The sequence below is a fragment of the Xanthomonas sp. F14 genome (genome assembly GCF_014199865.1).
This window is the reverse complement of record NZ_JACHOM010000003.1, coordinates 398,531-513,873: the sequence shown is the minus strand read 5'-3', so window position 1 is coordinate 513,873 and position 115,343 is coordinate 398,531. Positions and strand designations below refer to the sequence as shown.

The 115,343-nt window shown below is 65.0% G+C and carries 96 protein-coding genes and 1 pseudogene (2 of these 97 running past the window's edge); 55 read left to right on the top strand and 42 right to left on the bottom strand.

Annotated features, from left to right (window positions below; genetic code table 11):
- A protein-coding gene (gene purD, locus GGR73_RS13555; RefSeq protein WP_104609247.1) for a phosphoribosylamine--glycine ligase crosses the window boundary here: on the bottom strand, window positions 1–1,276 show its 5' portion. 20 nt of this gene lie to the left of the window's left edge; 1,276 of the gene's 1,296 nt are visible here — the first part of the coding sequence; the start codon lies at window positions 1,274–1,276; its stop codon lies beyond the left edge, outside the window.
- A gap of 120 nt (window positions 1,277–1,396) precedes the next feature.
- Window positions 1,397–2,980: a bifunctional phosphoribosylaminoimidazolecarboxamide formyltransferase/IMP cyclohydrolase gene (gene purH, locus GGR73_RS13550; RefSeq protein ID WP_016904525.1), complete on the bottom strand. Its 1,584-nt coding sequence runs from the start codon at window positions 2,978–2,980 to the stop codon at window positions 1,397–1,399.
- A 74-nt stretch (window positions 2,981–3,054) separates the two neighbouring features.
- On the opposite strand from purH, the pseudogene GGR73_RS20325 reads away from it, so the two are divergent.
- The 3 genes and pseudogenes from GGR73_RS20325 to GGR73_RS13535 form a co-directional block, all read left to right on the top strand.
- Window positions 3,055–3,183 (top strand): annotated as a pseudogene (locus GGR73_RS20325) (CDP-alcohol phosphatidyltransferase family protein); the annotation flags it as partial.
- A 119-nt stretch (window positions 3,184–3,302) separates the two neighbouring features.
- Window positions 3,303–3,617, top strand: coding sequence for a hypothetical protein (locus GGR73_RS13540; RefSeq protein WP_184457356.1), 315 nt, complete (start codon window positions 3,303–3,305; stop codon window positions 3,615–3,617).
- A gap of 144 nt (window positions 3,618–3,761) precedes the next feature.
- Window positions 3,762–7,916 (top strand): Ice nucleation protein, encoded by a 4,155-nt coding sequence (locus GGR73_RS13535; protein ID WP_184457354.1) that lies wholly within the window; start codon window positions 3,762–3,764, stop codon window positions 7,914–7,916.
- A 324-nt stretch (window positions 7,917–8,240) separates the two neighbouring features.
- Here the strand turns inward: GGR73_RS13535 and fis are convergent, their stop codons facing one another.
- The 3 genes from fis to GGR73_RS13520 form a co-directional block, all read right to left on the bottom strand.
- A complete protein-coding gene (fis, locus tag GGR73_RS13530) occupies window positions 8,241–8,513 on the bottom strand; it encodes a DNA-binding transcriptional regulator Fis (RefSeq protein ID WP_002804983.1) in 273 nt (90 codons plus the stop codon).
- 116 nt (window positions 8,514–8,629) lie between these two features.
- Entirely contained in the window at window positions 8,630–9,775 is a 1,146-nt protein-coding gene (locus GGR73_RS13525; RefSeq protein WP_184457352.1) for a DUF3426 domain-containing protein, read from the bottom strand.
- A 388-nt stretch (window positions 9,776–10,163) separates the two neighbouring features.
- Window positions 10,164–10,541: a helix-turn-helix transcriptional regulator gene (locus tag GGR73_RS13520; RefSeq protein WP_054591306.1), complete on the bottom strand. Its 378-nt coding sequence runs from the start codon at window positions 10,539–10,541 to the stop codon at window positions 10,164–10,166.
- Window positions 10,542–10,688: 147 nt separating this feature from the next.
- On the opposite strand from GGR73_RS13520, the gene GGR73_RS13515 reads away from it, so the two are divergent.
- The gene (locus tag GGR73_RS13515) at window positions 10,689–11,192 is read left to right on the top strand and encodes a hypothetical protein (protein ID WP_184457350.1); all 504 of its coding nucleotides are present in this window, start codon (window positions 10,689–10,691) and stop codon (window positions 11,190–11,192) included.
- 12 nt (window positions 11,193–11,204) lie between these two features.
- Here the strand turns inward: GGR73_RS13515 and prmA are convergent, their stop codons facing one another.
- Complete coding sequence (gene prmA / locus GGR73_RS13510) at window positions 11,205–12,125, bottom strand: 50S ribosomal protein L11 methyltransferase (RefSeq protein WP_065048446.1); 921 nt, start codon at window positions 12,123–12,125, stop codon at window positions 11,205–11,207.
- Window positions 12,126–12,492: 367 nt separating this feature from the next.
- On the opposite strand from prmA, the gene GGR73_RS13505 reads away from it, so the two are divergent.
- A complete protein-coding gene (locus GGR73_RS13505) occupies window positions 12,493–13,419 on the top strand; it encodes a hypothetical protein (protein ID WP_184457348.1) in 927 nt (308 codons plus the stop codon).
- Entirely contained in the window at window positions 13,416–13,778 is a 363-nt protein-coding gene (locus tag GGR73_RS13500; RefSeq protein WP_039531218.1) for a hypothetical protein, read from the top strand. The genes GGR73_RS13505 and GGR73_RS13500 overlap by 4 nt, the downstream gene beginning before the upstream one ends.
- Before the next feature lie 254 nt (window positions 13,779–14,032).
- Here the strand turns inward: GGR73_RS13500 and accC are convergent, their stop codons facing one another.
- The 7 genes from accC to GGR73_RS13465 form a co-directional block, all read right to left on the bottom strand.
- Window positions 14,033–15,400 carry an acetyl-CoA carboxylase biotin carboxylase subunit gene (accC, locus tag GGR73_RS13495; protein WP_016903366.1) on the bottom strand — a complete coding sequence of 456 codons (1,368 nt, stop codon included), beginning with the start codon at window positions 15,398–15,400 and terminating at the stop codon, window positions 14,033–14,035.
- Window positions 15,390–15,845, bottom strand: coding sequence for a four helix bundle protein (locus GGR73_RS13490; RefSeq protein WP_184457347.1), 456 nt, complete (start codon window positions 15,843–15,845; stop codon window positions 15,390–15,392). The genes accC and GGR73_RS13490 overlap by 11 nt, the downstream gene beginning before the upstream one ends.
- A gap of 23 nt (window positions 15,846–15,868) precedes the next feature.
- The gene (accB, locus tag GGR73_RS13485) at window positions 15,869–16,354 is read right to left on the bottom strand and encodes an acetyl-CoA carboxylase biotin carboxyl carrier protein (protein WP_016903367.1); all 486 of its coding nucleotides are present in this window, start codon (window positions 16,352–16,354) and stop codon (window positions 15,869–15,871) included.
- Window positions 16,355–16,451: 97 nt separating this feature from the next.
- On the bottom strand, window positions 16,452–16,898 hold the full coding sequence (gene aroQ, locus GGR73_RS13480; protein ID WP_039811529.1) for a type II 3-dehydroquinate dehydratase: 447 nt from the start codon (window positions 16,896–16,898) through the stop codon (window positions 16,452–16,454).
- A gap of 453 nt (window positions 16,899–17,351) precedes the next feature.
- A complete protein-coding gene (locus GGR73_RS13475; RefSeq protein WP_184457346.1) occupies window positions 17,352–19,676 on the bottom strand; it encodes a protein-disulfide reductase DsbD family protein in 2,325 nt (774 codons plus the stop codon).
- A gap of 5 nt (window positions 19,677–19,681) precedes the next feature.
- The gene (gene cutA / locus GGR73_RS13470) at window positions 19,682–20,014 is read right to left on the bottom strand and encodes a divalent-cation tolerance protein CutA (protein WP_184457344.1); all 333 of its coding nucleotides are present in this window, start codon (window positions 20,012–20,014) and stop codon (window positions 19,682–19,684) included.
- 231 nt (window positions 20,015–20,245) lie between these two features.
- Window positions 20,246–22,057, bottom strand: coding sequence for an endonuclease (locus GGR73_RS13465; RefSeq protein WP_184457343.1), 1,812 nt, complete (start codon window positions 22,055–22,057; stop codon window positions 20,246–20,248).
- A gap of 431 nt (window positions 22,058–22,488) precedes the next feature.
- On the opposite strand from GGR73_RS13465, the gene GGR73_RS13460 reads away from it, so the two are divergent.
- The 5 genes from GGR73_RS13460 (at window position 22,489) to GGR73_RS13440 (ending at window position 29,753) form a co-directional block, all read left to right on the top strand.
- Window positions 22,489–22,776 carry a co-chaperone GroES gene (locus GGR73_RS13460; RefSeq protein WP_003483210.1) on the top strand — a complete coding sequence of 96 codons (288 nt, stop codon included), beginning with the start codon at window positions 22,489–22,491 and terminating at the stop codon, window positions 22,774–22,776.
- Between the two features lie 136 nt (window positions 22,777–22,912).
- Window positions 22,913–24,553, top strand: a complete 1,641-nt coding sequence (gene groL / locus GGR73_RS13455; RefSeq protein WP_011035771.1) for a chaperonin GroEL — start codon at window positions 22,913–22,915, stop codon at window positions 24,551–24,553.
- A 773-nt stretch (window positions 24,554–25,326) separates the two neighbouring features.
- Window positions 25,327–28,218: a TonB-dependent receptor plug domain-containing protein gene (locus tag GGR73_RS13450; protein WP_456362968.1), complete on the top strand. Its 2,892-nt coding sequence runs from the start codon at window positions 25,327–25,329 to the stop codon at window positions 28,216–28,218.
- Window positions 28,219–28,442: 224 nt separating this feature from the next.
- Window positions 28,443–28,652 carry a hypothetical protein gene (locus tag GGR73_RS13445; protein ID WP_126750501.1) on the top strand — a complete coding sequence of 70 codons (210 nt, stop codon included), beginning with the start codon at window positions 28,443–28,445 and terminating at the stop codon, window positions 28,650–28,652.
- Between the two features lie 27 nt (window positions 28,653–28,679).
- Entirely contained in the window at window positions 28,680–29,753 is a 1,074-nt protein-coding gene (locus GGR73_RS13440) for a 3-deoxy-7-phosphoheptulonate synthase (protein WP_046345560.1), read from the top strand.
- A 452-nt stretch (window positions 29,754–30,205) separates the two neighbouring features.
- Here GGR73_RS13440 and GGR73_RS13435 read toward each other — a convergent pair whose 3' ends face one another.
- Window positions 30,206–31,720 carry an acetyl-CoA hydrolase/transferase family protein gene (locus GGR73_RS13435; protein WP_104543436.1) on the bottom strand — a complete coding sequence of 505 codons (1,515 nt, stop codon included), beginning with the start codon at window positions 31,718–31,720 and terminating at the stop codon, window positions 30,206–30,208.
- 385 nt (window positions 31,721–32,105) lie between these two features.
- Between GGR73_RS13435 and GGR73_RS13430 the strand changes: the two genes are divergently transcribed.
- From GGR73_RS13430 to glnE, 9 genes are all read left to right on the top strand, one after another.
- A complete protein-coding gene (locus GGR73_RS13430; protein ID WP_184381126.1) occupies window positions 32,106–34,283 on the top strand; it encodes a translocation/assembly module TamB domain-containing protein in 2,178 nt (725 codons plus the stop codon).
- 204 nt (window positions 34,284–34,487) lie between these two features.
- Window positions 34,488–36,902 (top strand): hypothetical protein, encoded by a 2,415-nt coding sequence (locus GGR73_RS13425; RefSeq protein WP_184457341.1) that lies wholly within the window; start codon window positions 34,488–34,490, stop codon window positions 36,900–36,902.
- A gap of 420 nt (window positions 36,903–37,322) precedes the next feature.
- Complete coding sequence (locus GGR73_RS13420) at window positions 37,323–37,832, top strand: sigma-70 family RNA polymerase sigma factor (RefSeq protein ID WP_016902856.1); 510 nt, start codon at window positions 37,323–37,325, stop codon at window positions 37,830–37,832.
- 9 nt (window positions 37,833–37,841) lie between these two features.
- Entirely contained in the window at window positions 37,842–38,891 is a 1,050-nt protein-coding gene (locus GGR73_RS13415; protein WP_184457339.1) for a FecR domain-containing protein, read from the top strand.
- 119 nt (window positions 38,892–39,010) lie between these two features.
- Window positions 39,011–41,542, top strand: a complete 2,532-nt coding sequence (locus tag GGR73_RS13410) for a TonB-dependent siderophore receptor (protein ID WP_184457337.1) — start codon at window positions 39,011–39,013, stop codon at window positions 41,540–41,542.
- A 64-nt stretch (window positions 41,543–41,606) separates the two neighbouring features.
- Window positions 41,607–43,205, top strand: coding sequence for a PepSY-associated TM helix domain-containing protein (locus GGR73_RS13405; RefSeq protein WP_456362967.1), 1,599 nt, complete (start codon window positions 41,607–41,609; stop codon window positions 43,203–43,205).
- On the top strand, window positions 43,202–43,525 hold the full coding sequence (locus tag GGR73_RS13400; protein ID WP_104646867.1) for a hypothetical protein: 324 nt from the start codon (window positions 43,202–43,204) through the stop codon (window positions 43,523–43,525). The genes GGR73_RS13405 and GGR73_RS13400 overlap by 4 nt, the downstream gene beginning before the upstream one ends.
- Window positions 43,513–43,863, top strand: a complete 351-nt coding sequence (locus GGR73_RS13395; RefSeq protein ID WP_184457333.1) for a DUF3325 domain-containing protein — start codon at window positions 43,513–43,515, stop codon at window positions 43,861–43,863. Before GGR73_RS13400 ends, GGR73_RS13395 begins: the two co-directional genes overlap by 13 nt.
- Before the next feature lie 994 nt (window positions 43,864–44,857).
- The gene (glnE, locus tag GGR73_RS13390) at window positions 44,858–47,689 is read left to right on the top strand and encodes a bifunctional [glutamate--ammonia ligase]-adenylyl-L-tyrosine phosphorylase/[glutamate--ammonia-ligase] adenylyltransferase (RefSeq protein WP_184457331.1); all 2,832 of its coding nucleotides are present in this window, start codon (window positions 44,858–44,860) and stop codon (window positions 47,687–47,689) included.
- Window positions 47,690–47,824: 135 nt separating this feature from the next.
- On the opposite strand, the gene GGR73_RS13385 is transcribed toward glnE, so the two are convergent.
- From GGR73_RS13385 to GGR73_RS13370, 4 genes are all read right to left on the bottom strand, one after another.
- The gene (locus tag GGR73_RS13385; RefSeq protein ID WP_184457329.1) at window positions 47,825–48,382 is read right to left on the bottom strand and encodes a VUT family protein; all 558 of its coding nucleotides are present in this window, start codon (window positions 48,380–48,382) and stop codon (window positions 47,825–47,827) included.
- A gap of 504 nt (window positions 48,383–48,886) precedes the next feature.
- Entirely contained in the window at window positions 48,887–49,390 is a 504-nt protein-coding gene (locus tag GGR73_RS13380) for a hypothetical protein (RefSeq protein ID WP_016902864.1), read from the bottom strand.
- The gene (locus GGR73_RS13375; RefSeq protein WP_184457327.1) at window positions 49,387–50,250 is read right to left on the bottom strand and encodes a DUF2145 domain-containing protein; all 864 of its coding nucleotides are present in this window, start codon (window positions 50,248–50,250) and stop codon (window positions 49,387–49,389) included. Before GGR73_RS13375 ends, GGR73_RS13380 begins: the two co-directional genes overlap by 4 nt.
- Window positions 50,251–50,300: 50 nt before the next feature.
- Complete coding sequence (locus GGR73_RS13370) at window positions 50,301–51,248, bottom strand: ELM1/GtrOC1 family putative glycosyltransferase (RefSeq protein WP_184457325.1); 948 nt, start codon at window positions 51,246–51,248, stop codon at window positions 50,301–50,303.
- A 136-nt stretch (window positions 51,249–51,384) separates the two neighbouring features.
- Between GGR73_RS13370 and GGR73_RS13365 the strand changes: the two genes are divergently transcribed.
- Together GGR73_RS13365 and GGR73_RS13360 are read left to right on the top strand one after the other, a co-directional pair.
- Window positions 51,385–51,975, top strand: coding sequence for a malonic semialdehyde reductase (locus tag GGR73_RS13365; protein WP_104569158.1), 591 nt, complete (start codon window positions 51,385–51,387; stop codon window positions 51,973–51,975).
- A 229-nt stretch (window positions 51,976–52,204) separates the two neighbouring features.
- Window positions 52,205–52,936, top strand: coding sequence for a YceI family protein (locus GGR73_RS13360; RefSeq protein WP_016902868.1), 732 nt, complete (start codon window positions 52,205–52,207; stop codon window positions 52,934–52,936).
- Window positions 52,937–53,104: 168 nt separating this feature from the next.
- Here the strand turns inward: GGR73_RS13360 and GGR73_RS13355 are convergent, their stop codons facing one another.
- Window positions 53,105–53,893 carry a siderophore-interacting protein gene (locus GGR73_RS13355; protein WP_184457323.1) on the bottom strand — a complete coding sequence of 263 codons (789 nt, stop codon included), beginning with the start codon at window positions 53,891–53,893 and terminating at the stop codon, window positions 53,105–53,107.
- 358 nt (window positions 53,894–54,251) lie between these two features.
- A complete protein-coding gene (locus GGR73_RS13350; RefSeq protein ID WP_039515620.1) occupies window positions 54,252–54,794 on the bottom strand; it encodes a PadR family transcriptional regulator in 543 nt (180 codons plus the stop codon).
- 193 nt (window positions 54,795–54,987) lie between these two features.
- Between GGR73_RS13350 and mdcA the strand changes: the two genes are divergently transcribed.
- The 9 genes from mdcA (at window position 54,988) to GGR73_RS13305 (ending at window position 64,179) form a co-directional block, all read left to right on the top strand.
- On the top strand, window positions 54,988–56,634 hold the full coding sequence (gene mdcA / locus GGR73_RS13345) for a malonate decarboxylase subunit alpha (RefSeq protein WP_024937871.1): 1,647 nt from the start codon (window positions 54,988–54,990) through the stop codon (window positions 56,632–56,634).
- Window positions 56,635–56,643: 9 nt separating this feature from the next.
- Entirely contained in the window at window positions 56,644–56,961 is a 318-nt protein-coding gene (mdcC, locus tag GGR73_RS13340; RefSeq protein ID WP_016902872.1) for a malonate decarboxylase acyl carrier protein, read from the top strand.
- Window positions 56,962–57,436: 475 nt separating this feature from the next.
- On the top strand, window positions 57,437–58,339 hold the full coding sequence (locus tag GGR73_RS13335) for a biotin-independent malonate decarboxylase subunit beta (RefSeq protein WP_184457485.1): 903 nt from the start codon (window positions 57,437–57,439) through the stop codon (window positions 58,337–58,339).
- Complete coding sequence (gene mdcE, locus GGR73_RS13330; protein WP_104574857.1) at window positions 58,330–59,034, top strand: biotin-independent malonate decarboxylase subunit gamma; 705 nt, start codon at window positions 58,330–58,332, stop codon at window positions 59,032–59,034. The genes GGR73_RS13335 and mdcE overlap by 10 nt, the downstream gene beginning before the upstream one ends.
- Window positions 59,035–59,036: 2 nt before the next feature.
- The gene (gene mdcG, locus GGR73_RS13325) at window positions 59,037–59,678 is read left to right on the top strand and encodes a malonate decarboxylase holo-[acyl-carrier-protein] synthase (RefSeq protein WP_184457321.1); all 642 of its coding nucleotides are present in this window, start codon (window positions 59,037–59,039) and stop codon (window positions 59,676–59,678) included.
- Between the two features lie 350 nt (window positions 59,679–60,028).
- A complete protein-coding gene (gene mdcB / locus GGR73_RS13320) occupies window positions 60,029–60,841 on the top strand; it encodes a triphosphoribosyl-dephospho-CoA synthase MdcB (RefSeq protein ID WP_184457487.1) in 813 nt (270 codons plus the stop codon).
- A gap of 178 nt (window positions 60,842–61,019) precedes the next feature.
- A complete protein-coding gene (gene mdcH, locus GGR73_RS13315; RefSeq protein ID WP_184457318.1) occupies window positions 61,020–61,940 on the top strand; it encodes a malonate decarboxylase subunit epsilon in 921 nt (306 codons plus the stop codon).
- Window positions 61,941–62,024: 84 nt separating this feature from the next.
- Complete coding sequence (locus GGR73_RS13310; RefSeq protein WP_024937865.1) at window positions 62,025–63,380, top strand: SLC13 family permease; 1,356 nt, start codon at window positions 62,025–62,027, stop codon at window positions 63,378–63,380.
- Between the two features lie 79 nt (window positions 63,381–63,459).
- Window positions 63,460–64,179, top strand: a complete 720-nt coding sequence (locus GGR73_RS13305) for a GntR family transcriptional regulator (protein WP_024937864.1) — start codon at window positions 63,460–63,462, stop codon at window positions 64,177–64,179.
- 149 nt (window positions 64,180–64,328) lie between these two features.
- Here the strand turns inward: GGR73_RS13305 and GGR73_RS13300 are convergent, their stop codons facing one another.
- The 4 genes from GGR73_RS13300 to GGR73_RS13285 all read right to left on the bottom strand — a co-directional run bounded on the left by GGR73_RS13300 (window position 64,329) and on the right by GGR73_RS13285 (window position 67,989).
- The gene (locus tag GGR73_RS13300) at window positions 64,329–64,952 is read right to left on the bottom strand and encodes an HAD hydrolase-like protein (RefSeq protein WP_184457316.1); all 624 of its coding nucleotides are present in this window, start codon (window positions 64,950–64,952) and stop codon (window positions 64,329–64,331) included.
- 240 nt (window positions 64,953–65,192) lie between these two features.
- Window positions 65,193–65,612, bottom strand: a complete 420-nt coding sequence (locus GGR73_RS13295) for an STAS domain-containing protein (RefSeq protein WP_005923815.1) — start codon at window positions 65,610–65,612, stop codon at window positions 65,193–65,195.
- A complete protein-coding gene (locus GGR73_RS13290) occupies window positions 65,609–66,040 on the bottom strand; it encodes an ATP-binding protein (RefSeq protein ID WP_184457314.1) in 432 nt (143 codons plus the stop codon). Before GGR73_RS13290 ends, GGR73_RS13295 begins: the two co-directional genes overlap by 4 nt.
- On the bottom strand, window positions 66,040–67,989 hold the full coding sequence (locus GGR73_RS13285; protein ID WP_221234151.1) for a SpoIIE family protein phosphatase: 1,950 nt from the start codon (window positions 67,987–67,989) through the stop codon (window positions 66,040–66,042). The genes GGR73_RS13290 and GGR73_RS13285 overlap by 1 nt, the downstream gene beginning before the upstream one ends.
- Before the next feature lie 237 nt (window positions 67,990–68,226).
- Here GGR73_RS13285 and GGR73_RS13280 point away from each other — a divergent pair, with 237 nt between their 5' ends.
- The 9 genes from GGR73_RS13280 (at window position 68,227) to GGR73_RS13240 (ending at window position 80,483) form a co-directional block, all read left to right on the top strand.
- Window positions 68,227–68,886, top strand: a complete 660-nt coding sequence (locus tag GGR73_RS13280) for a hypothetical protein (RefSeq protein WP_184457481.1) — start codon at window positions 68,227–68,229, stop codon at window positions 68,884–68,886.
- Window positions 68,883–70,208: an XVIPCD domain-containing protein gene (locus tag GGR73_RS13275; protein WP_184457311.1), complete on the top strand. Its 1,326-nt coding sequence runs from the start codon at window positions 68,883–68,885 to the stop codon at window positions 70,206–70,208. Before GGR73_RS13280 ends, GGR73_RS13275 begins: the two co-directional genes overlap by 4 nt.
- Window positions 70,209–71,198: 990 nt before the next feature.
- A complete protein-coding gene (locus GGR73_RS13270) occupies window positions 71,199–72,200 on the top strand; it encodes an arabinogalactan endo-1,4-beta-galactosidase (protein WP_024937856.1) in 1,002 nt (333 codons plus the stop codon).
- Window positions 72,201–72,596: 396 nt separating this feature from the next.
- Window positions 72,597–75,284, top strand: coding sequence for a pyruvate dehydrogenase (acetyl-transferring), homodimeric type (gene aceE / locus GGR73_RS13265; protein WP_184457309.1), 2,688 nt, complete (start codon window positions 72,597–72,599; stop codon window positions 75,282–75,284).
- A 296-nt stretch (window positions 75,285–75,580) separates the two neighbouring features.
- Window positions 75,581–77,299, top strand: coding sequence for a reverse transcriptase family protein (locus GGR73_RS13260; RefSeq protein WP_184457307.1), 1,719 nt, complete (start codon window positions 75,581–75,583; stop codon window positions 77,297–77,299).
- A 271-nt stretch (window positions 77,300–77,570) separates the two neighbouring features.
- Window positions 77,571–78,521 carry a hypothetical protein gene (locus GGR73_RS13255; protein WP_184457305.1) on the top strand — a complete coding sequence of 317 codons (951 nt, stop codon included), beginning with the start codon at window positions 77,571–77,573 and terminating at the stop codon, window positions 78,519–78,521.
- A gap of 188 nt (window positions 78,522–78,709) precedes the next feature.
- Window positions 78,710–79,006 (top strand): transposase, encoded by a 297-nt coding sequence (locus GGR73_RS13250; RefSeq protein ID WP_456362966.1) that lies wholly within the window; start codon window positions 78,710–78,712, stop codon window positions 79,004–79,006.
- A 152-nt stretch (window positions 79,007–79,158) separates the two neighbouring features.
- A complete protein-coding gene (locus tag GGR73_RS13245; protein ID WP_184457303.1) occupies window positions 79,159–79,317 on the top strand; it encodes a hypothetical protein in 159 nt (52 codons plus the stop codon).
- 263 nt (window positions 79,318–79,580) lie between these two features.
- Window positions 79,581–80,483: a hypothetical protein gene (locus GGR73_RS13240; protein WP_184457301.1), complete on the top strand. Its 903-nt coding sequence runs from the start codon at window positions 79,581–79,583 to the stop codon at window positions 80,481–80,483.
- Between the two features lie 623 nt (window positions 80,484–81,106).
- Here the strand turns inward: GGR73_RS13240 and GGR73_RS20320 are convergent.
- The 7 genes from GGR73_RS20320 to GGR73_RS13205 form a co-directional block, all read right to left on the bottom strand.
- On the bottom strand, window positions 81,107–81,202 hold the full coding sequence (locus tag GGR73_RS20320) for a hypothetical protein (protein WP_456362972.1): 96 nt from the start codon (window positions 81,200–81,202) through the stop codon (window positions 81,107–81,109).
- 532 nt (window positions 81,203–81,734) lie between these two features.
- Window positions 81,735–82,598: a hypothetical protein gene (locus GGR73_RS13230; protein ID WP_184457299.1), complete on the bottom strand. Its 864-nt coding sequence runs from the start codon at window positions 82,596–82,598 to the stop codon at window positions 81,735–81,737.
- A gap of 179 nt (window positions 82,599–82,777) precedes the next feature.
- Complete coding sequence (locus tag GGR73_RS13225; RefSeq protein WP_184457297.1) at window positions 82,778–83,458, bottom strand: transposase; 681 nt, start codon at window positions 83,456–83,458, stop codon at window positions 82,778–82,780.
- Between the two features lie 709 nt (window positions 83,459–84,167).
- A complete protein-coding gene (locus GGR73_RS13220; protein ID WP_456362965.1) occupies window positions 84,168–84,548 on the bottom strand; it encodes a hypothetical protein in 381 nt (126 codons plus the stop codon).
- 167 nt (window positions 84,549–84,715) lie between these two features.
- The gene (locus GGR73_RS13215; RefSeq protein WP_184457294.1) at window positions 84,716–85,903 is read right to left on the bottom strand and encodes an XVIPCD domain-containing protein; all 1,188 of its coding nucleotides are present in this window, start codon (window positions 85,901–85,903) and stop codon (window positions 84,716–84,718) included.
- Between the two features lie 3 nt (window positions 85,904–85,906).
- Window positions 85,907–86,323, bottom strand: coding sequence for a hypothetical protein (locus tag GGR73_RS13210; RefSeq protein ID WP_184457292.1), 417 nt, complete (start codon window positions 86,321–86,323; stop codon window positions 85,907–85,909).
- Window positions 86,324–86,460: 137 nt separating this feature from the next.
- A complete protein-coding gene (locus tag GGR73_RS13205; RefSeq protein WP_184457290.1) occupies window positions 86,461–87,171 on the bottom strand; it encodes a hypothetical protein in 711 nt (236 codons plus the stop codon).
- 451 nt (window positions 87,172–87,622) lie between these two features.
- Between GGR73_RS13205 and GGR73_RS20315 the strand changes: the two genes are divergently transcribed.
- The 5 genes from GGR73_RS20315 (at window position 87,623) to GGR73_RS13180 (ending at window position 90,993) form a co-directional block, all read left to right on the top strand.
- Window positions 87,623–87,892, top strand: coding sequence for a hypothetical protein (locus GGR73_RS20315; protein ID WP_456362964.1), 270 nt, complete (start codon window positions 87,623–87,625; stop codon window positions 87,890–87,892).
- A complete protein-coding gene (locus tag GGR73_RS13195; RefSeq protein WP_184457285.1) occupies window positions 87,889–88,287 on the top strand; it encodes a SymE family type I addiction module toxin in 399 nt (132 codons plus the stop codon). The genes GGR73_RS20315 and GGR73_RS13195 overlap by 4 nt, the downstream gene beginning before the upstream one ends.
- Before the next feature lie 164 nt (window positions 88,288–88,451).
- Window positions 88,452–89,051, top strand: coding sequence for a hypothetical protein (locus GGR73_RS13190; protein ID WP_221234107.1), 600 nt, complete (start codon window positions 88,452–88,454; stop codon window positions 89,049–89,051).
- Window positions 89,052–89,085: 34 nt separating this feature from the next.
- Window positions 89,086–90,240: an XVIPCD domain-containing protein gene (locus GGR73_RS13185; protein ID WP_456362963.1), complete on the top strand. Its 1,155-nt coding sequence runs from the start codon at window positions 89,086–89,088 to the stop codon at window positions 90,238–90,240.
- Between the two features lie 333 nt (window positions 90,241–90,573).
- Window positions 90,574–90,993 carry a hypothetical protein gene (locus GGR73_RS13180; RefSeq protein WP_456362962.1) on the top strand — a complete coding sequence of 140 codons (420 nt, stop codon included), beginning with the start codon at window positions 90,574–90,576 and terminating at the stop codon, window positions 90,991–90,993.
- Window positions 90,994–91,036: 43 nt separating this feature from the next.
- Here the strand turns inward: GGR73_RS13180 and GGR73_RS13175 are convergent, their stop codons facing one another.
- The gene (locus GGR73_RS13175; RefSeq protein WP_456362961.1) at window positions 91,037–91,837 is read right to left on the bottom strand and encodes a hypothetical protein; all 801 of its coding nucleotides are present in this window, start codon (window positions 91,835–91,837) and stop codon (window positions 91,037–91,039) included.
- A gap of 63 nt (window positions 91,838–91,900) precedes the next feature.
- Window positions 91,901–94,009 (bottom strand): ankyrin repeat domain-containing protein, encoded by a 2,109-nt coding sequence (locus tag GGR73_RS13170; protein ID WP_184457283.1) that lies wholly within the window; start codon window positions 94,007–94,009, stop codon window positions 91,901–91,903.
- A 329-nt stretch (window positions 94,010–94,338) separates the two neighbouring features.
- Between GGR73_RS13170 and GGR73_RS13165 the strand changes: the two genes are divergently transcribed.
- The gene (locus GGR73_RS13165; RefSeq protein ID WP_456362960.1) at window positions 94,339–95,259 is read left to right on the top strand and encodes a hypothetical protein; all 921 of its coding nucleotides are present in this window, start codon (window positions 94,339–94,341) and stop codon (window positions 95,257–95,259) included.
- Window positions 95,260–95,434: 175 nt separating this feature from the next.
- Here the strand turns inward: GGR73_RS13165 and GGR73_RS13160 are convergent, their stop codons facing one another.
- From GGR73_RS13160 to GGR73_RS13150, 3 genes are all read right to left on the bottom strand, one after another.
- The gene (locus GGR73_RS13160; RefSeq protein WP_184457281.1) at window positions 95,435–96,931 is read right to left on the bottom strand and encodes a hypothetical protein; all 1,497 of its coding nucleotides are present in this window, start codon (window positions 96,929–96,931) and stop codon (window positions 95,435–95,437) included.
- A gap of 178 nt (window positions 96,932–97,109) precedes the next feature.
- The gene (locus GGR73_RS13155; RefSeq protein ID WP_456362959.1) at window positions 97,110–97,514 is read right to left on the bottom strand and encodes a transposase; all 405 of its coding nucleotides are present in this window, start codon (window positions 97,512–97,514) and stop codon (window positions 97,110–97,112) included.
- Window positions 97,515–97,882: 368 nt separating this feature from the next.
- Window positions 97,883–98,815 carry an AraC family transcriptional regulator gene (locus tag GGR73_RS13150; RefSeq protein ID WP_184457280.1) on the bottom strand — a complete coding sequence of 311 codons (933 nt, stop codon included), beginning with the start codon at window positions 98,813–98,815 and terminating at the stop codon, window positions 97,883–97,885.
- A 90-nt stretch (window positions 98,816–98,905) separates the two neighbouring features.
- Here GGR73_RS13150 and GGR73_RS13145 point away from each other — a divergent pair, with 90 nt between their 5' ends.
- From GGR73_RS13145 to GGR73_RS13120, 6 genes are all read left to right on the top strand, one after another.
- Window positions 98,906–99,739, top strand: coding sequence for an oxidoreductase (locus GGR73_RS13145; protein ID WP_184457278.1), 834 nt, complete (start codon window positions 98,906–98,908; stop codon window positions 99,737–99,739).
- Between the two features lie 137 nt (window positions 99,740–99,876).
- Complete coding sequence (locus GGR73_RS13140; protein ID WP_184457276.1) at window positions 99,877–100,107, top strand: hypothetical protein; 231 nt, start codon at window positions 99,877–99,879, stop codon at window positions 100,105–100,107.
- Between the two features lie 322 nt (window positions 100,108–100,429).
- On the top strand, window positions 100,430–101,002 hold the full coding sequence (locus GGR73_RS13135) for an RNA polymerase sigma factor (RefSeq protein WP_245230654.1): 573 nt from the start codon (window positions 100,430–100,432) through the stop codon (window positions 101,000–101,002).
- Window positions 101,003–101,095: 93 nt separating this feature from the next.
- A complete protein-coding gene (locus GGR73_RS13130) occupies window positions 101,096–101,419 on the top strand; it encodes a DUF4880 domain-containing protein (protein WP_160955266.1) in 324 nt (107 codons plus the stop codon).
- A complete protein-coding gene (locus GGR73_RS13125) occupies window positions 101,376–104,003 on the top strand; it encodes a TonB-dependent receptor plug domain-containing protein (RefSeq protein WP_456362958.1) in 2,628 nt (875 codons plus the stop codon). Before GGR73_RS13130 ends, GGR73_RS13125 begins: the two co-directional genes overlap by 44 nt.
- Window positions 104,004–104,059: 56 nt before the next feature.
- Window positions 104,060–106,159 (top strand): Atxe2 family lasso peptide isopeptidase, encoded by a 2,100-nt coding sequence (locus GGR73_RS13120; protein ID WP_456362957.1) that lies wholly within the window; start codon window positions 104,060–104,062, stop codon window positions 106,157–106,159.
- Here the strand turns inward: GGR73_RS13120 and GGR73_RS13115 are convergent.
- The 6 genes from GGR73_RS13115 to GGR73_RS13090 form a co-directional block, all read right to left on the bottom strand.
- The gene (locus GGR73_RS13115) at window positions 106,156–107,886 is read right to left on the bottom strand and encodes an asparagine synthase C-terminal domain-containing protein (protein ID WP_184457274.1); all 1,731 of its coding nucleotides are present in this window, start codon (window positions 107,884–107,886) and stop codon (window positions 106,156–106,158) included. The genes GGR73_RS13120 and GGR73_RS13115 overlap by 4 nt on opposite strands.
- Entirely contained in the window at window positions 107,886–108,572 is a 687-nt protein-coding gene (locus tag GGR73_RS13110) for a lasso peptide biosynthesis B2 protein (RefSeq protein WP_184457272.1), read from the bottom strand. Before GGR73_RS13110 ends, GGR73_RS13115 begins: the two co-directional genes overlap by 1 nt.
- 50 nt (window positions 108,573–108,622) lie before the next feature.
- On the bottom strand, window positions 108,623–108,763 hold the full coding sequence (locus GGR73_RS13105; protein WP_104541915.1) for a benenodin family lasso peptide: 141 nt from the start codon (window positions 108,761–108,763) through the stop codon (window positions 108,623–108,625).
- Window positions 108,764–109,006: 243 nt separating this feature from the next.
- Window positions 109,007–109,822: a GntR family transcriptional regulator gene (locus GGR73_RS13100; RefSeq protein WP_456362956.1), complete on the bottom strand. Its 816-nt coding sequence runs from the start codon at window positions 109,820–109,822 to the stop codon at window positions 109,007–109,009.
- 112 nt (window positions 109,823–109,934) lie between these two features.
- Window positions 109,935–110,960: an alpha/beta hydrolase gene (locus GGR73_RS13095; RefSeq protein WP_184457270.1), complete on the bottom strand. Its 1,026-nt coding sequence runs from the start codon at window positions 110,958–110,960 to the stop codon at window positions 109,935–109,937.
- 135 nt (window positions 110,961–111,095) lie between these two features.
- Complete coding sequence (locus GGR73_RS13090) at window positions 111,096–112,682, bottom strand: SDR family NAD(P)-dependent oxidoreductase (RefSeq protein ID WP_184457268.1); 1,587 nt, start codon at window positions 112,680–112,682, stop codon at window positions 111,096–111,098.
- 420 nt (window positions 112,683–113,102) lie between these two features.
- Here GGR73_RS13090 and GGR73_RS13085 point away from each other — a divergent pair, with 420 nt between their 5' ends.
- From GGR73_RS13085 to GGR73_RS13075, 3 genes are all read left to right on the top strand, one after another.
- Entirely contained in the window at window positions 113,103–113,882 is a 780-nt protein-coding gene (locus GGR73_RS13085) for an SPFH domain-containing protein (protein ID WP_046345603.1), read from the top strand.
- Window positions 113,883–114,055: 173 nt separating this feature from the next.
- On the top strand, window positions 114,056–115,030 hold the full coding sequence (locus GGR73_RS13080; protein ID WP_184457266.1) for a glutathione S-transferase family protein: 975 nt from the start codon (window positions 114,056–114,058) through the stop codon (window positions 115,028–115,030).
- A gap of 79 nt (window positions 115,031–115,109) precedes the next feature.
- On the top strand, window positions 115,110–115,343 hold the 5' portion of the coding sequence (locus GGR73_RS13075) for a VOC family protein (protein ID WP_154831386.1). It continues 162 nt past the right edge of the window; only the first 234 of its 396 coding nucleotides appear in the window; the start codon lies at window positions 115,110–115,112; the stop codon falls past the right edge of the window.

Genomic DNA, 115,343 nt, shown 5'->3' with positions numbered 1-115,343 from the left:
CGCGGGCGATCGCACGCCAGCCGATGTCGCTGCGCTGGAAGGCGCTGGCCCAGTGGATCGGCTGCAGGCCGGCATAGGCATTGCGCTGCGCCTCCAGCACGCTGTCGCCCAATGCGGCAACGCAGAGCACGCGGCCACCGGCACTGACCACCTCACCGTTTGCATTCAACGCGGTGCCGGCATGGAAGACCTTGGCGGTGGCCGGCACCGCGTCCAGCCCGCTGATGACCTCGCCGGTGATCGGGGCTTCGGGATACGGCCTGGCGGCGATGACCACGCCCAGCGATGGGCGCGGGTCCCACTGCGCCTGCGCGGTGTCGAGCTTGCCGTCGATGGCGGCGTCCAGCAGATCCACCAGGTCCGACTGCAGGCGCAGCATCACCGGCTGGGTTTCCGGGTCGCCGAAGCGCACGTTGAACTCGATCACCTTGGGCGCGCCATGCGCATCGATCATCAGCCCGGCGTACAGGAAGCCGGTGAACGGCACGCCGTCGGCGATCATGCCTTGCACGGTCGGCTCGACCACCTCGCGCATGACGCGTGCATGCACCTCGGGCGTGACCACCGGGGCCGGCGAGTACGCGCCCATGCCGCCGGTATTGGGGCCGATGTCGCCATCGCCGACACGCTTGTGGTCCTGGCTGGTGGCCATCGGCAAGGCGTGGGTGCCGTCGACCATCGAGATGAAGCTGGCTTCTTCGCCATCGAGGAATTCCTCGATCACCACGCGCGCGCCGGCATCGCCGAACGCATTGCCCGAGAGCATGTCGCGCACCGCGTCTTCGGCCTCGCTCAGCGTCATCGCCACGATCACGCCCTTGCCGGCGGCCAGGCCGTCGGCCTTGACCACGATCGGCGCGCCTTTCTCACGCACGTAGGCCAGCGCGGCGTCCACCTCGGTGTGCACCGCGTAGTACGCGGTGGGGATGCCATGGCGCGCGAGAAAATCTTTCGCGAAGGCCTTGCTGCCCTCCAGCTGCGCGGCCTTGGCGGTGGGCCCGAAGATGCGCAGGCCCAGCGCGTGGAAACGGTCGACCACGCCCAGCACCAGCGGCACTTCCGGGCCGACCACCGTGAGCGCCACAGCTTCGCGCTGCGCCAGCGCGAGCAGGCCGTCCAGGTCGTCGACCTTGATCGCGACATTGCGGCACTTGGCTTCGGTCGCAGTGCCGGCATTGCCGGGTGCCACCAGCACCTCGCTCACGCGCGCGGACTGCGCGATCTTCCAGGCCAGGGCGTGTTCACGGCCGCCGGAGCCGATGACGAGGATTTTCATGTAAGTGCCGAGATTGGGGAGTCGTGATTGGGGATTGGTTGAAGCAAGGCAGAGACCGGAAGCAGGAGAGACCAGAGCGACGTTGCCACTCCCGAATCCCCACTCCCGAATCCCGGCACGTCAGTGCCTGAAATGCCGCACGCCGGTGAACACCATCGCGATGCCGTGTTCGTCGGCGGCGGCGATCACTTCGCCATCGCGCATCGAGCCGCCGGGCTGGATCACCGCCTTGATGCCGGCCGCAGCGGCGGCATCGATGCCGTCGCGGAACGGGAAGAACGCATCCGAAGCCATCACCGAGCCGGCTACCGTGAGCTTGGCTTCCTCGGCCTTGAGCGCGGCGATCTTGGCGCTGACCACGCGGCTCATCTGCCCGGCGCCGACACCGATGGTGCGGTGGTCCTTGGCGTAGACAATCGCGTTGGACTTGACGTACTTGGCCACGCGCCAAGCGAACAGCAGGTCGCCCAGTTCGGCCTCGCTGGGCGCGCGCTGGGTGACCACACTCAACTCGCCCAGCGACATGCCGCGGTTGTCGGACGACTGCATCAGCAGGCCCGAGCCGATCCGCTTGGTGTCGTAGTTGTTGAGGCCGTTGCCGTGCGGGATCTTGAGCACGCGCACGTTGGCTTTCTTGGTCGCGTAGTCGAGTGCGCCCGGCTCATAGTCCGGCGCGATCAGCACCTCGACGAACTGGCGATCCAGGATGGCCTTGGCGGTCGCCGCGTCGAGGGTCTTGTTGAAGGCCAGGATGCCGCCGAAGGCGCTGGTCGGGTCGGTCGCATAGGCCAGCTCGTAGGCATCGCCGCAGGCCGCGCCCACCGCCACACCGCAGGGGTTGGCGTGCTTGACGATCACGCAGGCCGGCGCATCGAACTGGCGCACGCATTCCCACGCCGCGTCGGCATCGGCCAGGTTGTTGTAGCTCAGTTCCTTGCCCTGCAATTGCTGGAAGGTGGCCAGCGTGCCCGGCACCGGGTACAGGTCGCGGTAGAACGCGCCGGCCTGGTGCGGGTTCTCGCCGTAGCGCAGGTCCATCACCTTGACGAAGTTGGAATTGATCTGCGCCGGGAACGGGCTGCGCGTGGGCACGTTTTCGGTGCTGTCGGCCACCGCCGACAGATAGTTGCTGATCGCCGCGTCGTACTGCGCCACGCGGTTGAACGCGGCCACCGACAGCGCAAAGCGCCTGGCCGCCGACAGCTGGCCGTCGTTGGCATCGAGTTCGGCCAGCAGCTCGGCGTACTGCGCCGGGTCGGTGGCCACCGCCACGCGGGCGAAGTTCTTCGCCGCCGAGCGCAGCATCGCCGGGCCGCCGATATCGATGTTTTCCACCGCATCGGCCAGGGTGCAGTCGGCCTTGGCGGTCACCGACTCGAACGGATACAGGTTCAGTACCAGCAGGTCGATCGGCACGATGCCGTGTTCGGCCATCACCGCTTCGTCGATGCCGGCGCGGCCGAGCAGGCCGCCGTGCACCAGCGGGTGCAGGGTCTTGACGCGGCCGTCCATCATCTCCGGGAAACCGGTCAGCTCGGCGACGTCGGTGACCGGCAGGCCCGCCTCGCGGATCGCCTTGGCGGTGCCGCCGGTGGACAGCAGCGCGACGTTGCGCGCTGCCAGCGCGCGGGCCAGATCGATCAGGCCGGTCTTGTCGGAAACGGAGAGCAGGGCCCGGCGCACGGGCAGGAGATCAGAGGCCATCGGTGGGGGATATCAAAGCGGAGCAGCCCATATTGTAGGCCGCGCCGGCGCTTGAATGGACCCGAGCGCCCGCAATGGCGTCGATCCATGCGCCGAAAAGGCGCTGCCAGGCGCTGCTGCGGCCGATGGCGGGCGCGCTGTCGCGCGGCGGCATCAGCGCCGACCGGGCGTTCGCAGCAGCGGTGGCGTTGCTGGTGGCCGCCGCGGCATGCGCTGTGGCCGGGCATGCACGTGTGCCACCGCGACGGGATTCGATGATTGCGCAAAACTCTTCTTGGTTCCGGTCGTGCACTGACGAACACAATCCGGAGCCGGTCGCAGATTGATCAAAAAGACCTGTCTTCGGGCGTGGAATGCATGCCTGTTCTTCGGTAATGCGCACCTGTCTTCTGCTACGGCGACAGTTGCCAGCGACGGGCTGATCGACGATCTGTGCTCGCTGATCGATTCACTCAACCGGTTCACCAGCAACGACGCTTTCGGCGAGGCGTCCCGTCGCTACTTGCTGCAACGGCTGTCGCGCAGGAGCCAGCCTTGCCATCACTCCCCGCTGCGTCTTGCCGTCACGGCCGTCCATGACCCTGCGATTCAAGCAAGACACCGCAGCGCGCGTGCGCCTTGTGGCGTTCGTCGATGACCAACCGTCGCAGTGCCGGTACTGCCCTTGCCAATGGGCCGATCCGTCTCGCCCTCACGGCGGGACGCTCCGCACCCGTTCGTCGGCCAGGGCATGCATGCCGGTTTGCGCAGCTGCTCGGAACATTCCTATGAGATCACCCTTATGAATCGCGAAAAAGTCCTGGCATTACGCACCTGCACCAACAACATGTCCGATCACTGCGGGCTGATCTGGCCGCAGTCGGGCAGTGTCGAATGCCGGCATTGGCAGCCCACCATCAAGCAGGAGAACGGCCTGACCGGCCTGTTGTGGGGACAGGGAACCAATGCGCATCTGAACATGCATGCCGATGCGCACTGGGTGGTCTGCATGGTCGATACCGCCGACATCATCTGGCTGGGCGAGGAGGGCATGATCAAGTTTCCCCGGGCCGAGGTGGTCTACGCCGGCAGCCGTGCCGGTGCCATGCAGTGCATTGCCGCGGGCATTGCGCAGCACGCGCCGCCCCAGCCGGAGCCGCCGGCAACGCCGGTCGTTGCCGCGGATTTCATTCCCAAGGCAGCGCAGGCGCAATTCACCGCACCGCTCGTCGAAAGCGCTGCACATTCCACCGCGCCAATGCCGGTTGCGACCCACGGCATCGATCCGCAGGCCGCACACGCTTCAGCTGCGATCCTGCGCACACGCGAAATCGCCACCTACGGCAGCACGCTCACCGGCGCCGATCAGAGCCAGCTGATCGCAGGCTATGGAAGTACCGAAACCGCGGGTAACGGCAGCGAGTTGATCGCCGGCTATGGCAGCACCGGCGTGGCCGGATCCGACAGCACCATCGTCGCCGGCTACGGCAGTTCCCAGACCGCAGGCGGCGGCAGCACACTGACGGCCGGCTATGGCAGCACCCAGACCGCGCGCCATGGCAGCGATCTGACTGCAGGTTACGGCAGCACGGAAACCGCGGGTGCAGACAGCTCGCTGATCGCCGGCTATGGCAGCACGCAAACCTCCGGCGGCGACAGCTCGTTGACTGCCGGTTACGGCAGCACCCAGACCGCGCAGAACGGCAGCGACCTCACCGCAGGCTACGGCAGCACCAGCACCGCGGGCACCGACAGCTCGTTGATTGCCGGCTATGGCAGCACCCAGACTTCGGGCGGAGAAAGCTCGCTGACCGCCGGCTATGGCAGCACGCAGACCGCGCAGGACGGCAGTGACCTCACCGCCGGCTACGGCAGCACCGGTACCGCAGGTGCCGACAGCTCCCTGGTTGCCGGTTATGGCAGCACGCAGACTTCGGGCAACGACAGCTCGCTGACGGCAGGCTACGGCAGCACGCAAACCGCCCGCACCGGCAGCGACCTCACCGCGGGTTACGGCAGTACCTCCACCGCCGGTGCGGACAGCACGCTGATCGCCGGTTATGGCAGCACCCAGACGTCCGGTGGTGATAGTTCGCTCACTGCCGGTTACGGCAGCACGCAGACCGCGCGCAAAGGCAGTGATCTGACCGCCGGCTACGGCAGCACTGCCACCGCCGGCGCCGACAGCACGCTGATCGCCGGTTATGGCAGCACCCAGACGTCCGGTGGCGAAAGCTCACTCACTGCCGGCTACGGCAGTACACAGACTGCACGCAAAGGCAGCGACCTGACCGCCGGCTACGGCAGCACCGCAACCGCCGGTGCGGACAGCACGCTGATCGCCGGTTATGGCAGCACCCAGACCTCCGGTGGCGAGAGCTCGCTTACCGCCGGCTACGGCAGTACGCAGACTGCACGCAAAGGCAGCGACCTGACCGCCGGCTATGGCAGCACCTCGACGGCCGGTGGCGACAGCACCTTGATTGCAGGGTACGGCAGCACGCAAACCTCTGGCGGTGACAGCTCACTCACCGCTGGCTATGGCAGTACGCAGACCGCGCGCAGCGGCAGCGACCTGACCACCGGTTACGGCAGTACCTCCACCGCCGGCGCCGACAGCACGCTGGTCGCCGGCTATGGCAGCACGCAGACGTCCGGTGGTGATAGCTCGCTCACCGCCGGTTACGGCAGCACGCAAACGGCGCGCAGCGGCAGCGACCTGACCACCGGCTACGGTAGTACCTCCACCGCTGGCGCCGATAGCACGCTGATCGCCGGTTACGGCAGCACCCAGACATCGGGCGGTGACAGTTCGCTCACTGCGGGCTACGGCAGCACGCAAACGGCGCGTAAGGGCAGCGACCTGACCACCGGCTACGGCAGTACCTCCACGGCTGGCGCCGACAGCACCTTGATTGCAGGGTATGGCAGCACGCAAACCTCTGGCGGTGACAGTTCGCTCACCGCCGGCTATGGCAGCACGCAGACCGCGCGCAAGGGCAGCGACCTCACCACCGGTTACGGCAGCACGTCGACAGCTGGTGCCGACAGCACGCTGATTGCCGGTTATGGCAGTACGCAAACCTCCGGTGGCGACAGTTCCCTGACGGCGGGATACGGCAGCACGCAGACCGCGCGCAAAGGCAGCGATCTGACCGCCGGCTACGGCAGCACCTCCACCGCTGGTTCGGACAGTTCATTGATCGCCGGCTACGGCAGCACGCAGACGGCCGGCTTCAAGAGCATCCTGACCACCGGCTATGGCAGCACCCAGACCGCGCAAGAGGGCAGCATGCTCACTGCCGGCTATGGCAGTTCTTCCACCGCGGGCGCGGACAGCTCGCTGATCGCCGGCTATGGCAGCACGCAGACGGCCGGCTTCAAGAGCATCCTCACCGCCGGCTACGGCAGCACGCAAACCGCGCAGGAACGCAGCACGCTCACCACCGGTTACGGCAGCACATCGACAGCAGGGCATGACAGTACGCTGATTGCCGGCTACGGCAGTACGCAGACGGCCGGCTACAAGAGCATTCTCACCACCGGCTATGGCAGTACCCAGACCGCGCAGGAAAGCAGTTCGCTGATCGCCGGCTACGGCAGTTCCTCCATGGCCGGCCCGGACAGCTCGCTGATCGCAGGGTATGGCAGTACCCAGACCGCCGGTTACGACAGCACCCTGACTGCCGGTTACGGCAGCACCCAGACCGCGCAGAGCAGCAGCTGGCTGATCACCGGTTATGGCAGTACCTCCACCGCCAGCTTCCAGAGCTCGTTGATTGCCGGCTATGGCAGCACGCAGACCGCCGGTTACGAAAGCACCCTGACCGCCGGCTACGGCAGCACCCAGACGGCGCAGGAAATCAGCTGGCTCACCACCGGTTACGGCAGTACGCAAACCGCCGGCCATGGCAGCATCCTGACTGCCGGTTACGGCAGCAATTCCACCGCCGGCTACGAGAGTACCCTGATTTCCGGCTATGGCAGCACGCAGACCGCCGGTTACGAAAGCACCCTGACGGCCGGTTACGGCAGCACGCTGACCGCGCTGGAAAACAGCTCGCTCACCGCCGGCTACGGCAGTACCGAAATCGCCGGGTTTTCCAGCACCCTGATCGCCGGTTACGGCAGCAGCCAGACCGCCGGTGGCGACAGCACGCTGACTGCCGGCTATGGCAGCACCCTGACCGCGCAGGACAACAGCTCGTTGACCGCAGGCTACGGCAGCACCGAAATCGCCGGGCAGGACAGCTCGCTGATTGCCGGTTATGGCAGCAGCTTGACCAGTGGCGTGCGCAGCTATCTGACCGCCGGCTACGGCAGCAACCAGATCGCCAGCTATGGCAGCTCGCTGATCGCAGGACACGAAAGTACCCAGATTGCCGGTCACCGCAGCATGCTGATTGCCGGCAAGCTGAGTTCGCAGACGGCCGGCTCGCGCAGCACGTTGATCGCCGGCATGGGCAGCGTGCAGACCGCGGGTGACCGCAGCAAATTGATCGCTGGCGCCGACAGCACCCAGATCGCTGGCGATCGCAGCAAGTTGCTGGCTGGCAGCAACAGCTTCCTCACCGCCGGGGACCGCAGCAGGCTCACCGCCGGCGATGACTGCACGCTGATGGCGGGCGACCGCAGCAAGTTGACCGCCGGAAAGAACAGCATCCTGACGGCGGGCGCCAACAGCAGATTGATCGGCAGCCTGGGCTCCACCCTGACCGGTGGCGAAGACTCGGTGCTGATCTTCCGCTGCTGGGATGGCAAGCGCTACACCAACATCATCGCCAAGACCGGGGAAGAGGGTGTCGAGGCCGACACCGCCTATCAGATCGATGACGACAAGAACGTGGTGGAGAAGTTCGACGATCCGTTCGACACGCTCGCCACCATCGTGCCGGACCATGGCAGCGGCCCGGCCCCGGCAGCGGATCAAGCAGCGGTGACGCAATTGCCGAACTGAGCAGGCAACTCGCCCAGGCGATCGGCATCGCCGATCCAGCACTGCAGCCAACCGCCGGATCCCCGGCGGTTGGCCAGATCATATGAAGAGGGCGCGCGAGGCAGGGCACGTAGGGCGCGACAGAAGTATTGCGCCGACGCGTGGGATCAAGAGCGAACACTTTGGGCAGCCCGACCCGACATCAACATGCTGCGCATTCCACAACACGCAACGAAATCGTCCATCGGCCGCGTCATCACCAAGCGTGCCAGCGCAGCGCATTACCAGCCCGCAGCACACCCGAACGCTCTAACGAATCCCCAATCCCGATTCCCGATTCCCGTCCTACGTCAGCCCGTACTCTTTCAGCTTCTTGCGCAGCGTGGCGCGGTGAATGCCCAGCATCGCCGCCGCGCGGCTCTGGTTGCCTTCGCAGTGGTTGAGCACTTCCACGAACAACGGGATCTCCATCTCGCGCAGCACGATTTCGTACACGTCGTCGGCGTCGCTGCCGTCCAGGTCGCGCAGGTAACGGCGGACGGACTGGGCCACGTGTTCGCGCAGCGGCGACTTCGGGGCGCCACGACTGGTGTCAGGACGAGAGGGGGCTGCGTTCAAAGGAGGTTTCCCAGTGTCACGAAGCCGGGACGCGTGGCCGGCGAGGGGGAGTGAGTCTAGCGCGTGACCTCCCCGCTCGCCACGCCCGTGTGGCGGTGGGCGCAGGTCGGGTCCGCTCAGCGGAAGTCGAAACTGAAGGCGGCCGTGCTCGCGGCCGGTTCGCGCACGCGAAACGCCACCTGCACCGCCTGGCCCGGCGCGAGCGTGTCCTGCGCGGCCGGCGGCTGGCCCAGATACTCCTGCGGCGCCAGCACGCGCGTGCCGATCACCCGCCCGTCGGCGTCGGACAGCGACAGCTGCAGCCACGGCCAGGCCTGCGCCCAGCGCGCCTCGTTGCGGAAGCTGGCCTGGATCTGCAGCACGCCCGGCACCCCGGGCAGCGGGCGCACCTCGCGATTGAGCAAGGTCAGCGCGCCCGGCTCGCGCCAGGCCGGCAGGGTGCAGCGCGCCACTGCACAGGCGGCGCTGACCAGCGGGCGCCAGCGCGCATCGGCGGCCAGCTGCGCACGGTCGGCGATGACGATCTGCAAGGCCAGCAGGCCGACCAGCCCGACCAGCAACGCCCACTGGCGGCCGCTGGCGCGCAGCCGTGGCCGGCTCAGCCCGCGGCGTGCGAATGCAGGCGCGGCCTGGGCTGGCAGTGGATGGAACTGGGCGGGCGCCGCTGCGCCGGCAGCGTCCGCGTCGCTGCCGCCTGGCTCGGCGTCCACCTCCGGAGCGCTGCCGGGTGCTGGCAGGGCGGCCAGGTCGGAAGCGGGGGCGGACGCGGTGCCGTGCTCACGCTGCCGGTCTGTGCCTGCCACGCCGACGGCCGCCACGCTGCGCGGATGCGTGGTGGTCGGCTGTGCAGCGGCAGTGCCGGCGAGCGCGCTGGGGATGTCGCCGGGACCGGCCGCTGTGTCTTCGGCAGGATCGCCGGGCAGCTGGGGCGTGGTCGCCGTGGTCCACGCCAGCCGGTCCGGCTCGGCGGCATCTGCCGCGGTCTGGCCGGCATCGCCGGGTGGCAGCACGACGTCCACTGGCATCGAGTCGCTATGCGGCGTCGTCGCCGGTGGCGCAGACGGCGGCGGAACGAGCGGCGCCGCCGGGGCGGCCACCGGCTCGGCCAATGGTGCCGGCACCAGTGCGTCGGCCGGCACCGGCGGCGCGTGCAGCGACGCGTCGGCGGCAGGCACCACCGGGGTCGGGATCAGCGACGGGGCAGCCGGCGTCGCACGCAGGAACGTGGCCAGGGGGCGGCGCGGTGGCGGAGTCTCGGACATCGGCAGGCGTGCAGCGGGAAGAACCCTATTCAACCACGCGCACGCCAATGGGCGAACCCGGGCGCGTCATGCGTGCGCGGCACGCAGCCGCAAGCGCAGATGCCGCTTCCATCGACTGCGGGGTACGCATCCCGTTGACTGGCCAACCGTCGCGCCGCTGTGACCACCCCGCCGCAGACCAAGGCCGCATTCCAGCGCAGACCGCACTTCAGCCAACGAGCAAACGCAACGACCGGTGCACGTCATGCACTCCGACTGAGCCAGCTACCAACACCGAGCTTGCCTCACAAACGAAGCCCCCAGCAGTCTGCCCCCGAATCCCAATTCCCAATTCCCAATTCCCAATTCCCAATTCCCGATTCCCGATTCCCGATTCCCGATTCCCGACTCAACGCCGACGCCGCGTCTTGCCCTCGGCCAGCAACAGATCGAGCAGGCCGCTGCGCTGGCGCGGCGCCAACGTGTCGAAGCGGTTCAGCAGCACGCGTTGCTGCTCGTCCAGATGGCGGTACTGCGCGGGTTCTTCGGCGATCGTCGGCACCGGTGGGCCGAAGGTGCGCTCACCGCGGCCGGTGGCCAGGTATTCGAACGCCATGCCGCTGCGCTTGGCCAGGCCGATCAGGTTGTCTACCGAAGGCGCGGTGCCTTCGGCCATCTCCCACTGCGCCACCGCGCTACGGGTCACGCCCAGCTCGCCGGCCAAACCTTCCTGGGTCAGCTTGGTCAGGGCGCGGGCTTCGCGGACGCGTTCGTACAACTTGCTCACACGGCACCGTGAGTGGGGAACGGGCCGGGAGATATAGCCCTAGCAGCAATCAGGGATAGTTCGTATACCTTTCATATGCCGATATGTTTGCGATACTGTCCGGGCGTCAATGATGACGGGATCACAGCGAACTCAAGGAGGACATCCATGGTCGAGCCAGCCGCTCCCAAATCCGCCCGTTCCACCACGCCTTCAACGCCGCCCGCCGCGCCACCACCCGCGGCATGGCCGGCACATTCGCCGCTGGATCCGGCGATCACCCGCTTTCGGGGCGCGCCGTGTTACCAGGTCTGGCAGCGCCAGGACGCGTGGACCGCGGTGGCCGACGGCACGCAGTGGTCGGCCGGGCTGGCGCCGCGGTGGTGGGCGCTGCGCCAGCGGCACTGGCGGCTGCTGGCGCTCAGTGTGGGTTTGCTGGCGCTGGCCGGCGGCCTGGTCAGCCTGGGCCCGCGCACGTGGTCGCTGCCGGCCTGGGCGGCGTTGCTGCTGGCCGAGCTGGGCCTGCGCGTGCAGCTGGCCCGGCAGGCCGGGCCGTGGCGCAACGCGGCGCTGCGGCGTGCCGGCTGGCAGGCGGTGACCCGCCTGCGCGCCATCAGCGTGGCCGATGCGGTGACCACCGCGCAGATCCGCGCCGGCCGGCCACACCGCTGAGCCGACGCGGTGTCAGTGGCGGCGTACGCCGTCGATGCGCATCCAGTCTTCGTCGCGTTCGCAACGCAGTTGCTCGAACCAGGGCGCGTAGCGCTGCAGCAACTCGTCTTCCTGACCATGCAGGATGCCCGACAGCGCAATCCGTCCGCCCGGTGCCACGCGCGCGGACAAGGTGTCGGCCAGCGCATCCAGCGCCGAGGCCAGGATGTTGGCGACCACCACCGGATAGGTCTGCACCGGCTCGTCCTGCGGCAGGTACACCGCCAGCTGCGCCTGCAAGGCGTTGCGCTCGGCATTGTCGGCAGTGGCCAGCAGCGCCTGCGGATCGTTGTCCACGCCCACCGCGCTGGCCGCGCCCAGCTTCAGCGCGGCGACGGCGAGAATGCCCGAGCCGCAGCCGAAATCCAGCACGCTGCGGCCCTGCAGCTCGCCACTGCCGGCCAGGCTGTCCAGCCAGCGCAGGCACAGCGCGGTGGTCTGGTGCGTGCCCGAGCCGAACGCCAGGCCCGGATCCAGACGGATCACTGCGGCGTCGGGCGCTTGCGCGGCCTCGGGCAGCGCGTGATTCCACGGCACGATGAAGGTGCGCGCGCCGAACTGCATCGGCTTGAACTGATCCATCCAGGCGCGTTCCCAGTCGCTGTCGTCGACCGTGCGGAACGCCACCTGGCTCCAGTCCAGCCCGGGGTCGAACGCTTCCAGCGCGGCGAGCAGCACCAGCGCATCGCTGTCGCCGTCGAACAGGGCGTTCAGCACCATGGTGTTCCACAGCGGCGTTTCGCCGACGCCGGGCTCGAGAATGGCGCGCTCGTTGCTGGTGTCGGCATTGGCGTCGAGCAGCGTCACCGCCAGCGCGCCGATGTCGTCCAGCGCATTCTGGTAACGGGGCTGGGTGGCGTCGGAGCAGGGCAGGGTCAGTTCAAGAAACGGCATCGTGGCGGTCGGGCAATTCGAAAGCGTGCATCGTAGACCATTCATGCCGGCGGACTCCTGCGCGACGGGGGCCGGATAGGCAGGCGCACCGCGTGCGCGATACGGCGGATGCCGTCGCCTGATCGGTGCAATCCGCACATGCGGCGCGGTGGCGCCGGCCGCTGCCGGCGCAGCACGCGGGCGCGCCGGCAACCAGACGCCCGCTGCGCGCCACCCACGCCACACCCGCGCAGATCACCGTCCTCATGCAATGCACCGTCCGCCGTTCGCTTCGGCAGCGTCCGCTTGCGCGCCAGCGTGCGCGGGCGCGGGTGCTAGACTCCGCGCCGTCGCTGCGGGGCTTTCCGCAGCAGGGTCGCCGCTGTCCATGCCGCTTGCTCGTGCCCGCCATCTCTGGCTGTTGCTGGCTCCCGTCGCGCTCGCGGCGGCGGCCTGGTGGCATGTGCGCGCGCAACCGGGCGATTCGCCCACCGCCGCGCTGCCGGCGGTGGCAAGCAATGCCCGTGCCGGCGCGCCGGCAGCGCGGGCGCACGCGCCCGCCGAACGCGGCACTGCCCTGCAACTGCCCTACCGCGATGCGGTGGACGCGCAGCCAGACCTGTACCGCTATGCGCAGCAATTGCAGCAGCAGGTGCGGGCCGGCAATGCGCAGGCGGGCTGGCGCCTGAGCCGCGTCTACGATTACTGCGCGCCGTATGCGTCCAGCCCGGCCGGTTACGCCGCCGATAGCGCCTGGATCGCCGCGCAACACACACCCGGCGTGGCGGCGATGCACGCGGCGCGCACGCGCGTGGCGCAACGCTGCGCCGGCTTTGCGCCCAGCGACGGCCTAAGCCCGCGGCTGGTGGCGCAGCAACGGCAGGCAGCCGCGCGTGCAGGCAACCTGGCTGCCGAGGCGGCGTTGCTGGCGCTGGGCGAGCCGCTGCAGCGCTCGCCCAGCTACAAGCGCGCGCTGGTGCAGCGCGTGCTGGCCTCGCGCGACCCGGAGGCCTACCTGGCGCTGGCGCCGGCAATGGGCGCGCGCGCCAGTGGCGATGACAGCCTCGACGGCTACGTGGCCGGCGATCAGTTCGCCGAGCTGGCCTGGCAGGTGGCTGCATGCCGGCTGGGGCTGGATTGCAGCGCTGACAGCACCCTGGTCACCAGTTATTGCGCCAATGCGGGCATCTGCTCGCGCAATAGCGCACAGGATTTCGTGTCGTTCGTATTCGATGCCGCGGTGCCGCGGCAGGGAGCAGACAGAGTGGATGAGATGGTCGATAGCTTGGTCTCCGAGCCGGGAGCGCAGTCATGAATTACCGTCGCCTGGCGCATGGCGCCAAGTTCTGGTTCTGGGTCGCATTGTTCGTGGCGTATTCGGCCGCGGCCGTGGGCATCGTGATGATCGACACCGCCGATCACCGCTACCAGCCGCTGTCGGTCAAGTCGACCACGGTCGCCGCCGACGAACAGCAGCGACGGCATGGCGCCAGCCAAGTGGCCGCGGTGTACCGCGCCAGCAGCGCGATGCCGTTTTCGACATTGCCGGCCGGCTCCACCTTCCAGGTGGTGTGGCCGGATGGCTCCACCGAAACCATGACCGTGGTCGACCCGGCCTCCTCCAGCGGCATCGTGCCGGTGCCGGGCAGCCAGCAGCCGGCGCCGCAGCGCTGAGGGATGCAGCGCATCGCGCTCCGATGCGGGCGCGATGCGCACCCGCGCGGACGACTGAAGATCTGCACCGCGGATCCGGTAGCACCCAGGATCCCGTAGGAGCGCACCTGGGCGCGACGAGGTTCCACCGATAAAGCGCGGTCGCGCCCGGGTGAGCTCCTACGCACAGGTCGGCTGGCCTGCGCAATGCACCGGGCAACAACGCAACAAGCCCGGTTTCCCGGGCTTGTTGCGCGGTGCACTGGCCAGTGCGATCAGACCAGCGCGATCGACTTGTTCTTGCGCTCGGCCAGGCGCTTTTCCAGATAGTGGATGTTCTGCCCACCGGCCTGGAAGCCCTTGTCGCGCATGATGCGCTGCTGCAGCGGGATGTTGGTCTTGATGCCGTCCACCACCATCTCGCTCAGCGCCACGCGCATGCGCGCAATCGCGGTCTCGCGATCGGGGCCATGCACGATCAGCTTGCCGATCATCGAATCGTAGTTCGGCGGCACCTTGTAGCCGGCGTAGATGTGCGTATCCACACGCACGCCCGGGCCGCCGGGCGGATGGAACGCGGTGATCAGGCCCGGATTGGGCATGAAGGTTTCCGGGTCCTCGGCATTGATGCGGCACTCGATCGCATGCCCGCGCAGCACGATGTCGCTCTGCTTGATGGTCAGCTTGCGGCCGGCGGCGATGCGCAACTGCTCGCAGACCAGGTCGATGCCGGTGATGCGTTCGGTGACCGGGTGCTCCACCTGGATGCGCGTGTTCATTTCGATGAAGTAGAAACGCCCGTCTTCGAACAGGAACTCGAAGGTACCCGCGCCGCGATAGCCGATGCGGATGCAGGCATCCACGCAGACCTTGCCGATCTCGTTGCGCAGTTCTTCGGTAATGCCCGGGGCCGGCGCTTCTTCCACCACCTTCTGGTGGCGGCGCTGCATCGAGCAATCGCGTTCGCCCAGATGGATCGCGCCGCCCTGGCCGTCGGCCAGCACCTGGATTTCCACGTGGCGCGGATTTTCCAGGAACTTCTCCATGTAGACCTGATCGTTGCTGAAGGCGGCCTTGGCTTCGGACTTGGTGGTTTCGATGGCGGCCTTCAACGCCGCCTCCGAATGCACCACGCGCATGCCGCGCCCGCCGCCGCCGCCGGCGGCCTTGATGATCACCGGGTAGCCGATCTCGCGCGCCACCTTGGTGTTGGCGACGATGTCGTCGCCCAGCGGGCCGCCCGAACCGGGCACGCACGGCACGCCGGCGGCCTTCATCGCGCGGATCGCCTCCACCTTGTCGCCCATCAGGCGGATGGTGTCGGCCTTGGGGCCGATGAAGATGAAGCCGGATTCTTCCACGCGCTCGGCAAAGTCGGCGTTTTCCGACAGGAAGCCGTAGCCGGGATGGATGGCCTGCGCATCGGTCACCTCGGCCGCGGCGATCAACGCCGGGATGTTGAGGTAACTGTCGCTGGAGGCAGCCGGGCCGATACACACCGACTCGTCGGCCATGGCCACGTGCTTGAGGTTGCGGTCGACCGTGGAATGCACCGCGACCGTGCGGATGCCGAGCGTGTGGCACGCGCGCAGGATGCGCAGCGCGATTTCACCTCGGTTGGCGATGACGACTTTATCTAGCATGGGATTGGGGATTCGAGAGTGGTGATTCGTAGAGGGCGCCGGGCTCGCGCAGATGGCGCGATTCGTCCAGCGTGCGGATCAATGCATTGAGCCTGGCAAACGTGCGATTCAAAAGATCCAGGGTTGCCGTATCGGGCGAACCGAACTGCAGCCGTGCGGCAATCTGCAGTTGCGTATCCAGTTCCGCCAGCGAACCCCGCGCCATCGACAGATAACGCAGGTACTCGGCAGTGGAACGCCGCGCGGCGCCTTCGGCAATGTTGGAGGGCACGCTGATCGCAGCGCGCCGCATCTGTGCCGTCAGTCCGAAACGTTCGGAATCAGGAAAGTCGTGGCTCAGGCGGTAGATCGCTTCGACAAGCGACATCGCATCGCGCCAGACCATCAGGCGCTCATGCGGTCGCTCTTGCGAATCCCGGCTTTTCCACAGCCGTATGGCTGTCATCACGACTCTCCCATCCCCGCCGCTCAGCCAATCACAAACAACGGCTGATCGAATTCCACTGGCTGGCCGGTTTCGCCGAGGATGGCCACGATGGTGCCGGAGACGTCGGCTTCGATCGGGTTGAACATCTTCATCGCCTCGATGATCGCCAGCGTTTCGCCGGCCTTGACCTGCTGGCCGACGGTGACGAAGGCCGGCTTGTCCGGCGAGGGCGAGGTGTAGAACGTGCCGACCATCGGCGCGCGCAGCACGTGGCCTTCCGGCAGGGCGGCAGCCTGCTTGGCGCCGCCGGTGGAGGCCTCGGTGGGCGACTGCATCGGCATGCTGGGGGCGGCCGGGGCCTGCGCGGGCGGGGCAGGTGCGTACTGCTGCACCGGCGCGCTCATCACGGTGGTGCCCTTGGGCACGCGTGCCAGGCGCACGCTTTCTTCGCCTTCCTTGATCTCGATTTCGGCGAGATTGGATTCTTCGAGCAGGTCGATCAGTTTCTTGATTTTGCGGAGATCCATACGGGCCTCATGAGGTGAATCGGTGGAGGTTGCCGGCGGCTGCCGGCGGAAGGGGGTCAGGCCGTCGGCGCGGGCGCCGGCGTGGGTGAGCGGGATGTCATGCGTCGCGTTCCAGCCGCGCGATCACCGCTTCCAGCGCCAGCCGGTAGCTGTCGGCGCCAAAGCCGCAGATCACGCCGTCGGCCTTGTCGCTGAGATAGCTGTGGTGACGGAACGGCTCGCGCGCATGTGGGTTGGACAGATGGATTTCCACGAACGGCAATCCCACGCCCAGCAGCGCGTCGCGCAGCGCCACCGAGGTGTGGGTGAAGGCGGCCGGGTTGATCAGGATGTAGGCGGTGCCGTCCTCGCGCGCGGCGTGGATGCGCTCCACCAGCACGTGCTCGGCATTGGACTGCAGGCAGGCCAGCGCATGCCCGGCGGCCTGCGCACGGTCCACCAGGGCCGCATCGATCTGCGCCAGCGTGGTGCGCCCGTAGACATCCGGCTCGCGGGTGCCAAGCAGGTTGAGGTTGGGGCCGTGCAACAGCAGCAGGTGGGCCATGACATCCGGGAGAGCGGAAAGGCCGGAAGTCTGCGCGATGTCGCCGATGCTGTCCAGATAGGCGAAGTTAGGTCTGTTTTAAACGATTGTTTTAATTTCGTGGTGACACGCTGCTGCGTTAGTGCGCCAGGCCCTGTGGGGCTGCGGTTTCGCGGCAGGCACCCAGCCTTGCCGGTCGGTCGATCGCATGCCGACCGTCTGCTGAATCACCATGGTGCGTAGTGCAGCGCGTCCATTCGCGGAAGTGGTGCGTTCGCTGCCGCGCGTCTCGGCTCCTGCTGCTATCTGTCGTGCTGTCGAGCGGCATGCTCGGCAACGCCGGCTGGTGTTCGCCGGCATCCAGCCACTTCAGCGCCGATCGGCGCTCGCTCCCTTCATCATCGACCCATGCCGTCCATGCATCAGGCACGCCGGTCGAGCCAGCGTGCCGGCCCGCGGGTCTGACCGACGGGCTCACCTAGCCGCGCGCAGCAACGCATCCTCGGTGATCGCGTTGGTCAGCACGGTCGGCAGCACCGCCGGCGGTGCGCCGGGGCCGTAGACCACGTACAGCGGCACGCCGACGGCCTGGTGCTGGTCGAGGAAGGCGCTGATCCTGGGGTCGACATTGGTCCAGTCGCCTTTCATGTAGACCGCGTCGACGCGGCGCAGTGCGTCGCGGAAGTCGGCGCTGCTCAGCACGTTCTTCTCGTTGGCCTTGCAGGTCACGCACCAGTCGGCGGTCATGTTGACGAACACCACGCGGTTGTCGGCGCGCAGGCGGTCCAGCAACTGCGGCGAGAACGCCACCACGCCTTCGGCGGCAGTGGCGGCCGGCAGGCGCAGGCGGGTGACCCCGACCACCGGCACGATCGCCAGCACCAGCATCACCGCGGCCAGGCCCATGCCGATGCGATGGCTCTTCCAGCGGCTGCGCTCGAAGCAGAACAGGCCCAGTGCCAGCAGGGTGGCGCCAACCAACATCAGCGCCAGCGCGTCCACGCCGCGCTGCTTGCCCAGCACCCACAGCAGCCAGATCGCAGTGAGATACATCGGGAACGCCAGCACCTGCTTGAGCGTTTCCATCCACGCGCCGGGCGTGGGCAGGCGCCGCGCCAGCGAGGGGATGAAGCCGATCAGCAGGAACGGCAGCGCCAGGCCCAGGCCCAGCGCCAGGAACACCAGCATCGCCAGCAGCGCCGGGGCGGTGAAGGCATACGCCAGTGCGGTGCCCATGAACGGGGCGATGCAGGGGCTGGCCACCACGCAGGCCAGCACGCCGGTGAAGAAATCGCCCAGCGGGCCATTGCGCGCTGCCAGCGACTGGCCGATGCCGCCCAGATTGCTGCCCAGCGTGAACACGCCCGACAGGCTCAGCCCCACCGCAAACATCAGATAGGCCAGCGCCGCGACGAACCACGGCTGCTGCAGCTGGAAGCCCCAGCCGGCCGCCTGGCCGGCCGCGCGCAGGCCGATCACCAGCGCGCCGATCGCCGCAAACGACACCAGCACGCCCAGCGAATACCAGATCGCATGGCTGCGCGCGTGGCTGCGGCTCTCGCCGCTGTGGGCCAGGCCCAGCACCTTCAGCGACAGGATCGGCAGCACGCAGGGCATCAGGTTCAACACCAGCCCGCCGAGCAGGGCCAGCACCAGCATGGCCAGCAAGCCCTTGTCGGTGTGCGGCGGCTGGGTGCGCTGCGGATTGTCGGCCGAGGCATCTGCGGCCGGCGCTGCAGTCGCCGCGGGCGTCGGTGCCGGCGCCGGTTCCGCAGGCAGCTGCCCGGCCGGCAGCGGCGAGATCATCAGCGGCGCCGCCTGCGCCTGGTTCTGCGGCGACACCGTGCCGGCGGGCAACTCCAGCGCCACCCGACGGGTCATCGGCGGGTAGCAGATGCCATCGGTCTGGCAGCCCTGGAAGGTCGCCACCAGGGTCGCCTTGACCGGTTCGGCATGCTCGCGCAGCAGCGGCAAGGTGACTTCGGCCTGGTCGAAATACACCACCACATCGCCGAAGTGCTCATCGCGGTGCGCCTTGCCCTGCGGCCAGCGCGGCAGCCCGGGACGCACGCCGCCGGCGCCTTCCAGCGCCAGCGAGGTGCGGTCGCGGTAGATGTAATAGCCGGGCGCGGGGGTGAAGCGCAGCAGCAGGCTGTTGCCGTCGCCGACGATGGCTTCGAAGGTGAAGGCCTGCTCGGCCGGCAGCGGCAGTGCGTCCACGCCGGCGGCCTGGCCGGTGCTGCCGAACAGCCGCGGGCCTGTCGGTGCGCGCGGCACCAGTGCGCCCAGGTTTTCGCGTGGGGTGGCGGGCGTCGCGGCGGGAGCCGAGGCATCGGGCAGGCGCACGCGCAGCTCGCGGCGTTGCGGCGGGTAGCACACGCCGGCGTCGGCGCAGCCCTGGTATTGCACCTGCAGCACGGCGGTCTGCAACCCGGCATCGGCCTTGCCGGCCAGCCTTGCCTGCAGCTGCTTGCGGTAGGTCTGCACCTGGCCGAAGAACTCGTCGCGCTTGCTCTCGCCTTCCGGCAGCGCCAGCTCGCCGGCGGCAAAGCCTTGCCCGGATTTGACGCTGATGCGGTGGCGATACAGGTAATAGCCCGGCGCGATCTTCCAGTGCAGCGTGATGCTGTCGCGGCTATCGGCGGTGGCGCTCAGGGTGAAGGCCTGATCCACCGGCAGCAGGTCGGCCTCGGTGACCGCGGCCTGCGCGGGCAGGGGCGCCACCAGCGCCAGCGGCGCAGCGAGCAACGGTACGGCCAGCAATGCGCAGCGGGCGATCCAGCGGGACAGAGACTTCATGGACGTCAGGATTCCTTGCGGGTTTCGGCCCGGACCCAATCGAGATACGCCGGCAGCCCGGCGCTGGCTTGGACCGCGATCGCCTCCGGCAGTTCATACGGATGCAGCGCCTGCAGCCGCGCGATGGCGTCCGGCAGGCGGTCTTCCCAGGTCTTGATCAACAACTGCACTTCCTGGCTGCGCTCGATCGCCCCGTTCCAGCGGTACAGCGACTGCACGCCGGGCAGCTGGGTGACGCAGGCGGCCAGGCACTCGTCCAGCAGCACGCGCGCAATGCGCTCGGCGCTGTCGGCATCCGGGCAGGTGCTGAACAACAGATGGAGGGAAGAGGCGCTCATGTGACCGCGCAGTGTAATCCCCTGTCTGCGGGGGATCGACCGCAGATTCCGGAACAGGGCGTCAAGTTCGCTGGAGCCTGGCGGCTGGCCGGCGATACCGGTCCTGCGCCTGCCCGCTGATGTTGAATGACGCAGGCCGACGGCTCGCGCGCCTGCTGCGCGGTCGGGCATGTGGATTGCCGCTGCAAGCCGTCTCCCGGCCCGGCGCCTGGGGCACCGGGCCGGGCCGGATCAATTGGCCAGCTGGCAGCTGGCCGGCTTGGCCGAGGTGAACAGGCTCGAGGTCGCCCATTCGGGGTGATCCACGAACGGGTTGCGGTTGCCCTGGAAGCTGAAGATCACCTGGTTGCGCGCCCGCTCGGCATCGTCCGGCGGGTCGGCCTGGTGCCAGGCCAGCAGCGTGGACAACAGGCCCATGTAGGCCGGCGAGGCCGAGGTCTGCACGATCTTGCTGCGGTCGTCGGTGAGTTCCAGGTCCGGCTCGGACTGCCCGGTGGCCGCGTCGGTGCCGCCTTCGTAGCGGATCGCCATGTACATCACCGCACGCGCCATGTCGCCCTTGCGCTTGCCCCACACCTCGAAGGTGCCGCCGTTGCCGTCCGGGGTGCGCACCCAGTTGGAATTGCCCGGATAGCGCCCGCTGCCGCCGCCACTGCCGTCATTGACCTCGGTGACCCGCTCGCCGCAGCTGCTGGTGCAGGCCGCATAGGGCTTGTTGCCGCGGTCGGCGTTGAAGGCGGTGTCAGTCAGATACAGCATGTGGGTGTCGGTGTAGGGCGCATACGGCAGCCCCTTGTCGCCGCTGGCGCTGCCGAAGCCCAGCGAGTTGGGCCAGGTGTGCTCGCGGTTGTAGGTCAGCCCGCTCCCGGTGCCGGCACGGTCGCTGCCCTTGGCGTAGCTGCGGTTGCGGTAGGCGTCCAGGATCCGGCCGCTGTTGTTGGGATCCTCGTCGGCCATTTCCAGGATGGTCCAGGTACTGGTGCCCGAGCCGCTGTACGGATAGACCGTGTGGCCCTTGATCACGGTGTGCAGCGAACAGCGCAACTGGCTGGCATTGGCGGTGTTGACCCGCGAGTAGTAACCGGTGCCGCCGCCGCTGGCGGTGGCCACGGTGAAGGCGATCGACTGGTTGGCGGCCGGGCTCAGCCCGCTGGCATCGCGGATGGCGCTGGCGGTGATCGCCAGGGTACAGCGCTCGCCACCGACCAAGGCGGTGTTGGTGGACAGGCTGAAGCGGGTGCCGCTGGTCGGGTAGCTCAGCGCCACCGTGCCGGAGCTGGCGCAGCTCAGTGCGAAGGCGCCGCTGCTCAGCGTCACCGCCTCGCTGAAGCCCACGTTCAGGTCGCCGGCGGCGGGAAAGCCGGTCGCGCCCTGGGCCGGGGTGGTGCTGGTGATCGCCGGTGCCGCGCCGGTCTCGCCGCCACCGCCGCTGCCGTTGAAGCTCTGGCCGCGGTTGCACGCGCCAAAGGTCTGCGCCGACGAGCCGGCCCAGCTGAAGTTGGCCGCGCTGCTGCCGGTGCCGGTCAGTTGCAGCGAACTGCCGACCGCGCTGCTGTTGCTCTCGCTGACCGGCAGGTTCTGGCTGGTGATGCCGGCGGCAGGGCCGCCGCTGGCGGTGATGGCGCCTTCGTAACTGAGGAACTGCACCAGCTGCCCGTTGGGGTCGACCAGCGCCACGCCGTCGTTGGGCCCGTTCTGCACGCCGTTGCTGGCGTAGCCGACCGTGGCCACGCGCACCTGGCTGCCGCAGCTGACCAGGCTGCCGGCCGGCACCGCTGTATTGGCGTAGACCGTCGCCGCGCCCGGTGTGCTGCCGTTGTACAGATAGATGCGGTAGCCGCTCAGCGATTCGCCGGCGGTGGCCACCACTTCCACCCCTTCGCCGCTGTCGCCGGAGGCGCCTGCGTCGTCGTAATGCAGTTCGTTGATGAACACCGCCGCGTGGGCGGTGGGGACGGCCAGCGCGAGCGCACAGGCCAGGGGAAGCGTGCAGCTGGGGGACCAGCGCAAGGGGAAAACACGGGCGGGGGACGGCAACCTCATCGACAGCTCCTTGTGATCGGGGAATGCGTGGCCGACTGTAAAACGTGCGCATGACAATCGGTGGAACCTGGTTCCATTTTTAGAGCGGCTGCTCCGGCGACTGCTCGGTGCGCACCGTCCGGCGTGCCAGTGGCTCGGTAGCCGGTCTCAGGTGCAGCCGGCGATTGCGCAGCCCGGTTCCCACCCGGCTGACCGCCGCCAGCGGGGCGATGCGTGCCAAGTCGTGTCGGCCGCGTCGTGGCCCTGGGACGGAACTGCCCGGCGAAAATTTTTTGCCCCCAGCCCTTGAAAGCTGGCCACACAGCACAATCTCTGGCCCGCACCCGCTCTGTCGGGTTTTTTCCGCGCGCTGTGCTGGCAGTCGTCACATACGAGTGCTAACATCGCCGATAATTTCCAGACCAATCAATCACTTAAGAGGGTCTTTCTCTATGAGCATCAAGCCGCTTCACGACCGCGTTGTAGTCAAGCCGATCGAAGCCGACGAAGTTTCCGCCGGCGGCATCGTGATCCCGGACTCCGCCAAGGAAAAGTCCACCAAGGGTGAAGTCGTCGCCATCGGCGCCGGCAAGCCCCTGGACAACGGCAGCCTGCGCGCGCCGGTGGTCAAGGTCGGCGACAAGGTCATCTACGGCCAGTACGCCGGCAGCAGCTACAAGTCCGAAGGCGTCGAGTACAAGGTGCTGCGCGAAGACGACATCCTGGCGGTCATCGGCTGATAGCCGTTGCCGGCGGGATTCGGGAGTGGGGATTCGGGATTGGCCACTGCGCTTGGCGCAGCTGATCCCGCATCTCCCCCGAACCCCGCTCTAGCCAATCCCCAATCCCCAATCTCAAATTCCGGAGTTACAACAAATGGCTGCTAAAGACATTCGTTTCGGTGAAGACGCACGTACCCGTATGGTTCGTGGCGTCAACGTGCTTGCCAATGCCGTCAAGGCCACCCTGGGCCCGAAGGGCCGCAACGTCGTGCTCGAGAAGAGCTTCGGCGCGCCGACCATCACCAAGGACGGCGTCTCCGTCGCCAAGGAAATCGAACTGGCTGACAAGTTCGAGAACATGGGCGCGCAGATGGTCAAGGAAGTCGCTTCCAAGACCAACGACAACGCCGGCGACGGCACCACCACCGCCACCGTGCTGGCCCAGGCCCTGATCCGCGAAGGCGCCAAGGCTGTGGCCGCCGGCATGAACCCGATGGACCTCAAGCGCGGTATCGACCAGGCCGTCAAGGCCGCCGTCATCGAGCTGAAGAACATCTCCAAGCCCACCACCGACGACAAGGCGATTGCCCAGGTCGGCACCATCTCGGCCAACTCGGACGAGTCGATCGGCAACATCATTGCCGAAGCGATGCAGAAGGTCGGCAAGGAAGGCGTGATCACCGTTGAAGAAGGCTCGGGCCTGGAAAACGAGCTGGACGTGGTCGAGGGCATGCAGTTCGATCGCGGCTACCTCTCCCCGTACTTCATCAACAACCAGCAGAGCCAGTCGGCCGACCTGGACGACCCGTTCATCCTGCTGCACGACAAGAAGATCTCCAACGTGCGCGACCTGCTGCCCGTGCTCGAAGGCGTGGCCAAGGCCGGCAAGCCGTTGCTGATCGTCGCTGAAGAAGTCGAAGGCGAAGCGCTGGCCACCCTGGTGGTCAACACCATCCGTGGCATCGTCAAGGTCGTGGCCGTCAAGGCACCGGGCTTCGGCGACCGTCGCAAGGCGATGCTGGAAGACATGGCGGTGCTGACCGGCGGCACCGTGATCTCCGAGGAAGTGGGTCTGGCGCTGGAGAAGGCCACGATCAAGGACCTGGGCCGCGCGAAGAAGGTGCAGGTCTCCAAGGAGAACACCACCATCATCGACGGCGCCGGCGACTCGGCCACGATCGAAGCCCGCGTTGGCCAGATCAAGACCCAGATCGAAGACACCTCGTCCGATTACGACCGCGAGAAGCTGCAGGAGCGCGTGGCTAAGCTGGCCGGTGGCGTTGCAGTGATCAAGGTCGGCGCGTCGACCGAAATCGAAATGAAGGAAAAGAAGGCCCGCGTCGAAGACGCCCTGCACGCCACCCGTGCAGCCGTCGAAGAAGGCGTGGTCCCGGGCGGCGGTGTGGCCCTGGTGCGTGCGCTGGTGGCCGTCGGTAACCTGACCGGTGCCAACGAAGACCAGACCCACGGCATCCAGATCGCCCTGCGCGCGATGGAAGCCCCGCTGCGCGAAATCGTGGCCAATGCCGGCGAAGAGCCGTCCGTGATCCTGAACAAGGTCAAGGAAGGCACCGGCAACTACGGTTACAACGCGGCCAACGGCGAGTTCGGCGACATGGTCGAGTTCGGCATCCTGGATCCGACCAAGGTCACCCGCTCGGCGCTGCAGAACGCAGCCTCGATCGCCGGCCTGATGATCACCACCGAAGCCATGGTGGCCGATGCACCGAAGAAGGACGAGCCGGCGATGCCGGCCGGCGGTGGCATGGGCGGCATGGGCGGCATGGATTTCTGATCCACGCCACTCGGCTGTTGCAGCACAAAGGACCCCGCCGAAAGGCGGGGTTTTTTTGTGGGCGGTCGTGGATGCCGCAAGAGGTCGTGCGTGGCCACGCAGACCCCATCATGACCCGTAGGAGCGCCCCTGGGCGCGAAAGGGCTTCACCGGGAATGCCCCAGTCGCGCCCGGGTGCGCTCCTACGCGGCGCAGATGCCACCGGTTCGCGCAATCGGTTAGCGGCCTCGACCTTGTCGAACTCGGCGCTTGCATGGCCACGCAAACCCCATGACCCCGTAGGAGCGCCCCAGGGCGCGAATGGGCTTCACCGGGAATGCCCCAATCGCGCCCGGGTGCGCTCCTACGCGGCGCAGATGCCACCGGTTCGCGCAATCGGTTAGCGGCCTCGACCTTGTCGAACTCGGCGCTTGCATGGCCACGCAAACCCCATGACCCCGTAGGAGCGCCCCCGGGCGCGAAGGGGCTTCACCGGGAATGCCCCAATCGCGCCCGGGTGCGCTCCTACGCGGCGCAGATGCCACGGTTCGCGCAATCGGTTCGCGGCCCCAACCGTGTCGACGTGCGTGCCATCGCGTGGATCGCGAACCCCATCACACTTGCATGACAGTGTGTTGACATCGATGTCAGCACCAACCTAGCGTCGCTGGGCAGGCGCTTGCGCCGAACGGTCGGGGGGCCATCGGACAGGGGGCGGCGATGCGGTGCATCGCTCGCAGGCGTCGTTGCAGTGGAACGCCACGCCGGCCATGCCGGCCTCTCCCGGGGATCTTATGAACTGCCGCAGTCATCGCCTTGCCTTGTCGATTTCCTTGTCCCTCGCCCTGACCGGCGCCATCGCACCGTCGGCGGCTGCCCAGCAGGCCGAGCCGGAGCAACCGCGCGCCACCTCCACCCTGGACGCGGTCAGCGTCACCGGCTCGCGCATCAAGCGCGCGCAGGTCGAGGGCGCGCAACCGGTGGTCACCATCTCTGCGCAGCAGATCCAGCAGGAGGGCTTTGCCACCGTCTACGACGTGCTCAACAGCATGAACCAGCAGGGCTCGGTGGAGGCCGATACGCAATGGGGCTCGCATACGCCCAACGCCTCGCCGATCAACCTGCGCGACCTGGGCCCGGGCCGCACCCTGCTGCTGGTCAACGGCCACCGCGTGGCCGACTACCCGCTGCCGTACGGCGGCGAGAGCAACTTTTCCAACTACAGCAACATCCCGTCTGCGGCGGTGGAGCGCATCGACATCCTGACCGGCGGCGCCTCGGCGATCTACGGCTCGGACGCGGTGGCCGGCGTGGTCAACGTGATCCTCAAGCGCGATTACCAGGGCGACCAGGTGCGGCTGCGCGGCGGCACTGCCACCGAAGGCGGCCGCGACAGCTTCGACGTGTCCTGGGCCGGCGGGCGCACCGGCGAAAACTGGAGCCTGACCTACGCGCTGCAGGCCACCCGGCGCGATCCGTTGAGCGGGCGCGATCGCCCCGAGATGGACGATTCCGACGACATGTCCTATTCCAACTGGACCGGGCAGAACCGCCGCTACGGCTTCAACCCGTTCACCGGCCTGAGCCTGGTCGATGCCAACACCAACGAACGCCTCGCACCGCCCGCCGGCACCTGCGCGCGCTTCGGCGGCGAGTTCATCGACGGGCAGCGGCTGAGCTACAACCAGAACACCGGGGCGGTCACCAACGCCGGCGATTACTGCGGCGTGGCCCGCGACTACGGCGACTGGGGGCTGGTCACCGGCAGCGAGGACTATTCGGCCTATCTCTACGGCACCTGGAAGTTCGGCGAGCACACCGAAGCCTGGGCCACGCTGTCGGCCAACCGCAGCATCGGCCGCTGGACCTACGACCCGCCGTACGTGTATCTGGGCCCGTTCCAGGACGCCGACACCGGCCGCTCGCTGTACGCGATCCGGCAGCTCACCCGGCGCGAGGCCGGTGGTTGGGACCGGCTGGCCAACTACAACAAGGAGCAGTCCTGGGACCTGAGCGCCGGCTTGCGTGGCGTGTGGGCCGACCGCTTCGACTGGGAGCTGAGCGTGGGCCGCTCGCGCTACACGGTGGACGAATACGTACGTACCGTGGACACCGCCCGCGCCACCGATTATTTCCTCGGCAGCCCCACCGGCACCGCCGCCGACGGCACGCCGATCTATGCGATCAACCAGGCGCGCCTGTATGCACCGCTGTCCTCGAGCGAGTACGACGAGCTGGTCGCCAAATCGCATAACTCGGCGTATTCGTGGGTGAACCAGGCCAGCTTCAGCCTGAGCGGCGATCTGGTGCAGGGCTGGGCCGGGCCGATCCGCTTCGCCACCGTGGCCGAAGTCGCCAAGCAGGGCTACCAGCTGTCGCCCGACCCCTGCGCCAACGAGTGCTATCCGGTCGATGTGGTGGACAGTGGCGGTGGCGAGCGCATGCGCAGTTCGGCCGGGCTGGAATTGCAGATTCCGCTGCTGTCGACGTTGAGCGCCAATGTCGCCGGCCGCTACGATCGCTACGGCAGTTATCGCTCTTCGGCGGCGATTCCGACCGATGTCGGCACCCAAAGCGACACCACCTGGAGTGCGGGTCTGGAGTGGCGCCCGGTCGAGAGCCTGTTGTTGCGCAGCACGCTGGCCACCAGCTTCCGCGCGCCGGACATGCATTACGTGCTCGGCGAACCCAGCTCCACCAACCAGACCGTGATCGACCAGTACCGCTGCATCGCCACCGGCGCGTATCTCACCGGCGGCTGCAACGACGAGAACAGCAACATCTACTACACCGTGGACGTGAACCGTCGCGGCACGCCGGATCTGCGCTCGGAAACCGGCCGCTCGTTCACTGGCGGGGTGGTGTGGGACATCGTGCAGGGCCTGTCGCTGAGCGTGGATTACTACCGCATCGAGCTGGAGGAAATGATCAAGGATCTGGACCGCGACGAGATCCTCTCGGCCGAAGCCGGCTGCCGCACCGGCACCACCATCAGCGGTGGCGCCTGGAACAATCCCGGCGGCGCCGGCTATTGCGACACCATCACCTCGCGCGTGTTGCGCAATGCCGACGGCACCATTGCCAGCATCGAGCGCGGCCCGATCAACCTGGCGCAGATGGAAACCTCCGGCATCGATGCCTCGCTGAAATATCGGCTTGCCACGGCGGGTTGGGGCAACTTCCAGTTGTCGCTGGACTACAACAACCTGCTGGCCTATCGCGAGCAGATCTACCGCACCGACAGCGACGAAAACCGCCGCGACGAACGCGTGCGCAGCCGTGTGCGGGGCAGCGTGCATTGGGACAACGGCGGCGCCTGGGACTGGACGGTGTACTTCCGCCGGCTCGGCTCCATGCGCGCGGTCAACTGGGGCACCTGCGAGCGCTTCGACGACGGCTACCAACCCAGTGCCTCGGACGCATGCGTGGTCACCGACACCGCCAACGTGCATCTGGGCGAGAGCAGCAAGCGCTACTTCGGCCGCGTCGGCCCGGCGATCTACTGGAACCTCAGCACCGGCTACAGGATCACCGACCACGCCAAGGTCAACTTCTACGTCAACAACGTGTTCAACGAAGTGGGCTACGAGAACAAGGAGCGCTTCTACGGTTACGGCTTCTACAACACCACCTTGTTCAACCCGATCGGCCGTGAAGTGGCGGCGGAATATGTGTTTACGTTCTGATTGAACGTGGCAGCCGCATCGCACGCCGCGGCACAGCGCCGTGGCGTGCGATGCATGGTCGATGCCACCTGCGCAGGCAAGCCGTACGCGATCCCGGCCTGCCAAGGCGCGCGTGGTAATGCCGTGCATCGGTTCGCCCAGCTTGTCGTGCGCCGCGGTGGTCGGCGCGACACATGCGGCCTGCAGGCACCCCGCATTGGCACCGCTGCAACGTTCCGTTGCCGATGAAACAGTGGCAACGGCCAAACGTGCGTGGTATCAATGCACTCAATGAACGCACCCCGCAGCCAGTTTTACTTTTGGTACTACGGTTTTCCGATGCCGCTGGCGGAGGACGGATTGCGCTCACCCTGAAGAAATCTTCAGCAGCATTCCCGAAAAGCCGCCAGCGCACACTGGCGGCTTTTTTGTTGCCGCCGCGCCTGGCTCCCTGATGCAACACCGCCCACCGAGACACTGTTATGCCGCCTGTGACCGATGACCTGCGTATCCGCAAGATCGAAGCCCTTGCCCCGCCCTCGCAGCTGCTGTCGCTGCTGCCCTGCGACGAGCGTGCCTCCGAGACCGTGACCAATTCGCGTGCCGCGCTGCACGAGATCCTGCATGGCCGTGACGACCGCCTGGCGGTGGTGATCGGGCCCTGCTCGATCCACGATCCGGTCGCGGCGATGGACTACGCGCACCGCCTGCGCCCGCTGCGCGAGCAATTCGGCGACGCGCTGGAGATCGTGATGCGGGTGTACTTCGAAAAGCCGCGCACCACCATCGGCTGGAAGGGCCTGATCAACGATCCGGATCTGGATGGCAGCTTCCAGATCAACAAGGGCCTGCGGGTGGCGCGCGGTCTGCTGCGCGACATCAACAACCTCGGCCTGCCGGCTGGTGTGGAATTCCTCGACATCATCTCGCCGCAGTACATCGCCGACCTGGTGGCCTGGGGCGCGATCGGCGCACGCACCACCGAAAGCCAGGTGCATCGCGAAATGGCCTCGGGATTGTCGTGCCCGGTGGGCTTCAAGAACGGCACCGGCGGCGACGTCAAGATTGCGGTGGACGCGGTGGGTGCGGCCTCGCACCCGCATCATTTCCTGGCCGTGACCAAGGACGGCCACACTGCGGTGGCCGCGACCGCAGGCAACCCGGATTGCCACGTGATCCTGCGTGGCGGCAAGCAGCCCAACTTCGACGCGGCCAATGTGGAGGCGGCCAGCCAGGTGCTCAACACGTCCGGCTTGCCGGCGCGGCTGATGATCGACGCCAGCCACGCCAACAGTGGCAAGAACCCCGAGAACCAGCCCAAGGTCATCGACGACATCGCCACGCAGCTGGAAGGCGGCGAGACCCGCATCGTCGGCGTCATGGTGGAAAGCCACCTGGTCGGCGGACGTCAGGAACTGGTGCCCGGCTGCGCACTGACCTACGGCCAGAGCATCACCGACGGCTGCCTGGGGTGGGACGCCTCGGTGCAGGTGCTCGAGCGCTTGGCGACGGCCGTACGCGCACGTCGCGCAAGGCGGGTTGCCGAAGCTGCGTGATCGGCGAGGCGGTGGGGTGAGAGCACGAGGTTTCGCGCGGACCCTCATCCTGCGCTACGCGCCACCTTCTCCCGCCGGGAGAAGGGAGAAGCCCCTCTCGAGCAGCCTGGCAATGAGCACAAGCGCACGCGTGCTGATGGCCGCTCCAGAACGAGAACGCCGGGCCGGCGCAGGGAGCCGGCCCGACGGATTGGACACCACCCAGTGGTGACCCGTCGCGCCCAGCGGCAGGAGGGGGAGAGAGCCGTCCTGCCGCCGAATGCGAGCGGGCAGAAACGTTATCCGCCACATCCGTGACATCGCGATGTCGCAGCATGTCGATGCCAGCAATGAAGTTCGCGAAGCGTTAAACACCAGCACGACGACCGTGCTCCGATCTCTCTAGCAACACCGCCACGCTGCGCTACAACTCTCGATTCCCGATTCCCGATTCCCGATTCCCGAATCCCGGCTCACCCCAACATATCCCCCGTCTCCAACCAGCGCTGATGCCACGACAACGCTTCGGTCAGCAGATGCGGGGTGTGCTTGCCATAGCTGTCGCGATTGGCGCGCGCCACATAATCTTCCAGCGCATCGCGGTAGCGCGGATGTACGCAGTGATCGAGCAACTGGCGTGCGCGTTGCTTGGGTGTGAGGCCGCGTAGATCGGCCAGGCCTTGCTCGGTGACGATCACCGAGACATCGTGTTCGGTGTGGTCGACATGGCTGACCATCGGCACGATCGACGAGATGCTGCCGGCCTTGGCGATGCTGGGGCTCAGGAAGATCGACAGGAAGCCGTTGCGCGCAAAGTCTCCGGAACCGCCGATGCCGTTCATGATGCGGCTGCCCATCACGTGGGTGGAATTGACGTTGCCGTACAGGTCGGCCTCGATCATGCCGTTCATGCCGATGCAGCCAAGCCGGCGCACCAGCTCCGGATGATTGGAAATCTCCTGCGTGCGCATGATGATGCGCTGCCGGTAGAAATCGATATTGCGCTTGAACTCCTCGTTGCCCTCCGGGCTGAGCGCAAAACCGGTGCACGAGGCATAGCGCAGCACGCCATCGCGCAGCAGCGCGAGCATGCCGTCCTGGATCACTTCGGTGAACGCTTCCAGGTCGCGGAAGCCGCTGCGTGCAAGCCCCGCCAGCACCGCATTGGGAATATTGCCCACGCCCGATTGCAGCGGCAGCAGGCTGGCCGGCAGCCGGCCCTTGTCCACTTCATGGCGCAGGAACGCGATCAGGTGCTCGGCGATGCGTTCGCTGCTGTCGTCGGCGGCAGCAAACGGGCTGTTGCGGTCCGGGCCATGCGTGCGTACCACTGCCACGATCTTGTCCGGGTCGCAGCGCAGGCTGGGTTCGCCGATGCGGTCGTCGCCATGCACCAACGGGATCGGCTTGCGCTGCGGCGGCAGCGCAGTGCCGTAGTACACATCGTGCATGCCATCCAGGCCGGCCGGCTGCCAATCGTTGACCTCGATGATCACCTTGCTGGCCAGGTCCAGCCAGGTCTTGTTGTTGCCGATCGAGGTGGACGGCACCAGGCTGCCGTCGGCGCGGATTGCCGAGACTTCCACCACGGCGGTGTCGATCTGGCCGTAAAAGCCGAACCACACGTGCTGGGCGACGTGGCTGAGATGGATATCGATATAGTCCAGCGTGCCGGCGTTGATGCGTTGGCGCGCGTCCGGGTCAGACTGGAACGGCATGCGCATGGCGATGCCGTCGGCCTTGGCCAGCGCGCCGTCCAGTTCCGGCGCGGTGGATGCGCCGGTCATCAGCTTGATCTGGAATGGCTGGCCCTGCAGATGCGCCGCTTCGATGCGCTGTGCCAACGCCATCGGCACCGCCTTGGGGTAACCGGAGCCGGTGAAGCCGCTCATCGCCACGGTCTCGCCGGGCTGGATCAATGCGGCAGCGGCCTCGGCAGAAACCAGGCGCTCGCGCAGCGGCGCGTACAGGATGCGTTCGTCGGACATGGCGGCACAGCGGGACAGGGGACTGCCATTATCGCCGCTGCATGCGTCGGCCGCGCTGCGACCATGGTGCAATGCAATGGTGCGGATGGCCGCAACTGCGTGCGAAGCGGGCTGTTGCGTGGCGGGTCGGTTGGGGCAATACATCGACGCTGCGTCCGCTTTCGTTGCCGCTTCTGCAGCCTGGCGTCGGCGTCGCCGCTGGCAGGCCTGCGGTCGCCTGGTGAGCGCAGGCCGGCAAGCCCTGTGCACTGCTGCGCTGTAGTACATCGTCAACGCATCCCCAGCTGCCGTGCAGCGGATGCGGTGATGCGCTACCGGCCATGTTCACGCCTCGCCGCCAGCGCAACCGCGATAGTGGCGGCAGACTCGACTTCTGCCTGCGCCCATGTCCTCTCTTCGCGACCGCTTCCAGCGCTGGCCCCGGCCATGGCGTATCGCAGTGGTCGTGCTGGTGGCGCTGTATGCGCTGTATCTGCTGGCCGGCAACCTGTTTCTCAACACGCCGCTGTTCGATGCCGTCACCAATCGGCAGCCGCATAAATTCACCATGCAGACCGGCCCGGCACTGACCGTGTTTCCGGGGCAGGTAATGGCCTGGAACGTGCGCATGCGCGGGCAGGCCAACCGCACCGTGTACGTGTTTCACGCCGACCGCGCCAATGCGCGCGTGGCCTTGCTTGCACTGTTGCGGCGCGAGGTGCGCCTGCCCTGGCTGCATGCCACCGGCCTGGAAGCGGAAGTGGAAACCTCCGACACGCCCATTCCGCCACCGCCGCGCGGCGATCAGGGCTGGACGCTGCGCTTCGATGCGATCACCAGCAACAGCATCCGCAGTGCGCGCCTGGGCAAGCTGCTGATCGCCGGGCAGGGCCACGGCAGCGTCGGCTTCCTCAAGCAGCTCAAGGGCGGCCCGTCGGAGCTGTTTCCCTCCGAAGCGGGCTTTCGCGATGCGGTGGTCAGCTATGACGGGGTGCAGGTGTTCAATGGCGCGCAGCTGGATGCGCAATTCCAGTTTCCGCGCCATTACCGAGACCAGGCGCCGGGCCTGCGCAAGCTCGGCATTACCCATGCGCGCCTGCAGCTGAAGGCGGCGACCGTGGCGTTGAAGATCGATACCGGCGCGCCGCATGTGGACATCCGCAGCGGGCCGTCCGCGGCGCGGGTGGAGGCCGACATCACGCTGGATCGCGGCACCCTGCAGGAGGGCAGCCATGCGGTCTGGCGTCTGCCGTTGATGGCCGGCGTCGGCGCGACCGACCGCGGCATGCTGGCGCTGCAGCTGGACGTGGCGCGCGACATCCGTGTGCAGGCACGCCTGCCGCGCGACGAGAAGACGGGCAGCGAACTGCAGGCCGATCTGCGCATCGCCGGACGCAGCATTCCCTTCCAGGATCCTGCGCAGGTGCTGCCGCGCCTGTCAGGGCAAGTACGTGGGCGCTGGCAGTTCGAATCGCTGAACTGGATTGCCGAGCTGTTCGTACGCAAGCCCTGGTTCCAGCTCGCAGGCGGCGGCCTGGTCGAGGCCGACCTGCGGCTGGCGCAGGGCCGGCTCGCTAGCGGCAGCAGCCTGGAGATTCCGCGTGTGGAAGCGGTGGCGCAGGTGTTCGATACGCGGCTGGCCGGTATCGCCAAGGCGCATGGACGCATCGACGATGCCGCCACGCCGCAGGCGCACCTGGAGGTGAGCATTCCCACCTTCAAGGCCGCACCGCGCGATGCGCCCAGGCAGGTCCTGCTGGACGGCCGCGATCTGCAGCTGGCCATGCATGGCGATGCCGAACTGGCGCGCCTGCGCGACACGCTCAAGGCGCAGCTGCGTTTCAGCGATGCGCGCGTTCCCGATCTCACCGTCTACAACCGTTACCTGCCCGGCAAGAACGTGCGCCTGCTCGGCGGCAGCGGCAGCCTGACCGGCGATGTCGCGCTCAATGCCGCCGGCGATGTGGGCAGCGGCCACGCCAACCTGCGCGGGCAGGGCGCGCATCTGGCGCTGGCCGGCGTGCAGATGCGTGGCGATGCCGAATTGCAGGCGCAGCTGCAGCGTGCCGATTTCAAGAACAAGTTCTTCGACCTCAGCGGCACGCGCGTGCGCCTGCGCAATATGCGTGTGGGCGACGACAGCAGCGACGCCAACTGGTGGGGGCAGATGCAGGTCGGTGCCGGCACCATCCAGGCCAGCGCACCGTTCCAGGTGGATGCCGATGCGGCGATCCGCATGCGCGATGTCGCGCCGCTGCTGTCGGTGTTTGCGCAACGTGCCGATTATCCGCGCTGGGTACTGGGCTTGCTGGATTCGGGCGAGCTCGATGCCACCGGCAGGGTGCGTTGGCGCAAGCAGCAGCTGCTGATCGACGACCTGCATGCGGAGAATGCGCGGCTGTCGCTGCGTGCAAGGCTGGCCTTGAACGATGAGCAGCGGCGCGGCGATCTGTATCTGCGCTGGGGCGTGCTGGGCGCCGGGATCGAACTCGATGGCAAGCAGCGCCAGTGGCATCTGGCCGGCGCGCGCGAGTGGTACGACGCGCAGCCGGGGTTGTTGCCGGCGGTGTCGAAGGCGAAGTAAGCGGCTCGTTGTCTGAGGCTTGCGTAATGCGGCCAGCTTTGCCGTCTTCGACGAGGCGTGCGCGCACTGCCTGGCGTGTAGGACATCCACTGCATACCGGGCAGCCTGCCGGTGCCCAGCCGCAATCGCCGCTGCGCACCGCGCTCACGGTTTCCTTGGCACACTGCGCCACGCCGCGTGCGCGGTCTTCAGGAGCCTGCCGTCATGACGATGCCTGTTCGCGCCCGCTGGCAGACCTTGCCCCGCCCGGTGCGTTGGCCGTTGCTGGCGTTCCTGGTGGTGTACGCAAGCTATCTGCTGCTCGGCAACCTGTTGCTCAACACGCCACTCGGGCCGGCCGCGCTCAATCGCAAGCCGGACCGGTTCACCATGCACTGGGGCCCGGCAGTGACCTGGTGGCCGGGCCGGCTGACGCTGTGGAAGGTGGAGTTGCAAGGCCGCTCCACACGCACCCGCTGGAACGTCAGCGCGCAGCGCATGAGCGGGCAGGTGCGGCTGTTGCCGTTGTTGCATCGGCAGTTGCTGGTGCCGGAGCTGCATGCGCACGGTGTGCGCGGCGGCATGCAGGCGGCTGTACCCACAGCCGTTACCGTGGCGACGCCAGCACCGGCGACAGCGCCGAACACGCCGGTGGCTGCCGCACCGCCGGCTGACGCAGCCGGTACGCCGCCGCCAACAACCGCGCAGGACAAGCCACCCACACGCGCCCCAGACGTCGCGGCGGGCACGCAGCCGCCCACACGAACGACCGGCGCAGCCGCCCGCGTGCCGCCATCCTCTGGGGTCACCAATACCGCTGGCGCACCCGCAGGCCCCGCATCGACCGCTCCGGCCTGGACCCTGCAGTTCGACCGCATCGTCGCCGATCAGGTGCAGGCAGTGACGCTGCGTCAGCTGCGGATCGAAGGCGATGGTCAGCTGCAGCTCGGCCTGTTCAAGCAGTTGCGTGGCGGGCCGATGGAAGTGTTTCCCTCGCAGGCGCGCTTCGACAACGCACGCATGCGCTGGGGTGACAGCGAAGTGCTGCGCAACGGCCAGCTGCGCATCGAAGCCAGCATCGCGCGGCATGCGCCGGAGCAGGCACGTGGGCTGGCCATGCTGCAGCTTGCCGATGCACAGGTGAGCGTGCATGGCGACACCGCCGCACTGGATGTCGTACGTAATGCCCAGGGGCGCCACACGCTCGCCACACGCGCCGGCACGGGGCGTGCGGATGGGCAGTTGCGCTGGATACGTGGCGCCTTGCAGCCCGGCAGCCAGCTGCAATGGCGCGCACCCCTGCACGACAGCATGCGCACGCCGGCCGCCCTGCTGGGCGAGCTTGCAGCGCAACTGCAGGTGGATCAGGACATGCGCCTGCAGGTGAGTATGCCCGAGCCGGCCGATGCCGGGCTGACCCTGGATGCGGATCTGCGCGTGCAGGGCCGGCAGCTGCCGCTGCAATCGATGCGCAGCCTGCTGCCGCGCACCTCCGGGCATGCGCGCCTGCACTGGCAACTGTCCTCGCTGAGCTGGATTCCGGCGCTGTTCCCGGACGTGGACTGGCTGACGCTGGAAGGCGACGGGCTGGTGGATGCGGATCTGCGCATCGATCGCGGCCAGCTCGGTACCGGCAGTCGCCTGCAGGTGCCGCACGTGCGTGCGCATGTCGGCGTGATGGGGCATGCGATCGATGGGCAGGCCAGTGCCGACCTGCGGGTGAGCGCCGATGCGAACGGGCAGCTGCTGCCGGCACTTGCCTTGCAGATGCAGCAGTTCTCCATTGCGCACAGCGATGCGCCCACGCGCCCGTTCGTGCAGGGCCGCGACCTGCGTCTGGATCTGCAGACGCGCGCGGATGTACGCAACCTGGCCACGCTGCGCGACGCCACGCGCGCGCATCTGGTGTTCGCCAATGCGCGCGTGCCGGATCTGCGTGCCTACAACCGCTATCTGCCGCAGCAGCAACTGCGTTTCGATGGCGGCAACGGTGTGCTCAGTGGCGATCTGCAGATCGAACCCGGCGGGCGTATCGACAAGGGTGGCTTGCGCATCGGTGCGCGTGCGGCGCGGCTGCAGTTTGCCGGCCTGGCACTGCGTGGCGATGTGGATGCGGATCTGCGCTTGCAACGCGGCAATCTGCGTGCGGAAAACTTTCGCCTCGACGCCAGCACCATCCAGCTGCGCAATATCGGATTCACCGGGCCGGATGGTCAGCGGCGCGATGGCTGGTGGGCGCGCATCGTGCTGGAGGACACCCGCATGCAATGGCACCAGCCGGTTGGTGTGGATGGACGCGTGCGCATCCAGGTGCGCGATCTGGCGTTCCTGATGGCGCTGTACGCGCGCGACCGTTCGATTCCGAACTGGATGCTGCGGCTGGTGGATGCAGGCCAGGCGCAGGTGACCGGGCGCGTGCATTGGCAGGGCGACACCGTCATCGTCGATCGTTTGCAGGCGCGCAACCAACGCTTCCAGGTGGATGCGCGCCTGCGTTTGCAGGGCAGCCAACGCAGCGGCAGTCTGCTCGCGCGCTGGGGCATGTTGAGCGCGGCGGTTGGGTTGCGCGGCCAGACCCCGGAATGGCATCTGCTGCGTGCACCGGAGTGGTACCAGGCCCAGCCCGATCTGCTGCGCTGAGGTCGCCGCGCGCCAGTGCGGTGTGAAGGAAAAAGCGCCAGTTCTGTACTGCCTGGTGTTGTTTTGCAGTGCAGCGTGCAAGTGGCGTTCGGGGCGCGCACTATGATCCTGCATCCCGACGTGGGGGAGGGAGCAAAGCCCGCTGGCAGTTCGCTGCAAGCGGGCTTTTTTATTGCCTGAAGCTTGGCCAGTCAAGCCACTTGGCCTCCGCTCAGCGCGCGAAACGCCCAGATGTTGAAGGCTTGCCCAGGCCACTGCCGGGTCACTTTGAGCATCAACCGCCTACATGTTCTCGATCCGCGTGATGGGGGTGGCCAGCGGCCGCGCCTGCATACGTCGCCGGCTTCCGCTAGAATGAGATCAATTCTCATTTATCGCCGGGCGCCTTGCCGCCTGGGTCCAGCCGTCCAGGAGGTCATCGTGTCGGTCACGCAAGGCGCGCTTCATCAACAGGTGGAGCGCCTGTACACCGACCACCATGGCTGGCTGCAGGGCTGGCTGCGGCGCAAGCTGGGCGATGCGTTCGTGGCTGCCGACCTGGCGCAGGACACCTTCATCAGCGTGATCAGCGCGGGCGCCGCCGACGAGATCCGCGAGCCGCGCCCGTTCCTGGCCACCATCGCGCGCCGGCTGATGGCGCACCGGCAGCGGCGCAAGTTGCTGGAAACCAGCTACCTGGAACTGCTGGCTGCGCTGCCGGAGGAATTGGCGCCGTCGCCGGAGCTGCAATTGCTGGCGCTGGAAGCGGTGCAGCAGGTGGACCAGGCGCTGGATGGCCTGCCGCCCAAGGTGAAGGAAGCCTTTTTGCTGGCGCATCTGCAGGAGCTGAGCTACGCGCAGATCGCGCAGCGGCTGGGCGTGTCCAGCAGCTCGGTCAAGCAATACCTCACGCGTGCCAACCGGCACTGCCTGTTCGCCCTGTCGGCGTGAGCTGCACGGATGGCTGATGCCGCCTCACCTCGTGCGCGCACCGCTGCCGGCCAGCGCGCGCCGCTGGCCGGCGGGCAACCGATCAGCGCCGAGGTTGCCGACCAGGCCGCGCAATGGCTGACGGTGCTGATGTCCGGCACCGCGAGCGAGGCGCAGCTGCAGCGCTGGCAACAGTGGCGCGATGCGCATCCGGACCACGCGCGGGCGTGGGCGCATATCGAGGCGGTGACCGGGCGGCTGAAGACGCTGACCCCGCAGGCGGCCTATCGCAGCCTGTCGCCGTATGCGGGCAGCAACGGCCAGGCATCGCCTGGCCGGCGCAAGGCGCTGAATCTGCTGCTGTGGGGCGGGGTGGCCGGGGCCACCGGCGTGCTGGCCTCGCGCACCGAACGCTGGCAGCGCGCCACCGCCGATTACGCCACCGCGACCGGCCAGCGCCGCGAGGTGCAGTTGCAGGACGGCAGCCGCATCACCCTCAACACGCGCAGCGCCATCGATGTGCGGTTCGATGCGCAGCAGCGGCTGCTGCAGTTGCTGGCCGGCGAAATCATGGTGACCACCGCGCACGCGCTGGGCGCGGATCACGACGCGCGGCCGCTGCTGGTGCGCACCGCGCAGGGCGATATCCATGCATTGGGCACGCGCTTTTGCGTGCGCCAGGACGAAAACGACACCCGGCTGAGCGTGCTGGAAAGCGCGGTGGAGGTGCGGCCACATGCGGCCGCGCAGGCCGTCGGGCGCGTGCAGGCAGGGGAGCAGTGTCGGTTTACCGCCGACGCGCTCGGCGCCATCGCGCCGGTCGATGCACAGGCCGCGGCCTGGGTGCGCGGGCAGCTGATCGCCGACGAGTGGCGCCTGGATGTCTTCATCGCCGAACTCGACCGTTATCGCGCCGGGCTGCTGCGCTGCGACCCGCAGGTGGGCAGCCTGCGCGTCTCCGGCGTGTTCCCGCTGGACGACACCGACCGCATCCTGGCAATGCTGCCCAGCGTGCTGCCGGTGCGGGTGAGCCGGCGCAGCCGTTACTGGGTGACGGTGCAGGCGGCCGGGCAGGCCTGAGGCGCGGCCAGCCGGCACCTCGCCGAAAAAAAGTTTGCATCCGGGCTGCCCGATCGCCGCAGTTGTGGCACCTCCCCAATGACGGTGTCAGTGCGACACCAAACCTTTGTGGGAACAGCATGTCGATCACTGCCCGCCGCCGCGGCCAACTTTCTTCTTCGTCGTTGCAGCGCAACGCCCTGGTGCAGGCCGTGCAGCGGCCGCTCGGCACCGCCGTGGCGGTTGCGCTCTGCAGCCTGGGCGTGTGTGCGGGCATGCCCGATGCCATCGCCCAGACCGCGCCTGCCACGCAGGATGCACGCCAGGCCTACCGCATCCCCGCCGGCCCGTTGGCGCCGGCGCTGCGTGAACTGGCCGGTTCGGCCAACCTGTTGCTGAGCTTCACCGCCGCGCAGACCGACGGCAAGACCACCGCCGGGCTGGATGGCAGCTACACCGCACCGGCCGCCCTGGCTGCGCTGCTGGCGGGCAGCGGCTTGCAGGCCGTGCCGTTGCAGACCGGCGGCTACGTGTTGCGCGCCGCGCCGCAGCTGAGTACGAGCAATAGCGAAGTGGACGCGTGGCTGCTGCCCACCGTCAAGGTCACCGCGCAGGCCAACCGCAGTGCGACCACCAGCGGCACCGGCAGCTATACCGCGCGCGCGGTCAGCATCGGCCGCGGCGAGCAGTCGCTCAAGGACATCCCGCAGTCGATCAGCGTGGTCACCCGTCAGTTGATGGACGAGCAGAACATCACCTCGGTCTACGACGCGCTGGCCAGCACCACCGGCATCACCATCGTGCAGAGCCCGCAGGGCGGCAAGTACATCTATTCGCGCGGCTTCGACATCACCACCGTGCAGTACGACGGCGTGCCGCTCAATCGCGGCATGTATGGCCGTGCGAGCAACTACAGCGCCAACATGGGCATCTACGATCGCGCCGAAGTGCTGCGCGGTGCGGCCGGCCTGCTGCAGGGCGCGGGCAATCCCGGTGGCGCGGTGAACCTGGTGCGCAAGCGCCCGCTGGATGTGCCGGGCGTCAGCGTGATGGTGCAGGGCGGCAGCTGGGATCGCTACGGCGCCCTGATCGATGGCAGCGCCAACCTCACTGCCGATGGCGCATTGCGCGCGCGCGGAGTGATCGACTACCAGGATCAGCGCTCGTTCGTCGATGGGGTCACGCGCCGCACGCCCACCTATTACGGCACGCTCGACTACACGTTCTCGCCGCAGACCCAGCTCAGCCTGGGCGTGAGCTACGAGCAGGTGGAAGGCCGGCCGTTCTTCGGCGGTCTGCCCAGTTTCAGCGATGGCCGCGATATCGGCCTGCCACGCCAGACCAATCTGGGTGCGGCATGGAACCGGCAGTCCTCGTCCAATCGCGGGCTGTATCTGGACCTGGACCATCGCTTCAATGCCGACTGGGTATTCAAGCTCAGTGCGGTGCAGGTGCGCGAGCTGCACGATCTGAAATATGCCAGCTCCAGCCGCGCGATCAATCCGGCCAACGGCACCGGCGCGCTGCTGGCCGCGCGCACCATTTCCGATGCGGACGCCTTCGGCTTCGACGCCAATGTGATCGGGCAGTTCAATGCACTGGGGCGCAGGCACGAGTTGGTGATCGGCAGCAACTTCGCCGAGACCACCGTGGATACGGTCTACGGCAACAAGAACAACTTCCAGACCTTCAATGTGTTCAATCTGCAGCGCAATGTGCGGGCGATCAGCGATGCGGAAATCTTCGCCAATGCACGCGAGGCCCGGCATGGCACCTCGCGCGAATTCGGCTTGTACGGCGCACTGCGCTGGCAGCTGACGGATCCGTTGAGGGCCATCGTCGGCACCCGCGTGAGCTGGCACGACACCCTGTGGAACACCACCACCACCGGGCTGTCGCCGTCGCAATCGATCGAGCACACCCGCGAGACCGGGCAGGTCACGCCGTATGCCGGCCTGTTGTACGCCTTGAGCCCGACCTGGTCGGCCTACGCCAGTTATGCGGACATCTTCCAGCCGCAGAACGCGCAGACCGAAGCCGGCGAGATGCTCAAGCCGATGACCGGTGCCAACTACGAGCTTGGCATCAAGGGGGAGTGGCTGGACGGACGCATCAACAGCGCGTTTGCGCTGTTCCAGATCGAGCAGAAAAACCGCGCCCAGGCCGACCTGACCACCAGCCCCACCTGCCGCAACAACGATTTCTGCTACATCGACAGCGGCAAGGTGCGCAGCCGCGGGTTCGATGCCGAAGTCAGCGGCGAGGTACTGCGCGACTGGAACGTGTTTGCCGGTTACACCTTCAACCGCACCACCTACCTGCAGGATGTCAGCAGCCAGGGTCAGACCTTCAACAGCTACACGCCCAAGCATTTGCTGCGGGTATGGACCACCTACCGTCTGCCGGGCGTGTTGCAGGACGTCACCGTCGGTGGCGGTGTCAGCGCGCAGAGCGCGGCGTATCGGCAGATCGGCACTGCCACCGCGCCGATCCAGGGGCGTGCGGTCTGGAATGCATTGGCGCGGTATCAGGTCAACCGGCAATGGTCGGTGGCGGTCAATCTCAACAACGTGTTCGACAAGCACTACTACAACACCTTGTCGAGCTTCGTTAACGGGCGCTATTACGGCGAGCCGCGCAACGTGATGGTGACCCTGCGCGGCGCGCTGTGATGCGGGCACCAGCGCTGCGGTGGCGCATGGCGCGTGCCGGATGAAAGAAGGCTTTCGCCAAAGCATGGCCTGGCTGCACACCTGGTGCGGCCTGAGCTGTGGCTGGTTGCTGTGCGCGATCTTCCTGACCGGCACGCTCAGCGTGTTTCGCGATCCGATCACCAACTGGATGCAGGGCACACCGGCCTTGCCGAGTGCGAGCATGCAGACGGTCCTGTCGGAAGCAGCGCTGGTGCCGCGTGCACTGGCGCAGTTGCATCAGCTTGCGCCACAGGCGCGCCTGTGGCGGATCACCTTGCCCGCGCATCCGGGTGAGGCGCTCACGCTGTTCTGGCGGACACCAGAGGGCCAGGATCAGGCAGCGCTGGACCCGGGGAGCGGCGAGTTGCTGCCGTCTCCGTGGGGCCGGCAGACCGAAGGCGGCCGGCATTTCATGAGCTTCCACTACACCTTGCATGGCGGCATTCCCGGCTATTGGCTGGTGGGCTGGGTGTCGCTGTGCGGGCTGATCGCGCTGGTATCCGGGGTGATCGTGCACAAGCGGATCCTTCTGGATTTCTTCACCTTCCGCCCGGGCAAGGGCCAGCGCTCGTGGCTGGACGCGCACAACGCCACGGCGGTGCTGACGCTGCCGTTTTTGCTGATGATCGTCTACACCGGCCTGGCGTATTTCCACACCAGCTACATGCCCGCGCCATTGCACGCACTGTATGGCAGCGACGAGGACGCCTACACGCGTTACGCCGATGATCTGTCGCCGGCAGTGCCTGCGACCAGCACAGACGAAGCAGCAGTCAACAACGTGCCTGCCTATCTGCCGGAGCTGGTGCAGCGTGCAGATTTGCTCAACGCTGCGCCCGCGCAAACGCTGGTGATCGAGCGGCCCGATCAACCCGGCAGCAAGCTGCGGGTGATCGCGCGCGTGGCCGCGACCGGCAGCTCGCGGCGCCTGCTCAACCCAGCCAATAGCGTGGTATTCGACGCGAACAGTGGCGCGCTGCTGGAGCGGCACGCGGATGCCGCACGCACGGACCTGCACGCGCAGGATGTGGAAGAGGTCATCAAGACCTTGCACGTGGCCGGGTTCGGCGGCTGGACCAGCAAATGGCTGTATTTCATCTGCGGCCTGGCCGGCACCTTGATGATGGCCACCGGCACCTTGCTGTTTTCGATCAAGCGGCGTCGGCGTAGCGAGCAGGAGTTCGGCGCGGCCACCGCCGGCATCTATCGGGTAGTGGAAGCGCTCAATGCCGCCGCGCTTGCGGGAACCGCCTTGGCGAGCATCGCGTATTTCTATGCCAACCGCCTGGTGCCGGCTGCGCAGGCCGGGCGCAGCCAGATCGAAATCCACGCATTCCTGTGGGTCTGGGCGGCCACGCTGCTGCATGCGCTGCTGCGCCCGCCCGCGCGTGCATGGGTGGAGCAACTGGCGATGACCGCGCTGCTGTGTGTCTGCTTGCCGTTGCTCAATGCGGTCACCACCGGGCAGCATCTGGGCGTGTACCTGGCTGCCAGCGACCTGCAGCGCGCCGGGGTCGAGTTGGTTTCGCTCGTCTTCGGCATTGCATTTGCTTACGCGGCATATCGGGCCCATCGCAGCGCAGTGCGACCGGTGCCGACACGCGCCAGGCGCGGCGCCACTGCCGCGATGGATGTGCTGTGAAGCCTGCTTCGAGCACCGCATCGGTGACGCGCTACCGCTGGTCGGTTGCCGGTCGCGTGCTTGCTGCCAGTGTCGGCGGCTATGCGCTGACCTCCACCGGCTGCAGCGTGCTGGCGCAGCTGCTGTCGCGGTTTGCCGGCGTGTCGCCTGCGGTCTCGGTGCTGAGCATGACTTTGCTGAGTTTCGCCATCTACACCGTCGTCGTGCTGTGGATGTTTCGTGCGCGCAGTGCATTGCGCATGTGGGGCTGGCTGGGCGTGGGCATCGCCGTGCTGGGCGGTGCGAGCTGGTTGCTGGGACATCCGCCATGGATGGGCTGATCACCGCGCTGCTGGGCACCGCGCTCTGCCATGCCGCAATGATGGCCCTGGCCGTGGCGATGCATCGCCATTACGAGCAGCTCACCGGCCGCCGCACTGCGCCGGTCATGCAGCGATGGTTGCTGCGTGCGATGGCTGTCTGTCCGTTGATCGCCGCGCTGGTGCTGTGCGTGCTCGCTTGGGGCGGAGCGGTGGGCACCTTGTTGTGGCTGGGGTTTGCCAGCGTGGCCGCGCTGTGGGTGGCGCTGGGCCTGGCGTACGCGCCGCGCTGGAGTGCGTGGCTGGCAGTGCTGCTGGGCTGCGTCGCATGCGGGGTGGTGGGTTGGCACTTGCTGTAGTTTGCTGTTGTTTGAAGGCCACACACACCGACCAGTTTGACTGGTCCTTGCCCGCCCACCGTCGCGGGACCTTATGCGGCATGGATGCCGCGTAAGCGCCTACACGGACGTACTTGCGGCGTGTCCTGCGATGGTGGGCGGGCAAGGGCCCTGCACCAAGTCCACAGACCAATCGCTCCGCAACCGATCTATCCGCATTGCCAAGCGCGCAAGAAGCAACGCCTAAAACAATCGAGATTTAGAACACTGGCCTCTTTAACTGCGATCAAATGCCCGAGTCAAAAGCTCAGCTCGTCGAGTGCGCGGCGTCCTCACCGCTCGCGGGACACGCCGTGAACCCATCCCTGGGGGCTCGGTGGCGGCATCCATGCCGCCACACGGTCCCGCAACCGGCGAGGCCACCGCACCAGACAGTTGGTCGGCTGCTTTCCTGAAAGCGTGTGACTCGGCCTGCGTCGCAGACGAGACGTTTACAGGGTGCGTGTTGGAGGCCTGCCTGCCGCTCGGCTTGCGATCGAGAAATAATGAAAGTTGGGCGAATGCCGAGTGATCCAACCAGCGCACGTCGTGCACCGCATGCACAGCTTGCAACCATGCACACCAACCATCTCGACTGGTCCTTGCCCGCCCACCGTCGCGGGACCTTACGCGGCATGGATGCCGCGTAAGAGCCTACATGGACATACTTGCGGCGTGTCCCGCGAGGGTAGGCGGGCAAGGGCCCTGCACCAAGTCCACAGACCGACCGCTCCGCAACTGATCTATCCACACTGCTGAGGCACCTTCGGGACACAACGCTAAAAAATTGAGACGTCGAACAGGCCGCCAAGGAGCCCGCAACCAGTGAGGACATCACGCCCGCCGACATGACCGCATGCTGATGGGACTACACGCAGCGCGGTGGTAAACCCGGTAGTTGCATTGCTGCCTCTAGACACCGCTGGATCAACCGTAGACACGTGCCGCCATCGCGCAGGGATGCCAGAATCGGCGCATGTCGCTGCCTACCTCATCCGTGTCTCCTGCGCTCACCGCCCTGATCGAGCGGGCCGTGGCGCGTGTCCGCCATGCCGTGCCGGCCGACCAGCCTTGGCCGGGCGATGACTTCGCTCGGCGGCTCGAACAGGTCGCGCTTGTCAGCGAGTTTGCGCTCGATACCTTGGCGCGTCAGCCGGCATTGCTGCAGCACCTGGCGCAGCCGGATCCACTGCCGTTGCCACTGCCGGTGCTCGACCACGCACAGCCCCAGGCCTGGCCGGCGCAGTTGCGGCGCTACCGCAGTGCCGAATCTACGCGCCTGGTCTGGCGCGACGTGCTCGATCTGGACAGCGTCGATGCCACCCTGGCCGGTGCCACCCGCCTGGCCGAAACCTGCCTGCAATGTGGGCTGCAGGCGTTGGAGCAGCAATTCCGCGACCGCCACGGCCAGGTGATTGCCGGAGACGGCAGCGTGCAGCGGCTGGTGGTGTTCGGGCTGGGCAAGCTCGGTGGTGGCGAGCTGAATTTTTCCTCGGATGTGGATCTGGTCTATGCGTATCCGCAGGGCGGCCAGTCCGATGGTGCCCGCCCGTTGGCAGCGGAGGAATATTTTGCGCGGCTTGGCCAGCAGCTGGCCAAGCTGCTCGACGAAACCACCGCCGATGGATTCAGCCATCGCGTGGATCTGCGTCTGCGCCCGTTCGGTACCGCCGGGCGCGTGGCCCTGTCGTTCACCGGCATGGACCAGTACTTCCAGCGCGAAGGACGCGACTGGGAGCGCTATGCCTGGCTCAAGGCGCGCGCGGTGGCCGGCGATATCGATGCCGGCGAAGCCTGGCTGGAGACGCTGCGCCCCTTCGTCTACCGGCGCTATCTGGACTTCACCGCACTGGACGGCCTGCGCGAGATGAAGGCGGCGATCACTGCCGAAGTCGCCCGCCACGATCGTCTGGACGACATCAAGCGCGGGCCGGGCGGCATTCGCGAGATCGAGTTCCTGGCGCAATCGCTGCAGCTGATTCGCGGTGGGCGCGAGCCGAGCCTGCGCGAGCGTCGCCTGCTGCCTGCCCTGCAGGCGCTGGTGGAGGCCGGCCAGATCGATGCGGACAACGGGCATGCATTGACCGAGGCGTATCGCTTCTTGCGCCGGCTCGAAAATCGTCTGCAGATGTTGCGCGACGCACAGACTCATGCCTTGCCGCAGGTGCCGCTGGATCGCGAACGCATCGCGCTGGGCCTGGGTTATGCGGATTGGCCGGCACTGCTGCAGGCACTCACTCCGCAACGTGCGCGCGTTGCCGCCGAATTTGCCGAGCTGCTGGCACCGCGCGTGCGCGCCACCGCGCCCGACGCACTTGCCGATTACTGGCGCGCCTTGCCGGAAGGCGATGCCGCGCCGCTGGCCGGCATCGGACTGCACGATCCAGCCGGCGCGCATCAGGTGCTGGCCGATTTTGCGCAGTCCTCCGGCGTGCGTGCGCTCTCCGATACCGCAAGCGCGCGGCTGGACCGCGTCATGCCGGCGCTGCTGCATGCGGCCACCCGCGCCAGCCAGCCGGATGCCGCCGTGCGCCGCGTGCTCGGCCTGCTGCAATCCACCTTGCGCCGCACCAGTTACCTGGCCTTGCTGGACGAACAACCCAGCGCGCTCGCACGCCTGGTCGATGTGCTCTCGCGCAGCGCCTTGCTGGCCGAGCGCCTGGCTGCGCATCCGCTGTTGCTGGACGAACTGCTCGACACCCGCATCAGCGGTCCGTTGCCCGACCGCGACGCGTTGCACGCTGCATGCCTGGGCACCTTGCAGATCGAGGACACCGAAGCGGCGCTGCGCGAACTCAACGAGCGCCGGCTCGCCTTGAGCTTCCGCATTGCGCTGGCCACGCTCGATGGCCGCCAGCAGGCCGTGGACAGCACCCAGCAACTGGCCTGGCTGGCCGAAGCGGTGGTGCAGACGGTGCTGCAGCTGGCGCGCCGCGAACTGATCGCCGCGCACGGGCAGGTGCCGGGCGGGGCGTTCGCCATCATCGGCTACGGCAGCCTGGGCGGCCTGGAGCTGGGCTTCGGCTCGGACCTGGATCTGGTGTTTCTCTACGACCATCCACGCGAGGTGGAAGCCTCCGATGGCAAGCGAGCGCTGGAAGCCGGGCGCTGGTTTGCGCGGCTGGCGCAGAAGGTGATGACACTGCTGGCCGCCGAAACCGGCGCCGGCCGTCTCTACGAGATCGACGTGCGGCTGCGCCCGGATGGTGGCAAGGGCGCGTTGGTGTCATCGCTGGCCAGTTACCGCGACTACCAGCGCGAGCGCGCCTGGACCTGGGAGCATCAGGCGCTGGTGCGTGCACGTGCGGTGGCCGGCGATGCGGCGCTGTGCGCGGCCTTCGCGCAGGTGCGTGCCGACACGCTGACACGTGTGCGCGACACCGCCGTGCTGCACGAGGACGTGCGCAAGATGCGCGCGCGCATGCGCAGCGAACTCGATCGCAGTGATGCGGGGCGGCTGGATCTCAAGCAGGGCGCCGGTGGCCTGGTCGATCTGGAATTCGTCCTGCAGGCCGGCGTGCTCGGCCAGGCTACACAGCACCCTGAGTTGCTGCTGGCCTGCGCCACGCCCGCCTTGATCGATGCATTAGTGCAGGCGCAATGGCTGCCGGCCGAGCGTGCCGCACCGCTGCACCAGGCGCATGCCACCTTGGTGGAAGCGGGCCTGAGTTGCACCCTGGATCGCCGGCCGCGGCTGATCCCGCCAACGCCCGCCATCGAGCAGGCACGGCACAGCATCTTCACTACCGCGCACGCGCAAGGGCTGGAGTTTCCGCTCGGCAAGGACGCGGCGACGCTACCGCCTTGAGTGGCCGGTAGCTGGCGTTGCAAGGTGAGACGCGTGCAGCGCACAGGCCGGGTTGGCAGAAGCGCGGGTGCGTTGAAATGGCGTCCCTGCACCGCGCCTGGTGTTGGCCTGATTGCCGGTGCGTAGGCGAGCCGGTCAGCCCTGCGGGCGCGGCGCACTGCGCCACAGCAGTGCGCGGAACGGGCCGAGCAGGAACACGCCCATGCCCAGCTTCACCGCCAGGTCGCCGGCCGCCCAGCTGATCCATGGCAGTCCAGCGCCGGCAAAGGCGATGCTCCAGAAGATCGTCGTATCCAGCGTGGCGCTGCAGGTGGTGGCCACGATCGGTGCACGCCACCAGTTGCCACTGCGCAGCCGGTCGAACACGCTGATATCCAGCAACTGCGCAGCGATGAAGGCGCTGCACGAGGCCGCCGCGATGCGCGGGGTGGCCAGCCAGAGCGACAACACCACCGCCAGCGCAAACCCGCACCAGGCGACCTTGCGCGCCGCGCGCGGGCCGAAGCGGCGATTGATCAGGTTGCTCACCAGAAACGCCAGCGGATACGAGAATGCGCCCCAGGTCAGCCAGTCGTTGATCGGGTACTGCACCAGGATGTTGGACAACAGCACCACCGCGCCCATGGCCAGGACCGCCCACGCCAATGCGCGCGCGGTGAGTGGGGCGAACGGCGTCGGCGCGGTGCTGGACATGACGGTGCTGCAGTGACAGGGCAATGCGGATTATCCGCGCGTTGGCGCATGCGGGCCAGTGCGCCAATGCGTATGCACGACACGGCCGCGTGCTGCTGGTTTAACCAGCGTGCCGGTCAATGCATGGCCGCCAGCATTGGTGAGTGACGCGCTGCGGATCGCTCGTGCTCGCGCAACCGCGTGATGCGTGAGCACTCCGGCGTTGCGCTGTGCTGCCGTTTGAGCGCATGCCGGCGGGTCATCAGGCAATCTGCGTATACAGCGTTGCCGATTACGGCGCGATCAGCTCGCTGGCAATTGCATGCATGCGTGCCAGGCATCGGTGCGCCAAGGTCCTGCAACGGCACGTGGCCGTACGCGTCAGTGATCAACAAGCCATCGCGCAGGCAGTTCGGCAGATAGTGGAAAATGCCTCTGCGCGCACGGCACATAGCGCCGTATCCGCAACGGTGCGTCAATGACGCCCCATCCTCGCAGACAGCGTCTGCAAGCGGCTTCCCTGCATCACCAGGTGGTGCTGCTGTTCTGCGCGGCGGATTCCGCGGTCGGCACGAATGCCAGCGCCTGGCCTTGTGGCGATTGCACCGTCCAGCCGGCACCAGCCGGGCTCGGCTGGAAGGTCACCGTCTCGCCAACGCGAAAGCCCGCAGTCGGGTCGTCCTGGCGGGCCGGCCAGCGCAGCAGCGCGGTGTTCTCGGCGTTTGCCGGATCCTGCAACTGCACCTGGCAGCCGCCGTCAGTCTTTTTTTCCACCGACTTCACCCGCATCGGCGGCAACGGCCCGGCCGAGGCCTTGTGCGATGCGTCGCTCAAGGCTTCCGAGCCTGCGATCGCACTATGGCCCAGCGCCAACGACACGAAGTACGGCGCGGAGATCACCAGGATCGCCGACATCGCCGAGGCATCGCCACGGGTGATCGTGGTCAGGCCCGCATGGGCCTGCATCGGCTGGCCGAACGAGATGGCCAGCAGCAGCCCGAGGCCGGCAGATCGAAGAGGGATGTTCATGGAGATGCTCCGTGCGTGGCAACGCTGTGTGGAATGGATTGGTCCTGCTGCAGCATCTGTTGCTGCTGCAGGAAATCGAACACCGACTCGACCGTGATCACCGAATAGTTGCCGGAGATGCGCTCGCCGGCGGGATGGTCGGTCACTGCGGCATTGGCGACGAAGAAACGGGCGCCGATGCGCTTGCTCAGATCCAGATGCAGGCGGGTAGGTTGGTAGCCATTGCGTTTGAGCCAGGCTTGCGCGCTGCGTCGATCGCTCACCGGTGCAGCTGTCGCATCTGCTGCGCTGGTCGCCGCCAACGCCGCCGCCAGCACTTCGAGCACCCACTGGTTGGAATTCTGATAATCGGTGGAGAACGGGTAGGCGATCATGCTGTAGCGCGCCTCGTGCAGCGCATGTGCCAGCGTGGCCGGATCCTGCAGCAACGTGCGCAGTTGCTGCTGCAGCGCCGGTGCCGGCACGCCGACGCGCAGATCGGCAGTGAGGGCAGTTTCGCCGATGAAGTTGCTCAGGCCCTCGTGATACAGCGCGGAGTTGTCCGACTTGCAGTGATTGAGCAGGTGCTTCACCCGCCAGGTGCCGTCGTCCTCGCGCAGCGCGAAGGCCAGATGGCTGTGTTTCAGCCCATAGCGGCTCAGATCCTGGCCGCCGCGTGCCAGCAGCACGACCTGCGCACCGTCCACTGCATCCAGCGCCTGCTGGGTGGACCTGGCCATGTCGAACATCGCCGCCAGCGTGGCGGGCGTTGGATAGTGCGGGGTGCACACCGGCGCGGCGATGGCGGGGAGTGCGCAGGTCAGGGAGACGAGCAACAGCGCCGTTGCAAACCAACCGCGCCGTTTGTGTGCAAGTTGCATGGGGAGTGCAGCGTCCTTGTGTCTGCCCCGTGGCATCGGCGGCGGCACCATCATACGTGCAGGCGCGCACGCACCAGTGCGGCGATGCGCTGGGTTTCGCGCAATGGATGCAGCTGCGGCGGCGTTGCGAAAACATCGCCGGCATCGCACAGACGGTCACGCGCCTGCAGTGCCCGCACATATGTCGCCACCCGGCCCCGTGCCTGTCCGGCAAACGCCGCTGCCACCGGGACCCGCGTGGCGCAGGCTTCGGAGAGCAGGTTGACCGAGTCGGCACTGGCCACGATTGCATCGGCCCAGCCCAGCAGGCCGGCGTACGGGTTGGGCCCGTCGCGCTCGTCGCACCACAGCAGGCCTGGCAGGCCTGCATGCAGCTTGCGCAGCATCCCGATCGCCTCGTGCGGCGTACGCCGTGAGGTGGTGACCAGCAGGCTGCCGCCGGCGGCGAGCACCTGCGCGCGCAGGTGCGTGCACAGCGCCGCAAGCGCTTCGGTGGTCCAGGGCAGCTGCGCGGTGGGGCCACCGATCAACAGCGCCACGCGCGGGCCGGGCAGCGCGCCGAGCGCGGCGAAGGCGGCGCGCCCGGCGGCCAGCCAGGCATCGTCCACCGGGTGCAGGCTGCCGAGCAGGGTGAGCACGTTGGCGCCACGCAGCGCATCGTGCTCGGGCACAACCAGCAGATCCCAGTGGCGCGGGTCCAGGCGCGGATCCAGCAGTTGCACCACCCGGCTGCCGCGCGTACGCAGCAACCGGGTGGCCAGCGCGGCCTGGCGCCCGCAGCCGATCGCCAGCGCCGGCGGCTGCTGCAATTGCCGGGCGAAGCCGGATCCAAACGCCGCCTGCGCGCCCGGCAACAGGCGCGGTGCGGCCCAACGCCACGGCGCGCGGGCCTGCAGATGCAACGCCGTGACCGGCGTGGAGTGCAGCGCCTGCGCCAAGGCCTCGGCCTGACGTGCATTGCCGGCGCGGCCGTCGCTGACCGCCCAGGTCAGCGCCATCGTTTCAGATCCGACATAGATTTGTTTCAGATTGAGCGTGTGCTGCCGCAATCGCGTCACTCTACACTGCGGGTCTTCACGCTGGCGCCGGTGCTGCACCCTACTGTCGCCCATTCCCTTGCTTCCCGGAGTCTCCATGTCCGACTTGCTCGACGCTGCCGCGCTGGATCAGCTGTTTCGCACCGCCCGCACGCAAAACGCCTTTCTCGACAAGCCGGTGAGCGAGGCGCAGCTGCGCGAGCTCTACGATCTGCTGAAGTGGGGCCCGACCGCCGCCAACGGGTCGCCGGCGCGTTTCGTGTTCGTGACCACGCCGGAGGGCAAGCAGAAGCTCAAGCCGGCACTGTCCGAGGCCAATGCCACCAAGACGCTGGCCGCGCCGGTCACGGTGATCATCGGCTCCGATGAGCAATTCCACGAAAAACTGCCTTACCTGTTCCCGCATGCCGATGCCAAGAGCTGGTTCGAAGACTCGCGCGAGATGCGCGTATCCGGCGCGTTCCGTAACAGCTCGCTGCAGGGCGCCTACCTGATCCTGGCCGCGCGTGCGCTGGGTCTGGATGCCGGCCCGATGTCCGGCTTCGACAATGACAAGGTGGACGCGGCGTTCTTTGCCGGCACGCCGATCAAGTCCAACTTCCTGGTCAATCTGGGCTATGGCGATCCGGCCGGGCTGTTCCCGCGGCTACCGCGGCTGAGCTTCGACGAAGCCGCACGCATCGAGTAACAGCGGCTGGCACCGCGGCTGCGCGCACCGTCGGGCGGGCGCAGCCGGCGCTCCGGCAGGCAGGAGCCACGTACACTCCGGCTTCGGGGCGCGCCACCCGCACCACCTGACGACCGCGCCTTGTGCAACCCGCCCCGGGCGCCCGTTTCGATTTTCCTGCAGTCCTCGTCCGTCTGCGTCTGTTCCATCCGCGTTGATCCAATGCGGTCCCTCATCTCAAGGAGTTTCAATGAAGACCACCCACAAACTGTTGCTGCCGCTCGCCCTGACCCTGGCCATCGCTGCCTGCTCCAAGCCGGCCGACAACGCTGCCGCACCGGCTGCCGACACCCCGGCCGCCACCGCACCGGCCGATGCCGCTGCCACCACCCCGGCCCCGGCTGCTGCGCCGGCCGCCTCGACCGCGCCGGCCGTGGAAGTGGCCTCCGGTACCTACACGCTGGATCCGAGCCACACCGACGTGATCGCGCAATGGAGCCACTTCGGCTTCTCCAACCCGAGCGCGCATTTCGGCAATGTCGACGGCACCCTGGTGTACGACGCGGCCGACGTGACCAAGTCCACCGTGCAGGTCACCCTGCCGCTGTCGGGCCTGAACAGCTTCACCGCCAAGTTCGACGAGCACCTGAAGAGCGGTGACTTCTTCGACGCGGCCAAGTTCCCGACCGCCACCTTCAAGAGCACCAAGGTCGAAGCGGCCGGCCCCAACAAGCTGACCGTCACCGGCGACCTGACCATCAAGGATCAGACCAAGCCGGTCGTGCTGGACGTCACCCTCAACGGTGCCGGCGAGCACCCGATGAAGAAGGTGCCGGCAGCCGGTTTCGACGCCACCACCACCATCAAGCGCACCGACTTCGGCGTGGGCCAGTACGCCCCGAACGTCAGCGACGAAGTGAAGATCCGCATCACCACCGAAGCTCTGCAGGCCAAGGCCGGTGACGCTGCTGCTGCCAAGTAAGTCGCAGCGCAGTCGATGCATCGGTGCGAGCGATCGCACCGATGTGCGGAACGCAAAAGCCCGCCAATCGGCGGGCTTTTGCTTGAGCGTAACCGCCCGGCTTTTGTAGGAGCGGCCCAGGCCGCGACAGCTCCACCCTCCGCCCGCCACAAGGCGCACGCCAACGCCTCACTCCGCAGCAGGGTTCGCCTTCCAGTAGCCCTTCGCGCGCACCGAGTCCTTGTCCACGCCCATGTGCTCTTCGAGAAACTTGCGCATCGCACGCGCGCGCATGGATTCGGTACCGATCCAGTAGAACGTGTCGCCGTCGTGCGGCTCGTAATCGCGCAGGCTGTCTTCCAGCAGCGTGCTGCTGGCGGCATCGAAGCCGTTGCGTTCCAGCCAGTACACGTCCACCTCGGCGGCGCTGAGCAGTTCCTGGCGCTCGGCCGCATCGGCAATTTCGATAAAGACCTCTGCATGCATGTCGGCGGGCATCGCTTCCAGCCAGCGGCCGATCGCGGGCAGCGCGGTTTCATCGCCAATCAGCACGTAGTGGTCGTAGTCATCGGCAACCAGGAACGAGCCGCGCGGGCCGCCGATCTTCAGCGTATCGCCGGGCTGTGCCTGCGCCGCCCAGCTGGAGGCCACGCCGTCGCCGTGGAGCACGAAGTCGATGCTCAGCTCACCGCTTTGCGGATCGAATGCGCGCGGGGTGTAATCGCGGCCGGGCGAGGGCAGCGCGCCTTCGGCATAGCGCGGGCCGTCCGGCGTCATCGTCGGCAGCACGAAGGCGCCATCGGCATTGGGGAAGAACAGCTTGACGTGATCGTCCGGTGCCTCGCTCTGAAAGCCGGCAAGCTCGCTGCCGCCAAACACGATGCGGCGCATCTGCGGCGTCAGCGATTCGCAGCGCGCCACCTGCACGGAGCGCAGGCGCGGATCGCGGCGGAGTTGGGTGTGGGTGTGGATGGCCATGTAGTGCGATTCCTGGATGTGGCGCGCAGATGCGCGGCGGGGGAGTGACTGCAAACGGTGATGCGACGATCTGGCCAGCGAGCTGGCAAAGAACAGCGGTTGTTGCTCACCCTTCTCCCATCGGGAGAAAGTGCCCCACAGGGGCGGACGCGGGTACGGGCGAAGCCGCGTGCATCTGCCAACCAAGCAAGGTCGATGTCTTGCAGCGACACGCTGATCAAATCGCAGAACAGCGCAGGGACAGCAATGCATGCATGCCACTGACGCCGCGCAACGCAACCACTGCGATGGCACGGCTCTGCCGCAAGGCGCAATCAGGCCGGCATCGGTTGGCTTCGGATCACGGCGATAGACGCACTCAGCCGTCGTCGCGCTCCATGCCGTCAGCGGCGGCGTTGAGTAGCGCGGCAATGCGTGTGGTTTCTGCATCCGTCCATTGCCCGTGCCGCGCAAACAGACCGTGCTTGATGCGGTGGATGGCCTCGCGAATCGGCGCCGGGGTCTGTGCCTTGATCAGCTCGCGTGCGCGGCGGTGGGTGCGGGCCAGTGCCGCATCCAGCGCGTCACGGTGCTGCGCCGCATACGTACGGCCAGAGGCGGTGACCTGATAGCGCTTGCGTCCTTCGTCCAGCGCGGTCTGCACCCAGCCATCGGCTTCGAGCTGCGCCAGCGCCGGATAGATGGCGCCCGCGCTGGGCGTGTACAGACCTTTGAACAGTGCAGTGATCTGCCGCATCAACTCATAACCGTGGCGCGGCTGTTGCTCGATCAGCGCCAGCAGCAGCAAGCGCAGGTCGCCATGTTCCAGCGGCCGTGCGCGCCCGGCGCCACCGCGACGCGTCGCACTGGGCGCTGCGGATGGATCGAGCTCGCTCGGCAGGTCGTCGTGGCGGGAGCGCATCGTTATTCGATATATCGAAGTATGGCGAAAAGATATATCGAAGTGTGCTGGCCCGCAAGCGCCTGCCTGTCGCCCGGCTGACCGGCCTGGCTATCCCTGCCGCCCATGCTGCAACGCGGCTAGACACAGCCGGTCTCCATAATTACGATGTAATTACTTCGACATTACGGGCCCGGCCCGGTGAGGCAGACGCATGAGTCGACAGTGGGACACCCAGGCCGAAAGCCGGCGCCAGCGCCTGCAGCGCGCCGCAGCCCTGGCGCCGCAGGGGCGCGTGGTGGCCGCCGATGACGTGGTGGCGCTGCTGGAGGCGGTGATCGAACCCGGCGACCGCGTCTGCCTGGAAGGCAACAACCAGAAGCAGGCCGACTTCCTGGCGCGCTGCCTCACCGAGGTGGACCCGGCGCGCGTGCACGACCTGCACATGGTGCAATCGGTGTTGTCGCTGCCCGCGCATCTGGACGTGTTCGAGCGCGGCATCGCCAAGCGGCTGGACTTCTCGTTCTCCGGCCCGCAGGCCGCGCGCCTGGCCGGGCTGGTCGGCGAGGGCCGCATCGAGATCGGCGCCATCCACACCTACCTGGAATTGTTCGGCCGTTACTTCATCGACCTGACCCCGCGCATCGCGCTGGTCACCGCGCAGGCCGCCGACCGCCACGGCAATCTCTACACCGGCCCGAATACCGAAGACACCCCGGTGATCGTGGAGGCCACCGCGTTCAAGGGCGGCATCGTGATTGCGCAGGTCAACGAGATCGTCGACACGCTGCCGCGCGTGGACATCCCGGCCGACTGGGTGGACTTCGTCACCCAGGCGCCCAGGCCCAACTACATCGAACCGCTGTTCACCCGCGACCCGGCGCAGATCTCCGAGATCCAGGTGCTGATGGCGATGATGGCGATCAAGGGCATCTACGCCGAGTACGGCGTGGACCGGCTCAACCACGGCATCGGCTTCGACACCGCCGCGATCGAATTGCTGCTGCCCACCTATGCCGAATCGCTGGGGCTGAAGGGCAAGATCTGCCGGCACTGGGCGCTCAATCCGCATCCGGCGCTGATCCCGGCGATCGAATCGGGCTTCGTGCACTCGGTGCATTCGTTCGGTTCGGAACTGGGCATGGAGGCCTATATCGCCGCGCGCCCGGACATCTTCTTTACCGGTGCCGACGGCAGCATGCGCTCCAATCGGGCGTTGTCGCAGACCGCCGGCTTGTATGCCTGCGACATGTTCATCGGCTCCACCCTGCAGATCGATCTGCAGGGCAACAGCTCCACCGCCACGCGCGACCGCATCGCCGGTTTCGGCGGCGCGCCCAACATGGGCTCGGATGCGCGCGGCCGCCGGCACGCCAGCGACGCCTGGCTCAAGGCCGGGCGCGAGGCGGCGCGTCCCGGCGAGATGCCGCGCGGACGCAAGCTGGTGGTGCAGATGGTGGAAACCTTCCGCGAACACATGGCGCCGGCCTTCGTCGACAGGCTCGATGCCTGGGAGCTGGCCGAGCGCGCCAACATGCCGCTGCCGCCGGTGATGATCTACGGCGACGACGTCAGTCACGTGCTGACCGAAGAAGGCATCGCCAACCTGTTGCTGTGCCGCAGCGCCGAAGAGCGCGAGCAGGCCATCCGTGGCGTGTCCGGTTACACCGCCGTCGGCCTGGGCCGCGACAAGCGCGCGGTGGAAAACCTGCGCGATCGCGGCGTCATCAAGCGGCCGGAAGACTTAGGGATTCGTCCACGCGATGCCACGCGCGACCTGCTCGCCGCGCGCACGGTCAAGGACCTGGTGCGCTGGTCCGGTGGGTTGTACGACCCGCCGAAACGTTTTCGCAACTGGTAGGGGCACAGCATGGAAACCCTGCGGTATCGCTTCGATGGTCAGCATGGCGCACGCGCCGGGCTGGACCATGCGCTGGTCGGCGTGGTCGCCTCCGGCAACCTGGAAGTGCTGGTCGAGCGCGTGCCGCTGGACGGCGCGATGGAGATCGAGATCCTCACCGCCGCGCGCGGGTTCGGCACGATCTGGCAGGCGGTGCTGGACGATTTCGCCGCGCGCCATCCGCTGCGCGATGTGCGCATCAGCATCAACGATGTCGGCGCCACGCCAGCGGTGGTGAGCCTGCGCCTGGAGCAGGCGCTGGACGTCCTGCAGGGAGCCGCCGCATGAGCCACCCCTCTCACCCCGTAGGAGCGCACCAGGGCGCGACGGGCTTTCCCGGTAACGCCGCAGTCGCGCCCGGGTGCGCTCCCACGCGCGTCGTGGGGAGCACCACTGTCGATAGTGCCGACCGCAGCAATCCCGTAGGAGCGCACCAGGGCGCGACGGGCTTTCCTGGTAACGCTTCAGTCGCGCCCGGGTGCGCTCCTACGCGCGTCGTGGGGAGCACCACTGTCGTTAGTGCCGAGCGCAGCAATCCCGTAGGAGCGCACCAGGGCGCGACGGGCTTTCCTGGTAACGCTTCAGTCGCGCCCAGGTGCGCTCCTACGCGCGTCGTTAGGAGCACCACTGTCGATAGTGCCGAGCGCAGCAATCTTGTAGGAGCGCACCAGGGCGCGACGGGCTTTCGCGGTAACGCTTCAGTCGCGCCCGGGTGCGCTCCTACGCATGTTGTCGGGAGATACGTATGAGCACCACCATTCCCATGGCCAAGCGCAGCTATTACGAGGCCGATGCGCGCGAGCGCATCGAGGGCGTGCTGGATGCTGGCAGCTTCCGCGAATTCGTCGGTCCGCGCCGTCGCCTGATCAGCCCGCATCTGGCCCAGCTGGACACGCCCGGCGCCTTCGATGACGGCATCGTCGTCGGTGAAGGCACGCTGCGTGGGCGTCACGTGCTGATCGCCGCGCAGCAAGGCGCCTTCATGGGGGGCGGCGTCGGCGAGGTGCACGGTGCCAAGCTCACCGGCCTGCTTGAACGCGCCGCTGCCACGCAGCCGGCGGCGGTGCTGTTGCTGCTCGACACCGGCGGCGTGCGTCTGCACGAAGCCAACGCCGGCCTGATCGCCATCTCCGAAATCATGCGCGCCACCTTGGACACGCGCGCCGCCGGCGTGCCGGTGCTGGCCTTGATCGGCAGCGGCAACGGCGCCTTCGGTGGCATGGGCATCGTGGCGCGCTGCTGCAGCGCGGTGATCATGTCCGAAGAAGGCCGCCTGTCACTGTCCGGCCCGGACGTGATCGAAACCGTGCGGGGTGTGGAGGAGTTCGACGCGCGCGATCGCGCCCTGGTGTGGCGCGTCACCGGCGGCAAGCACCGCTATCTGCTGGGCGAGGCGCAGACGCTGGTGGCCGACCGCATCGCCGCATTCGCCGATGCCGCCGTGCAGGCGCTGGACACGCTGACCGAGCCGGAAGGCGAGGCCGCATTGCAGGCGCTGGAACTTGCACAGCAGCAGTTGGCCACGCGCATCGCCGCCTACGGCGATTGCCGCGACGGCCTGGAGATCTGGCAGCGGCAGGGCATCGTCGAGGCGCAGCGCCTGCCGCTGCTGGACACCGACGCCTTCCTCGCCGCCACCGCCGACCGGAGCACGCCATGGAACTGAGCCAACTGCTGGACCAGCTGTTTCCGCTCGGCCACGCCATCGCCCGCAACGACGATGTGCTCACCGGCAGTGCCACCACGGCCGCAGGCGAGGTCACCGTGATCGGCACCGCCAACAAGCTGGAAGTCGGCGTGGACCACGCGCTGGCACTGGCGGCGACCGTGTTGGCGAGCACGCGCGCGCACCCGCAGCGGCCGATCGTGATGCTGGCCGATACCGCCGGGCAACGGCTGGCGCGCCGTGACGAACTGCTCGGCATCAATGGCTATTTCGCGCATCTGGCACGCACGCTGGATCTGGCCCGCAAGCGCGGCGCGCGGCTGGTCACGCTGGTGTATGGCGAATCGGTCAGCGGCGGCTTTTTGTCGTTCGGTCTGATGGCCGACCATATCCACGCATTGCCGGATGCGCAGATCCGCGTGATGGATCTGCGTGCGATGGCGCGCGTCACCAAGCAGAGCGTGGACACCTTGCAGGCGCTGAGCAAGAGCTCGCCGGTGTTCGCGCCCGGCGTGGAGAACTACGTGCGCATGGGCGCGGTGGAGTCGCTCTGGGATGGCGATCTGGCGCAGGCGCTGCTCGATGCCCTGGCCGCGCCCAGCGATGGCGATCAACGCCGGGCACTTGGCGCGCAGCGTGGCGGGCGCACCCTGGCGCGCGATGTCGCTGCGGCCGTGGCCGCGGGCGAGGCCTGAGCATGCCCGGCCGCCACGCACTGGTGTGGCTGCATCCCGGCGCGCGCTGGCAAGCGCTGACGCCGGGTGCGCAGCCACGGCTGCAGCAGTGGTTTGCTGCAAGTCTGCCGGCAGTGGTGGCGCGTGGCGATGGCAGCGAGGCACCCGGCAGCCTTCGGCTGGGCGTGCCCTTGCCGCCAGACGAAGGCAAGCAGCGCCTGGCACTGAGCGCCGGCCTGGACGAGGTCGCGCGCAGCACCGCGCCATTGGCGCTGGACGCGGTGATCGCAGCCGCACCCGCCGCAACGCAGCGTGCACTGCAGGCCTTGTTGATCGAGTGCAATGCCAACGCCCTGCAGCCGCGCGTCTTCGGCAGCTTCGCGTGGCAGGCCCTGACCGGGCTTGCGTATGTGCACGCGCAATCGGATCTGGACCTGTTGTGGTCCATTGCCACACCCGAGCAGGCGCAGGCAGTGGTGACAGTGCTGCAGCGCTGGGAACAGCGCCACGGGCTGCGCGCAGACGGCGAACTGCTGCTGCCCGACGACACTGCGGTGAACTGGCGCGAATACGCCGGCAGCGCGCAACAGGTCTTGGTGAAGTCCCCCAACGGCTGCCGCTTGCTGCCGCGCAGCGCGCTGTTTCCGGTATGGAGCGCGGCATGAGCACGCTGGTCGAACGCACTGCCGATGCCAGGCGTTCCGTGACGCCTTGCAACGCGGTGGAGCGGCAGCGGCCAGTGACAGGAGCCGAGCAAACGGGCATCGCACCATCCCTGGTTGATGCGGTCAGCCAATCGACGCACCTGATTCGTGCCGATCACGAATCGACGCTCGCACCGACACCGTCAGCGGCGCACGACGTACCGCCGCAGCCGCTACTGCGCCTTGCGCGCGCAGGCGCTGGTTCGAACCGCGTGCATGCGCCATCGCGCGCTGCACGCACGCATGGCGAGCTGCAAGGCAGTGCAGCCCGACAACACGCATCGCATCCTGAAGCCGGCACCGCCAGCGCGCTGGCGCATCGGCTGGGGCGGCTGGCGGTCGCCGCCCTGCATGCGGAACTCGGCTGCGCGCCCAAGCCCGGCCTGGTCACGCCGTTCGACAGCGGCAGCCATGCCGATATGGACGCGTCGACATTCCTGCGCAGCCTGTTCGCCCTGCGCGGCTACTTCGTCGCGATTGCACAGGCCGGTATCGACAACGCGCCGTTCGAGCAATTGCGCCAGCTCGGCATCGCGGCCGAAGCGGCGATGCTGCGCAGCACCGGCGGCATCAATACCCACCGCGGTGCAATTTTCAGCCTGGGCCTGCTCACTGCGCAGGCGGCGCGCTTGCGTGCCGTGCATGGGCATGCCCCTGCCGGCGAAGCAGTCTGCAGCGCGGTGCAGGTCTGGCGCGATGCATTGCGGGCCGCGCCGCTGGATCCACACAGCAATGGCCAGCGCGTGCGCGCGGCGTTTCGGATCAGTGGCGTGCGCGAACAGGCCGCGGCCGGGTATCCATTGCTGCGCGAGATTGCACTGCCGTCACTGCGCAGTGCATTGCGCAGCGACGCCACGCGCGAGGCCGCACTGGCGCAGACCCTGATGCGCCTGATTGCCGAGGTCGACGATCTCAACCTGCTGCATCGCGGCGGGCAAGACGGGCTGGCTTACGCAAAGGCGCAGGCGCATGCGTTTCTGGCCGATGGCGGCATCGCGCATCCGCAGTGGCGCGCGTGCCTGCACACCATCGGCAGGCAATTTGTCGCGCGTCGCCTGAGCCCGGGTGGCAGCGCCGATCTGCTGGCCTGCGCCTGGTTCCTGCACTGTCAGGAGACGGCATGAGCCTGTGTCGAGCACTGGCAGCTGCCAAGGCGACGTCCACGCAGGCGTGTGGCGGCGCGGCCCTTCGCACTGTCTCAGTGAACGGCGTGCTTGTCTTGGTCACGGAACAAAATGCCCACAGTGCGAATGAAGGCGACGCTCGCACAAGGCACAGCATTTTCTGCAAGCAGGCCACCGCATGAGCCTGGCCGTGCTCTGTCCCGGCCAGGGTGGGCAGCACGCCGCGATGTTCGCGCGGGTTGCCGATGCGCCTGCCGCGGCCGAGGTAATCGCTGCCGCGAGCGAGCTGCTTGGCGCCTCGGCGCAAACGCTGGCCGCAGACAACTCCCGCTACACCAATGCCATTGCACAGCCGCTGGTCTGCGCCGGCACGCTGGCGCACTGGCAGGTGCTGCGTGCGCAGCTGCCAACGCCGGTGTTGGTGCTGGGCTACAGCGTCGGCGAGCTGGCCGCGCATGCGGTTGCCGGCGGCATGGAGATCGCCACCTGCTTGCAACTGGCTGCCACCCGCGCGCGCCTGATGGATGCGGCCAGCCCGCAACATGCCGGCTTGATGGCGGTACTCGGCCTGCCGCTGCGTACGCTGGAGGTGCTGTGCCGGACGCATGGCGCGGCCATCGCCATCGTCAATGGCGACGACCACGCCGTGCTCGGTGGGCCGCAGGCGGCGCTGCAGGCACTGGGCGATGCAGCGCAGGCGCAGGGCGCACGTGTCACGCCGTTGCCGGTGAGCGTGCCGGCGCATACGCCGTGGTTGCGGGCGGCTGCCGACGCCTTCGCCGTCGAATTGAACAATGCGGCCGTGCAGGCGCCCAGGCTGCGTGTGCTGGCCGGCATCGATGCGCGTGCCGTCACCACGCAGGCCCTGGTGGTGGACACGCTGGCCGCACAGATCGCGCAGACCGTGCGCTGGTCCGAGGTGCTGGTGCAGGCCGCCGAACGCGGCGCGCGGGTGTTTCTCGAACTGGGGCCCGGTAGCGCATTGACGCGCATGGCGCGCGAGCGCGTGCCGGGCTGCGAAGCGCGATCGGTCGACGAATTTCAGAGTACCCACGGGGTGGTCGAGTGGGTCAACGCCGCATGCGAGCGCGCGGCATGACGGTCGAGGTGGTGCACACGGCGTAACCCTTGGGTGGCGGGTGGCCATCCGTGCTGTACGCGTATCAGGTGTCTGGGAGGGCGCATGACCCCGCAAATTGCAACGATTCTTGGCTTGGTGATCATGTTCATCGTCGCCACCGCATTGCCCATCAACATGGGCGCGGTGGCCTTCGCGCTGGCCTTCATCATCGGCGGCGTGTGGGTGGGGCTGGACGGCAAGGAGGTGCTGGCCGGCTTTCCGGGCGACCTGTTCCTGACCCTGGTCGGCATCACCTATCTGTTCGCCATCGCGCAGAAGAACGGCACCATCGATCTGCTGGTGCACTGGGCGGTGCGCGCGGTGCGCGGGCGCATCGTCGCCATTCCCTGGGTGATGTTCGTCATCACCGGCCTGCTCACCGCCTTCGGTGCGCTCGGGCCGGCGGCGGTGGCCATCATCGGCCCGGTGGCGCTGCGCTTTGCCAAGCAGTACCGCATCAATCCCTTGATGATGGGCCTGCTGGTGATCCATGGCGCGCAGGGCGGCGGCTTTTCGCCGATCAGCGTGTATGGCGGCATCACCAACAAGGTGGTGGAAAAGGCCGGGCTGGACGTCACCGAGATGGCGGTGTTCCTCACCAGTCTTGGCTTTAATCTGATGATGGCGATCATCTGCTTCTGCGCCTTCGGCGGGCTCAAGCTGATGCGCCGGCAGGAGGTCTCGCTGGCCGATGCGCAGTATGTGGCGGTGGCCGACGACCAGGCTTCCAAGCGCCCGTTCGCAATCGAAGGGCATGGTTCGCTGGTGGCCGCCGGTGGCGGCACCTTGTCGACCAATCCGCTGGCGCTGGAGGCGGTCGCCATCACGCGCGATCGGGTGATCACGCTGGTCGGCCTGCTCGGCCTGGGCATCGCCGCGCTGGTCTACAACCTCAACGTCGGCCTGGTCTCGATCACCGTGGCGGTGGCATTGGCGCTGATCTCGCCCAGCGCGCAGAAGGGCGCGGTGGACGGCATCAGCTGGTCCACGGTGCTGTTGATCAGCGGCGTGGTCACCTATGTGGCGGTGCTGGAAAAGGCCGGTGCGGTGGACTACATCGGCACCGGCGTGTCGCATATCGGCATGCCGTTGCTGGGGGCGCTGCTGGTCTGCTACGTCGGCGGCATCGTTTCCGCATTCGCCTCGTCGGCGGCGGTGCTGGGCGCCACCATTCCGCTGGCGGTGCCGTTCCTGATGCAGGGCCAGCTTGGTGCGGCCGGGGTGATCTGCGCGCTGGCGGTATCGTCCACCATCGTCGATGTCAGCCCGTTCTCCACCAATGGTGCGTTGGTGGTGGCTTCTGCCGCCAAGGAAGAACGCGACGCGCTGTTCCGCCGCTTCCTGGTCTACAGCGGGCTGGTGGTGTTGCTGGGGCCGCTGGTGGCCTGGCTGCTGTTCGTGGTGCCGGGCTGGCTGTGATCCGGCCCGCGTCCGGCAGGGCATTGGGGCGCCCCGGTAGAATGGGCGCCCCCACGCCAGCATCGACGACCCGCCTGCCATGACCCTCGCCCCTGATTCGCGCAACGCCAAGAAGCGCGTACCGCTGTACGAGGAAGTGGCCGAGCGCCTGCGCCAGAAGATTTACGACTACGCGCTGCCGCCGGGCGAATGGATCGACGAACCGGCGCTGGCCGAGGAACTCGGCATCAGCCGCACCCCGCTGCGCGAGAGCCTCAAGCTGCTCGCCGCCGAAGGCCTGGTGCAGCTGGACGCCGGCCGCGGCAGCCGGGTCACGCGGCTGACCCTGGAAGACCTCAACCAGTTGTTCCCGGTGATGGCGATGCTGGAAGGCCGCTGCGCCCACGATGCGGTCAAGCGCATCGACGCAGCCGGCGTGCAACGCCTGGAGGAGCTGCACGCGGCAATGGAAGCCGCCGCCACCGCTGGCGACCTGGCCGAGTACTACCGCAACAATTACCTGATCCACGAGACCGTGCAGCAGTACGCCGGCAATCCTTGGTTGATCCGCGTCACCCACGATCTGCACCGCATCCTCAAGATGCACCGCGGCCGGCAGCTGTTGACGCCCGGGCGCATGGCGCAGTCGCTGGCCGAGCACCGCGAGCTGATGGCCTGCGTGCGCCGCGGCGACGCCGAAGGCGCAGAGCGCACGATGCACGGGCATCTGCTGAGCCAGGGCCAGGCCTTGGCGGCGTATGTGGCAGCGGGTGGCATGTTGAACGTGCCGGCGCCCTTGCCGAGGGTGGGTGGGGTCTAGCAGTCGGCGCTGTCCGGGCGCATCACCCCGCGCACCGAGATCGCACCTTCCTTTTCCCATCGGGAGAAGGTGCCCGAAGGGCGGATGAGGGTACGTGCGCACGCAGCACCGGAAAGCTTCTCGCTCTTGCGAATCCCAATCCCCGCCGCCTACTCCCCGCCCAACGCAAGCAAGTCATCCACGCCTTCGATCAACCGCGCCCCCGCCAATCCCGCAAACGCCTCCGGATGCGCATAGCCCCAGGCCACCGCAGCAAAAGGCAGACCCACCGCTTGCGCCGCCTCCCAGTCGGCGACCTGATCGCCCACGTACACCGCCTGCGCTGCGGTGTGCCCGGTGCTGCGCAACACGCGACGCAAGGCGCGCTGTTTGCCCAGCAGATGCGCACCGCCGTCGATCACTGCGAACTTCGCGCTCAGCTCCTCGCCCAGCGCGCGCTGCACATTCTCCACCGAGTTGGACGACACCAGGGCCAGGCAGGTGCCGCGGGCGTGCAGGGCCTGCAGCACCTCGGCAATGCCGTCGAACAAGGCCATCGGTGGGGCGGCACGCATCAGGCGGATGAAGTCGACGGCCACCAGCGGGATGCGCCAGCTGCTCAGCCCCGATCGCTTGAGCAGCTGGCGGGTGCTCAGGCGGCGCGCGGCGTCCACTTCATGCGCTTGCGCGGCGCGGAAGCCGTGCCGCTCGGCCAGTACGCGCTGCGTGCTCAGAAAGAAACCGAACGAGTCGGCCAGGGTGCCGTCGAAATCGAAGATGATCAGCTTGGGCATTGCAACGCAGGGATCAGGGCGTCATAGCCTAACCATTGCTGCACTCATGCCGTACGCAGACACGCCACCGATGTGCGCACAGGCGAGGCGACACCGCAACGCGATCGGCACAACCACTGCGCGCATCGCCAGGCAGGCGCGCGTCCGATGCCGGGGATCGGCATGTACCACGCGTATCCTTCGCCGAGCGCGCCGTCTACATCCAGCCGGCGCCTGTTCGCCATGCGGCGCTAGCCGCGCTCAGGCCTCGGCGAAATGCGGCACGATCGGCGTATCGCCTTGCGCATGCTGTTCGATGACCTTGCGCTGCATCGCCGCCAGGTAGGCATCCAGCTCTTCGGTGGAGGCGAAGACATCGCTCAGCGGCACTGCCTTGACCATGTCGAAGACCTTGCGGATCTGCGGCTGCGGGTTGGTCACCAGCACCTTGCCCTGGCGCGTGGCCAGGGCCTTGCGCGCCTTGAAGATGCAGCGGATGCCGGCGCTGGAGATGTATTCCAGCGCGGTCAGGTCCAGCACCAGCGTGGTGATCAGGGTGCCCAGCAGCGGCGACAGCGCCGCGTCCAGATCCTGGTAGGTGTGGGTGTCCAGGCGCCCGGTCAGGATGACGCGTTGACGGGTGTCCTGCGGCGGGTCGATCTGAATGGCGAGCGTGGTCATGACAGTGCCTCGGGGACGGGGGCGTACGGGTAGAGCAGGGTGACGCGCACCACGTTGTATGCACCATCGCGGCGGTAGTCGATGTGATCGGCGAACTGATGCACCAGGAACAGCCCCAGCCCGCCGATCGCGCGCTCGTCGAGCTCGGCACTCAGGTCCGGCATCGCGGCGGCGGTGGGGTCGAACGCACTGCCGGGGTCGTGCATCTCCAGCACCAGCGCCTGCGGGTCCAGCTGCAGTTGCAGGCGCAGCGGCTGCTCGGCGCACTGGCCGTGGGTGAGCGCATTGCAGCCGAGCTCTTCCACGATCAGCCGTACCTGGCCGATGCGCTCGGCGTGCAGTCCTTCCAGCGTGAGCGAGTGTTCCAGCGCGTCGTTGGCGCCGGCCAGCTGGGCCAGCGAGGGCGCGATGGCCAGGTCGAGCTTCATCAGGTCGTTGCCTTTCCGGGTGCGTCCCGGCCAGCGTCTGCGACCCGCCCAGCATGCTCCTGGCGCAGCCGGATCGCCAGCAGGGTGATGTCGTCGTACGGGTCGGCCTGGCCGGTGAAGTGGGCGATGTTCGCGATCACCGCCTTGCACTGCGCCGCCGCGCTGCGGCGTGGCCGCAAGGCGCCGAGCAGGCGCCCCAGCCCATAGCTGGCCCCTTGCTCGTCCATCGCCTCGGTCACCCCGTCGGTATAGCCCAGCAGCGTCTGCCCGGCGCTCATGCGGCCCTGCAGCACCGGGTAGGCCACCTGCGGCTCGATCCCCAGCGGCGCGCCGGTGTCCAGCGGCAACGGCCGCGCGCTGCCGTCGATGTCGATCAGCACCGGCGGCTCGTGGCCGGCACTGGCCAGCCAGTAGTCGCCGCTCACCACGTTGATCACCCCGCACAGCACCGTGGCGAACATGCAGGTGTCGTTGTTTTCCGCAAGCGGCGTGGAGGCGGCGATCAGGATGCTGTCCGGGCGCGTATGCCGGCGCGCGGCGATTTCCAGCACGCTCACCGCGCGCGCCATGAACAAGGCGGCCGGCACGCCCTTGTCGGACACATCGCCCACCACGAACCATAGCAGCCCCGGCTCGGTCTCGACGAAGTGGTAGAAGTCGCCGCCCACCGCCTTGGCCGGCTCCAGCCAGGCGCAGGTTTCCAGATGCGAACTGGCGCGGTCGAAGGTGCGCCCGGAGGGCAGCATCGCCTGCTGGATCTCGCGCGCAATCTGCAGCTCGCTGTGCATGCGCTCGCGCGCGGCGGTCATCTCGCCGATCTGCGCGATGTGGTCGCGGATCGCATCGCGCGCGCTGTCGAACGCACGCGCCATCACGCCCACCTCGTCGCGGCGTTCGATGTGCTGCAGCGGGTATGCGAACTCGCCACGGCGAAAGTGCTCGGCGGTATCGGTCAATTCCTCGATCGGGCGCGTCAGCTTGCGCGTGATCCGCCCCATCAGCCACCACCACACCACCGCGCCCAGCAACGCCGCCAGCGCCACCCACGCGGCCAGCCAGTTCAGGCCCGCCAGCACATAGCCTTCCGAGGCGGACAGCACGAAGGTCCAGCCGCTGCGCCCCACCGCCGCGCTATGGGTCAAAAAGCGCTTGCCATCCGGCGCGGTGTGCGCGAACGAGATCGGCTGGCCCGCCGCCACCGCGCGCTGCAACGGCAGCAGGTCGGGCCGCGAATGCGCCACGTAACGCTCCAGCGTGTAACGCAGGTTGAGCGCCGGGTCGGGGCTGAACACCAGCATGCCTTCGGGCGACAGCAGCATCGGCTGGATGCCGATGTCGCGCGGCAGCTGGTCGATGATCTCGCGCAGGTGCTGCAGCGGCAGGTCCACGCTGACCATGCCCACCGGCGCGGCATCCACCGCATCGCCCGGCCGGCGCAACGGCAGGTTGTAGCTGGTGTACAGCGCGTTGCCGCCATTGGCGTTGAGGTACGGCTCGGACCACCACGCGCGGCCTTCGCGCTGGGTGCGCAGATACCACGGCATCGCGCGGTAGTCGTAGCCCAGGTCCTGCACCGATTTCTCCAGCACGCGTGTGCCGTCGCGATGCACGTACCAGACAAACCCGGTGTCGCGCGCCTTCTGCGTGTGCGGCTCGATGATCAACCGCGCCGCACCGATATCCGGGTCGCCGCTGAGCGTGGCCAGCAGCAGCGCGCGCAGATTGAACGGCTGCAGCCCCACCGCGCTGCTGCTGGCAGCCAGCGTGCGGCCGCTCACCTGCACCGAGTCGAGCATCGCCGCCAGGCTGCGCGCGGTCTGCTCGGTCAGGCCATCCACCTCGGTGCGCGCCGCCTCCACCAGCTCGGCGCGTGCGCCCAGGTAGAACACCGTGCCCAGCAACGCCAGCAACACCACCAGCACGGCGGTGGCGGCCAGCAACACGCGCATGCGCAGGCTGTGCCGCCAGTGCACCCGCGGGGTGACGGCCACGCGGTCGGCTGGCGATGTGGGACCCGTGGCGATGGCGCGCTTCCGTGGCGGCGGATGGCCCCGATCATGGCAGTTTTGCGGCCGCCGGCAACCGGCTCACGGCCGCCTCATCCTCAGCTGCCGTAAATTGACCCCAGCGGGTCAAGCAAACTAGATTGACTCCCCCTATCGCCATGGAGGCCGGCCTTGCGCCAGATTCTGACCCCGAGCCTGCTGGCCCTTTTGCTTACGGCCTGTAACGCCCCGGAGACCAGCATGACCCAGACCCAATCCCCCGCAACCGAGGCCGCCGCAGAAGCCGACGTCGAGGCCGGTGGCCGCGGCCTTGCCAAGTTGAATCCCAACCCGCGCAAGGCCTACGCGCTGACGGTCACGTTGGACAAGGCGCCAGGCAGCTTTGCGGAAGTGAATGGGTATGCACAGTACGACGTCAGCAACGACAGCGAATGCGGCCAGATTCATCCGCAGACAGGCGTCGGGCAGCGCATCACGAGCAGTGAGCCGGTCGTGCTGAAAAAAGTATCCGAGCAAGAATATCAAGGAGTCATCCACCTCGATCTCATGCTGGATGAGGATTACTACGGGCGAGGTCAATGTCATTGGGAAATGACGGGGGCACGTGTTTCTCTGAAGGCCAGTGGAAAGAAAGAGGAGACCGCATTTTTACCGTTCATCGAGACCAAGGATGTCATCGCCGGCAAACCCGTCACTCTGTATTTCTGGAAGGGCGGCTATCCCAAGGAAGATATCGAGGACTACGCCGACAACGGCTTGCCCTCGGCGTCGGAATTCAAGCCTGAGCTGCGCGATGAATTGTTCTCGGTCACCCTTGTCGCCAAAGAGGTTTCGCCGTGAAGCCTACCTCGCAGCAATATGCCATTCTTTCGAACGAGGGCTACGTCGATCACAAGGTCGGTAAGCGTGGCCCTGGTGACCGTGAGCGAGTGGATGTTGGCGGCGAGAGTTACGAAATTTTGGAGCACGTCAACAATCGAAAGACGGGCTATCAGGGAACGATCTATCAACGTGTTGGCGGCGGAGACATTGTCGTCGCTCACCGGGGCACCGAGGAAATCCTGCGTGACGCGGTGCAGGCAGACGGTTCCATGGTGTTTCAGCGCATCAACCCGCAAGCTGATGATGCGATAGCCCTGACAAAAAGTGCACTTGGCTATGCGGCCAAGCAGGAGCAGCGTACTGGGCACGCTCCTGAGGTTACGGTGACTGGTCACTCGCTGGGCGGAGCGCTTGCGCAGGTCAGCGCGCACCACTTCGATCTGAAAGGGGAGACCTTCAACGCTTACGGCGCAGCGAGCCTGGCGTATCGCATCCCCGAGGGTGGCACCAGCGTGGTCAACCATGTCATGGCCGCCGATCCTGTGAGCGCCGCATCTCCGCATTTCGGAGAGGTGCGCGTTTATGCCAGGCCCAACGAGATCGCAACGCTGAGCGCCATGGGCTACAGCAACAGCAAGGTGAATTTCCTGATTCCCGATTCACCTGTTGCCTCTGCTGTCAATTCGTTGGGTTCGCACACCATCAAAAACTTTCTGGATGAGCGTTCTCCGCTTAATGACCCGCAAGCGCGTCAACTTGCAGATCAAAACAAGAGAATGATCAACGAGTACAGATCTGATCTGGACGAGATCCGGACAGGGATCACCTTGTTGAGCCGGGGGCCGAAGGGCCTCGGCCAGGACGCCATCGACGCCATCCGCGGCCCGCTTGCTCCGGGCGAGCCTGCCAAGCGCGACGCACGCGAGCACGGTAACGAGCACACCTCGCTGCGTATCGACCAACCGGGGCATGTGGGCAATGCCTTGTTCCAGGACGCGCAGCGTGGCGTGCACGCACAGGACGCACGTGCAGGGCGCGCGCCCGACCAGCAAAGCGCCCAGTTGTCCGGCTCGCTCGCCTCGGAAATGCACGCCGCCGGTGGCCAGCGCATCGACGCGGTGATGATGAGCCCCGATGCCGCACGCACCTTCGCCGTGCAGGGCCGTGTGGACGACCCCGCGCAGCTGCGTGTCAGCGTGGAAACCATGACCGCGATGAACACCCCGCTGGAGCAGAGCAGCCAGCGCGTGGCCGACAATGCCGCACGCCAGTCGCTGGCGCTGGAGCAGCAGCAAACCCAGACCCAGCAACAACAGCAGGGTACACGCGCGCTGGGCTGAGTGCGTTATGCATGCGTGGCGTTGGGCAGCCGACAAAACGGCTGCGCAGCCGTCAGGTGGGCGCGGCCGTTGCCCGGAATTGGCATGGACCACGCCTGCTGCGGTGCTGGGGCGCGCCACTCGCACCATCTGACGGCCGCTCGCTACGCGCTGGTAGTCGCGCTTGATGCGGTGACTGCGCCCGACCCGCAGGCCTGACGCGGCGACGCGTCGATCCGCCAATTGCCGCCATCGAGTGGCGTGTAAGAAAAACGCCGGCTTGCCCGGCGTTTTTCGTTTCGGTCGCTGCCCATCCATGGACGCGAGCGTGTCGAGTACGCCGAGCGGGCAGGGCAGCTGGAAGGCGAGGCGGTCTTCACCCGTCGGGCTGCTGCTGTCGAGCTGGAATCGCACTTTGCCGCGCAGCGCCGGTGACGGTGATCGAGCCAGGGGTGTCCTTACAGAATCAGCTGTCAGCCACAGCCACAGCCACAGCCACAGCCACAGCCACAGTCACAGCCACAGTCACAGTCACAGCGCGCGGTGAGCGGTGAGCGGCGTGCGTACGGCGATGGTGTGCGCTTCCAGCGACGCGCCCCGGTGCCGGGAAGTCGGCAGCACGTCGCCGCATCGCATCGCATCGCATCGAGCCCAGGTCTGCTTGTGCTGCCCTAACAGTCGACCACGCCTGTCACCTCAGCGACCGATCGCCAATCGCAGACCCGCTGCGCACTACCGCGCCGGTTTTCTGTTGCACCCGCACAACAATGCGCTGGCGAAAATATCGCCAGTTCGCTGGCGCAAGGTGTTTGCCGCCGCGAGATATGCCGCAACCACGCAGCAGCTATAGCGAGCGCGACCGCATTGCGCCGCCGTGCTGCAATCGCCACCGTTTCGCGGCGTGTCTGGCCGCTGCGGGCAGCGCCGCATCACCACAGGCACGCGGCGAGTTCAGGGGGATCAGGCAGGGCGCCATGTGGCGCGACATCCATCGATCAAGGGAGAGGGTTCATGCACGTTTTTCGCAAGGGGTACCACCGTTTGCTGCTGGTGCTGCTGCTGGGTGGCCTCAGCGCCGGCGCCGGCGCGCAGGGCATCGCCAAGGGCGCCGATGTCAGCTGGCTCAACCAGCAGGCCGCGGCCAACCCGCCGCAGGTGTTTCGCGATGCTTCCGGCAACACCACCGACTTCATCAAGCTGTTCAAGGATGTGGGCGGCAACGCCATCCGCCTGCGCGTGTGGGTCAACCCGTCCGGCGGCTGGAACGATGGCCGCGACACCCTGGACAAGGCCAAGCGCGCCGCCGCGCAGGGCATGCGCATCATGATCGACTTCCACTACAGCGACAGCTGGGCCGACCCCGGCAAGCAGACCAAGCCGGCCGCCTGGGCGGGCCACTCCGTCGCCCAGCTCAATACCGATGTCTACAGCCACACCCAGGGCATCCTCAAATACCTCAAGGACAACGGCATCACCGTCAGCTGGGTGCAGGTGGGCAACGAGATCAACAGCGGCATGTTGTGGAACGAGGGCAAGACGCCCAACTTCGCCACGCTGGGCCAGTTCATCAACAGCGGCTACAACGCCACCAAGGCGGTGTACCCCAACGCCAAGGTCATCGTGCACCTGGCCAACGGCTACGACAACGCCAACTTCCGCTGGTTCTTCGACAACCTGCGCTCGGCCGGCGGCAAGTGGGACGTCATCGGCATGTCGCATTACCCGCCGGTCGGCAGCTGGCAGGACTACAACAACCGCCTGGACACCAACATGCGCGACATGATCTCCCGCTACGGCAGCGACGTGATCGTGGCCGAGGTCGGCATGGACTGGCAGCAGGCCGCCACCACCCGCGCCATGCTCACCAACCTGCTCAGCCGCAGCAGCGCCATCGGATCGCGCGTGCTCGGCATCTTCTACTGGGAGCCCAACGCCTACCCCGGCTGGCAGGGCTACACCATGGGCGCGGTTAACAACAACGGCCAGCTGACCGAAGCGCTACAAGCGTTTTGACCCCCCCCACCGCCGTAGGACGCACCCGGGCGCGACGGGCTTCACCGGTAACGCCCCTCGCGCCCAGGTGCGCTCCTACAGAGCGCCACGCGTAGGAGCGCACCCGGGCGCGACCGGGCTTTGCCGGTAACGACTCTCGCGCCCGGGTGCGCTCCTACGGGGCAGGCGTGCCGGTCCATTCCGGCCGGTGGCCCTTATCCTTTGGTCGTATACCGGCAGCGCCCGCTGCAGCGGATCGTCGTCCCAGCCGGCATCGGTACCCCACCCACGCACAACACCGTCCGATTCCATACGCACCCGTAGCGAGGAATGGCAACAGGTGCGTGCGGTACACTTGGGGGTTCACGAATTCACGATGTCGACACACCCGCGGGGTGTGTCCCCCCGGGAGCGCTAATGAACTGGTTGAACGAAGTGCTGCACAACGATCCGAACCCGCTTGAGACGCAGGAGTGGCTCGAATCGATCAAGGCCGTCATCGACGTCGAAGGCCCGGAGCGCGCCCATCAGCTGCTGGAAGGCATGGTCGAGCAGACCCGCCGCGCCGGCGCTTACCTGCCGTTCTCGCCCACCACCGAGTACGTCAACACCATCGCACCGGCCAACGAGGCCAAGAACCCCGGCGACTCCGCGCTGGAGTGGAAGATCCGCTCGATCATCCGCTGGAACGCCATGGCCACCGTCGTGCGGGCCAACCGCAAGCCGGGCGACCTGGGCGGCCACATCGCCTCGTTCGCCTCCAGCGCCACGCTGTACGACGTGGGCTTCAACCACTTCTGGCGCGCGCCCAGCGACCAGCACCCGGGCGATCTGCTGTTCATCCAGGGCCATAGCGCCCCGGGTGTCTACGCCCGCGCCTTCCTGGAAGGCCGCATCAGCGAAGCCCAGCTGGACAACTTCCGCATGGAAGTGGACGGCCAGGGCATCTCCTCCTACCCTCACCCGTGGCTGATGCCCGAGTTCTGGCAGACCCCCACCGTGTCGATGGGCCTGGGCCCGCTGGCCGCCATCTACCAGGCGCAGTTCATGCGCTACCTGGAAAACCGCGGCCTGATCGAGAAGTCCGACCGCAAGGTGTGGTGCTTCATCGGCGACGGCGAGAGCGACGAGCCGGAAACCCTCGGCGCCATCGCGCTGGCCGGCCGCGAAGGCCTGGACAACCTGATCTTCGTGGTCAACTGCAACCTGCAGCGCCTGGACGGCCCGGTGCGCGGCAACGGCAAGATCATCCAGGAGCTGGAAGGCGTGTTCCGTGGCGGCGGCTGGAACGTCATCAAGCTGCTCTGGGGCGGCTACTGGGACGCGCTGCTGGCCAAGGACACCGACGGTGTGCTGCGCAAGCTGATGATGGAAACCGTAGACGGCGAATACCAGAACTGCAAGGCCTTCGGCGGCGCCTACACGCGCGCCAACTTCTTCGGCAAGTACCCGGAGACCGCAGCCATGGTCGCCGGCCTGTCCGACGACGACATCTGGCGCCTCAACCGTGGCGGCCACGACCCGCACAAGGTGTATGCCGCCTACCACCAGGCCGTGAACACCAAGGGCATGCCCACCGTGATCCTGGCCAAGACGGTCAAGGGCTACGGCATGGGTTCGGCCGGTGAGGCGCTCAACCCCACCCACCAGACCAAGAAGCTGGACGACGCGGCGGTCAAGCACTTCCGCGACCGCTTCAACATCCCGGTGACCGACGCCCAGCTGGAAGACGGCCAGGTGCCGTTCTATCACCCCGGCGAAGATTCTCCGGAAGTGCAGTACCTGAAGGAGCGCCGCAACGTGCTGGGCGGCTTCCTGCCGTCGCGCCGTCCCAAGGCCAGCAAGTCCTTCGTCGCGCCCACGCTCGACAAGTTCGAGCGCCTGCTCAAGGACAGCGGCGAGCGCAGCTATTCCACCACCATGTCCTTCGTGCAGAGCCTCAACATCGCCCTGCGCGACAAGGAGCTGGGCCCGCGCATCGTGCCGATCGTGGCCGATGAGGCGCGCACCTTCGGCATGGAAGGCATGTTCCGCCAGATCGGCATCTATGCCCCGTTCGGCCAGAAGTACAAGCCGGTCGATGCCGACCAGCTGATGTACTACCGCGAAGACCAGACCGGCCAGGTGCTGCAGCAGGGCATCAGCGAGCCGGGCGCCATCGCCTCGTGGATGGCGGCCGGCACCAGCTACTCGGTGTCCGACGTGCCGATGCTGCCGTTCTACATCTACTACTCCATGTTTGGCTTCCAGCGCGTGGGCGACATCGCCTGGCAGGCAGCGGACATGCGCACGCGTGGCTTCCTGCTCGGTGGTACCGCCGGCCGCACCACGCTCAATGGCGAAGGCCTGCAGCACGAAGACGGCTTCAGCCAGGTCATCGCCGGCTCCATCCCGAACGTGCGTAGCTACGACCCGACCTTCGGCTTCGAAGTCACCGTCATCATGCAGCACGGCATGAAGGCGATGATGGAAGACCAGATCGACGAGTACTACTACATCACCCTGATGAACGAGAACTACGCCCACCCCGGCATGCCGGACGGCGCAGCCGAGGGCATCATCAAGGGCATGTACCTGCTCAAGGACGCCGGCAAGCCCAAGAAGGGCGAGCTGCGCGTGCAGCTGCTGGGCAGCGGCACCATCCTGCGCGAGGCCATTGCCGCGGCCGAGCTGCTGGACAAGGACTTCGGCGTCACCGCCGACATCTGGTCCTGCCCCAGCCTCAACGAAGTGCGCCGTGATGGCTACGCCGTCGAACGCTGGAACCGACTGCACCCGGAAGCCGAACAGCGCAAGCCCTACGTCACCCAGCTGCTGGAAGGCCGCCAGGGCCCGGCAGTTGCCGCAACGGACTACGTGCGCGCCTTCGCCGACCAGATCCGCGCCTTCGTGCCGATGACCTACACCGTCCTCGGCACGGATGGGTTCGGTCGCTCGGACACGCGTGCCAACCTGCGCCGGTTCTTCGAGGTCGACCGTTACTACATCGCGCATGCGGCGATTGCCGCGCTGGCGAAGGATGGCAAGATGACGGGCAAGGATGTGGCCCGGGCGATCAAGCAGTACAAGATTGATCCTGAGAAGGCGAATCCTGTCGGGGTTTGATCTCGTCAAATAATTGACGAAATAAAGGGCGGCCATTGGCCGCCCTTTATTATTTCTGTCTAGTGACCGGGGCCCGTATGAGCAAGTAGCACTAATGCACATTATCAACAGGCCCCAACGCGCTTTGGGATTTACTTAGGCGAGAGGATTCGCAACAATAAAGGCTGGGATGTCATGGGGCACGTCATGAGTCGATGTATTCGTCGACGCTACAGGACTTACGGGCAAAAACTCGCCCATGGTCAGTTGTACGCCTTAGGCACAATGTTGCCGGAAATGCGGTAGGTTGGTGCTCCATGGCATCCCTCTCCCTCAGTGAAGTCCAGGCGCTCGAGCTGGACCTTAAAAATTTTATCTCGATTTCCACTAGGACTGGTCTGGCGTCTTGGCTGGGGATATCTGAGCGGCAGCTGCGATACATCGCGTATGCCATGTCGCCCGAGAAGAAATATAAATCTTTTCGAATTTCCAAAAGAAATGGTGGGGAGCGCGAAATCAGCGCTCCGACGAGCGTTTTGAAGAAAATTCAAAAGAGAATTGCATTCGGTGTAGATGGTGTACGCAAAAAATCGTTAATTTCGAATGGTTTTGAAAAAGGGCGCTCTATATTTGATCACGCCCAGCCTCATAAACGAAAGTCATTAGTAATAACTGCAGATGTCAAGGATTTTTTTCCATCCATCAACTTTGGGCGTGTAAGAGGTGTGTTTCTCTCGCCGCCCTTCGGATTCAATAACAAAGTAGCAACTTTGCTTGCGCAGTTGTGTACTGATGGGGCGAGCCTGCCTCAAGGTGCGCCTAGTTCGCCCTCCATAGCAAATGTAGTGTGCGTGCAATTCGACCGACTTCTGGTAACGCTCGCCGGAAAATGTCGGTGTTCCGTTACAAGGTATGCAGACGACATATGTTTCTCAACGGGAATGGCTGATGTCCCGAAATACATCGCTGTGCGAAAAGACGGAAACTACGTGCCCAGCCAGGCTCTCATAAAAACCTTCAAGGACGGCGGATTTGAGATTAATCTCGATAAGTTCCGCGTCGTTGACGGCAAAGATGCATTGGTGACAGGTCTGAAGTACCGGGGGGGAATCGGTCTACCTAGAAAGTGGCGCCGCCGACTGAGGACCGAGTTGAACCTTCTCAGAAAGTATGGTGACGGGGCAGAGAAAATTATTGCCAGCTGGGGCGGAGTCACTGAAGTCGCTGGATTGCCAGAGAGTCAAGGGTCGCCGCGCATATTAGGAAAGATTGGTTTCCTGCGTTGGCTAGATGGAAAGGCTGGAAGCAGTAACGCCTTGCGGATGGCTCGTTCCTACCCTCAGCTCCGTAAGGAATTTAGGGCTGTGATTCCGTATGAGAATATTGACCTTCTCGTTGAGGGAGTTACTGACAAGGTTCTGCTACTGGCAGCGCTTTCCGCCCTGCAGGCCAAAGGAAGTTTTTCCGATTTGAAATTAAATTTTCCAGAATCGGCCATGAAAGGTGGGCCGGATTTAGAAAAGACGGTTCGTCTTGTCGCTTCAACCGGAGCTCGAAGGAACCTCACAATCGCACTTTTCGATAGCGATGATAGTGAAGTTCTGGCGAGGGCAGGCCTAGCTCCGCAGTCTGGAGTCTACTACAGGGCGATTGCTTCGGGAGTATATGTTATGGCGCTAAAGCCACCGCCTTGGATGCTGGTGGAATCTTTCTGTATCGAAAATCTTTTGCGTAATGATACGTTTTCCGTCGAAGATTCGCACGGGAGGCGCATGTTCCTCGCTAATGAATTTTCCGAAAATGGTCTGCATCAGTCGAAAGAATTTTTTAGGACTAGGCCAAACAAAAAAGCTATTGTAGTTGACTCCGACGTATACTCAGTTAAGTCTGGGAAATCCATGGCATTAGCTAAGTACGCCTTCTCAGAACTTGTGGCTAATGGGCAGGCCCCCGAGGAAGACTATTACGGTTTCCATGGTACATTCTCACTGATTCAAGAAGTTTCATACGATTTTGCGTTGGATAAAGTCCGCTAGACAGCAGGCTAGGTGTTTGAGATAAATATAATATCGATTTGCCTGCATTGATTTTACTATTTTTACTAGATGTGAATCGGCGTAATTTATTAGTGGACTATTTGCATATTAGTCTTTGATACTAGCTTTGCATAGACAAAGCACTGCGTCAGGCAACTGATATGAGGTTAGTGCAGTAACGCCTTTTTGATTGAGGAATGCGCTGGATTTAGCGTCAGGCCGGGATAATGATTTGCTGGTGGCTAAAACTGAATAAGTCGAGGGTGAATTTATGGCTGGCAAGGAAAACGTTATCCAGGGGGCTATCGTTGCAGCGCTGGAGGTTTATTGTGATAGGAATTGGTTGGGTACGGATGTCTTTGCTCCGTATGCGAATCAGCAAGGGTCAGGATTTAATCAATATTGTGCTGATCTCTTCGCCCGGTTAGGTCGTTCAAAAATTATCTTGCTCGAGGTAAAGGAGCTAGATGTTACGAAGTCAACTGGGGCAGTCACGCTTCCATCATACAGTCCGCATCAGCATGTCGCAGATTGGGACTTCGAAGATCTAGGTGTGCCAATACGCTATGCCTATGCGGGTGTCGAGTGGCTTAGCTATCTTAAAAGCTTCAGAGAGAAGCAATGGCCAAATACCACACTTTTCAAAGTGCATATCTGCAAGCCAAGTGAGTTGTTCGCTGATTATTCTCAACAAAGTAGTGCTCAGCCTGACATGGTATCGCACGAAAACCTTCTTAGCTGGCTACTAAGCGATCCTGGAGTACAATTAGGTGCCGTGGGCTTGCTTTCTTATTTCGCAGAAGTAAAATCTCACGATTTACGCAATCGTATCTTGATCGTAGCCTCAGCTACGTCGGGCGGCATGCAAATAAATTCAATGTCAGCGACAGCTGCGAGAGAATTAGTCGTAAAAGTATTCCGAATGCTTAGGCAACGTGAGGGGAAGGATAATTTCCGTACGTCAATTGATGAAAAAAGTCTCCAAGAGGTCTTGTCAGTTGTCAAAAATATAGCTAAAGAAATAGATTATAAGCGTGGAGTTGTGAGTAAAATTAATTCCAGAAAAACTCAAGCTCCAGATGAATTTTCGGCTAATGAGAGCCCTTCGGATCGTAGTAGGCGCTTAGATGAAGACTCCAGAAAAATTATTGAAGATAGGATCGGGGGCAGACTAAGAGCAAAGGTTACTAAGCAAAAAGAATCGCAAGATTTCGAGAGATAAGTACTTGTGAGAAAATACAGCAAGAAGTGACGGGGTCGAAAAAAATAAGGAGGTCAAAGTAAGGGGGCGAAAAATAAGGAGACGGAGGTAATTAAGCGAACCGGTCGTACAGGCCCGCGCGTCGATGCCTGATAGCGGGGCTGTGTCGCTGCGGTCAGGCTGAGGTCTTCTTCTTGAGCAGGCCTGCCATGCCGCGTCAGCCGCGTCTGGAACTGCCCGGCGTTCCGATGCATGTCGTCCATACTGGCGTGAACCGATGCGCGATCCTCCTGGACGATGAGGATTGGCATCACTATTGCCTGCTACAAGGCTTGGCTTACGAGCGCTTTGCTCTGTGGGTGCATGGTTTTTTACTAATGGACAACCATATGCACCTGCTGGTCTCGGCGGATAAGGCTGGCGCAGTGTCTTCGGCGATGCGGCTCAGCGGCCAATCGGCTGTGCAAGCCTTCAACGTCAGGCACCGGCGCAGCGGAACCCTGTGACAGGGGGGGGGGGGGCGGGGTCAGGTTCACTTATCGGTCGACCGACCTGTGCCTGCTCGGCGATGCGCGGGCCTGACGCCCGCAAGGTGGCGGGTTTGGGCTTCGACCATCGTGCCGAAGGTGTCGTGGCCTAGGACTCGCTGCTGCTGTAGATGAAAGCAGAGGCTGGCAAGCAGTTCATCGGACAAGGCTTCATTGAGCGTGGCAAGGTAGGCATTGGCTCGCTCAATCGGGTCGTTCCAAGCGCAAAAAAGAATGATTTAGCGTCAATGCGGATTGCCCAAGCTGGTACAGATTGGGCGGGCAACTGACCAGCGATATGCCGCTGGGGCGTCGGTTAGGCGAGCACGCACCGAGTTCCAATAACGTGGTCAGGTTCACTTATGAATCGATGGCACTCGGCTGCGTGGCTGCTGAGCGGCTCTGACTCCAGCAACGCGTGTCTTGGCTTCGACCCTTTCGCGGACGGCATCGTGCCCATGTAACGGCAGGCAATAGGTGGCTGAATGACCGCCGCTATGCAAAAATCCGAAAGGGGCTTCAGTCGCAACGGCTGACACGGAGAGAGCGCAGGATGCAGATCACCGAGCAATACGAAGAGCCTGGCATGGGCATCCTACTCAAGTACAAGGGGCCGACCGTAGATGATGGGTCAATGGACGTGTACGAGGCCGCCGCGAACATGGTGGCGTTCTCAAACTACGTTGTTGTTGCCACTAAGCAATTGCACGGCGATGTTGAGGTAAAGGCAGAAGTCAAAGCTTTTCAACATGGTTCGTTCGAGACCGACCTGATATTTCATGTTGTCGGCCTGGGCGCCACCGTGCTCACGACCACCCCCGATTTGCGAAGCATACTGACGGCGGTGCAGGAGTCGATGAGCCTCTTTAAGTTCTTGAAAGGCCAGCCACCGCAAAAAGTTGGGCACACTGACCAAAGCAATAACGTTACCGTGACGAACGTCAACGGGAACGTAATAGTAGTGCAGGCTGAGTCCCTCAACCTCACAATGGACGAGAAGGCCGGTAAGGCTGTAGCCCAGTTCGTGGGTCAGGCCCTGTCAAAGCCCGGCGTAGATAAGATCGAGATTCACTCGGAGGGGCAGCGGGTTGCTGTTGCCACCCAAGAGGATGCTCCGTTCTTCCACGCTATAGCCAATGAGACGCCTGTAGTTGAGCAGATGATCCAGATGGGACTCACAATTCAGGAGCCCAGCTTTAAGGACGGTAGTGGGCATAAATGGACGATGTGGGACGGTGATGCTTCCCTTCAGTACGCAATGGAGGATGCAACGTTCATTGCCCGCATCGACAATGGCGAACCTTTCCGCAAGGGAGATGTACTCATATGCGACGTAAGGTTTACACAGACGCGGGCTGGCTCCAAGCTCAAGATCCATCGCACCATTCTAAAAGTCCACGACCACAAGGACGGCTACGAACAGGTGGAGTTAGACTTAGGTGACAGTGACGAATAGCGTCGGCGTTGCCATGCTGTGTTTGCAGAAGGCCCCGCAACAAGTGAACTTCTCCAACTCATTCTCTTGCAGGGATTAACGGGGCCAGGTTCGCTGATCAATGGGATAACGGGGAATAACGGGGTCAGGTTAACTTATCAGTCGGCGGTGTTCGGTTTGCGTGGCCGATGAGCTGGCCTGACGCCTGCAAAGCGGTTGGTCTTGGCCTCGACCATTGCGCGGAAGGCGTCGTGGCGCAGGGCTCGCTGCTGCCGTAGATGAAGACGAATGTTGGCGAGTAGTTCGTCGGAGAGGACTTCGTCGAGCAGAGCACGGTACGCGTTGGATCGCTGGATCGGGTCGCTGCCAAGCGCAAGCCAACAGGGATGTGGTGTGAGTGCGGAGTACCGGCGCTGGCCTAGGTTAGCTGGGCAACTGGACCAGCGATACGCCGCCGGGTTGTCGGTCAGGCGAGCACGCACGGGATTGAGCTCAATGTAGCGATAGCAGCGAAGGACGTAGTCCGCACTGTCCACAAGACATGCTTTGTACCGACCTTCCCATAGCGTACCCGTGCGCCTGTGGCGGCCATTGAACAATGCGACGTAGTTTCGCCCAAGCCGCTGCATCATTTGCCCGATTCGTCACGCTGCAGGTGGCGTGACTAGCAAGTGCACATGGTTGTCCATCAATACGTAAGCGTGCAACTGGCAGTCTGTGGCGTGCAGGGCCTCACGCATCAGGTGCAGATAGCACAATCGATCGCCATCATCCAGAAAGCAAGGCAAGCGGCTGTTCCGCGCTGCACGATGTGCTGCGGGATGCCGGGAACGTCAACACGCGGAAGTCTGGCCATCTGGCAAGACTCGCAGAAAGGCATTGGTGCTGATAGCTAGGAAGCCCTCCCGAAAGCTGAGGCCGTAGCCTGAAATTTGGGTAGGAAGTGAACCTGACCGCGTTAGCGCCGAACGCATCCTGGCGCAGAGCGCGCTGCTGCTGCGGATGCAGACTAATGTCAACGAGCAGGTCGTTGGACACGCCTTCGTTAAGCAGCACGGGGTAGGCGCTGCTCAATCAGGTAGTTGCCAAGCGCAGTTCAACAAGGACTTTGCGTCAGCGCCGACCGCCTGCGCTTGGTAATTGCTACCCCAGAAACGTTTTACGGGGGGAAGGGAGCTAAAGTTTGATTTTTGATGCGGTGGTGCTCCTAGGAATGTTTGCCGATAAGTATTTTAAGTAAGAAAGGCTTAGTAGAGGAGCTTCTCTTCCTACTCAAGCGTTGGTGGTCTCTTTGTAGCGGCGCATGACTATAAACTTTACGCTCCCGCATCGAATGACGGGTTTTCCGGATTCAGCGAATAAGCAACGACCTGCGACAAGTACATGCGAGCCAGCTAGGTCTTCCAGGTCTTCCACCTCGAATGCGTCTAGAAGCTGCTGCGCAATGTCATCAAAAATGGCAATGCTCGCGCCGCCTCGTGTGAGAGAAGAATTTAGCCATAACTTTCCGTCAGAAGTGCGTCCAGCAGATGCAACCGCACCCCAGTAGAGTGCGAGCTTGTCGTGATGGACCTCGCGAGAAATCGTGCTGAACTCATGGGTGACTTCGCTAACGGTTCCCTGGATAAGAACTTCGTTCTCATTTCTGTACAAAGAGATGAGCTCGCCAGACGTTCTGAAGGTTGGACTCTGCACTAATCGGTAAAGAATTCTGCGAAGCGTGAAGTGCTGATTAGATAGGCGGTTTCCAGCGATCCCTACAAAGCGTGTGCCGCCCTCCCGTTCACCACCCGCCCCATTTGAAGCCGGAGCAGCTAAGACGTCGACCTGACGTGCATCTTCGAGGTCTAAGCGCACAACAATTGTATTCCCAGCGTTTACTTGGTCCTGCTCGTTGATGCCCGGAGCTCTTTCGCCGACGACTTCGTATTGAACTTTCAGGCCGCAGTTATCCGCATGATGTGAGCAAAAGTGGGGCGGATGCCCGTGCCGGCTCTCTTTACGAAACCAAGCAAACTCGCCACACTCCGTGCATTCTAGGCTGCGCCGCTTAATTTCTAAAAGTGCCTCTGGGAGACGAGAGAATTCATTTGCCTCCCACACCGTGCTTTCGCCAGCTTGTCTTGCATGCTGCATGCTCCAATTCCTTAGGATCGCTAGTCGACGTCTCCATTGCTAGCGGCACGCGAGAGGTTCTGCTTGAGAGGGGGTAACGAAATTCGTGACACGAATCGTGTTTCAACGCGATCTCATAAGACTCATTTCTGTTTCCGGAGTAACGGGGTAAGGTCCGCTTATCAGACGGCGGTATTCGGTCAGCGTGGCCGATGAGCGGGCCTGACGCCCGCAAAGCGGTGGGTCTTGGCTTCGACCATTGCGCGGAAGGCGTCGTGGCCCAGGGCTCGCTGCTGCTGTAGATGAAGACGACTGCTGGTAAGCAGTTCGTCGGAGAGGGCTTCATCGAGCAGAGCACGGTAGGCGTTGGATCGCTCGATCGGGTCGCTGCCAAGCGCAAGCCAACAGGGATGTGGTGTCAGCGCGGAGTGCCTGCGCTGGCCTAGGTTGGCTGGGCAACTGGACCAGCGGTACGCCGCTGGGTTGTCGGTCAGGCGAGCACGCACCGGATTAAGCTCAATGTAGCGATAGCAGCGAAGGACGTAGTCCGCACTGTCCACAAGACACGCTTTGTGCCGCCCTTCCCATAGCGTACCAGTGCGCCCGTGGCAGCCATTGAACAATGCTACGTAGTTTCGCCCAAGCCTCTGCATCAGTTGCCCGATCCGTCCCGCATCAGGTGGCGCGACTAGCAAGTGCACATGGTTGTCCATCAAGACGTAAGCATGCAGCTGACGGCCTGTGGCCTGCAGGGCCTCATGTATCAGGTGTAGATAGCGCAATCGATCGCCATCATCCAGAAAGCAGGGCAAGCGGTTGTTCCCGCGCTGCACGATGTGCTGCGGGATGCCGGGAAGGTCGACGCGTGGAAGTCTGGCCACCTGGCAAGACTCGCAGAAAGGCATTGGTGCTGATAGCGAGGAAGCCCTGGCGAAAGCTGAGGCCGTAGCCTGAAATTTGGGGTAGCCTGAAATTTGGGTAGGAAGTAAACCTGACCCCGTTAGCGCCCGATACCTTGATCGCTGCGTTGCCGGCGTCGACGACATGTTCACCAGTCGTCTATCGGGTGGGAGCATGGGGCTGCGGTAAGAATAGGCAAGGATTGGGAGCGCTATGGAGTAGCTTTGTAGCGGCAAGGCCGGCAGAGATTACAAGAGCAATCATGAGCACTGCGGCGTACTGTGGACGTGATCCAGGATTCACTGACGCGGGTGCCTCTTTGTGTTGCGTCCTCCTGGTAAGCATGTCGAGCTGTCGGGCTGCACTGTCCCAATCATTGCTCTGAACCAAAACCTGATGCACTTCATCGCCATCATTTATCTGCACTCTGTAAAAGCGCCTGCTAGTCTCGTACTCGATTCGAGATTCAGTGAGCATCAAAGTGAGCGAGTCGCAAAGTATCTTGTCCGTACCCGAGTAGAGGATTTCCATGGAGTGAACGCTCCCATTGGGCCGTGCAGAAAAACGCTGGCGGCTTGAGTGAATAGTGAGATAGGTAGCCGCATGACCGACTGAATGTTGCGGTTACGCATTTTATTGCTAAGACTAACGCGGTCAGGTTGATCTGACCCGCTAGGACAGACTTTAAAACTAAGGTGAAAATTTTTCCTCTGTATCCATGTAAACCAGCAAGACCTCTTCGCCCGCATAGGGAACGGTGACTTTCGGCATCCAAAGCTCGGCTGGTGGTATGACAGCTTTCGCCATCGCATCGCACCTAGCACTAAAGCCACATCTGCGGATGGCAATGCGCAAGACGCCGCGGGCACTTAAAAAATCAACGCCGGGAGAATAAAATTTGCTTTCCGCCGGCATGTGATAGGTGATTTGGAGCGAGTTGGATCCTGCCGTTGCAACTTTGACCGGCTGCACATCAATCTTCCTGTAATCGGAGCGCATGCTTACTTCTGCAGACGCAGTCGAGATTGATAGCGAAAGGAATGCTGTCCCAAAAATGAGCCTAATATTCATGTCTAAGTTCATGCCAAGGTTTGGGATCCGTCTAGAAACGTTAGCACCTGCCACCTCGGCAAGCCAAAAGCTACCGCAAACGCCGGAAGCGAGCTACTTGCCAAGTGTCTGAATACTTACGTGTTGTCTCTGCTTGGCTGGTCGAAAGGCTGCTATGACCACGTCAATCAGACTTGCAGCCTTGGTGCATCTTGCTTTTGACTCTGCTCCTGAGTTTCAGCACTCATCGCGAGTGCACGTGTCTGTTCGGCAGACTGCACGCGTTCTTGACTCTGCTCAACTGACCTTTCCACCGCATCTGCCGTGCGCATTTGCTCCCGGTGATATACCGAAGTGGTGGGATCTCCCTGGACCAGGAAGACGTACTCTCCCGCGGCTGCACGGGTGCCTGCTTGGCCAAGCACTACGTTGTCCACGCGTTCGAGTCCCTGCTCTTTGGCAAGGGCATACAGGCTCCAGGTCATACGGTCACTTGCCGCATCGGGAACACGATTCAGCGAATGATCGATCCGATGTACGCCATCCTGGATTTGAGCAAACATGGGATCGCTAGGCGATGGAGCCTGCGCGCTGAGCTTGAAACCATCCGATGATCCACGCGACGGCGCGGCCGGATCCTGAGGTACCAATGGCTGCCCACTCGTAGGAGGAGCGATTCTACGATCGTCCGCATCGAACCACTGCTTGCCGTCAAACCTGTATCCGCTGCGTACCGATGCCGCGCCGACGTCTTGATAAAGGTCTTCCCCAAAATCCGGTGCGTTGACTGTCTCACCTTGTGCGTTCTTCGGCAGAACAGGTTGAACGCCGCTGGCCTTCAGCAAGTTGCTGACAACACCGTTGCTGTTGTTGTACAGCGGAGAATATTCCAGTTGTGCCTGATTGATCTGGTCCCCAGCCTTCAGGGCAGACTCAAGTTTTGTGGATAATTCCTGGTCAGAACCGCTCCAGGCAACGATGCGCTCGTGGCGCTCGCCCGGTGCGGGCCAGTCTGGTGCGGTGACCGTCGCTTTCACGATGTTGCCCTTGGCATCTCTCGCAAGAGCCGGCTCGGAAGGATCCAACTGGTTCAAAGGCACTGGCTCGTAGTTGCCGTCTTGTTTGAGCCGGTACCCAATTTCATAAGGGGCAATGTAAGGGGCTGCTTCAACTCGAATGTGGCCAAACTTCTCCGAGCCAAGAACTGTGCTCTCGGCAAAGTTCGCCAGGTCATTCCCTTCGGCCCTGGTGTCTGGTCCCCCGCGTACTACAGTCTGGCTGCCATCAGAGTTCTGAAAGAGCAGGTAAAGATGGCGGCGGTCACCAGCAACCTCGCTTGCCCCCACCAAAATTGTTGCCTTCTTCTGCTCATCCATGACTTATTCCTCAATATCTTGCGGAGCTCGATTCACTACCAGTTTGCTCAAGTAGATTCCGTCAGCAGAATGAAAGCCCACCATCCAGGTAACCGGCACAGCTGGCGCTGTCACCGATGGCTGCGCCTCTTTCACGACAGGGGAAAGCGTGCACATCATTGACGCTTTGTAACCTGCGCCAGGAGAGTTCAGCGCTTGGCAGCGAAATCCAAGATCCTCAAGGTTCTTCTGCGCATTCGTAAGCGGTGACCCGATAGGATTAGCGGCCTGAAGCTCTTGCCTCGCCTTGGCGGCAGACTGCTGAGTATTAAAGCCGGGCCGTGAGTCTTGCTGCATGGCAGAGCACCCTGATATGAAGAAGAGACTAGCAACTGCTAGCAATGCTAAAGAGCTAAGGTTGGCGTGAGGATTCGTTTGCATGACTTGACAGCTCCAACGCAATCACACAGATGGTCATCCATGCGTAGTTCGGTTGCAAGTATGCGCCCCAAGAGATAGCGGAGCTATGAAGTTACAGGGGCAGGGTGACCTGGCCTGACCTCGACTGGCCCCCAATCTTATGCGTCAGCTGCTGCTGCGCCTTTCTCCTTGCCCTTTAGCGCCATGTCGAGCAAGTACTCATAGGTCTGCAGTTTACCCCTGGCCGACGTGGCAACCCAGCAGATCATCCAGAAGAACAACAGGAAAATACCCACCATTGCTGTCAACGGAGACATCGCCAGAGGATTGCCACCAGCGCGCAGAACCAGAAAGAGCGACGCCGCAACCGGCAGAAGGCCTAGCTTGTCGATGCTTCCAGCCAATAGCGCAATGCGGCCCGCACGGCGTGTATGGCTGTAGCGAGCGTGGTCCAGCATTATTTGCAGGGTTGCTGCTGGATACCTTTTCAGCCAACTCACCTCCTGCATAAATTGCTCTAGCTGATGATCAGTGCGCATTGCTTGATCTACTGTCCATCGACGTAGATCACTCACAATCCCATAGATGCTAATTAGCATCAGGATGCCTGGCGCTACCAGCGCAACCCAGAAGCCAGCCGTTGCTGCCTTCTTGAGCAACTGGGGAGGAACATTGGTAAAGCTTAGGAACGAAGCAATGAGGGTCAGGGCGATTCCCAATGCCATAACGATGGCGGCGCCGCGCACGAGGCGGCTTGGGCTGGCAGTGTCGGCCGGAAACTCTGGTAGCGCGCGCAGGCGTTCTTCTAATGCCTTGAAGGTCAAGGGCACGATCGGTACTACATCGCTACTTTCCATGATGCTTGTCATCGTTGAGTGTTGCAGAAAGATTAGAGGTATCGGATCTACACGGCCAGATGGAAATGTTGGGACGGCACGGAAGCCATTTTTTCTTGATGCGCTTGGTCAACATCGGCGCCTGTGATCTCCAGATATCTGAGCGCGCAGGTTGTGTGTCGGTGCATTTTTAGGCTCCGTTTTAAGAAGAGATGATCATGGTTGACATCGCGATCCGTGCGTTGCAATCTCCAACTTAAGGAGCGTCGAAACTCCTCTAAGAGCGGTACCCACCTCCGTCAAACCGGTGGGTTTTTTGTGCCTGCATCCTGCAGGGACAAGCCGATGCGATGCCTGCGTCGGGAGGGCGGCTAATACAACACCCGCAAGGGGAATACGCCCGCCGGCTCTTAGCGGTTTCGAACCTCCCGACATCCCGTCGCCATTGGCGGCGGTTCTTGGGTTGTTCCAGGAGGGCGTTGCCATGTCTATCGCACCATCCATGCCGGCATTTGTGCCGGTTGATCTGTTGCCAGCTTCCGCTTACCGCCTGCGGTGGGATATGGGAGATGTGCTGCGCAGGCTCGACGCAAGCACAGCTATTGAGCAGGCGAGAGACCATACCGCGCATCCGTTGAGTCGCCAGCTCGGTGTATTGCCGCACACCTCGCGCCGCCTGTCGGCACCCAGGGCTGTGCCATTGCAGCAGTACGTCGCTGCAACCATCACCCGCCATCACCCGGAGGCGCCATGACACGCCGCCGCCCACCCACGGCATCTGCCGGCGCACGGCCCACCCGCACGCATGCGCGCCCCACGCCGCCCAAGCGGGTGCAGTGGGTCGTTGTTGAGCCCGACCGCACCAAGCTGCCACCGATGCTGCCGCCCGACCCGGATGCCTCCCCGCAAGGTCCCGGCACGCTGCGCGCACCCCGCCGCGCCCGCCGCCCGCGCCAATGCACCGTCAGCTACACCCATTACCCCGGCGCCCACGACCACGCCGGCGACCAGCACGTGCCCCACGTCCGCCTCAGCGGCCTATGGCTGGAACAACTGGGCTTTGCCATCGGCACCAAGCTGCGCATCACCGCCAGCGAAGGGCAGCTGCTGATGGAGGTGTTGCCGCCGGTGGAGGTGCCTGCAAAGTAACTTAGGGCGCGTCGGTGAGCGCCGCCCGCCGCATTGAGCTGAATCCGTCGGCCGCTAGCCGATCTTGCGAACGCAGAACCACGTGAAGTACTTGCTGCCGCCGCCTGATTTGAGGTCATTGACGTGTTAAATTTCAGCGACACTCTTAGCGCAGGATCAGAGAGATGGCCCTTCACCTTGGGAAATCCCATGGCCGGCAAGTTAACCAAGGACGTAATGCCTTCCCTCAGGTAACGTTGTTACCAATTGCACTGCTGGCACTATGCACCTTTCATGCGGGATGTGCCCCCAGCACTCCACGCGATCAATCAGCCGTAGCGGCTGCAAAGCCCTCCGTTGAAACCAGGAGCGAAGACGTGACGGAACGCCTCAAGCAAGATGTAGATCGTTTGATCGCAACTGACTTCCAAGATAGCGCTGCCATCAGTGCTCAACTTCACACTCAACTCGGACCACCCCAGTTAGACGGGGAAAGAGAGTTGCGTGTCAGCAAGAGTGGTGTACTGGCAGGTGAGAAATTGCAGCGCGTTGAATTCAGTAATGCAACAGATGATCCATCGCGTGGAAAGTTGTTGATCGATTTTTCTCCACCTGGTCCAACCTTTGTGCATGCCCCCTGGGCAGATGCTATGCCCTATCCACCACGTCCGGATGCACCCGATTCGAGAGCATATTGGGTGATGACGGTTGACCGTACAAAAGTTACGTTTGGTCTGACTGAAGACCAGGCGCACCTAAGTTATATCTCGATCAATAAAATGTGACTAAAGGCTTAGTTGCTCAAGCAAAGGAAATGCGATGGAAGGCAATGAAGAATCAAAAATTCCGCAACCTAAGCAGGTGGGTGCATCATCTGCCGGCGCACCGCCCACCTCACCGCTGAAAGACCCCGCACTTACTCCGTTTCTTGCTCAGTCACCTACGCTACAAGCAGGCTTATCTCAGCTCAAGCGTGATGGCATAGGCGTTGTGTGGGGTAATGCAGGCGGGGGCACTTACATAGTGCCTGACAAGGAGATCGTGATTGACCAGAATGCGATCGGCAAGGGCGGGCGACTCGCCGCATCGCTCTCGCATGAGATTGGTCATCATCGGTTCGCCGAGCCTCCTGATTATTCGTCCAAACAAGCTTATGTGAGTAACATGCTCCGCGGCGAAGCTGCAGCAACGCTCAGTAACGCACTGGTTCGGCGTGAGATTTTGAATAATCAAGGGCCAGATATTGGTATCGCTGGTAGCGGAAATAGGCCGCAGCAGTACGAAGCAATTGCCGATCAACAAATGGCAGGCCACATCACTCGCAATGCGGCGTTGAATCAGATCGCCCAGATATTCAAGACGGAACAACCTTCGGTTGGGCCAAGTAAGACATACGAGCAATATTATGGCGATTACTACGACAAACACATTGTCCCCTGGAAGCTTAAACAAGGGCGGCCGGAGCCCGGAGCCGTTAGTGATATCGCTTCTTCTGATGTGAAGCAGGGTGGACTTGGCCCTGAATCACCCTTGACACCACCGAAGACCCCGTTGTTGCCCTCCCAGCCAGGCCATGCGGACCACACGCTATACCAGCAGATCAAAAGTGGTGTGATGCAGCTCGACGCCCAGCACGGCAAAGAGTGGGACGGGGCAAGCCAGCGTATGACCGCCAGCCTGCTTGCGTTGGCCAAAGAGGAAGGGTTGTCGCGGGTGGATCATGTAGTGCTCAACAACCCAACAGGTCAGCTGGCCGGCGGCGAGAAGGTCTTTGTCGTCCAGGGCGCCCTCAACGATCCGGCACACCAGCGCGCACACATGCCGACGGTGGACGCCGTGCAGGCACCAGAGAACCAGTCGTTCGATCGCCTGCAGGCAATCAACCAGACTCAGGCCCAGGCACGCGAACAGCAGCAGGCGCTGGAGCAGTCGCAGCAAGCTGTTACTCAGACAGGACCATCAATAGCGCGCTGAGATATTCCATGTCGTCGGTATTGCTGCCACTGAGTGCGACTGACTTGTCTATTGTGTCGTTGATCCACCTTCACAGAGCTGTAATCAGATGGGCGACTCCTCAAAATCAAATGTAATTGTCTGATCGAAATCTCCAGGAATTTCTTGGCAGGCGTGGACCGGAATTCGCTAGAAGGGGGCGTCGCTATTCCTGCAAGGATGCGTGTGCTTTGTGCTTCTGGTAAAACATCGCTTTACCGCTGGAAGGGGCCGCGCTGTATGCCATTCGCTATCTTCCCTCATTACTTTTCGGCATCGGCCGCAGTGGTTGTTGCCACCTTTGCAGGATGCGCCATGAATGAGCCACCGATTTCAAAGGAACAGTTTTCCGAGCATGTTGGGACGCTGCTGGCCGGCAAGGACTCGGCGGTGGTCGAAGCCGGCAAGCTGACCGATTTCCCTTGGAAGACGCTGTGCTTCGAGCGCGATGACAGCCTGTTGCTGAAGTTCGACCGCAACGGAGAGACATCCGTGCTGCCGTTGCCCTATGAAGAGTTCTTCGTGGATGAGGCACATGTGAGCAATTCCCTGGAGGACAGCTGTGTCACGCCATCCGATCGCATCCTGATCAAGAAGAAGTCTCCGGGCTATCAAGGGCCTGTCGAGTTTCAGCGGGTAGCGCGCGCAGTTGGGTTGAGCCGCGGTCGAATCTGGGGGTCTGTGCAAGCCAGGCATGCGGTTGCGCAGGAGTATGTGGGCATCGGGACAAGCTGAGCGGCGCACCACGTGTGGCTGGTCGAATTTGATAGTGAATGCTCTAGTTCTTTTGTCTGGCCAGCGCTTTCCTGCATAACGCAAGATTGGTTCTCGCTGCGCGTACGATTGCCAGATAGCGGTCCGCAAGGACCGGTGGCCAGTTCTCCATCACTGCGTCGTCGTCTGTCGCTGCATCTTCGGCATAGGCATTCAACGTTTCCAGACACTGCGCATACAGCGCGTTCTTGTACTGGGTGATTGCCAGATCATTGCGGATATCTCCCTCTTCTTCCCATTCCAGTGTAGGCCCGCATTGCGCCAGGACCGGGGACAGGGTGGTCAATGCCGTCCTGTAGTCCTCGCGGTCGTAGTGCTGCTGAAATGCCGCGCGCGTGCGGGCAAGGGCGTTGCGGCTGCAACCATCCTTGGCCCGCAGGTAGGGTGCTTCGAAACTGCTGTTGTAGCCGCACAAGGACTTGCACTCGACCGGCGTGGTGGTGGTCACGTCGATACCTTCGGCGGTGTCTGCGAACTGCACTTGGCACTCAGTGGGGCCGGTCTCGCTTGTGGCAATGCCTTGTCTTCCGTCAATCACACCTTCCAGGAAGCACATGGCTTGGCCAGTGGTGCTTTCCAAAGAGAATCGTAGCGATTGCTTGTGCCTGGTCAGTAGTAGATGCCCCCATCCCTTTTCGGTGATGTATTCGCCGGGCACCAGGGCGACGCTTGCTGCGGGATCGTCCAAGGTTGGTGCGAATTCGGGCGCGCCGGCAGGCGGCTGCGCGAGGCATAGCGTGGTGGCAAGTGCCATAGATGTCAGGCAGGCCAGCGTCAGAACGGGGATTTTGTTTTTCCTGTCCATGCGTCTGCTGTGGTGTCCCGGAGATGATGGAGCGATGGACATCGACATCACCCTTGATGCACATCACCGCAATGCCGCCCGCACAGTCTGCAACGAGGCGGCAAACAGGTCGACGGCGCGCTTGCCATCGTTGTCCTTGATGGTTTTGTCGGCACCCCGGGCCAGGACGAGGGCGTAGTTGGGCGCGCTCTCATCGTTGCTTTCCTGTTCGGCGGCGTAGTGCAGCAGGGTGCGGCCCCTGGCGTCGCGCGCGTTGATGTCGATCCCCAGGCTCAGCAGAAAATCGAGAAAGGCCACTTCCTTCGGGAACGTGTGGCGCGGGAGCCAGTGACGGGCGGTGAGGTTATGCAGCAGGGTTTGCTGGCCCGGTTGCAGGGCCAATGGGTCCAGCCCCATGCTCATGATCAGGCGCACCAGGTCCGGCTGGAAGCAATAGGCCAGCGACGAACGGCCATCGGCGTCGGTGCGGGTGGCGTCCGCGCCCAGTTCCAGCAGCGCGGTGATGGGGCTGTCGCCATCGAGCGTGTGGGAGAGCAGCGCCGACTGCAGCGGTGTGTAGTGCTGCGAGTCGTCGGTGTTCTGTGCGATGGCCTGCGCGTTGATGTCGGCGCCGCCGGCGACCAGCACGCGCACCTTTTCGCCGGTGCTGGCGGTGTGCAGCGGCGTGGTGCCGTGGATGTCGCGTGCGTTGGGATCGGCGCCGTGTGCCAGCAGCACGCGTGCGGTGGCCACGCCGCCCCAGCCGAGCATGGTGGTGCCGTTGTCCCAGCGTGCGTCCGGGTCGGCGCCGGCGTCCAGCAGCGCTTCCAGCATGTCCAGATAGTCCTGCAGGCTGAGGTGGTTGCGCAGCTTGCTGTCGACGTCTTTCACTGCCTCCTCGCTGGCCTGCTGCAGGGCGCGCTTGGCGGCGAGATAGCGCGCGCGGGTCTGTGCGTCCTTGGCTTGGGCGATCATGCCATCCAGTGAGTCGAGGCTGCCGATGCTGATGCTGTCGATCAGGTGCTGGCGGTAGTGCGCACGCGTCATTGCGGCGATTGGCCCGCGGGTGACCACCAGGTCGTGCAGCGGCCAGTACCGCTGATTGGCCCAGCCGTTGACGCGTGCGCCGTGCGCGATGAGCCAGCGCACGGTGGCTAGCGTGCCGTGTTTGACCGCGGTATTGAGCGGCAGCAGCCGTGTATTGAGCGTTGCGCCGGCCTTGAGCAGGCGCTCGATCATCGCCGTGTTGTCGTGCCGGGTGGCGTAATGGATGGCGGTGGAAAACTCTTGGTCGGATGCGGTGTGTTCCATCAGCCAGTCGCTGTCCGGCGTGCAGTCGGGGACGGCGCCTGCCAGCAATGCGGCCTCGACGCCGACGAGTGAATTGGCGCGTGCGGCGTCCAGCAATGCGCGATCGGCAGCGCTGCGCTCCACGATCGGCAGCGGCGGCGTATCGGGGTCGGGTTGCGCCGGGTCGCGTTGCAGCCAGGCCAGCCACGCCTTTGAGCCCTGGTTGCCGGCATCCAGGTAGAAGGTGTCATCTTTCTGGCCGTTGCCGAAGCGCATCCACGAGGCCCATTCGGTGCCGGCCATGCCTAGCGCCGACATCTGGGTGATGAAGCTGAAGAAGTCCGGCGCCAGCGCCAGGCCGTGCAGCATCTCCAGTTCGTGCGAGAAATAGCGTACCGGTTGCCTGGCCGGATCCGCATGCGTGGTGTCGATGGTCAGCCAGTCGCCGTTGATGAGGTTGTAGAAAGCGAACTGGTGTTCCCACAGTGCAGGACTGTTGGGTGCCTCGGACAGATCGCGCGTGGCCAGCTCCTGCTTCCAGTCCAGGAAGACGGGCAGGGCCATCGTATCGATGTGCGTCAGGCTCCACACCGTGTCGCGATTGCAGCTCATCGACGGCAGGTCTTGCTGTTCCATCGCGCGCAGATGCGAGGGCACGTACCAGCCGAAGCTCACCTCCGCCGACAGCTCGCGCAGGACGCGACGCAGTTGGGCAGGGATCGGCAGGCGGTGACGGCGTTCGAGCGATAGCAGCTGGCGTTCTGTCGCAGGCGGGGCGATCCGTAGCGGCGTCACCTGCCAACGGCGCTTGCGGGCGATGGCTTCCATCCAGCGCCATTTCGCCTGCCACTGGCTCCAGCGCGTGTGCAGGGCGCTGTCCTGCGTGGCGCAGGCGCCGAGCATGCCCGCTGTGCCCAGGACGACGATGCCGGCTTCGAGAAATTGACGACGGGTGACCCTGCTCAGGTGCGGTTCCTCGCAGAAGGCGGAAGAGACAGCTGCTTGCGGGGCGAAGGATAACGCGCGAGGCGATCGGTGCCCGGCAGCAGGCAAGGTGTGCGCGACACACCAGGGCGCGACGCCGGAATGCCTGCAGCGCAGACCTTGCGCTCTGTTGCCCGGGCTCGATAATCGGCACGACACCGTGCGGCGGCTGCGATACGTGCTGCCTGCAGCCAGATGTGGCTGAACTGCATCGGTGCGGGAGCAGCGTCAATCCACGGAGGATGCAGATGCAATCGACATCGCAGATGGAAGACGGGTTCACCCCGGCCACACGGCTGTATGTCCTGCTGGCGCGGGACGCGCGTACCGGGGTGATCTTCCGGCGTGGGCCCAGCAAGCAGGTACAGCTGATCCGCTGGGACTTGCGCACGGACACCTTCGAGCACGGGCAGTGGTTCAAGGGCCGCATCTACGAGCGGCGTTGCGACCTGTCGCCGTCGGGCCGCCTGCTGGTGTATTTCGCGGCCAAGCACAAGGGCGATTTCGGAACCTGGACAGCGCTGTCGCGCCCACCGTTCTTCACCGCGCTGGCGCTCTGGCCCAAGGGGGATGCGTGGGGTGGCGGTGGTGCGTTTGAGGACGAGCAGACGCTGCTGTTGAATCATCAGCCGCAGGCAGGCCGCGAGCCGTTTCCGCTTCCGACCGGCTTCGGTCTGAAGCACGGGATGACGGTGCGGCCGTTCGGGCAATGGTCCGGCGGTGGCGAAGACGAGCCGATCGACAGCATGCTGCGGCAGCGCGCTGGCTGGCGAACGCTCGACGGCGGTGAGGGCGAACGCGGCGGTTTGCGAAGCGGCGTGCTCTACGGCTTCACGCGCCCACGCGTGTGGGAGAAGGACGGCAGTGGCGGGCGTCGGCTGCAATCGCTGTTGCGTGCCGTGGGGCGCCAGAACGATGCCTGGTATGCGCTGGATCATCGCGTGCTGGATCGCGACGGCGCCGTGCTGGTGGACCTGCCCGGCACCGACTGGGCCGATTGGGATGGCGGCGACCTGGTGTTCGCGCGCGGCGGCTGCCTGTATCGATTGTGCAAAAGCGATTTCCGGCGCTATTCCGAGCAGGGTGAGCAGGCGGCTCGGCTGCTGCATGACTTCAGCAAGGCGCGGTTTGAGCCGGTGGCACCCACAGCGGAGGCGCTACGCTATTGAGGGGCTGTGCGCGATGCCTGTGCGCTGCCGGCATTGCAAGCGGACAAGGCCTTGGAATGCGGCGCCGCGTTGCCTGTGCGGCGCCGCGGCTTGCGGCAGCAAGATGTCGACCTGCAAGGCCTCCGTACACACGCCTGAGTCGCGCCAGCCGCGTATCGGCGGCGTGGTGCGGCAATCAGGCGCCATCGTTTGCGCGCAGGTGATCGAGCAGCAGCGGGTGCAGCAGCGGTGGCATGGGCGCAGTGCCTGCCCCGTGCTCCCACTGCTGCAGAAATGGCGCCAGCCATTGGCGATGCCAGACAGTTGGACGGGCGCGTGCGGCCAGCCGCTGGCGCAACTGTTCGACATGTGCGTTGGCACGTGTCTGTTCGCCGCACTCCAGGTGGAAGAACACGAATACCAGCAGCACGCTGTCCGGGCTGGCGAATATCACCTCGGGCGGCACCACGCCGTTGTCGTCGCCGTGTTCCAGCAGCTGCAGCCAGGTGTCGGCGGAGCGTTGGAACCAGGGGCCGGCCAGCTGATCGGTGATGCGGCTGAAGAAGTGCACATCCAGTGCGGGCAGTGCGGTCGCCAGACGGGCCAGGGCAGCGCTCAGCACGGCGTCGCTGTGAGCTGGATTCAGTGCCCAGCCGCCGTAGTCGCCCACGTCCGCGCTGTCCAGGACCTGCTTGCCCAGGAAGGTGGCCGCATCAGCCACGCAATGCAGGTCATGCAGCTGCGTGGTCGCCGCGCGCTGCTGCCAGGCCAGCAGGCGGGCATGCTGCAGCCCCGCCTGGACCATCAGCTCGCCCAGGGTCGGGTCATAGCTGGCCCACAGACACTGACGGCTGCCGTCGTGGTCGCGGATCCATTGCCAACGATGGCTCGCTTCAACCGTGACAGCAGACCAACCAGCAGCGCGCAGCGATGTGCCCAGGTGTTGCTCCACCAGTTGCGGGAGCAGCTCGCGCAGACGCACCTGCTGACGTGTGGCCTTGTCACGCGCAGTGCGTAACGCCGCAGGCGTGCGCTTGGGCTGCAGGAAAAACCGCAGACCCATCTCGCGCTCGATCTCACCGGAGGTGCCGCTGTCGGCCAGCCGCGGCACGGCCAGGTCCTCGGGCGCGCCACGGCGAGGCTTGAGCGCGCGGAGTGCGGCCAGCGCACGGATGGCGCGCAAGGTGTCGGAAGCGAGCAGGCCGTCCAGGGTGGGGGCGATACCGTCGGCAGCGTCGAAGGTCTCGTCCAGCCAGCCGTTGACCAACAGGCCGTAGCAATCGGTGAACAACGCGCTGTCATCGGCCTGGTGGGCGAGGTTGAGAACGTCCCCGAACACTTCTGCCAGCGGTAGCGTGTGGCCGGTGTCTGGTCGGCGGTAGACCACGCGTGCCTGGTCTTGCCATTGCAGATAGACCTCGCCCTGTGCGTCCTCCAGCCAACCGGGCGCTTCGGCGGCCAGGGCCTGCGCGCGCAGGGTCGCATCGTCGATCTCCTCGACCGCCGTACGCACCAGCACGCCATGGCGCAGGAGCTCGGTGTGCACGCGGAACCAGGTCAGGCCGGTGTCGTAACGCGCCTGCAGCCCAAGCAGGCTACGCATGAGCGCTGCCTTGTGCGTGCGACTCAAGCTGCCGCGATCGACCAGCTGGACGCAGCGTTCGATGAACTCCTCGATAGCGTGTTGTGACATCCGTGCCTCCTGTACGTCAGTGCTCAACGTGCGGGCATCATCATGCCAGTGGTCCGGGCGACCGCGTGAGCGGGAAAGGTCGCGGGCGGGAGCCGTGCCGCCCGGCGCGGATCCGCTGCCTGTTCGTGCGCTGCTGCGCACGTTTCATCTCAAGCCAATAACGGAGCCAATAACGGGGTCAGGTTAACTTATCAGTTGGCGGTGTTCGGTCTGCGTGGGCGATGAGCGGGCCTGACGCCCGCAAAGCGGTGGGTCTTGGCTTCGACCATTGCGCGGAAGGCGTCGTGGCCCAGGGCTCGCTGCTGCTGCAGATGAAGACGAATGCTGCGACGTAGTTTCGCCCAAGCTGTTGCATCAGTTGCCCGATCCGTCCCGCATCAGGTGGCGTGACTAGCAAGTGCACATGGTTGTCCATCAAGACGTCAGCGTGCAACTGGCAGCCTGTGGCGTGCAGGGCCTCATGCATCAGGTGCAGATAGCGCAATCGATCGCCATCATCCAGAAAGCAGGGCAACCGGTTGTTCCCGCGCTGCACGATGTGCTGCGGGATGCCGGGAAGGTCGATGCATGGAAGTCTGGCCATGGCACAAGACTCGCAGCCCGGCGTTGGTACTGATAGCGAGGAAACCCTCACGAAAGCTGAGGCCGTAGCCTGAAATTTGGCTAGGAAGTGAACCTGACCCCGTTAGCGCAGCGTTTCCAGGCATGGCGCGTACTGGGCAGTCTTGTCTTGGACGATTGCCACGTCGTTGCGCATATTTCCCTCTTCGTCCCATCCCGGCGTCTGCCCGCACTGCGTCAGGACGGGAGACAGTGTAGAGAACGCTGCTTGATAGTCCTTGCGGTCGTAGCGCTGCTGAAATACCGCGCGTGCGCAGGCCGGCAACGTGCGGTCTCCGCGCTCCTCCAAGCGGAAAGAGCCATGCGGTTTAATTGCCGCGGTTCCCTTAGCTAGTGCGAAGAGACGTACACCGCATCCGCAAATGTCTCGGGAATTGCAAACGTCTCCCGCATCCTCCGCGCCTCGGCCGCCGGCGTGGCACCAAACAACCGCCGGAACTCACGACTGAACTGCGATGGGCTGGTGTACCCCACCGCATGGCTCGCCGCTTCCGCCGTCAGCGATTGCCGCACCATCAACAACCGCGCCTGGTGCAGCCGCGTCGACTTCACGTACTGCATGGGCGAGACCTGCGTGATCGCCTTGAAGTGGCTCTGGAAGCTGGGCGCGCTCATGCCTGCTTCGCTCGCCAGTCGCGCCACGTCCAGGGGCTGCGGATATGAGGCGTGAATCAAACGTAGCGCCTGGCTGATGCGACCGAACTGGCCGCGCATGGCCAGTGCACTACGCATGGCGCTGCCCTGCGCGCCCGTCAATACGCGGAAATAGAGCTCGCGTAGCAGTCCCGGGCCGAGGACGGTGGCATCCAGTGGCTTCTGCATGGCCTCGAGGAAGCGCAGGACCGAATCGCGCATGGCGTCGTCCACGGGCGTGGACATCATGCTCTGCGGTGGCTGCAGAGTGTCGGCCTGGCCTTTGCGGTCGATCTGTTCCGCCACTTCCGCGGCGAGCGGGAAGTCGAGATGGAGGTAGAGGGCCAGCAGGGGGTGGGCCGGCGTGGCGTCCGTTTCCATCGTGAAAGGCACGGGCACCGAGACGGCGAGGTACTGGTCCGCGTCGTAAAGGTAGAGCTGGTCGCCGAAGTAGCCACGTTTGCGGCCCTGGCACACGATGACGATGCCGGGGTCGTAAAGCACGGGCGTGCGGGCAAGCGCCCGGTCGGAGCGGAGGATGCGGACGCTCGGCACCGCCGTGAGGTTATAGCCCTCGTCGGGTGCAAGTTCGCGCAGAAGTTTGAGCGTGCGAGCCTTCGGAGCATCCATAGGAATAGGCAAGAATAAAAGCCAATTGTGACTTATCGACCTGGCAATGGTGGCGGATTATGCATTCCAAGACCAACCAACGGAGCACCCATGGGCAACCCGAAGACCCTCCTCATCACCGGTGTCAGTAGCGGTTTGGGCCGTGCCCTGGCCCGGCAAGCCGTCGCCCAGGGCCACGTGGTCATCGGTACCGTTCGCAACGCGGCGGCGAAACGCGTCTTTGAAGACCTCGCTCCCGGGAAGGTTCATGGCCGCCTCCTCGACGTCACCGACTTCGCCGCCATCGACGGCGTCATCGCCGAAGTGGAGGAGAATGTCGGCCCGGTCGACGTCCTCGTAAACAACGCTGGCTACGGCCACGAAGGCATCATGGAGGAGTCGCCTCTCGAGGAGATGCGCCGCCAGTTCGATGTCAACGTATTCGGCGCCGTCGCCATGATGAAGGCCGCGTTGCCGTACATGCGCCAGCGCCGCCGCGGCCACATCCTCAACATCACCTCGATGGGCGGCCACATCACCATGCCCGGCATCGGATACTACTGCGGCAGCAAATTCGCGCTGGAAGGCATCTCCGAGACGCTGGGCAAGGAAGTTGGTCCGCTAGGCATCGCGGTGACAGCGGTGGCGCCGGGTTCGTTTCGCACCGATTGGGCGGGGCGTTCGATGCAGCGGGCGCCGCGATCCATCGCGGATTACGACGCCATCTTTGATCCCATCCGCCAGGCCCGCGAGGAAAAGAGTGGCAAGCAGCTAGGCGACCCGGTGAAGGCAGCACGCGCGATGCTGAAGGTGATTGCCGCGGAAAATCCGCCGGCGCATTTGCTTCTGGGGAGCGATGCGTTGACGCTGGTGCGAGCCAAGCTGGCTGCGTTCGCAGCGTCCATCGCCGATTGGGAAAAGGTGACCATTTCAACCGACGGCTGAAGATGCGTCTCTGGTGCAGCGCACTTGCTAGCGAGGAGGGGGAGCGCGATGAGTCTTATCGCGAGCACCGATCGGCGCCCCTACAACACGGGGTAGCGGGGGTGGCACCGGGCAGGTAGTTCAGTTCATGAAGGGCAATGAACACCGATTCCGCGCTTCTGGCCCGTTTGCCAAAGGATGGAGTGACGGCTTTGGTGTTGATGAAACCAGACTTGGCGGAAGATGCGTCGTACGAGTGCCGAACGACGTCGGTAGCAATCGGCCTTGTTGCTTACAAACCTCACGTCTGGATCGTGTTCGCCACGTCGGATCTCGCACCAGCTGGAAGAACGGATGACCCGTATCTGGAAAGGGCAAGCATCTGGTGATTTCTGACGGCGAATCGGTCATGCAGTATCGCCGGTGCAAGTGACAGGGTTGAGGTGTGCAGCACGTGTGTGTTGATGTGGACGGAGGCTGACTGACGCGCAAAACGTAGGGGGTTAGCATCGCTTGCCGTCATAGAGGAAGAGGTGGGGCTGCGGTTCGGGCTGCGGCGCCCACCACCCACTCTCCATCTTTCGGCTGCACTGCTCATGTTCAGATCCACTTGCATGACCCTCGCGCGCGCGTTGCGCTGGTGCGTCGTGTCGCAAGATGCGTGGGGGAGTTGGTGGGCGGCCGCACTTGGCCGAAGGCGCGGCGATCACGATGAGCTCGCCTGATGGGCCGCCCATGGCGCGCGGGCAGCCGTCGCTCGCCGAGAGGGACCGTCTCCGCGCCGAGTTCGACCAGGCATTGGCCGCACTGCATGCCGAACTGTTGGTGTACCTGCGCCGCCGTACGCGCGATGCCGAGACCGCTGCAGACCTGGCACAGGAGACCTTCTCGCGGATGATGGTGTACCGCGATGCGCCCAACATCGGCGACCGCCGGCTGCTGATGTACCGCATCGCGCACAACCTGGTGATCGAGCAGCGGCGCTCGCGTCAGCGGCGGTTGGCGGCGCAGCACGTGTCGCTGGACCAGGTTGCGCCGATCAGCGCCGACGAGGCCGGCGTGGACGAGATCGCCGATGCGCGCCAGACGCTCGATGTGCTGCTCAAGCGCACCCTGCTCGAGCTGCCGCCGAAGTGCCGGCTTGCGTTCAAGCTCAGCCGGTTCGACGGGCTCACCTATCCGCAGATCGCCGCGAAGATGGGGATCTCCACCAAGATGGTGGAGAAGCACATCAGCCGTGCGCTGCTGGCGTGCCGCGCGGCGGTGGGGGAATTGCCGCAGTAACCGGGCTGCAAGACGGCTGGCTGGCGCCGCCGGAAGATGCTGGTAGCATCGTGCGCGAGGGCGCAGCAGACGGCCCGTCGGGAGTCACCAGCCATGCGTGCAGAGTCCGGGCGCATCCACGCGCAGGCGGCCGCCTATCTCGTTCGACGCGGCAGCGAGACTGCTGCCGAGCGCGCTGCGCGCGAGGCGTGGCTGGCTGCCGATCCGCGCCATCGTGCGGCCTACCAGCAGTTGCTCGACGTGGACGAACACGCGTCGGCAGTGCTGGATGATCCCGAGTTGCAGGCCGCCACTGCACGCGATCTGGAACTGCTGACGCCGGCCTCCGGCCGGCGTCGTCGCTGGCCCTGGCTGTTGCTGGCAGCGATGCTGGTTGCCGCGATCGGCTACGCGGTGCATCACCTGCTGGTGCAGTAGCGCGCACTCAGCGCTCGGCACTCAGCAAACCGCACTGCGTGTTGCGGAAACCGTTGAATGTGCGCTCTGTTGCAGCGCTGCCTGCATATTGCACACGTTACTGGTAGGGCATTGCGCTTGCGCAACATCACTTGTTGTCGGGGGACGCAATGGCGATGGTGCCGCGCCCAGGACGCGAAGGATGCACATGCAAGCACGACGGGCAGTATCGGGGAGCGGTGTCGGTTTTGATCATGCACGCAGCAGACTGGCCTTGGCGGTGGTCTCGCTGCTGTCGCTGCACAACCTTGCGGCCCAGGAACGCACGGCTGTGCAACGCGTGCAAACCCCAGCGGTAGAAGCGGATGCGCAGCGCGGTGATGATGCTGCGACGGCACTGGACCGCATCGAGGTCACCGGCACCCGTATCCGCGGCGGCACCACACCGTCGCCGGTGGTCACCATCGGCAGCGAGCGCATTCGCGAGGAAGGCTTCGCCGACCTGGGCGAGGTGATCCGCAGCCTGCCACAGAACTTCGGCGGCGGGCAGAACCCGGGCGTGGTGACCGCGACGGGGACTGGCAACATCTACAACCAGGATGCCGGCGGTGGTTCGGGCCTCAACCTGCGTGGCATCGGCCCTGATGCCACATTGACGTTGCTCAACGGGCGGCGGCTCGCGTATGGCGGGCAGATGCAGGCCGTGGATATCAGTGCAATTCCGGTGGCGGCCGTGGAGCGGGTGGAGATCGTGGCTGACGGTGCGTCTGCGATTTATGGCTCCGATGCGGTCGCCGGCGTAGGCAACGTCATCCTCAAGCGCGACATGCAAGGCGCGACGATGAGTGCGCGCCATGGCCGCGCCAGCGAGGGCGGGCTCACCACCCGCGAGTACGACGCAACAGCCGGTACGGTCTGGGACAGCGGTGGCCTGATCGCAAGTTATCGGTATACCGACCTGGACCCGATCGGCGTGCAGCAACGCAGCTACACCCAGCAGATGCCGCGACCTTTTTTGCTGTATCCCGGCGGAGGCGTGCGTAGCGCCCTGCTGAGCGCGCATCAGGCACTGGGGCCGGATGTGGAGCTGCGGCTTGATGTACTGCGCAGCGATCGTGAGCAACGCTCGTACCAGACAGCCACCGGCGCGTACTTCGACCAGCGTTCCGACACGGTTGCCTGGCTCGTGGCGCCGTCGCTGGAGATCGGCTTGCCGCACGACTGGCACCTGCAAGTTGGCGCAAGCCGTGCCCAGGATGAGAACCAGGCGCGGGCATGGATGGTGACGACGGCAAGCGGTGCAACGCGCCTGGTGACTGGTGCATGCCGCTGCAACGACGGCCGCAGTTACGAGCTCAGCGCAGAGGGACCTGTGCTGGCTTTGCCGGCAGGGGATGCGCGCCTGGCGGTAGGTGCGGGCTACCGCAGCAACTCGCTGGTCAATCGCAATCTAGTGACGGGCGCGCAGGCGCGTAGCGAAGACAGCAGCCGCTTTGCTTATGTCGAGGCCAACGTGCCGCTGCTGGGCGCCGATGCTGGCATGCCGCTGGCACAGCGCCTGGAGTTGACCGCCGCTGCGCGCACCGAGCACTACGACAGCTTCGGCCAGGTCACCACACCCAAGCTCGGCGTGATCTACGGGCCGAGCCGCGACCTGACGCTGAAGGCATCCTGGGGCCGCTCGTTCAAAGCGCCCACGCTCAATGAGCGCTACGGCAATCTGGTGGCCTATCTGGTGCCGCCGGCAATGATCGGCGGCACCGGCTATGGGCCCGGGCAGACGGTGCTGCTGTCGTGGGGCAGCAATCCTGCGCTGGGCCCAGAGCGTGCCATTACCCAATCGGTCTCGCTGGCGTTTCATCCCGAGCGTATGCCGGGCCTGGAAGCGGAGCTGACGTGGTTCGATATCGATTACCGCGCACGCGTGGTGCAACCGTTTGCGTCGTTCGGCCAGGTGCTCAGCGACACGGCGGTGGCGGAGTTTCTGCAGTTCTCACCGACGGCACAGGACCAGGCGCGCTTGCTCGCGATCTATGACGATGGCTTCTTCAACTGGACCGGCCGGCCGTACGACCCTGCGTCGGTGGTGGCGATCGGGCGTGGCGAATATGCCAATGCAAGAACACAACGCATCAAGGGAGTGGACCTCAGTGGCGCTTACCGGGTGGATGTGGGCGAGGGCCGGCTCACGCTGCGTGGTGCGGCGAGTTGGCTCGACAGCGCCCAGCAGAATACGTCGGCGCAAGCGGCATTCGATCTGGCCGGCACCTTGTTCTATCCGGCCAAGGTACGTGGCCGGGCAGGTGCTGTCTGGGCGCAGGGTGGATTCACCGGCTCGGCGTTTGCCAACTACACCGACGGTGTGACGTACAGGGTGACCGACCAGGACACCGCCTCGTTCACCACCTTCGATCTGTCGCTGCAGTACGCCTTTTCCGGGGAAGGGGCTGCAAACGGTGTCGAGGTTGCTCTGACGGTGCAGAACCTGTTGGACAGGGCGCCGCCGTTGTACGTGCCAGCAGCGATCACGGACGTGCCGTACGACTCGACCAACTATTCGGCAGTGGGGCGCTTTGCCAGCATCACTGTGGCCAAACATTGGTGAGCGCCTTGCCGGGCACAACAGCCAACGCCTTGCGGAAGCCTTGGAAGGAGCGCGCCATGGGTGTAATGAGATCGAGCATCTGGCGCAGCGGTGTGCCAGGCGTGCTGGGATTGCTACTGGCGACTGCGGTGCAGGCGCAGGCCGTGTCCCCGCGGCAGTTGTTGGAAGTGGCGGACATCAGTCATCCGGTGCTGTCGCCGGATGGCAACCTGGTGGCCTTCCGGATGGAACAGGCCTCCGTCGAGCGCAACACCTATGACACGGCGTGGTATGTGCAACGCGCCGACGGCGCCGGGCCAGCGCGCAAGGTGGGCGAAGGCGGACACCTGCAACGCGAATCCGACGGCGCGTCGCTGGTCCCTGCAGCAGCGGTCTGGGCGCGCGATGGCCGCCATCTCTATTACCGCGCACTACTGCATGGGCGGGTGGATGTCTGGCGCGCGGCTGCCGACGGTTCTCAGGCGCACACGGTGACTTTCGACGCTGCAGACGTGCGCAACTTCCAGCTCAGCGCTGATGGCCGGCGCCTGTTCTACAGCGTGGGAGCGACGCGTGATGCAACGGAGGCAGCAACGCTGGGCGAATACGATGCCGGCATCCGCATCGACCAGACCATCCCGATCGGGCAGGGGTTGTTCCGGTCGGGCTATCTGGACGAGCGCTGGACCACCCAGCGCTTGTACGGCAGCGATGTGATCCGCGCGCCGTTGCTGTCGCAGTTGCCCGAGCGCTGGAAGACGGTGGATCTTGCCAGCGGGCAGGTCAGCGAGACGGCAGTGAACGATATTCCGGCGGATCCTGCTGCGGTCGACCGGCAGCTGGCCGATCTGCATCCGTGGAAACAGGCACGCGATGCCCTGACTGGCAACGTGGCACTACTGACGCATGTGGTTGCCTGGGACGGCGTGGGGCCGAGGCCGAACGTGGCCCTGTCCGTGTTGCTGGATGGGCAGCCAAGCAGACGCGTGGACTGCCATGCAGTGCTGTGCACCGGCAAGCCGATCACCGAGGTAGTGTGGAGGCCGGGCCGCACCGCGGTGTTGTTCACTACAACCGACCCGGACGATAGCCAGGCACAGTCGATTTACGAGTGGGACGTGGCGACGAATCGGGTCACGCTGATCGTGAAAACCAATGGGCTGGTTAACGGCGGTCGCGCGGTGCCTGCGCCCTGCGCGGTATCGGCCGATGCAGTGGTCTGCGTGGCGGCGGATGCCGGCCGCCCGCCGCGCCTGGAACGGATCGATCTGAACTCCTGGCGGCGCACCGTGCTGTTCGATCCGAACGCGGCGCTTGCGGCAGAGATGGCCAACGTGCCGATCGAGCGGCTGCGCTGGACCGATGCGCAGGGACGTACGTTCAATGGCCTGTACTACCCCGCACAGCGCGGCACGCATCCGTCGGCGCTGTTCATCACCTACTACCGTTGCACCGGCTTTGTACGCGGTGGCGTCGGGGATGAGTGGCCATTGGCGACGCTGGCAGGTCTTGGCATCTCTGCACTGTGCATCAATGCGCCGGCAAGCGACCAGGATGCGATCACGCGCTTCGAAATCGGCCGCTCCTGCATCGAACGTGTGGTGCAGGTGCTGGCGGCACGCGGCGATATTGACCGGCACCGCGTAGGCATGGGCGGTTTGAGTTACGGAACCGAAATGACGTACTGGATGGCGATGCGCTCGGACGTGCTTGCAGCGGCATCGGTTAGCAGCATCGCGTTCTCGCCGCTTGCCTATACCTTGATGCGTATGTCGGGCGAGGCCTTCGTTTCGCGGTTGCGTACCTACTGGCAGTTGGGTGCGCCGGAGGAAACGCCCGAACAGTGGCGGCGGCTGTCGCCTGTCTTCAACCTGGAGCGCATCCATGCACCTGTGCTGATGCAACTGCCGGAGCAGGAGTACCTGCACACGCTCGACTATGCGGGGCCATTGATCCGGGACGGACGGGCAGACCTGTACGTCTATCCCAACGAAGCCCACCAGAAATTTCAGCCACGGCACAAGCTGGCGGTGTACACACGTAACGTGGACTGGTTTCGCTTCTGGTTGCAGGACGTGGAAGACCCGGATCCTGGCAAGGCGGCCCAGTACCTCGCCTGGCGCACAATGCGTGCAACAAAGGCAGCTCGGCCGGGCGTAGCGGCGGCAACACCCTAGCTCTGGTGCCGGACCCAGTTCTCCACTGCGCATAGGTCCAGCACGCGACCGAGCCGGCGATCGCGTGGCGCCAGTGGATGCCCGAAGAATCGCTGCAGGGCTTGGCGGTCCAGTAAACCATGCGCATGGAGCTGGCCATCGAGGAGGTAGGCCTGCAGCTGATGCTGGTGCTTCGCATACAGTGCGCCGACGTAACCGGTGAATGCGCCCTTGCTGCGGCGCGCAAGGACTTCCGCCGGCAGCAGGTCGGCAAATGCCTGCCGCGCCACTGCACGATTCTGGCCGCCCCTGATCCACATCCAGCTGGGGATTCGCAGTGCCGCCTCCATCACCGGCTGGGACAGCAGCGGCAGGCGCAGGTGCGCATGCCACCCACGCGGCGCAGAATCCCTGTACACCTGCGTCGTTGCCAAGGCATGGATGCGCTCGCGGTCGCCAGGCAGTGCGTTGGCAGGTGCGCTCAGCCATGGATGGTGCTGCGGCCTGCATGCGGTATGACGCGGGTGAATGAAATCGTGCGTTGCTTGATAGGGCGACTTGGGCTGACGCAGTTGCTTGCGCAGGGTTAGCCATGCCGCTCTCCACAGAGTGCATTGATGCAACTCCGCCAGATCACCCACCGATTGCCAGGCTGTTCTCAGCCCCTTGCCACGTAGCGCATCCACTGCGGGTGCCGCGGTCGTCAGGTAGCAGAACACCGTGTCGCCCCCTCCGCCGGAGAAAAAGCTGGTTGCGCCATGTTGCTGCAGCATCTGCCGCATGCGTGTATCGGTAGCGTTTTGCAGCATCCCGACCCGTGGGGTTGCGATCTCGTATGGCAGCCTGAAATCGTGCTTGTTAGGTTGCAAGTCCAGGACGTCGGCGTGCAGCGGTACCCCCAATAGTGCTGCGATCTGACTGGCGTACCGGCGCTCGTCTGCGCCCGGCACCGGGGTCACCAGCGTGCAACAGGTGATATTGGCCTGGCTCTGTTTCAGGCAGGCGCCGACGACGGACGAATCCAGACCCCCCGACAGTTCCAGCAATACATTGCGGTCAGTTGCCGCCCAGGTCTTGACCACCATCTCGACCGATGTCCGGATTGCTGCTGCGGCTACCGGCGGTGCTACGTCGTGCGTGGCATCACTTGCAAAATCCCATGGACACCAGGCGACGCCTGGCGCCTGCTGCGCACGTGACGCCGCGATCCACGTGCCGGGAAGTAGTTCCTCCAGGCCACATAACCCGGTGCGAGCGGTCTTGATGTCCGGATAGATCAGGCGATGTGCGATGGACTGCCAATCGACCTGCTTTTGGTAATTCCCGATGTGCACTGCCAGCTCCACGTCGGAGGTCACAAAGCCCGTGTCGTGCTGCAATGCGTGGAGGCAAGGCATTCCGCCTTCCGGATCGCGCAGGATGCTGACTCCCTTGCTACCCGTATCTTCTGCCAGGACAAGCAGGTAAGCGCCCCAGTAGTACTCCAAGATATGTCTGCGCAAGCCATCGGCGCGTGCGAAGCAGGCGAGCTGGCTGGCATGCGTCAACCGCGCGCCGTGCCGGTTAAATACATGGCCAATGATGAGGCCTGCATCCCCCAGTGGGAGAACAGGTGTTTGATCGCTTGCGTACAACACGTATCCGGGTGTTCGCCAGCGCTCAGGTAGTTCAGGCATGCGGAGCTGATGAGAGGCATGTTGTGCGTCATCGCCCTGCGCACCAACCGACATGAAATATCTGTAAGCCATTACACCACCAGGATCGGAGTGTGGGCACGGGCATTGCCGACGGTGTCGCTCAGTACGGTGCGGTGCGCCTGTACCCAACAGTGCGCAGAAAGTGAATTGACCATGACGCCGAAGACGAGCTTGGCGTGCAATCCCCGCCGTGCAAGGAACCGGATCAGTGAAATCGCATCTGGAAGACAGCGGGTTGCGCTGGGGACGCGCAGGCGCGCGCGCCGGAATGCCTCGGCTGCTTCATACAACTCGAGGTCCACTTGCGCTGGGTGCAGGGCGGCAGTTATCCGGCCTCTAAGGTGCCGCTCGCGATATGCCGACGTTGCCTCCAGGACGGCGTGCAGGGGGAAGCGTTTGAGCTGGCTCCATGTTGCGATCACGTTACCGGCAACGTCCAGTGTCGTGCGGAGGCCGGCACGCACGTTGATCTCTGCGCTTTCGATCGCGCTATGGTCAGGCGCGATCGCGCAAGTGGGAGCCAGGTTTCCACCACCGGCGTCGGCCTCGGCAAGTACGCCCAATGCGACCAGCCTGGTCACCGCGCTGCTCGCTGCCCGATCACCCTGGACGTGCGCAAGGAACGCCCCCTCCAGCGCCGCAGGCAGCTGGAAATAATGGTCTTTCAGGGTGTCGAGGAACAGCGGCTGATTGTCGATGAGGCAATACGAGACGTGACGGCTGAGGTAGACAGGCATCGGAGCATCCTCATTGAAGAAAAGGCGCACCTTTCGGTGCGCCTTGTGCATCACTCCTCGGAAATGCCCGGGACGGGCTGCCCGCCCATCGGCTCGTTCCCCTGCAAGATGCCCTGGGTTTCCACACTCGCAACCCCAAGAACGATCACCTCATCCTGCGCATTGCCGTGGACGTTGTCATTGATGTTCATCGCTGTCTCCTGGTTGTGCCATGGGGATCCATGACGCAGACACGTTAGGAAACGGGCGTATTGATTTTCAAATGATTAAGTCGTAACACCGTCATAATTAAATGCACTGTGTGACCGTCATCGAAGTTGACCGCAAACCTGGCCGGTGGCGTCGCATCGTACCTTCGCGCCGCATCAGGCACAGGTTGCCGGCAGCTCGCAAGCACAGCATGCAGATCCCGCAATGTGCTGCGCTGACGACACTCAGTCGCCGAAGCTGGAAGCCTGATTGATGCGCTCATTCATGACCGCCACGATGCGCGGCACGGCCTGGATGCGGCGTACGTGATAGTCATGCAACGCTGTCTGCAACGCGGCAAGGTCGCGCTGCTGCCAGTGCAGCGTGAGCTCTGCCAGTTCTTCTTCAAGAGAGTCGAGCAGGCCATGTTTGGCACGTCGCACCGGTGCCAACCTGTCGTTGGTCTGCCTGACGGCATGATGCAGCGACCAATGCGCCGTGGCATGGGCGATGGCGTCGAAGAGCTTCCAGGTCTGCTTGACCACGTCCGCAGGCGCAGTGGTGGGCTCCAACTCGCCAGCGGCGTGCGGTGTCGGTGCAACGCCGATATCGCAGGCCATCCGCAGCAGGCGGTCCATCCAGTCGTAAAGATCCCGAAGTGCGACCTCGGTGAGCAGCGGCACCTGCAGGCCATAGCGTGCGTGATCGATGACCAGGCCTTCGCCGACCAGGCGATGCAACGCAAGGCGTACCGGCGTGGGGCTGACCTTGAACTCGGCAGCCAACGTTGTCGGATCGATGCGCTGACCGGGTCGATACCGGCCGGATTGCAGTGCGTGCCTGACCTGCGTATAGGCGATGGTAGTTTTGGAGTGGATCCCATGCATGGCGAACTCCTTGTCTGACCGCGACTCCTCCCCTGGCTGGATCGTACATGCAATGGCTGCGCCAGGAATTGCTGCGGTAGTCCTTTTTAGTCCCAGGCCTGTCGCATCGTGCTGCCTACGAGGCAGGCTCGGAGCCAATACCCTGTCCCGACAGTAATAGTTTTGATAACGCACAAACTGGGATCAAAAAAGAGGGCCGCCTGGTATGCCAGGGCGGCCCTCGTATGGACATTATCTGTTCCTGCTATCGCGTGGCACGCCTGTCGTGCCAGACGCTGTGCCTTGTTTAGCGGAACGACTCGCGCAGCCGCTTGCCTGCATACTCCTGTGCGGCCTTCGCCTTGGCAACGACGGCGGCGCAGCCAAAGAACTCGTGCGTCACGCCGGTGTAGACCTCACGCTCGACCGGTACGTTGGCGTCCTTCAGCGCATCTTCCAGCTTGGCGCCATCGCTGCGCAGCGGGTCGATGGTGGCGTTGATGATCGTTACCGGTGCCAGGCCGCGCAGGTTGGCGTTGACCAGGTCCAGACGGGTATCTGCCTTGTCGGCATCGCTGCGGATCAAGTGCCCCACGAACCATTCGATCATGGCCTTGTTCAAGGGCTTGGCGATGGCGTTTTCGATGTAGGACTCGGTGTGCAGGCTGCCGGTCTGCCCGACCGGGTAGACCGCCAGGATATGCGTCGGTGCCGGCAGCCCCTTGTCGCGCGCGGCTACCGCCGTGGCGAGGGCGAGGTTGCCGCCGGCGCTCTCGCCTGCGAGTGCGACGCGCTGCGGGTTGCCGCCGATGCTTGCCGCGTTTGCCAGCACCCATTCGTAGGCGGCGAGCGCGTCGTCCCAGGCGGCGGGAAACTTGTGTTCGGGCGCCTGGCGATAGTCGACCGAGACCACGATGGCGCCGGTTTCCTTGGCGAGCCCGCGCGCGCCGCCGTCATAGACCTCGGCATTGGCGATCACCCAGCCACCGCCGTGGAAATAGACGATGACCGGCAGTGCGGTGCCGCCCTGTGGGGTATAGACGAAGGCCGGGAGATTGCCGGCGGGCGTTTCCAGGGTGTGGGAGGTGCGCTTGACGCCGGGCACCAACGCCTCCGGGTCGGCGGACTTGCCCTGGTCGTGCAGGAGCTTGTTGACCGCATCTGCAATGGTCGGCTGCTGCCGGGCTTCGGCCGGCGTCAGCTTCTCGATGGCCTTGGGCTCGAGCGCATCGTGGGCCTGGGCCAGGTCGTGCATGTCGTCATCGGCACGGATGGCGCCGATGACGTTGGAGAGGGTGTCGATGATCGGGTTGGGCTTGCCGTGCTCTGTCATGTGGGCGTCTCGGTTGGTTGACCGTGACGCTAGCGGCGGTGCAGTCAATGGGGCGACAAGGGAGCTCGGCCGTTATGCACATGGCGGCAACATTCGCAGCAGGCGCCGGTGCAGGCACCTGCCGATTGAGAGCTCTTACCAATCCGTCGGCGCATAGTCCTTGAGGAACTGCCCCCACACATGCTCGCCGGTGTTGGCGCCGTGGATGATGGGGTCGACGATGCGCGCGGCACCGTCGACGATGTCCAGCGGCGGGTGGAAGCGTTCCTGCTGAACCTTGAGCGCGGCGATGTCCGCCGGATCCTCGTCGGTGACCCAGCCGGTGTCGACGCTGTTCATGTGGATGCCGTCGTTCTGGTAATCGGCCGCCGAGGTGCGCGTCATCATGTTCAACGCGGCCTTGGCCATGTTGGTATGCGGATGCCGGGTGGTCTTGAAGTTGCGGTAGAACTGCCCTTCCATCGCCGAGACGTTGACGATGTGCTTGTCGCGCTCGGGCGTGCGCAGCATCAGCGGCTTCAGCCGCGCGTTGATGATGAAGGGCGCGATGGCGTTGACCAGCTGGGTTTCCAGCAGTTCCACCGAGGGCACTTCGTCCATCAGCAGGCGCCAGGAGTTGCGCCCGCGCAAATCCACCTGCTGCAGGTCCTGATCCAGGCGTCCATCCGGGAACAGGTGCTGCTGGCCGACCAGTTCGTCGTCCAGCAACGCCACCTGCGACAGCTCGGCGGCGCGGGTGAGCCCATCGGCGCCGTCCAGGCCGCGGCCATGCACCGCCGGCAGCGCCATTGCCGAGGCATCGCGCAGCAGTTCGGGCGTGCGCAGGCCCTCGTAATGGCCGACCAGGTTGCGTACGGTTTCCGGCAACTCATGCAGCGCGGCGGTCTCGCCGGCCATCATGTGCGCGTAGAACTGCGGCGGGCGGCGCACCGTCTGGCAGGCGTTGTTGATGATGAAGTCCAGCCGGTCGCGGGTGGCCAGCAGCTGGCTGCAGAACGCTTCCACGCTGGGGGTGTGGCGCAGATCCAGGCCGAACACCTGCAGGCGATGGCCCCATTCGCTGAAGTCCGGCTCCTGCGCATAGCGCGCGGCCGAATCGCGCGGAAACCGCGTGGTGACGATCAGTTCGGCGCCGGCGCGCAGCAGCTTCAAACCGGCCTGATAGCCGATCTTGACCCGTCCGCCGGTCAGCAGCGCCACGCGTCCGCGCAGGTCGGCGGTTTCGGTGCGCTTGAAGTAGTTCAGCTCGGCGCAGGCCGGGCACATCTGGTCGTAGAAATGATGCAGCTGGGTGAACTTCTGCTTGCAGACGTAGCAGTGGCGCAGTTCCGGCGAATGCGTGGGCTCCGGCGCGGCAGTGGCATTCTGGCCGTTGTGCGCGTCGTGCAGGCCGGCGGCATGCGGCGGGAAGAAGTTGGGCGTGCTGAACACCGGTTTGCGCCGCAGCGCGCGGATGCCGCGCTGCTCGAGCAGCGCTTCGGCCTTGCGCACCTTCTCCTGATGCCGCTCGCGCTCGCGCTGCTTGAGCAGCTGCCGCCGCGCCTTGGGCTCGGGGTGATAGACCCTGGCCACCACCTGGTGCAGCCGCACGCGGTCGGCCTCGGGCAGCGTGTCGAGCACGCTGCGGTCGGCCTCGATGGTCTCCAGCAGGTCCAGCGCCGCGCGCAGGCGGTCGGTCAGGGGCAGGTCGTCGGCGGGCGGGGGTGGGGCGTTGGTGTTCAAGATGGATCCGGAAAAGAGCGACAGAAGGCGAAGCGCATGCAGCGGGCGGCGCGGTGGACGCGATGGATGGCGGCCAGCGGCCACGCTGGCCTGGACCGCTGCCGCCGCAGGCCGGCGCGTCCGGACCGCAGCTATTTTCGCCGATCCTTGGGTGCGCGCGCCAATGACAGGGCTGGATGGGGCTGCGGCAGTGCGGGCGTCGCTGCCGGGGATGCATCCAATCGCCGCGCAGGGCGTGCGCCCGGTTCAGCTCTCAGCACGCGGCTGGAAGGCCTGCGTGCACGCGCTTGCATGCAGCGACGTGTTGCCGCCCGTCATGCGGGAGGCCGGGGTGCGATCGCATCCCGGATTGGATAATCTTTCCCCATACCGGAGGGGCCTCACGCCCGTCCATTCAAGGGGACATTGATGAAGAATTCCATGCTGGCTTTCGGGCTGGCCGGCTTGCTCTGTGCGTGTACGGTGGTCTCGCCCGATCCGGGACAACAGGCCGTGCTGGTGGATAAACCGCTGTTCTTTGGCAAGGGTGGCATCCGCCTGGACGATGTGCGTGATCCCGGGCGCACGTACACCTGGTTGACCACCTCTGCGTCGTATGTGGATGTCACCCCGCAAACCGTGCAGGTGGCCTTCGACGATTTCTCCTCCAGCGACAATATCCTGTTGGACTTCTCGACCCAGATCCAGTACCGGATCACCGCCCCGGCCTTGCTGCTGTCCGGGTTTGGGCAGGACTGGTTCAAGAACAATGTCGCCAGCCAGTACGCGTCCATCGTGCGCGATCAGGTCAAGCGCTACGACATGACCAAGATGATGAGCGATCCGGATACCGCCAGGAAGATCGACGATTCGGTCACCCAGAACGTCAGCGCGCTGGTCAAGCAACAAGGCTTGCCGATCCAGATCCAGAACATCACGCTCGGACGCGCGCGCCCCAATCCGGACGTGTTGCAGCAGATGAACCTCACCGCTGCGCAGCAACAGCGTGTCAAGACGCTGGTCGAGGCGACGACCGCAGAGCGGCAACGCGAGCAGGAACAGGTTGCCAAGGCCGATGCCGACAATGCATACCGCAACCGCATGGGCCTGACGCCCGAGCAGTACCTGGCCAGCCAGATCGCCGAACTCAATGCCGATGCCTGCAAGAAGGCGCAGGCCTGCTACATGGTGCCTTCCGGCACGTCGGTGATTGCCAGGTAGCCTGCGCTGCCGGCCGACGGCAACGCGGCGCTCCTGTTGCCTTGCAGCGGTGGGTCTTCGGTCTGCAGGCGCTGCTGGCTGCTCGCGTCTGCTCACGCCACCACGGCCGCTCACGCACTCTCCAGACCGGCTGGGCTAGGGTTGCGGCCTATTGTGGTAGCGGAGAAGGCAGCATGGGCCTGTTGGTCGATGGCAAGTGGCAGGACAGTTGGTACGACACCGACAAGAGCGGTGGGCGTTTCGAACGCTCGCAATCGCAGTTCCGCAATTGGGTGACGCGCGATGGCAGCCCTGGCCCGCATGGGGACGGTGGCTTTCAGGCCGCTCCCAGGCGCTATCACCTGTATGTGTCGCTGGCCTGCCCGTGGGCGCATCGCACATTGATCTTCCGGCGCCTGAAAGGTCTGGAGTCGATGATCGACGTGTCGGTGGTGCACTGGCTGATGGGCAAGCAGGGCTGGACGTTTGCGCCAGGGCCGGGCGTGGTGGGCGATGCGCTCCACCAGGCGCAGCATCTGTACGAGGTCTATCTGAAGGCGGATCCGCAGTACTCCGGGCGCGTGACCGTGCCGGTGTTGTGGGATCGTGAGCGCAACACGGTGGTCAGCAACGAGTCGGCCGACATCATCCGCATGTTCAATAGCGCCTTCGACGCGGTCGGCGCTGCGCCCGGCGATTTCTATCCGGCGCCGCTGCGCGAGCAGATCGATGCGATCAATGCGCGCGTGTACGACACCGTCAACAATGGCGTGTACAAGGCAGGCTTTGCCACCACGCAGGCTGCGTACGAAGAGGCGGTGGTGCCGCTATTCGAGAGCCTGGATTGGCTCGATGCGCGCCTGGGCCAGCAGCGCTACCTGTGCGGCGACCGGCTCACCGAAGCGGACTGGCGTCTGTTCACCACGCTGGTGCGTTTCGACGCGGTGTATGTCGGCCATTTCAAGTGCAACCTGCGGCGCATTGCCGATTATCAGCAGTTGTCCGGCTACCTGCGTGAGCTGTATCAGATGCCGGGTATCGCAGAGACGGTGAATTTCCAGCACATCAAGCACCATTACTACCAGAGTCACGACATGATCAACCCCACCGGCATCGTGCCGCTGGGGCCGGTGTTGGATCTGCAGGCGCCGCACGGGCGTGGCGGCTGATGCAGCTGTTCGCCGAATGCTGCCGGATATCCACGTGCTGCTCTAAGCTGTGCGCCTTCGATACGAACAGGAGTGATGCGTGCTGAATCATGTGATGGTGGGATCGAACGATATCGCGCGATCCAGGCAGTTCTACGATGCGGTGCTCGGCGGCGTCCTGGGGGCCGCCGAACCGCTGGTCAATCCTGCCAACTCGGGCCATGTGCGCCTGTTCTATCGCCACGCCGGCAGTACGTTCGTTGTCAGCGAGCCGATCAACGATGCGCCCGCGACCAGCGGCAACGGCGCCACCGTGGGCTTCAGCTGCGGCTCG

Excerpts from the sequence above, each read along its gene's own strand:
- GGR73_RS13185 (WP_456362963.1), top strand. The coding sequence starts at position 89,086 with ATGGAAGGCAATGAAGAATCAAAAATTCCGCAACCTAAGCAGGTGGGT.
- mdcC (WP_016902872.1), top strand. The coding sequence starts at position 56,644 with ATGGAAACCCTGCGGTATCGCTTCGATGGTCAGCATGGCGCACGCGCC.
- GGR73_RS13355 (WP_184457323.1), bottom strand. The coding sequence starts at position 53,893 with ATGGCCATCCACACCCACACCCAACTCCGCCGCGATCCGCGCCTGCGC.
- GGR73_RS13250 (WP_456362966.1), top strand. The coding sequence starts at position 78,710 with ATGCCGCGTCAGCCGCGTCTGGAACTGCCCGGCGTTCCGATGCATGTC.
- mdcA (WP_024937871.1), top strand. The coding sequence starts at position 54,988 with ATGAGTCGACAGTGGGACACCCAGGCCGAAAGCCGGCGCCAGCGCCTG.
- GGR73_RS20315 (WP_456362964.1), top strand. The coding sequence starts at position 87,623 with ATGTCTATCGCACCATCCATGCCGGCATTTGTGCCGGTTGATCTGTTG.
- GGR73_RS13435 (WP_104543436.1), bottom strand. The coding sequence starts at position 31,720 with ATGTCCGACGAACGCATCCTGTACGCGCCGCTGCGCGAGCGCCTGGTT.
- GGR73_RS13365 (WP_104569158.1), top strand. The coding sequence starts at position 51,385 with ATGTCCGACTTGCTCGACGCTGCCGCGCTGGATCAGCTGTTTCGCACC.
- prmA (WP_065048446.1), bottom strand. The coding sequence starts at position 12,125 with ATGCCGTTTCTTGAACTGACCCTGCCCTGCTCCGACGCCACCCAGCCC.
- GGR73_RS13370 (WP_184457325.1), bottom strand. The coding sequence starts at position 51,248 with ATGGCGCTGACCTGGGCGGTCAGCGACGGCCGCGCCGGCAATGCACGT.
- GGR73_RS13135 (WP_245230654.1), top strand. The coding sequence starts at position 100,430 with ATGAGCTCGCCTGATGGGCCGCCCATGGCGCGCGGGCAGCCGTCGCTC.
- GGR73_RS13395 (WP_184457333.1), top strand. The coding sequence starts at position 43,513 with ATGGATGGGCTGATCACCGCGCTGCTGGGCACCGCGCTCTGCCATGCC.
- GGR73_RS13375 (WP_184457327.1), bottom strand. The coding sequence starts at position 50,250 with ATGCAACTTGCACACAAACGGCGCGGTTGGTTTGCAACGGCGCTGTTG.
- glnE (WP_184457331.1), top strand. The coding sequence starts at position 44,858 with ATGTCGCTGCCTACCTCATCCGTGTCTCCTGCGCTCACCGCCCTGATC.
- GGR73_RS13175 (WP_456362961.1), bottom strand. The coding sequence starts at position 91,837 with ATGGACAGGAAAAACAAAATCCCCGTTCTGACGCTGGCCTGCCTGACA.
- GGR73_RS13410 (WP_184457337.1), top strand. The coding sequence starts at position 39,011 with ATGTCGATCACTGCCCGCCGCCGCGGCCAACTTTCTTCTTCGTCGTTG.
- mdcG (WP_184457321.1), top strand. The coding sequence starts at position 59,037 with ATGCCCGGCCGCCACGCACTGGTGTGGCTGCATCCCGGCGCGCGCTGG.
- GGR73_RS13360 (WP_016902868.1), top strand. The coding sequence starts at position 52,205 with ATGAAGACCACCCACAAACTGTTGCTGCCGCTCGCCCTGACCCTGGCC.
- GGR73_RS13180 (WP_456362962.1), top strand. The coding sequence starts at position 90,574 with ATGAATGAGCCACCGATTTCAAAGGAACAGTTTTCCGAGCATGTTGGG.
- GGR73_RS13110 (WP_184457272.1), bottom strand. The coding sequence starts at position 108,572 with ATGCCTGTCTACCTCAGCCGTCACGTCTCGTATTGCCTCATCGACAAT.
- GGR73_RS13385 (WP_184457329.1), bottom strand. The coding sequence starts at position 48,382 with ATGTCCAGCACCGCGCCGACGCCGTTCGCCCCACTCACCGCGCGCGCA.
- GGR73_RS13095 (WP_184457270.1), bottom strand. The coding sequence starts at position 110,960 with ATGACAGAGCACGGCAAGCCCAACCCGATCATCGACACCCTCTCCAAC.
- groL (WP_011035771.1), top strand. The coding sequence starts at position 22,913 with ATGGCTGCTAAAGACATTCGTTTCGGTGAAGACGCACGTACCCGTATG.
- GGR73_RS13255 (WP_184457305.1), top strand. The coding sequence starts at position 77,571 with ATGGCTGGCAAGGAAAACGTTATCCAGGGGGCTATCGTTGCAGCGCTG.
- GGR73_RS13230 (WP_184457299.1), bottom strand. The coding sequence starts at position 82,598 with ATGCAGCATGCAAGACAAGCTGGCGAAAGCACGGTGTGGGAGGCAAAT.
- GGR73_RS13505 (WP_184457348.1), top strand. The coding sequence starts at position 12,493 with ATGCCGCTTGCTCGTGCCCGCCATCTCTGGCTGTTGCTGGCTCCCGTC.
- GGR73_RS13150 (WP_184457280.1), bottom strand. The coding sequence starts at position 98,815 with ATGGATGCTCCGAAGGCTCGCACGCTCAAACTTCTGCGCGAACTTGCA.
- GGR73_RS13535 (WP_184457354.1), top strand. The coding sequence starts at position 3,762 with ATGAATCGCGAAAAAGTCCTGGCATTACGCACCTGCACCAACAACATG.
- GGR73_RS13445 (WP_126750501.1), top strand. The coding sequence starts at position 28,443 with ATGAAACAGTGGCAACGGCCAAACGTGCGTGGTATCAATGCACTCAAT.
- cutA (WP_184457344.1), bottom strand. The coding sequence starts at position 20,014 with ATGAGCGCCTCTTCCCTCCATCTGTTGTTCAGCACCTGCCCGGATGCC.
- mdcH (WP_184457318.1), top strand. The coding sequence starts at position 61,020 with ATGAGCCTGGCCGTGCTCTGTCCCGGCCAGGGTGGGCAGCACGCCGCG.
- GGR73_RS13205 (WP_184457290.1), bottom strand. The coding sequence starts at position 87,171 with ATGACAAGCATCATGGAAAGTAGCGATGTAGTACCGATCGTGCCCTTG.
- GGR73_RS13460 (WP_003483210.1), top strand. The coding sequence starts at position 22,489 with ATGAGCATCAAGCCGCTTCACGACCGCGTTGTAGTCAAGCCGATCGAA.
- GGR73_RS13115 (WP_184457274.1), bottom strand. The coding sequence starts at position 107,886 with ATGGCTTACAGATATTTCATGTCGGTTGGTGCGCAGGGCGATGACGCA.
- GGR73_RS13405 (WP_456362967.1), top strand. The coding sequence starts at position 41,607 with ATGGCCTGGCTGCACACCTGGTGCGGCCTGAGCTGTGGCTGGTTGCTG.
- GGR73_RS13430 (WP_184381126.1), top strand. The coding sequence starts at position 32,106 with ATGTCCTCTCTTCGCGACCGCTTCCAGCGCTGGCCCCGGCCATGGCGT.
- GGR73_RS20320 (WP_456362972.1), bottom strand. The coding sequence starts at position 81,202 with ATGCGTGAGGCCCTGCACGCCACAGACTGCCAGTTGCACGCTTACGTA.
- accB (WP_016903367.1), bottom strand. The coding sequence starts at position 16,354 with ATGGATCTCCGCAAAATCAAGAAACTGATCGACCTGCTCGAAGAATCC.
- GGR73_RS13425 (WP_184457341.1), top strand. The coding sequence starts at position 34,488 with ATGACGATGCCTGTTCGCGCCCGCTGGCAGACCTTGCCCCGCCCGGTG.
- aceE (WP_184457309.1), top strand. The coding sequence starts at position 72,597 with ATGAACTGGTTGAACGAAGTGCTGCACAACGATCCGAACCCGCTTGAG.
- GGR73_RS13295 (WP_005923815.1), bottom strand. The coding sequence starts at position 65,612 with ATGACCACGCTCGCCATTCAGATCGACCCGCCGCAGGACACCCGTCAA.
- GGR73_RS13210 (WP_184457292.1), bottom strand. The coding sequence starts at position 86,323 with ATGCAAACGAATCCTCACGCCAACCTTAGCTCTTTAGCATTGCTAGCA.
- GGR73_RS13300 (WP_184457316.1), bottom strand. The coding sequence starts at position 64,952 with ATGCCCAAGCTGATCATCTTCGATTTCGACGGCACCCTGGCCGACTCG.
- GGR73_RS13145 (WP_184457278.1), top strand. The coding sequence starts at position 98,906 with ATGGGCAACCCGAAGACCCTCCTCATCACCGGTGTCAGTAGCGGTTTG.
- GGR73_RS13220 (WP_456362965.1), bottom strand. The coding sequence starts at position 84,548 with ATGAATATTAGGCTCATTTTTGGGACAGCATTCCTTTCGCTATCAATC.
- GGR73_RS13195 (WP_184457285.1), top strand. The coding sequence starts at position 87,889 with ATGACACGCCGCCGCCCACCCACGGCATCTGCCGGCGCACGGCCCACC.
- aroQ (WP_039811529.1), bottom strand. The coding sequence starts at position 16,898 with ATGGCCCACCTGCTGCTGTTGCACGGCCCCAACCTCAACCTGCTTGGC.
- GGR73_RS13165 (WP_456362960.1), top strand. The coding sequence starts at position 94,339 with ATGCAATCGACATCGCAGATGGAAGACGGGTTCACCCCGGCCACACGG.
- GGR73_RS13310 (WP_024937865.1), top strand. The coding sequence starts at position 62,025 with ATGACCCCGCAAATTGCAACGATTCTTGGCTTGGTGATCATGTTCATC.
- GGR73_RS13260 (WP_184457307.1), top strand. The coding sequence starts at position 75,581 with ATGGCATCCCTCTCCCTCAGTGAAGTCCAGGCGCTCGAGCTGGACCTT.
- accC (WP_016903366.1), bottom strand. The coding sequence starts at position 15,400 with ATGCTAGATAAAGTCGTCATCGCCAACCGAGGTGAAATCGCGCTGCGC.
- GGR73_RS13500 (WP_039531218.1), top strand. The coding sequence starts at position 13,416 with ATGAATTACCGTCGCCTGGCGCATGGCGCCAAGTTCTGGTTCTGGGTC.
- GGR73_RS13140 (WP_184457276.1), top strand. The coding sequence starts at position 99,877 with ATGAACACCGATTCCGCGCTTCTGGCCCGTTTGCCAAAGGATGGAGTG.
- GGR73_RS13525 (WP_184457352.1), bottom strand. The coding sequence starts at position 9,775 with ATGTCCGAGACTCCGCCACCGCGCCGCCCCCTGGCCACGTTCCTGCGT.
- GGR73_RS13290 (WP_184457314.1), bottom strand. The coding sequence starts at position 66,040 with ATGAAGCTCGACCTGGCCATCGCGCCCTCGCTGGCCCAGCTGGCCGGC.
- GGR73_RS13190 (WP_221234107.1), top strand. The coding sequence starts at position 88,452 with ATGGCCCTTCACCTTGGGAAATCCCATGGCCGGCAAGTTAACCAAGGA.
- mdcE (WP_104574857.1), top strand. The coding sequence starts at position 58,330 with ATGGAACTGAGCCAACTGCTGGACCAGCTGTTTCCGCTCGGCCACGCC.
- GGR73_RS13120 (WP_456362957.1), top strand. The coding sequence starts at position 104,060 with ATGGGTGTAATGAGATCGAGCATCTGGCGCAGCGGTGTGCCAGGCGTG.
- GGR73_RS13475 (WP_184457346.1), bottom strand. The coding sequence starts at position 19,676 with ATGAAGTCTCTGTCCCGCTGGATCGCCCGCTGCGCATTGCTGGCCGTA.
- GGR73_RS13245 (WP_184457303.1), top strand. The coding sequence starts at position 79,159 with ATGAAAGCAGAGGCTGGCAAGCAGTTCATCGGACAAGGCTTCATTGAG.
- GGR73_RS13130 (WP_160955266.1), top strand. The coding sequence starts at position 101,096 with ATGCGTGCAGAGTCCGGGCGCATCCACGCGCAGGCGGCCGCCTATCTC.
- GGR73_RS13335 (WP_184457485.1), top strand. The coding sequence starts at position 57,437 with ATGGCCAAGCGCAGCTATTACGAGGCCGATGCGCGCGAGCGCATCGAG.
- GGR73_RS13085 (WP_046345603.1), top strand. The coding sequence starts at position 113,103 with ATGCTGGCTTTCGGGCTGGCCGGCTTGCTCTGTGCGTGTACGGTGGTC.
- GGR73_RS13155 (WP_456362959.1), bottom strand. The coding sequence starts at position 97,514 with ATGGCCAGACTTCCATGCATCGACCTTCCCGGCATCCCGCAGCACATC.
- GGR73_RS13285 (WP_221234151.1), bottom strand. The coding sequence starts at position 67,989 with ATGCGCGTGTTGCTGGCCGCCACCGCCGTGCTGGTGGTGTTGCTGGCG.
- GGR73_RS13160 (WP_184457281.1), bottom strand. The coding sequence starts at position 96,931 with ATGTCACAACACGCTATCGAGGAGTTCATCGAACGCTGCGTCCAGCTG.
- GGR73_RS13450 (WP_456362968.1), top strand. The coding sequence starts at position 25,327 with ATGAACTGCCGCAGTCATCGCCTTGCCTTGTCGATTTCCTTGTCCCTC.
- GGR73_RS13080 (WP_184457266.1), top strand. The coding sequence starts at position 114,056 with ATGGGCCTGTTGGTCGATGGCAAGTGGCAGGACAGTTGGTACGACACC.
- purH (WP_016904525.1), bottom strand. The coding sequence starts at position 2,980 with ATGGCCTCTGATCTCCTGCCCGTGCGCCGGGCCCTGCTCTCCGTTTCC.
- GGR73_RS13440 (WP_046345560.1), top strand. The coding sequence starts at position 28,680 with ATGCCGCCTGTGACCGATGACCTGCGTATCCGCAAGATCGAAGCCCTT.
- GGR73_RS13515 (WP_184457350.1), top strand. The coding sequence starts at position 10,689 with ATGGTCGAGCCAGCCGCTCCCAAATCCGCCCGTTCCACCACGCCTTCA.
- GGR73_RS13105 (WP_104541915.1), bottom strand. The coding sequence starts at position 108,763 with ATGAACATCAATGACAACGTCCACGGCAATGCGCAGGATGAGGTGATC.
- GGR73_RS13490 (WP_184457347.1), bottom strand. The coding sequence starts at position 15,845 with ATGACAGCCATACGGCTGTGGAAAAGCCGGGATTCGCAAGAGCGACCG.
- GGR73_RS13240 (WP_184457301.1), top strand. The coding sequence starts at position 79,581 with ATGCAGATCACCGAGCAATACGAAGAGCCTGGCATGGGCATCCTACTC.
- GGR73_RS13305 (WP_024937864.1), top strand. The coding sequence starts at position 63,460 with ATGACCCTCGCCCCTGATTCGCGCAACGCCAAGAAGCGCGTACCGCTG.
- GGR73_RS13380 (WP_016902864.1), bottom strand. The coding sequence starts at position 49,390 with ATGAACATCCCTCTTCGATCTGCCGGCCTCGGGCTGCTGCTGGCCATC.
- GGR73_RS13215 (WP_184457294.1), bottom strand. The coding sequence starts at position 85,903 with ATGGATGAGCAGAAGAAGGCAACAATTTTGGTGGGGGCAAGCGAGGTT.
- GGR73_RS13350 (WP_039515620.1), bottom strand. The coding sequence starts at position 54,794 with ATGCGCTCCCGCCACGACGACCTGCCGAGCGAGCTCGATCCATCCGCA.
- GGR73_RS13270 (WP_024937856.1), top strand. The coding sequence starts at position 71,199 with ATGCACGTTTTTCGCAAGGGGTACCACCGTTTGCTGCTGGTGCTGCTG.
- GGR73_RS13415 (WP_184457339.1), top strand. The coding sequence starts at position 37,842 with ATGGCTGATGCCGCCTCACCTCGTGCGCGCACCGCTGCCGGCCAGCGC.
- GGR73_RS13465 (WP_184457343.1), bottom strand. The coding sequence starts at position 22,057 with ATGAGGTTGCCGTCCCCCGCCCGTGTTTTCCCCTTGCGCTGGTCCCCC.
- GGR73_RS13170 (WP_184457283.1), bottom strand. The coding sequence starts at position 94,009 with ATGCTCGGCGCCTGCGCCACGCAGGACAGCGCCCTGCACACGCGCTGG.